We start from the raw sequence: 115,343 nt of genomic DNA, 5'->3' as shown, positions 1-115,343 counted from the left end.
GTGCACCGTTGATGGTCACTTTTACCAGACCTGCGCCAGATTCGCCGGTCACTTCCAGCTGCGCGATCTCTTCCTGCATTTTCTGCATTTTTTCTTGCATCTGCTGGGCTTGCTTCATCAGGTTACCCAGACCGCCTTTACCAAACATAGGTTTCTCTCTCAATCACGTTAAGGATGACGAACGTAAGCTGTGCTTACGATCAAATGGGGCGGATACTTTCTTCATCCAGCTCCGCATCGAAGAACCGACGCAGGGTCTGAATATTATTATCCGCAATAATGGACTCGCGCGCCTGCGCAAGTTTTTCTTCGTATATCGCCTGACGCCATTCCAGCGGCGTGCGCACCGCGGGATTATCATCTTCAACGATAGTCAGTTCAACCGTTGAACCTTTTAACGTGCTCAACGCTTCAGCCAGTTTTTGCTGTGCACCGCGGTTGTTTAAATGCCGCTGAGAGGAGCGCAAATGCAGACATACTGCGTTGTCGCTCTCCTCTTTCCAGGCATTTAACGCCACCTGTTCAACCAGTTTTGGTAGCGAAAGTTGGCTCACCTGTGCCGCCCAAGGATCGCGCTCAATGGCTTCTGCCGCCAGCTTTGCCGCCAGTTCCGGCGTTTTTTCATGTTCCAGCGCTTTTTTTAGCGCCTTCGGCGTGGCGACCACTTCTTTTTGCTGCATCACTGGAGTGGTAGCCTTCCAGCGATACGCTTCTTTTTTGGCTGGTGCTTTTTCCAGCGCCGATGGCACCGGACGCGCCTGAACGCGATCGGTGACCGAAGCCAGTCTTTCCAGCGCAGCGTTATTCACCGGCCGCGCGCGGGTAGCGGCTGCCGGTTCACTCTTTTTTGCTTTGGTTGCTCCCTGTGCGCGCTGCAGTTGTTGGCGCGCCGCCAGCACCTGGCTGGTGGTTTCTGAGAGCGGTACAGTCGGTGCCTGCTGCGGAGCTGATTGCGGTTGCGGCGGCACCTGGGTTGGCGTCATTACTGCCGTTGGCGCGACGGGCGCAAAAGACTGGCGTGGCACTTCTGGCTCAGGCAGCGGCATACGCGGATGAAACGCCAGTGCGCGCAACAGCGTCATCTCAACGCCCATGCGGCGGTCCGGCGCATACGGTAATTCTTTGCGACCAATCAACAGTGTTTGATAGTAAAGCTGAATATCCGTCGGCGGTATGGTGCGCGCCAGTTCACGCATCCGCAGCTCGATGGCGGCCATGTCGTTGCCCAGCGCAGCAGGGGAAAGTTGCACCATTGCAATGCGGTGCAACAGGCCGAGCATTTCTACCAGCAACGCTTCCCACTCAATACCACGAGCGGCGGCTTCATTAATCAGCGACATTACACGCTCGCCGTTGGCTTCAACCATCGCTTCAACCAGCGACAGCGCCTGATCGTCGTCAAGCGTACCCAGCATCGCACTGACCGCCTGGGTTGAAACCTGGCCGTCACCGCTGGCAATTGCCTGGTCGGTTAAACTTAGGGCATCTCGCAAGCTGCCTTCAGCGGCGCGCGCCAGCAGTTGCAGCGCCCGTGGCTCGTGAGCGATATGTTCTTCGTTGAGGATGTGCTCAAGCTGATGGCGAATTTGCTCGACATCCAGCGCCTTGAGATGAAATTGCAGGCAGCGTGACAAAATCGTCACCGGCAATTTCTGCGGATCGGTCGTCGCCAGCAGAAACTTGACGTGCTCCGGCGGTTCTTCAAGGGTTTTTAACAGTGCGTTAAAGCTGTGGCGCGACAGCATATGCACTTCGTCGATCAGATAAACTTTAAAACGACCACGCGCTGGCGCGTACTGGACGTTATCCAGCAGGTCGCGGGTATCTTCGACTTTGGTGCGCGAGGCGGCGTCGATTTCAATCAGATCGACAAAGCGCCCCTGCTCAATTTCACGACAGTTATCGCACACGCCGCACGGCGTCGCGGTAATGCCGGTTTCGCAGTTTAGCCCCTTCGCCAGCAGTCGGGCGATAGAGGTTTTTCCGACGCCACGGGTGCCGGAAAAAAGATAAGCATGATGAATACGCCCTAACGACAAGCCGTTCGCCAGTGCGGTCAGCACATGTTCCTGGCCGACGACGTCAGCAAAGGTTTGTGGGCGCCATTTTCGGGCTAAGACCTGATAACTCATTGGCAGGCTCTGAAACGCTGGAAGGTGGATTCACGAAGGGGTAATGCTAACACAGCCCCGTCAGAACGGCGAGGCTGAATGCACATCTTGTGCTGCCCGTAGCGTGAGCAGCGCAAGACTGACGATAATTAATGGCCCGGGAACGGAACAAGGCTGTAGCTGGTAATGCCCTGTTTTTCGAGACGCTGTTCGCCGCCGAGATCGAACAGGTTGATAATGAACGCAGCATCAGCCACTTCACCACCCAGACGACGGATCAGTTTAACGGTCGCTTCGATAGTGCCGCCGGTTGCCAGCAGGTCGTCCACCACCAGAACTTTGTCGCCCGGTTTGATGGCATCAACGTGGATTTCCAGCTGATCGGTGCCGTATTCCAGATCGTAAGTTTCACTGATGGTCTCACGCGGCAGTTTGCCCGGTTTACGGACCGGTACAAAGCCAACGCCCAGACCCAGAGCTACCGGAGCGCCAAACAAGAAGCCACGCGCTTCGGTGCCGACAACTTTGGTAATGCCCGCATTTTTGTAACGCTCAACCAGCAAGTCGATGCTGAGAGCGTAAGCTTTCGGGTCTTCCAGTAAGCTGGTGACATCACGGAAAAGAATGCCGGGTTTTGGGTAGTCCTGAATGCTTTTGATGCTATTTTTGAGATACTCAAGCTGCTGTGCAGTCGCGGTCATAAGTGTATGCCTGCTTGTTACGGTGGTACTCACGGCGCGTTTTAAACGTATCAAAAGTAACAGTTGTTTAACCTTTGACCGCCTGCGCCTGTGCTCGAAAACGCCAGAATGTACTGGCTGTACGCAATAATTGCAACTGCGATTGTTGTGCTTCAGTGCTTTTCTTGCTTTTCATCAATCACCGGAATTCGCCACATATAAAAAAGCAAACAGGCGAGAATTACCAGCAACATGATGCGCACCCATGGCATCTGGACGAACCACAGAGAAATGGCAAACGTGAGCAAAATAAGCAAAATCGCCCGCGGTTTGACGCCGCGCGGCATCGCATGATGTTTCTGCCAGAAACGTAGATAGCTACCAAACCATGAGCGGTACAGCAACCAGGCGTGAAAGCGCGGGGAAGAACGGGCAAAGCACCAGGCCGCCAGCAGGATAAACGGCGTCGTCGGTAATACCGGTAATACCACGCCCAGCGTACCCAGCACTACCGCCAGCCAGCCAATGATGATTAAAATGATTCGTTGCATATTGAGTGTTGTCAGCTTACAGAGTTGCTACTTTAGCATAACAATTATCATTTTCATTGAGGTCTTATCGTGAAAACCGCCCTGCTGCTGGAAAAACTGGAAGGACAGCTCGCCACGCTGCGTCAGCGTTGTGCCCCGGTAGCGCAATTTGCCACGCTAAGTGCCCGTTTTGACAGGCACCTTTTTCAGACCCGTGCGACAACACTACAGGCTTGTCTCGATGAGGCGGGCGATAATCTGGCTGCGCTTCGTCATGCGGTTGAGCAGCAACAGCTGCCGCAAGTGGCCTGGCTGGCGGAACATCTGGCTGCACAACTGGAAGCCATCGCGCGTGAAGCCTCCGCCTGGTCATTGCGCGAGTGGGACAGTGCGCCACCGAAAATTGCCCGCTGGCAGCGTAAACGTATTCAGCATCAGGATTTTGAGCGGCGGCTACGTGAGATGGTAGCCGAACGTCGAGCCCGCCTGGCGCGGGTGACCGATCTCGTGGAACAGCAAACGCTGCATCGTGAAGTGGAAGCCTATGAAGCGCGCCTGGCACGCTGCCGCCATGCGCTGGAAAAAATCGAAAACAGGTTAGCGCGTTTAACCCGCTAGCAATGGAGAGAGTATGTCACTGGAAAATGCCCCTGACGATGTCAAACTGGCTGTCGATTTGATTGTGCTGCTGGAAGAAAATCAGATCCCAGCGCGCACCGTGCTGCGCGCGCTGGATATTGTAAAACGCGATTATGAAAAGAAATTAACGCGCGATGATGAGGCGGAAAAGTGAGAAATAAATGGGGCCGCTAAATGTCCCCTAAGATTGCGGGCAAACGCAAAACTGCCTGATGCGCTACGCTTATCAGGCCTACACCGCTCCTGCAATATATTGAATTCTTGCGGTTTCGTAGGCCGGAGAAGGCGGTCACGCCGCATCCGGCATGAACAACGCGCACTTTGTCAGTAATCTCGGGGCAACTAAATGTCGCCCCCTTTGGTTATTACCCTACCGCTGGTGTTGGATCGTCGCCTTTGTAGTCGCGTTTCACTTCCGTCACTTCATCGCCCTTCTCGTTGTGCAGATGCACTTCAAGCTGGTTAAAGGCAATGTTGATGTCGTTTTCACGGCACAGCTGATCAATAGTACGGTTCAGCTCATCGACAGTACGACTGCGGTCACGCAGTTCACGCACGTAAAGGCGCAGCTCGTGATCCAACGTGCTGGCACCAAACGCCGTAAAGAAGACTTCCGGCATGGGTTCGTGCATCACCCTTGGGTGCTCAGTCGCCGCCTTCAGCAACACTTTACGCACTTTTTCCAGATCGGAGCCATAGGCCACGCCCAGGCGGATCACCAGACGCGTGGTGGTGTCGGTTAACGACCAGTTGATCAGACGCTCGGTAACAAACGCTTTGTTCGGGATGATCACTTCTTTGCGATCGAAATCGGTAATCGTTGTCGCACGAATACGGATCTTACTGACCGTCCCAGAGTAGGTACCAATGGTTACCGTGTCGCCAATGCGCACCGGACGTTCGAACAGGATAATCAAACCGGAGACGAAGTTACCGAAGATCTCTTGTAAACCAAAACCAAGACCTACGGATAATGCCGCCGCCAGCCACTGGAGTTTATCCCACGAGACACCCAGCGATCCGAACACCGTCATCGCACCAACGGCAATAATGATGTAGTTAAGGATGGTAGTAATGGCATACGACGCGCCCTGGCGCATATTCAGTCGCGAGAGCACCAATACTTCCAGCAAACCAGGCAGGTTGCGAATCAACGCCCAGGCTACCATTGAGGCGATAATCGCAAACAACAGACTGCCCATGGTGACGTTTTTCACCACCGCAGCGCCAGCTTCAGTGCCGTTGTAATGCCAGAGCGTGATGCTGTCGAGATAGCTGAAAACGGTGATCAAATCTGACCAAATTGCCCAGAACATGACACCGAACAGCGCAAACATCAGCAACATAGTAATACGCAGCGTCTGTTGGTTAACCTGCTCCAGTGCAATGGTAGGTTCTTCCGGCGGTTCGGCCCCTTCTGCGCCCTCTTTCACCAGATTCTGTCGACGCGCCAGCGCACGACGCCAGGCGATACGCCGCGCCGCTACGCTTAAGCCGCGCAATACCGTCTGGTACAGCAGGTTCCAGATAATCACCAGATACACGGTTTCAATCCAACGTCCGGAGAGGCGCAGTGTGGTGTAGAAATAACCCGTGGCGGTCAGCACCATCAACGCAATCGGGATTATCGACAGTATGGTAATGGTGACAAGTCGCATGGTGTGCGACTCTTTATCACGCCAGCTTTCGCGGCACATTGGCCATACCAGGAAGGCAATCAGCAGCAGGTTGAAGAAAATCATCGCCTGCCCCAGCACATCATCCATCAGATGCAGCGGGGAAAGTTCTGCCACCACAGACCAGAAATGGATAGGCAGCAACGCGAGACTGATGCGGACAATTTGCCGACGCCAGTGGCTGGTCTGCTGTTCCGGCATGCCGAAGTGACGCACGGCAACACCGTTTTTCTCCAGTACCTTCCAGCACAGGCCAAACACCAGCCAGAAAATCGCCAGTTTTTTACAGAACGACCACAGCAGTTCGCTGATGTTGAGTTGCATGGTCAACAGAATCAGACCAACCGCAAGAATAATCAGACATACTGGCAGTGCGCGAATCAGGTCGATAAGGATCGCTTTTGGTGTGTTGAGCTGGCTGTCGTTACGCAGGGAACCCACAGCGGAAGCCAGTTTTTGTTGATACGCTTTCAGCCATCCCAGACGCCAGTGGATCAGCCCGGCAATTAATAGCAGTGGTAAACCAGCGAGGAAAGCGATAAAGACGGCAGGCCAGGCTTTTTCCCAGTTTACCGTGATCTTCATCGACTTAAATTCATCTTTCAGCGTTTGTGGGAACGCTTTGATCCAGTCCCAGTCCATTGGACGGTTACTGTTCACCCAAAAGATTTGCTGAGTCAGGATGGATTTCAGGTTTTTCGACACACTCATTAACTGCTGCTGGTTGATTTGCAGGTTAATGGCCATCATCAATTGGTTACCCAACTGTTTGTTAAGCTGATCCAGCAATTCGCGACGCATATCAACCACTTGCAATAATGCATCGTGAACTTCGCTGTTGACTTCGTTGGTGTGACCTTCTTCCAGTTTGTTGACGAACGCATCGCTCTGGAAGAGTGCATCACGCTGCTGGTTAACTTCAAACTGTTCGAGACGCAAATCCGCGATGCGGTTGGTCATGTTTTCCAGTTCATCCGCCGAGGGCAGCGTTTGTTGTTGCTGGTAAAGGATACGAGACAACAGCAGGCTGCCCTTCAGGACGGCAATCTGCTCTTTAATATTTCGTTCCGATTGCAGCGCCCGCTCAAGCCAGTTTTTGACTTTAATGTTTTGCTGCATTAGCTGATTACCGTTTTCAGTCGCGGTAATCAGACGCTGACTCAACTGCTGGTTAATTTCCAGTTCCTGTTTCACCAGAGGATTAGCCTGAATACGTGCAGCTTCATCCGGAGAGACGGCTTCCTGCGCCGTTTTTTCGGTTAAGGTCAGGCGCTTACTGTTTACCGCTTCTTGCAACAGTTGCAACTGGTGTTCCAGACGAGCACTGTTCGCCGTCACGTAATCACGCTGCTTTTGCAAGGTATCCTGTAAGACGGTGTTCCCTTCCAGGCTTTTTCGTTGCTGGTCAATCTCAGCATTCAGCAAAACCTGCTGGGCCTGCATCAACACTTTCTGGCTGGGACGTAAGGCAGTATCGCCAACATCAGTGCCATCCAGGCGGCTGCGAATTTGTTGCAGCTGCTGCGAAGCGTTATACATCGCATTTTGCACGCGTTCGGGCTGCGTCTGTAACGAAACCAGCTGGCTGTTATAAGACGCCAGATCGTTTTGTGCGTTTTGCAAATCGTCCAGCGCCTGGGCAACGCGAGTTTCCAGCTGGCGCAACGAAAGCGTGCTCAGAATTTTGCGCGTTTCTTCGTCGTTATCGACATCGCTAAGTGCTGTTAACGCCGCGGTCGCCTGACGCATTTTTTCCGGCGCTTCAGCGACTTTTTGCCGTAGCTGAACTGTCTCTTCTTTTATGCGATCGATTTTATCGAGGGTGGCTAATGTATCTGTCAGATCCTGCTGCACCAGTTTGTCCTGAGCAGAAAGATCTTTTTGTTTATTCAGTGAGTCAAGTTGTGCCTGCAGGTCCGCTTTTGTCGGCAGATCACCATTCGATGGCGCCCGCGCAAACGCCGCATTCTGGCATAACAAGACCAAAACAAAAGCAATGAATGCTGAAAAAACAAAATGCCGTGATCGTTTGTAATACTGGAACATAGTCATGATGAATGAAGGTTTCTGAACCTGAAGAACGACCTGAAAAAGTCAAACCGTAAGAATATCACGACGCAATGAACCAGAATAGCAACGGCGAAAATGTCCAGGAAAAATCCTGGAGTCAGATTCAGGGTTATTCGTTAGTGGCAGGGTAACGAAGCGTGGGGCACAGGAGATACATCTCGAGTAAGATGGCGACGTAATCGCGAGCTTCTTTTTTAAGATCAAAAGATTGCGGGGCAAAGAGCCAGTTTTCCATCAGGCCGGAAATATAGCCACGCATAATAATTGCTGCGCGACGTGTCATTAAATCCGCAGGCAACATTTTTGCTTCAATACAATGTTTTAACGTTTGTTCTATACGGTCATAACTTTCCAGACAGAGATTACGTTGTGCCTGTTGCACAACAGCCATTTCTCCGACAAATTCGCATTTGTGGAATATAATCTCCATCAATAATCGACGCCGTTCTTCTGTCACCGTGGATTCAAGAACATGAATTAATATCTCTCTTAATACTGAGAGTGGATCGCCAGGGAATTTTGCCTGATACTCAAGCTCTAGTTCACCAATATTGGATTCTGACAGTTCCCAGATCTCACTGAACAAATCCGACTTGTCTTTAAAATGCCAGTAGATTGCACCGCGCGTAACGCCAGCTGCTTTTGCAATCTCGCCCAGCGAGGTGGATGATACCCCCTGCTGTGAGAAAAGACGAAGAGCCGCATCGAGGATGTGTTGGCGCGTTTCCTGCGCTTCTTGTTTGGTTTTTCGTGCCATATGTTCGTGAATTTACAGGCGTTAGATTTACATACATTTATAAATGTATGTACCATAGCACGACGATAATATAAACGCAGCAATGGGTTTATTAACTTTTGACCATTGACCAATTTGAAATCGGACACTCGAGGTTTACATATGAACAAAAACAGAGGGTTTACGCCTCTGGCGGTCGTTCTGATGCTCTCAGGCAGCTTAGCCCTAACAGGATGTGACGACAAACAGGCCCAACAAGGTGGCCAGCAGATGCCCGCCGTTGGCGTAGTTACAGTCAAAACTGAACCTCTGCAGATCACAACCGAGCTTCCGGGTCGCACCAGTGCCTACCGGATCGCAGAAGTTCGTCCTCAAGTTAGCGGGATTATCCTGAAGCGTAATTTCAAAGAAGGTAGCGACATTGAAGCAGGTGTCTCTCTCTATCAGATTGATCCTGCGACCTATCAGGCGACATACGACAGTGCGAAAGGCGATTTAGCGAAAGCCCAGGCTGCAGCCAATATCGCGCAATTGACGGTGAATCGTTATCAGAAATTGCTCGGTACGCAGTACATCAGTAAGCAAGAGTACGATCAGGCTCTGGCTGATGCGCAACAGGCGAATGCCGCGGTAACTGCGGCGAAAGCTGCCGTTGAAACTGCGCGTATCAATCTGGCTTACACCAAAGTCACCTCTCCAATTAGCGGCCGCATTGGTAAGTCAAACGTGACGGAAGGTGCCCTGGTGCAAAACGGTCAGGCGACTGCGCTGGCAACCGTGCAGCAACTTGATCCGATCTACGTTGATGTGACTCAGTCCAGCAACGATTTCCTGCGCCTGAAACAGGAACTGGCAAATGGCACGCTGAAACAAGAGAACGGCAAAGCCAAAGTGTCGCTGATCACCAGTGACGGCATTAAGTTCCCACAGGACGGTACGCTGGAGTTCTCTGACGTTACTGTCGATCAGACCACCGGGTCTATCACCCTACGCGCTATCTTCCCGAACCCGGATCACACTCTGCTGCCGGGTATGTTCGTGCGCGCACGTCTGGAAGAAGGGCTTAATCCAAACGCCATTTTAGTCCCGCAACAAGGTGTAACCCGTACGCCGCGTGGCGATGCTACCGTCCTGGTGGTAGGCGCGGATGACAAAGTGGAAACCCGTCCGATCGTTGCAAGCCAGGCTATTGGCGATAAGTGGCTGGTGACAGAAGGTCTGAAAGCAGGCGATCGCGTAGTAATAAGTGGGCTGCAGAAAGTGCGTCCTGGTGTCCAGGTAAAAGCACAAGAAGTTACCGCTGATAATAACCAGCAAGCCGCAAGCGGTACTCAGCCTGAACAGTCCAAGTCTTAACTTAAACAGGAGCCGTTAAGACATGCCTAATTTCTTTATCGATCGCCCGATTTTTGCGTGGGTGATCGCCATCATCATCATGTTGGCAGGGGGGCTGGCGATCCTCAAACTGCCGGTGGCGCAATATCCTACGATTGCTCCGCCGGCAGTAACGATCTCCGCCTCCTACCCCGGCGCTGATGCGAAAACAGTGCAGGACACGGTGACGCAGGTTATCGAACAGAATATGAATGGTATCGATAACCTGATGTACATGTCCTCTAACAGTGACTCCACGGGTACCGTGCAGATCACCCTGACCTTTGAGTCTGGTACTGATGCGGATATCGCGCAGGTTCAGGTGCAGAACAAACTGCAGCTGGCAATGCCGTTGCTGCCGCAAGAAGTACAGCAGCAAGGGGTGAGCGTTGAGAAATCGTCCAGTAGCTTCCTGATGGTTGTCGGCGTTATCAACACCGATGGCACCATGACGCAGGAGGATATCTCCGACTACGTGGCGGCGAATATGAAAGACGCCATCAGCCGTACGTCGGGCGTGGGTGACGTTCAGCTGTTCGGTTCTCAGTACGCGATGCGTATCTGGATGAATCCGAATGAACTGAACAAATACCAGCTAACGCCGGTTGATGTCATTACCGCCATCAAAGCGCAGAACGCCCAGGTTGCGGCGGGTCAGCTCGGTGGTACGCCGCCGGTGAAAGGCCAACAGCTTAACGCCTCTATTATTGCTCAGACGCGTCTGACCTCTACTGAAGAGTTCGGCAAAATCCTGCTGAAAGTGAATCAGGATGGTTCCCGCGTGCTGCTGCGTGATGTGGCGAAAATTGAGCTGGGTGGTGAGAACTACGACATCATCGCAGAGTTTAACGGCCAACCGGCTTCCGGTCTGGGGATCAAGCTGGCAACCGGCGCGAACGCGCTGGATACCGCTGCGGCAATCCGTGCTGAACTGGCGAAGATGGAACCGTTCTTCCCGTCAGGTCTGAAAATTGTTTACCCGTACGACACCACGCCGTTCGTGAAAATCTCTATTCACGAAGTGGTTAAAACGCTGGTCGAAGCGATCATCCTCGTTTTCCTGGTTATGTATCTGTTCTTGCAGAACTTCCGCGCGACGTTGATTCCGACCATTGCCGTACCGGTGGTATTGCTTGGGACCTTTGCCGTCCTTGCCGCCTTTGGCTTCTCGATAAACACGCTAACAATGTTCGGGATGGTGCTCGCCATCGGCCTGTTGGTGGATGACGCCATCGTTGTGGTAGAAAACGTTGAGCGTGTGATGGCGGAAGAAGGTTTACCGCCAAAAGAAGCCACCCGTAAGTCGATGGGGCAGATTCAGGGCGCTCTGGTCGGTATCGCGATGGTACTGTCGGCGGTATTCGTACCGATGGCCTTCTTTGGCGGTTCTACTGGTGCTATCTATCGTCAGTTCTCTATTACCATTGTTTCAGCAATGGCGCTGTCGGTACTGGTGGCGTTGATTCTGACTCCGGCTCTTTGTGCCACCATGCTGAAACCGATTGCCAAAGGCGATCACGGAGAAGGTAAAAAAGGCTTCTTCGGCTGGTTTAACCGCATGTTCGAGAAGAGCACGCACCACTACACCGACAGCGTAGGCGGTATTCTGCGCAGTACGGGGCGTTACCTGGTGCTGTATCTAATCATCGTGGTCGGCATGGCCTATCTGTTTGTGCGTCTGCCAAGCTCCTTCTTGCCAGATGAGGACCAGGGCGTATTTATGACCATGGTTCAGCTGCCAGCAGGTGCAACGCAGGAACGTACGCAGAAAGTGCTCAATGAGGTAACGCATTACTATCTGACCAAAGAAAAGAACAACGTTGAGTCGGTGTTCGCCGTTAACGGCTTCGGCTTTGCGGGACGTGGTCAGAATACCGGTATTGCGTTCGTTTCCTTGAAGGACTGGGCCGATCGTCCGGGCGAAGAAAACAAAGTTGAAGCGATTACCATGCGTGCAACACGCGCATTCTCGCAAATCAAAGATGCGATGGTGTTCGCCTTTAACCTGCCTGCAATCGTGGAACTGGGTACTGCAACCGGCTTTGACTTTGAGCTGATTGACCAGGCTGGCCTTGGTCACGAAAAACTGACTCAGGCGCGTAACCAGCTGCTTGCAGAAGCAGCGAAGCACCCTGATATGTTGACCAGCGTACGTCCAAACGGTCTGGAAGATACCCCGCAGTTCAAGATTGATATCGACCAGGAAAAAGCGCAGGCGCTGGGTGTTTCTATCAACGACATTAACACCACTCTGGGCGCTGCATGGGGCGGTAGCTATGTGAACGACTTTATCGACCGCGGTCGTGTGAAGAAAGTTTACGTCATGTCAGAAGCGAAATACCGTATGCTGCCGGATGATATCGGCGACTGGTATGTTCGTGCTGCTGATGGTCAGATGGTACCGTTCTCGGCGTTCTCCTCTTCTCGTTGGGAGTACGGCTCTCCGCGTCTGGAACGATACAACGGCCTGCCATCCATGGAAATCTTAGGCCAGGCGGCACCGGGTAAAAGTACCGGTGAAGCAATGGAGCTGATGGAACAACTGGCGAGTAAACTGCCTACCGGTGTTGGCTATGACTGGACGGGGATGTCCTATCAGGAACGTCTCTCCGGCAACCAGGCACCTTCACTGTACGCGATTTCGTTGATTGTCGTATTCCTGTGTCTGGCGGCGCTGTACGAGAGCTGGTCGATTCCGTTCTCCGTTATGCTGGTCGTTCCGCTGGGGGTTATCGGTGCCTTGCTGGCAGCCACCTTCCGTGGCCTGACCAATGACGTGTACTTCCAGGTAGGCCTGCTCACAACCATTGGGTTGTCGGCGAAGAACGCGATACTTATCGTCGAATTCGCCAAAGACTTGATGGATAAAGAAGGTAAAGGTCTGATTGAAGCGACGCTTGATGCGGTGCGGATGCGTTTACGTCCGATCCTGATGACCTCGCTGGCGTTTATCCTCGGCGTTATGCCGCTGGTTATCAGTACTGGTGCTGGTTCCGGCGCGCAGAACGCAGTAGGTACCGGTGTAATGGGAGGGATGGTGACCGCAACGGTACTGGCAATCTTCTTCGTTCCGGTATTCTTTGTGGTGGTTCGCCGCCGCTTTAGCCGCAAGAATGAAGATATCGAGCACAGCCATACTGTCGATCATCATTGATACAACGTGTAATCACTAAGGCCGCGCAAGCGGCCTTTTTTAGATGCATAACCTACGAGTTGAATGGGGAACTGAACAATCAACTCAGAATCTCATATGAAAACCAGTATTAACTTCGCATAAAATTCATAAAAAATACTGATTGTTAGTTAATTTATATTAAGTAGCGCTAATAGATTTAATAATCCATAATCATTTAGAGGCTTTTCTTAATTATTTGCGGTAATTCTTTATTCATTCATCGGTTATTACGACATATTCAGAGCATTCCTGGTATTAGTGTGACCAATTTCATCTGGCGATAATCTTGAAATGTTATGAACAGTTCGAGCAAACTGCTTTTACCTGCAGCGGGTTGGTGCTAGTATGAAAAAGTGAGTCCTATCCCGCTTCCTTCCTATTTGTAATTTTTCGTAATAATGCGATGAAAACCTGCAAAGAGTGGCTTATAGTTAAGCTAACAAACGAGAGGGCAAGTCCAGGTCAGTAAGTTTTTTCCATCCCGAAAGGTGTCCGTTAGTTCAACCGCTAAGAAGGGGACGCGTTATGGATGAATACTCACCCAAAAGACATGATATCGCACAGCTTAAGTTTCTCTGTGAAACCCTGTATCATGATTGCCTTGCAAACCTTGAAGAAAGCAACCATGGCTGGGTTAACGACCCAACCTCGGCGATCAACCTCCAGTTGAATGAACTGATTGAGCATATTGCGACCTTCGCACTTAATTACAAAATTAAGTATAATGAAGACAATAAGCTCATTGAGCAGATCGACGAATATCTGGATGACACCTTTATGTTGTTCAGTAGTTATGGTATTAATATGCAGGATCTTCAAAAATGGCGGAAGTCAGGTAATCGACTATTCCGTTGTTTTGTCAATGCGACGAAAGAGAATCCTGCGAGTTTATCTTGTTAGAATTATTACAACCATGGGTAGAAGTATGTCCGAAAAACCTTTAACGAAAACCGATTATTTAATGCGTTTGCGTCGTTGCCAGACAATTGACACGCTGGAGCGTGTTATCGAGAAAAATAAATACGAATTATCAGATAATGAACTGGCGGTATTTTACTCAGCTGCAGATCACCGCCTCGCCGAATTGACCATGAATAAACTGTACGACAAGATCCCCTCCTCAGTATGGAAATTTATTCGCTAATAAATAATTGGCTTTCGGAGCTATAACCAGCTGTTTATTAAGAATTTTATACTTTATCGCCATGAAGGCGCACCCTATGTGATCTTCATCACACAGACGTAATGGGAACGTTCTCTTCACTGACTTTTCGTCTTACTGTGTTGCCGCATTTTCAGCAACCGGAGGTCAGTAATGAGCACAGAAAAAGAAAAGATGATTGCTGGTGAGTTGTATCGCTCGGCAGATGAGACGTTATCTCGCGATCGCCTGCGCGCTCGTCAGCTTATTCACCGATACAATCATTCCCTGGCGGAAGAGCACACATTACGCCAGCAAATTCTCGCTGAATTATTCGGTCAGGTGACAGAGGCTTATATTGAGCCAACGTTTCGCTGTGACTATGGCTATAACATTTTTCTCGGCAATAATTTTTTCGCCAACTTCGATTGCGTGATGCTTGATGTCTGCCCTATTCGCATCGGTGATAACTGTATGTTAGCGCCAGGTGTTCATATCTACACGGCAACACATCCCATCGACCCTGTAGCACGTAATAGCGGTGTTGAACTGGGGAAACCCGTCACCATCGGTAATAACGTCTGGATTGGCGGACGCGCAGTCATTAACCCTGGTGTGACCATTGGTGATAACGTCGTGGTAGCCTCAGGTGCAGTTGTCACAAAAGATGTCCCGGACAATGTTGTCGTGGGCGGTAATCCAGCCAGAATCATTAAAAAATTGTAACCTGTTTTTCGCAACTGTTATGCAAAATCGTGGCAAATCTGTTACTTTCCCTCTACTATTCCCACGTTAAAATAGGGTGTTCCCTGGAAAGTTGCAGATACCACGAAGGCAAACGATGACCGAAATACAACGCCTGCTGACCGAAACGATTGAGTCTCTGAATACCCGCGAAAAACGCGACAACAAACCCCGCTTTAGTATCAGTTTTATCCGTAAACATCCGGGGCTGTTTATCGGTATGTACGTTGCTTTTTTTGCCACCCTGGCGGTGATGTTGCAGTCCGAAACGCTGTCAGGCTCTGTCTGGCTACTGGTTGTATTATTTATCCTGCTTAATGGTTTCTTCTTTTTCGATGTCTACCCACGCTACCGCTATGAAGATATCGACGTGCTGGATTTCCGCGTTTGCTATAACGGCGAATGGTACAACACGCGCTTTGTACCTGCCGCGCTGGTTGAAGCCATCTTGAACTCTCCGCGTGTCGCGGATGTTCATAAAGAACAACTGCAAAAAATGATCGTCCGTAAAGGTGAACTGTCTTTTTACGATATTTTTACCCTCGCTCGCGCCGAATCAACATCTTAAGTTAGGGTTACATACCAGGCGTAAAGCTCTACGCCTGGTCAAATGACAACGATCGTTTCCACCCATCGCTTCATGAAATACCAGCTCTACCTCCTTATCTCCTGCCTGCCTTTTTCCACAATCAGATATACTTTCCCTACACTGTGTTAATAAGGATATGCTGGTGAGAACACGACATCTGGTCAGCCTGATTTCGGGAGTACTGATTCTTTCAGTATTACTGCCTGTCGGCTTAAGCATCTGGCTGGCCCATCAGCAAGTACAAACATCGTTTATTGAAGAGCTGAATACTTATTCCTCCCGCGTCGCTATTCGGGCCAATAAGGTGGCGATACAAGGGAAAGATGCTCTGCAGGAGCTGGAAAGGTGGCAAGGTGCGGCCTGTAGCGCAGCCCATCTCATGAAAATGCGTCGGGTATCTTACAGTTATCGCTATATTCAGGAAGTGGTCTATATCGATAACAACGTTCCCCAGTGTTCGTCTCTGGAGCATGAAAGCCCACCCGATGCCTTCCCCGAGCCAGGTAAAATTTCGAAAGATGGTTATCGGGTCTGGTTAACATCGCATAACGATTTAGGCATTATCCGTTACATGGTCGCCATAGGAACGGCACATTATGTCGTCATGATCGACCCCGCTTCCTTTATTGATGTCATTCCCTATAGCTCATGGCAAATTGATGCCGCCATTATTGGCAATGCCCATAATGTTGTCATAACCAGCAGCGATGAAATTGCTCAGGGAATTATTACCAGGCTACAAAAAACACCCGGTGAGCATATCGAAAATAATGGAATTATTTACGATATCCAGCCCTTCCCGGAGATGAATATTTCGATCATCACCTGGGCTTCAACGAAAATGTTGCAGAAAGGCTGGCATCGGCAAGTCTTTATTTGGTTACCGCTCGGGTTGGTGATTGGCCTGCTGGCAGCGATGTTTGTACTGCGTATTTTGCGCCGTATCCAGTCACCGCATCATCGGCTGCAGGATGCTATCGAAAATCGTGATATTTGCGTGCACTATCAGCCGATTGTCTCCTTAGCCAATGGCAAAATTGTCGGTGCTGAGGCACTGGCGCGCTGGCCGCAGACAGACGGTAGTTGGTTGTCACCAGATAGTTTTATTCCGCTGGCACAGCAAACGGGGCTTTCTGAGCCGTTGACGCTACTGATTATAAAAAGTGTCTTTGAAGATATGGGCGACTGGCTGCGTCAGCATCCGCAGCAGCATATTTCGATCAATCTTGAATCCACCGTACTCACCTCGGAAAAAATCCCGCAATTGCTGCGTGAAATGATCAATCACTATCAGGTTAATCCCAGACAGATCGCGCTTGAACTCACTGAACGCGAGTTTGCCGATCCGAAAACCAGCGCCCCGATAATTTCTCGCTACCGGGAGGCGGGCCATGAAATTTATCTCGATGATTTTGGTACGGGGTATTCAAGTTTAAGCTATTTACAGGATCTGGATGTCGACATTCTGAAGATCGATAAATCTTTCGTTGATGCGCTGGAATATAAAAATGTCACGCCACATATCATCGAAATGGCAAAAACACTGAAACTGAAAATGGTAGCGGAGGGAATCGAAACCAGTAAACAAGAAGAGTGGCTACGCCAGCATGGCGTGCACTACGGCCAGGGCTGGCTCTACAGCAAGGCATTACCGAAAGAGGATTTCTTACGCTGGGCCGAGCAACATTTGTGAATTTTTGGGCTGACGGCACGCCGCACAGCCCGTCACGCTACCTATTCGTCGATGATTGACTCGAATCCGCCATAGATCATTCGCTTGCCATCAAACGGCATGGACTCGCCGAACTCCTTCATCCGTGGGTCCGACATCATCTTTTGATTAGCAGCGTCGCGGACCTCTTTTGAAGGGTATTCAATCCAGCTAAAGACAACCTCTTCATTCTCTTCCGCTTTCACCGCCATACGAAAATCGGTCACTTTGCCATCCGGTACATCGCTGGCCCAGCATTCGACAATACGAAGCGCGCCAAACTCTTTAAACAATGGCGCGGCCTTAGCGGCCATTTCCCGATAGGCATCCTTTTTATCGGCAGGAACGGCAACCACAAAACCATCAACATACTTCATCAGACATACCTCCGAAGCGTACTGCGCAGCCAGACAATTCTTGCGACGTCAGTTGTGGTTAAAGTTTAGCCATGTTGGGATTTTTTGACGAAACGGGGGGAGGCAGAAATGGGTGGGGGCCCTGCCAGCTACATCCCGGCACACGCGTCATCTGCCTTGGCTGCTTCCTTCCGGACCTGACCTGGTAAACAGAGTAGCGTTGCGGGAGAACCAACAGAGCCCCCATTGAGAGCGTTGAGAACCAACGCGCAGGCGCATTATCACTGCTGCCCCTGCTAATTGCAACCCATTGCGTGCCAGATGCTGGTTTCTTGCGCAATGCGGCTTCACTCGGGCGTTTTTCCAGATTATGCTGAAAAATTACCTCAGGAAGAAAAGATGGAAAAAGAAGATTCATTTCCCCAACGCGTCTGGCAAATCGTAGCCGCTATTCCCGAAGGCTATGTCACCACTTACGGTGATGTGGCGAAACTGGCGGGATCTCCCCGCGCCGCGCGCCAGGTGGGTGGTGTGTTAAAGCGTCTCCCGGAAGGCAGCACCTTGCCCTGGCATCGGGTGGTTAATCGCCACGGCACCATTTCGCTAACCGGACCGGATTTACAGCGTCAGCGGCAGGCATTACTGGCAGAAGGCGTGATGGTATCGGAAAGCGGACAAATCGACTTGCAGCGTTATCGCTGGAACTACTAACCCTCTCCGGGCGGAGAGGGTTAACTTCGTTTAATATTGCGTAGGAGCTGGAACTGCCGAAGACGGATTCACCTGGGTTGGTGAAGTTGATGGTACGGTAGTCGTTGCGCCACCGCTGGCCTGAACCGGCACGGCGGTTTGCTGCACCGGCACCAATGTCAGGTCAGCTTTAGTTCCGCCCTGGTTGATCACCGGCTGAACGGTATCGGTAATAAATACCAGTTTGTCATTCACGGTAATCGCCGCACTCAACAGAATACGCGCGTTCGGCTGAACGTCTGCCGGGTTAAATGGCAGAACAAAGCTGAATGGTGACTGTTTACCTTCAGTACGCACCGCTTTTTGAGCCAGCACTTTTGACGGTGCATCGGCTAATGATGCGTCAGAAAGTGTCACGGTCAGCACGGCATCAGGCGGCAGTGCGACTTTCTGACGGATCCAAACGGTACCGGAAACATTCGGTTGCTGGATAGCAGGTTGCTGTGTTGCTGAAATAGACGTATTTGCAGCCGGTGCTGGCGTCTGAATATCCGCGCTTTTATCTGCGCAAGCCGCCAACGCAATCGCAACCGCTAAACCACTGGCCATGTGCACGAGTTTCATTTACTTCTCCTTATTATCAATGCACCAGCGGGCTAACTTTCCTCGCCGGAAGAGTGGTTAACAAAATAGTAACGTCAACAAGTGTGGCACACATCACGCATTTCTGCCTGTAATTGGCTAGTAATTCAGACTATTGCACCCATCGGACCAGTGGCAAATTTGCGTTATACTCAACGCACTTTGGCTTGCTGCGGCAGCTTTGTTACTGGAGAGTTATATGAGTCAGGCGCTAAAAAATTTACTGACATTGTTAAATCTGGAAAAAATTGAGGAAGGACTCTTTCGCGGCCAGAGTGAAGATTTAGGTTTACGCCAGGTGTTTGGCGGCCAGGTCGTGGGTCAGGCCTTGTATGCTGCAAAAGAGACCGTCCCTGAAGAGCGGCTGGTACATTCGTTTCACAGCTACTTTCTTCGCCCAGGCGACAGTAAGAAGCCGATTATTTATGATGTCGAAACGTTGCGTGACGGTAACAGCTTCAGCGCCCGCCGGGTTGCTGCTATTCAAAACGGTAAACCGATTTTTTATATGACTGCCTCTTTCCAGGCACCAGAAGCGGGTTTCGAACATCAAAAAACAATGCCGTCCGCGCCAGCGCCTGATGGCCTGCCTTCGGAAACGCAAATCGCCCAATCGCTGGCGCACCTGCTGCCGCCAGTGCTGAAAGATAAATTCATCTGCGATCGTCCGCTGGAAGTCCGTCCGGTGGAGTTTCATAACCCACTGAAAGGGCATGTCGCAGAACCGCATCGTCAGGTATGGATCCGCGCAAATGGTAGCGTGCCGGATGATCTGCGCGTTCATCAGTATCTGCTCGGTTACGCTTCTGATCTTAACTTCCTGCCGGTAGCTTTACAGCCGCACGGCATCGGTTTTCTCGAACCGGGGATTCAGATTGCCACCATTGACCATTCCATGTGGTTCCATCGCCCTTTTAATTTGAATGAATGGCTGCTGTATAGCGTGGAGAGCACCTCGGCGTCCAGCGCACGCGGCTTTGTGCGCGGTGAGTTTTATACCCAGGACGGCGTGCTGATTGCCTCGACCGTTCAGGAAGGGGTAATGCGTAATCACAATTAAAAAAATAGCCGGAGGTGAAAACCGTCCGGCTGTTTTTTGCAGTGCTTATTACGCGTTATAGGCATTTTCGCCGTGGCTGTTGACGTCCAACCCTTCTCGCTCCTGTTCTTCCGGTACACGCAGACCAACCGTCAGATCCGCCAGTTTGTAGCCAATAAACGCCACCACACCGGACCAGACAATCGTAATGGCAATGCTTTCCAGCTGTACCAGCAACTGATGGCCCATCGTCACACCTTCAGCGAAGCCCACGCCGCCCAGCGAGCTGGCGGCAAAAATCCCGGTCATGATACAGCCGACAATGCCACAAACGCCGTGCACACCGAAGACATCGCAGGGATCATCCACCCGCAGCAAGCGTTTGAGCATGGTAACGCCCCACAAGCCCGCCAGACCAGCTACCACGCCGATAATCAACGCGCCGCCAACACCAATGTAGCCACAGGCTGGCGTCACGCCGACCAGACCGCCAATCGCGCCTGAACACGCTCCCAGCAGTGAAGGCTTACCACGCAGCGCCCATTCACCGAAGATCCAGCCAAGAATTGCCGCCGCCGTTGCGACCACAGTATTCACAAATGCCAGTGCTGCAATTTCATTCGCCGTGCCCGCTGATCCGGCGTTAAAGCCAAACCAACCGATATAGAGAATGGCAGTGCCGGTAAAGACCATCGGCAGGTTGTGCGGTTTAAACGCCTCTTTGCCGAAGCCCACGCGTTTACCAATCAGATACGCGCCCACCAGACCTGCAATAGCGGCGTTAATGTGCACCACCGTGCCACCCGCAAAATCCAGCGCACCGTGAGAAGCCAGCAAACCGCCGCCCCAGACCATATGCGCAATCGGAATGTAAGAAAGCGTCAGCCACACCACCACGAAAATCAGCACAGCTGAGAAGCGGATCCGTTCCGCCAGCGCCCCGACGATCAAGCCTACGGTAATGCAGGCAAACGATCCCTGAAACGCCACGTGGATATACTGATAAATGCTGCCCATCACCGCCGTCAGTTCGATGTTTTTCAGCATCAACCAGTTAATGTTGCCAAAGAAGTTGTTGCCCTCACCAAACGCCAGCGAGTAACCGTAAACCACCCAGAGAATACAGACCAGTGCAAACGTCACCGTCACCTGCGTCAGCATCGACAGCACGTTTTTGCCGCGAATTAACCCACCGTAAAACAGGGCAATCCCCGGAATAGTCATAAACAGCACCAGCGCAGTACAAATCATCATAAACGCATTGTCGGCTTTATCGGCCACCGCAGGTGCAGCCATTACCAGTCCCGGCAGCATCGCCAGTGAAGCAAGCCCAGTTTTTATCGTCGCTATCTTCATTTTTCGTTCCTGTTGCTGTGTGCCAGAGATTACAGCGCCGCTTCGTCGGCTTCGCCGGTACGAATACGAATGACGCGTTGCAATTCAGCGACGAAGATTTTGCCGTCGCCAATTTTTCCGGTGTAAGCCGCTTTGCTGACGATATCGATCACTTCATCGAGTTGGTCATCAGCAATCGCCACATCAATTTTTACTTTTGGCAGAAAGTTGACGCTGTATTCCGCCCCCCGGTACAGCTCGGCATGCCCTTTCTGACGCCCGAAACCTTTCACTTCGGTGACGGTCAGGCCCTGAATACCAATGGAAGATAACGCTTCACGAACGTCTTCCAGCTTGAATGGTTTGATTATCACGGTCACCAGCTTCATAGATCCCCTCCGGTCAGAATTCGGTAATGGTTCTGCTACACGAATAAGGTATTGCAAGCGGTGTGCCAGAAATGAAAAACGAGAAAGAGAGCAGGAAGTTAAGAAGATTGAAAACAAAAACGCACTATGACAGTGCACAGTGCGTTACATTTTTGCACCAACGATGAAATATTGCGCTATTCAGGCGCTCAATGATTCATCTTCACGCACGCTGGCTGCCAGCTCTTCGCCCACTAGTTGCAGTTGATACATCTGCCAGTAGCGCCCCTGGGCGGCCAGCAGTTGCTGGTGAGTCCCCTGTTCCACAGCCTGACCACGATGAAGCACCAGAATGGTGTCAGCATCAACAATGGTCGATAAGCGGTGAGCAATCACCACAAGCGTAGTGTGTTCACGCACCGCCGCCAGTGCGTGTTGAATCGCCTGTTCAGTACCGGAGTCAATGCTGGCGGTTGCCTCATCAAGGATCAGGATTTGCGGCGTCTCCACCAGCACGCGCGCCAGTGCCAGCAGTTGCTTTTGCCCGACGGAGAGATTATTCCCCTGCTCGCCCAGCGGCGTATAAATACCATCGCTCATGCTGCGCGCCAGCTCCGCCAGTTGCACGGTTTCCAGCGCCTGCCAGACACGTTCTTCGGAGATATCACGTCCCAGCGTCACGTTGGCGAGGAAGGTATCCGCCAGTACCACCGGATCTTGTTGCACCATCGCCACGCCCTGGCGCAGCACGCTGTGACTTAGCGAACTTAACGGACGACCATCAAGGCGAATCTCACCTTCCGTTAGCGGGTAATAGCCCATCAATAAACTGGCGAGGGTACTTTTACCACTGCCGGTATGCCCCACCAGCGCCACAAAGTTGCGCGAAGGCACCGAGAGATTAATGTTCTTCAGTACCAGATTGTCATCGCGATAAGCAAATGACACGTTATCGACTTCAATGTTGCCGCTCTGTAAGGGGCGATCATCATTGCCATATTGCTGGCGCGGTCCGTCCATCAGCTCAAACACGCGCTCACCAGCAACAACAGCCTGTTGCAGCATCGCCTGTTGCGTGGTCAGTTCGATTAAGGGTTCGTTAAGCCGCCCAAGATAGCTGATAAACGCATACAGTACGCCCACTTCAATGGTACCGCTGGCGGAGAAGCCAAACAGCATCAACAAGCCACAAAGAATGAGCGATGAAAACAGACTCAGCAGCGGACGCAGCAGAAAACCGTCGAGGCGCAGGGTTTGCATCCTCGCCATATAGTGTGAACGACTGGCCTCACCCATACGTTCGCCAAATCGCGCCTGCTGACGGAACTGCTGGATGACGCTCATGCCATTGATGATTTCGTTAAAGCCGTCGTTGATATCTGCCAGATAGGCGCGCACACGACGGACAATCGGCGTGCTGTAACGCTGGTATATCACCATTACCACCAGCACCACCGGGAAAATCATTATCGCTACCAGCGCCATTCGCCAGTCGAGACTAAACATCGCCACCAGCATCGCACCCACCAGGGCGGCGCTACGCAGGACCGTTGCCACTACGGTAACGTAGAGGTCGCGGATCACTTCAGTATCATTGGTAACGCGGGAAATCACCTGCCCGACAGGCTGGGTATCAAACTCGCTTAATGGCTGGCGCAACGCGGCATCCATCACGTCGGTACGCAACTGTTGCACTACACCTACTGCCGCCCGATTAAACAGCAGCGACTGCGCGTAATGTAGCCCGGCGGCAAACAGTTGTAGCCCAACATACGCCGCAGCCAGCCCGGCAACCACTTTCAACGGCAGGTTATTTTTCGCTACCATATTGTCGATAAAATAGCTGATAAGCAGCGGCCCACTGACTTCCGCCGCCGCCGCAACCCACATCATCAGGACCGCAATGCCCAGCGGTTTCCGCCACGGTGAACCGTACGCTAACAAGCGTTTGAGAGTTGGCCAGAGTTGGCTAAAACTACGCATCAACGGCCTCCTCGCGAATTTCCGGAGCGTCGTCGAGCGCCGCCTCCAGTTGTTGATAGCGATACATATCGCGATACCAGCCGCTTTGTTGTGCCAGCACATCATGATTGCCACGCTGGGCGATATGTCCGTGCTGCATCACAATAATTTCACTGGCTTCCGTCAGTGCCGAAAGGCGATGGGCACTGATGATTACCGTTCTTCCCTGCCCCCACTGACGCAGGTTATGCAGGATCTGGTGCTCTGTGCGTCCGTCCACCGCCGAAAGCGCATCATCAAGGATGAGGATTTCCGCGTTGACTAATAACGCACGAGCAATGGAGATACGCTGTTTTTGCCCACCAGAAAGCATCACGCCGCGCTCGCCCACCTCTGTATCGTAACCTTGCGGTAGACGCAAAATATCGTCATGTACGCTGGCTAACCGCGCGACATGCTCAATCTCTTGTTGGGTGGCATTCGGGCAACCCAGCGCGATGTTGTTCGCCACGGTGTCGGAAAAAAGGAATGGCGTCTGGCTGACCACCGCCAGGCGGCTACGCCAGCTATCGAGTTGTAACTTCGTCAGAGGAATATCATGAAAGCGAATATCCCCCTCGCTGACGTCGAAATGACGCTGAATGAGCGACAACAGGGTACTTTTGCCGGAACCAGTCGGCCCGCAGATACCCAGCATCTGACCGGGTTTCAGGGCTAAATTGACGTTTTCCAGCGCAGGATGGTCAGTCTGCGGATACATAAACTGGCGAATATTTACATCCAGTTCACCACGACCTTCTGGCACGGGTTCGCTACCATCGTTCACCACCGGCGCTTCCGCCAGCATCGCGCGAATACGGCTGTACGCAGCACTACCACGCTCCACTATGTTAAACATCCATGCCAGCGCCAGCATCGGCCAAATCATCAGACCTAAATACATCATAAAACTGGTGAGCTGGCCCAGCGTTAAACTGCCCTGCACCACCATCCAACTACCGCCGCCAATCGCCAGCAAGTTCGCCATACCAATCGCGATATAGATGGTCGGGTCGAAACGAGCATCAATACGCGCCACCCGCATGTTTTTTTTGCCGGTATCTTCGGCATCCGCGGCAAATAACGCCGACTGGCGATCTTCCAGACCAAAGGCTTTGATCATGCGGATACTGGTGAGGCTTTCCTGGGTGCGGTCATTAAGACTGGAAAACGCCGCCTGTGCCAGCTTAAAGCGTTCATGCAAGGCATCGCCGTTGCGCTTAATCATGATCGCCATCACTGGCATAGGTAACAGGGCAAATAAGGTCAACTGCCAGCTAATTTGCGTAGACATCATAATCAACACAGCGCAGCCCATCACCAGTGAATCCACCAGCGTCAGCACCCCTTCTCCGGCGGCAAACACGACCCGATCGACGTCATTGGTCGCACGAGCCATGAGGTCCCCCGTGCGATGACGCAGGTAAAACTCAGGATGCTGCCGGCTTAGCTGACGGTAATAATCTTCACGCAGTTCAACAGCCAGTTGATAAGACGCGCCAAACAGCAATACGCGCCAGACGTAACGCAGGAGATAAACCACAACAGCAATCAGCACCATGGTGGCGATCCACATCAGGATCTGCCCGGTAGTAAAGTGTTGTTCTGTCACGCCATCGACAACAATACCAACCACTTTCGGCGGAACCAGTTGCAGCATCGCGATAATGACAAGCAAGGCAACAGCCCCGAGATAGCGACGCCATTCCCGACGGAAATACCAGCTTAATTGAGCAAATAATCGCACGCGTAGTGTCCTGACCTGATTCTGGATATTTATTCGATGGGTAAAGAAGTGGTGTATTTAATCTGTTCCATCGCGAAGCTGGAAGTGACGTCCGACAGCCCCGGCACGCTGTTTACCAGACGCTTATAAAACTCGTCGTAGCGTTTCATATCGGCAACCTGGACGCGCATCAGATAATCGTATTCCCCGGCCATGCGCCAGAACCCCAGCACTTCTGGCATTTCAGTAACCACCGTCACAAAGCGGCAATACCATTCACTGCTGTGATGTTGCGTTTTTATCAGCACAAAGGCGGTCAGACCGAGGCCAATTTTTTCCGGGTCCAACAGGGCGACTTTGCCGATAAGGATACCGTCATCCTCCAACCGTTTCAGTCGCTTCCAGCAAGGCGTGGTTGTCAGATTAACGGCTTCAGCCAATGCCTGCAAAGAGAGGGTGCAATCCTGCTGTAGTAAGGCCAGCAGCTTACGGTCAATTTTATCTAACATAACCCTTCCACAGAGAAATTTTTTCTCTTTTAATTCTATTTTAAAGGTGAAATCGCGACAATTTATTCTGTGCGGTTTAAACACCACGGCACAAAATGACAAATTCAACGCAAAAAAAACCGGGCAATTGCCCGGTGCTGGAAGGGATCTCGTTATTCGGGGGAATAAGGTAGATGTGGATAGTCCAGCCAGTGCGTCAAATAGTGAGAGACCGCCTGATTTCGGCAATGTCCAATCACCGGTAAATGAGGGAGCTCCGCGCGCAGTTGCGGCATCGCATTGCCCATAATAAAGCCGCTACCGACGCTGCCTAACATTTCGCGATCGTTCATCGCATCACCAAAGGCCATGCAATCGCGCAACGATAAACCTAAATGTTGGGTCAGCACCGTCAATGCAGCGCCTTTATTGCAGTCCACCGGGAGCACTTCGAGGCAATCCGTCGCGGAAAAACACAAATGTGCACGCTCGCCTAATGATTCGTGTAGTAGGATCTGCAAGCGTGTAAGATCGTCGTGATCGCCACAGAAGCAGATCTTGGTGACGCGATCGAGTGGCATTTTTTTAACATCGATTATCTGATAACGAAAACCGCTATAGACAAATGCCTGCAACAACGCAGGGATCTCTTTTCCGGTAAACCAACCATCATCATTGAAAATATGCATGCTGGCTCGGGTATCCCATTGCTGATACAGCACCAGCTCTGCCACATCCGCAGGTAAATCATCACGATGTAAAAGTTCACCTTCCAGAGAATGCACGCGCGTTCCGTTGCCGGTAATCAAATACGCATCCAGCGATAGCGCCCCGAGAATATGCTGCATCTCCAGCGCATGACGACCTGTGGCGAAAGTGAGGGTAATGTCGCGTTCACGCAGTCGTGCCAAAGTAGAGAGTGTTTTCTCACCTAAATGATGGTCAGGCATCAATAAAGTGCCGTCCATATCAAATGCTGCCAGACGAGCCATTTCTTTCTCCACTCTGTGACACGGTTAATAGTGATTGAGTATCACCTGATATATACGGAAGTAATAGTGAATAGTTAAATAATATTGTTCCGGGTTTATATGCGACTGCTCAACCGTCTTAACCAGTATCAACGTCTGTGGCAACCTTCCGCCGGAAAGCCGCAAACCGTCACCGTCAGCGAACTGGCCGAACGCTGTTTTTGCAGCGAACGCCATGTTCGTACGCTGTTACGCCAGGCACAGGAGGCGGGATGGCTGGAGTGGCAGGCGCAGTCAGGACGCGGAAAGCGCGGTCAACTACGCTTTCTGGTCACGCCAGAATCGCTACGCAATGCGATGATGGAACAGGCGCTGGAAACCGGAAAGCAGCAAGATGTGCTGGAGCTGGCGCAACTGGCCCCAGGTGAGCTGCGCACTCTGTTACAGCCGTTTATGGGCGGACAATGGCAAAACGATACGCCCACGTTGCGTATTCCCTACTATCGCCCGCTCGAACCGCTACAACCGGGCTTTTTGCCCGGCCGTGCCGAGCAGCATCTCGCCGGACAGATATTTTCCGGCCTGACCCGCTTCGATAATAATACCCAGCGCCCGATTGGCGATTTAGCGCATCACTGGGAAACCTCTGCTGACGGGTTACGCTGGGACTTTTATCTTCGTTCAACCCTACACTGGCATAACGGCGATGCAGTAAAAGCCTCACACTTACACCAGCGGTTATTGATGTTGTTACAACTGCCAGCACTGGATCTATTATTTATTAGCGTGAAGCGTATTGAAGTCACCCATCCGCAGTGTCTGACCTTCTTTTTACATCGCCCCGATTACTGGCTTGCGCACCGGCTGGCGAGCTACTGCAGCCATCTGGCGCATCCGCAATTCCCCCTGATCGGCACTGGTCCTTTTCGCTTAACACAATTCACAGCGGAACTGGTGCGCCTGGAGAGCCATGATTATTACCATTTACGTCATCCGCTGCTTAAAGCGGTTGAGTACTGGATAACTCCGCCGCTTTTCGAAAAAGATTTGGGAACCAGTTGTCGGCATCCCGTGCAAATCACCATCGGCAAACCGGAGGAGCTGCAACGCGTCAGCCAGGTCAGTAGCGGCATCAGTTTAGGTTTTTGCTATTTAACGTTGCGCAAAAGTCCCCGACTGTCCCTCTGGCAGGCGCGAAAAGTGATCTCCATTATTCATCAATCCGGTTTATTACAAACGTTAGAAGTCGGAGAAAACCTGATCACCGCCAGTCATGCATTACTGCCTGGCTGGACTATTCCACAATGGCAAGTACCGGATGAAGTCAAACTACCGAAAACCTTGACGCTGGTTTATCACCTACCGATAGAACTTCATACCATGGCAGAACGCCTACAGGCGACACTGGCCGCGGAAGGCTGTGAACTTACAATTATTTTTCATAACGCAAAAAACTGGGACGACACGACCCTACTGGCACACGCAGACCTCATGATGGGCGACAGGTTAATTGGCGAAGCACCGGAATATACCCTGGAGCAATGGCTGCGTTGCGATCCACTGTGGCCACATGTTTTCGACGCTCCAGCATATGCACATTTGCAATCGACACTGGACGCGGTGCAAGTAATGCCTGATGAGGAAAACCGATTTAATGCCCTGAAAGCGGTTTTTAGCCAGTTAATGGCAGATGCGACGCTGACGCCGCTGTTCAACTATCACTATCGCATTAGCGCCCCTCCCGGCGTGAACGGTGTGCGACTGACACCGCGAGGCTGGTTTGAATTTACCGAAGCCTGGCTTCCCGCACCGTCACAATGAATAGCTGGTCCGGGTTAATCGCAGGCGTTACCATAACGCTTTTATTGTTCAAGCAGGATTATCTATGAAACGTGCTGTCGTTGTGTTCAGTGGAGGCCAGGATTCCTCCACCTGTCTGGTGCAGGCATTACAACAATATGATGAAGTCCATTGCGTGACGTTCGATTACGGTCAGCGACATCGCGCGGAAATCGACGTGGCACGCGAACTGGCGCTGAAACTGGGGGCACGCGCGCATAAGGTTCTTGATGTAACGCTGCTCAACGAGCTGGCGGTCAGCAGCCTGACGCGTGACAGCATTCCGGTGCCTGATTATGAACCTGAAGCTGATGGCATCCCGAATACGTTTGTCCCTGGACGTAATATTTTGTTCCTGACACTGGCGGCAATATATGCGTATCAGGTAAAAGCAGAAGCCGTAATTACCGGCGTCTGCGAAACGGATTTCTCCGGTTACCCGGATTGCCGCGATGAGTTTGTGAAAGCACTAAACCATGCCGTCAGTTTAGGCATGGCGAAAGATATTCGTTTTGAAACGCCGCTGATGTGGATTGATAAAGCGGAAACCTGGGCGCTGGCTGATTATTACGGCAAACTAGATTTAGTCCGTAACGAAACGTTGACCTGTTATAACGGCATTAAAGGCGACGGTTGCGGTCATTGTGCGGCGTGTAATTTACGCTCCAACGGTTTGCATCATTATCTGGCCGATAAACCGACGGTGATGGCAGCGATGAAGCAGAAAACCGGGTTGAAGTAATTATTCCGGGTGTCGCCGGATGCGGCTTGAGCATCCGGCACCACAAAACGTTTACTTAACCATCTGCTCCAGCTTTTCGCGCAATTCCCCTTCCAGAGCTAATGCTTTCTGCGTTTTAAGATCAATACAAACAAACGTAATAAGCGCATCCGCGACCACCTGCCCTTCCGGCTCCAGTGTAATGACCTGGCTTAAGATGCCGCTTTTACCGTTTAATTGCTGCAACTGACTGGTAATGGTTAACAGGTCGCTTAATACCGCCGGGCGACGATAATTAATATTGATATTGACCACGATGAAGGCAATGTTATGGGCGGTCATCCACTGGAAACTTTCGCTATTTTCTAGTCCATCCCAGCGGGCTTCTTCCAGAAATTCAAGGTAGCGGGCATTGTTAACGTGCTGGTAGACATCGAGATGATATCCACGAACTTTGATTTGTGTTTGCATAGCGCAATAACCTTACGTTGTTGTTATAAGAACTGTTATAAGTACAGAGGTCATAACTGGTATGACCTCTTCAGTCTGGCAAAAATTTGCCACTATGCAAATTAATTACAGGGTTAATACCGCCAGATTACGTTCCACCAGCGAATTGCCCATCCCCGGCACCTGCTTGAGATCCTCCACCGTTTTAAACGGACCGTACTCTTCGCGATAACTGACAATCGCCTGCGCCTTCTTCAGGCCAACGCCATTCATCGCGCGGGCTAACTCTTCCGCGCTGGCATTATTAATGCTGACCCGGGTACCTTCTTCGTCACTGGCTTTAGTCGGTACTGCTGCTTTACTTTGTGCTGCAGGAGCTTCCGCTTTGGTTTCTACCGTTGTCGGTTTCGCCGCAGGAGCTGCCGCCAGCGCGCTATGAGACATTCCGGCACAGGCCAGGGACAGGGTAATGAGCAGTGCTTTAATTCCGTGTTTCATACTGTTTTCTCCTTGTTTGTTAACAGTGGAATCACCTTAACGGCAGTGAAAACAGGAAACAAATGGCAATGTTCAGAAATGGAAAAGGCCGCGAAAGCGACCTTTTCTTGTTACAGCTGCAAAGCATTTTTTTGCGAGGCGGCTTCAGGATTATTGCTGTTCCAGCGCATCGCCAATTTTGATTTTCGCCTCTTTACGCAGGTTACTCATCAGAGCTTCAAAGACGATTTGTGCGTTGTTCTGGGTGATCCCCTGCACCATCGCTTTTTTCTGCTCTTCCGGCATTGAACCTTGTTTCACTTCATCCAGCGCCAGCAGAACCACATTACCTTGCATATCGGTCGCCATACCGTAGCTCGGTTTGTCTTTCGCTGGCAGTGGCAGTGCAAACGCCGCCTGGCTAATCGGGTCACGACCGGAACGGCTTAAGGTTTTCGGCTCGCCAAATTTCAGACCGGCGGCCTGCATAGCTTCTGCACCTTTGCCGGCTTTCAAATCAACCAGCAGTTTTTCAGCATCCACTTTCGCCTGTTGTTCAGCTTTGTTGTGCTGAACCAGTGCCTTAACTTGTTCCTGAACATCTGCCAACGGTTTCACCGCTTCCGGTTTGTGCTCGCTGATGCGCAGCACGAATGCGCGGTCGCCGTCTACGGTGATGATGTCAGAGTTGATGCCCGGTGCGCCGTTTTCACCTACCAGACCGCCGTTAAAGATAGCGTCTGCAACCGGCTTAAAGTTCAACTCTTCCGGCAGGTTATCTTTGCTGAACCAACCCGTCTGAGTGGCTTTTACGCCCGCAGCTTGCTCTGCACCGGCCAGAGACTCGGTATCATTGCTTGCTGCATCGCTCACTTTCTGCTGCAGTGCGTAGTACGCATCGAGGGCTTTTTCGTGTTTCACTTTCGCCACGACATCGTCACGCACTTCGTCTAACGACTTCACTTTCGCTGGCTGAATGTCGTCCAGACGTACAATCAGGAAACCGACCGAAGACTTGATGACACCAGAGAGTTGGCCTTTTTCTTTCAGACCAGCATTTTTCAGTTCGTCCGGGATAGTGGCATCTTCTAACCAACCCATATCGCCGCCGTTACGAGCAGAGATAATATCGGCAGATTTTTCTTTGGCTAACGCAGCAAAATCACCGCCTTTATTCAGCTCATCAAGTACCGCTTTCGCTTCATCTTCAGTTTTGGTCTGGATGATGCTGTAGCGGGTACGCTGCGGCTGGGTGAATTGATCCTGATGCTGATCGTAGTAGCTCTGGATATCCGCATCGCTAACCGGTTGCTGCATCGTTGCGGCATCCAGCTTGATGTAACTCACGCGGAATTGTTCCGGCGTCATGAAATTGTTTTTGTTTTGTTCGTAGTAGCTGGCAATTTCCTGTTCGGTCACAGGCTGCTTCGCCGCCAGCGCGTTAACATCGATAGTCGCTTCACGTACCACGCGTTGTTGAGCTACCAGTGCCGCCAGCTCGTCGGTTTCACCTTTCAGCATAAAATCGGTACCGGCAACGCCGTTAATCAGCTGTTGGGTAGTGAGCTGGTTACGTAGCGCCTGGGCGTACTGATCGGCGGTCATCCCCATCTGGTTGAGGATACCGTTATAGCGGCTGTTATCAAATTTGCCGTCAACCTGGAAGGCTGGGGTCGCGAAAATCGCCTGTTTAACCTGCTCATCACTGATACCCAGTTTCAGCTCACGAGCGTACTGATCCAGCAGCGCCTCGTCGATCAGACGATTCAGCACCTGTTGACGCAGGGTTTTCATATAGCCTTCGTTCGCTGCAAGTTCAGAGTATTGATCGCCCAGCTGTTGCTGCATGCGATTACGCTCGCTGTTGAAGGCGTTCTCGAACTGCCCACGGCTGATTTCCTGGTCATTCACTTTTGCGGCGTAGTTATTGCCTCCGCCAATCAGGTAACCACTCACGCCGGTCAATATGAACGACACGATAATGATACCGAAAATAATCTTGAGCACGAGACTGTTTGCAGCCGTGCGTAAGCTGTCCATCATGGTGTAACAACACTCCGCTGTAGATGACTGTGTACCTCACGCAACGTATCGATGCGCGCAAAGGCCTATTGTGACAAGAAACGGGGGCAATTGTCAGCCCACAAGACGCAGAAAGTCACCGAATACAAATAAAAAAGGCACATCAGTAGATGCGCCCTTGAACTTCGTCACATCCCCACTGGGGACAACGCTTAGTTTACCGCGTCTTTCAGTGCTTTACCTGCACGGAAGCTCGGTACTTTAGCGGCAGCGATGGTGATCTCTTTACCGGTCTGCGGGTTGCGGCCAGTACGGGCAGCACGCTCTTTAACGGCAAAAGTACCAAAACCTACCAGTGCTACATCATCCCCTTCTTTCAGAGATTCAGTTACGGAAGCAATAATAGCATCTAACGCACGGCCAGCCGCAGCTTTAGAGATATCAGCCCCTGCAGCAATCTTGTCGATCAATTGAGATTTATTCACTCTTCTCTTCCTCTTTATAATTTATATCGCACTTGAATCCTTCAAGGTACGAACGCGCAGCAGTTATATCAGGCCAGCCATCCCCTTACAACACCCCTTAATAAGGGCAAGCCCAATCCGCCATCTAACTTAGCGAGACAAAAAAAGGCTGGCAAGTCCGAATTAGCCTGCCAGCCCTGTTTTTATTAGTGCATTTTGCGCGAGGTCACTATTTTGCAGTCACAACCTGCATGCCAGACGGTTCATTTTGCAGCGCCAGAGTCAGAACTTCCTCAATGCGTTTCACAGGATGAATATCCAGATCGGCAATGACATTGTCAGGAATTTCTTCCAGATCACGTTTATTTTCGAACGGAATTAACACTGTTTTAATCCCGCCGCGATGCGCCGCTAACAGTTTTTCTTTCAAACCACCGATCGGCAGTACCTGACCACGCAGAGTGATCTCACCGGTCATTGCCACATCGGCACGAACCGGGTTACCGGTCAGGCAAGAAACCAGCGCGGTGCACATAGCAATACCGGCACTCGGACCATCTTTCGGCGTCGCACCTTCCGGTACGTGGACGTGGATGTCGCGTTTTTCGTAAAAATCAGGGTTGATCCCCAGTTTTTCCGCACGCGCACGAACCACCGTTAACGCCGCCTGAATGGACTCCTGCATCACTTCGCCGAGCGAACCGGTATAGGTCAGTTTGCCTTTACCCGGAACGCACGCGGTTTCAATGGTAAGTAAGTCACCGCCCACTTCCGTCCACGCCAGACCGGTTACCTGACCGACACGGTTTTCGTTATCCGCGCGTCCATAGTCGAAACGCTGAACACCGAGATAGTCATGCAGGTTATCGCCGTTAATTTCGATATGTTTTAATGACTTATCGAGCAGTAACTGCTTAACCGCTTTGCGACACAGTTTGGAGATTTCACGCTCCAGGCCACGCACGCCCGCCTCACGGGTGTAGTAACGTATAATGCCGATAATGGCGCTATCGTCGACGGTCAGTTCACCTTTTTTCAGTGCATTACGTTCAATCTGCTTCGGCAGCAGGTGACGTTTGGCGATGTTCAGTTTTTCATCTTCGGTATAACCGGAGAGGCGAATCACTTCCATACGATCCAGCAGCGGTGCCGGAATGTTCATGGAATTCGACGTCGCGACAAACATCACGTCGCTGAGATCGTAATCCACTTCCAGGTAGTGGTCGCTGAACGCTACGTTCTGCTCTGGATCCAGCACTTCAAGCAGTGCGGAAGCCGGATCGCCTCGCATGTCAGAAGACATTTTGTCGATCTCATCGAGCAGGAACAGCGGGTTTTTCACGCCCACTTTCGCCATTTTCTGGATCAGTTTACCCGGCATAGAACCGATGTAAGTACGGCGGTGACCACGGATTTCCGCTTCGTCACGCACGCCGCCCAGCGCCATACGAACATATTTACGTCCGGTAGCTTTGGCGATGGACTGACCCAGGGAGGTTTTACCTACCCCCGGCGGCCCTACCAGGCAGAGGATCGGTCCCTTGATTTTGTTGACACGGCTTTGAACCGCAAGATACTCAAGGATGCGATCTTTCACGCGCTCCAGACCATAATGGTCGGTATCAAGGATTTCCTGCGCCTGACGCAGGTCTTTTTTGACCTTGCTACGCGCATTCCACGGCACCTGCACCATCCAGTCGATATAACCACGCACCACGGTCGCTTCTGCCGACATCGGAGACATCATTTTCAGCTTCTGCAGTTCTGCTTCCGCTTTCTCTTTTGCCTCTTTCGGCATTTTCGCCGCGTCGATTTTGCGCTTCAGTGCTTCGTTTTCGTCCGGTGCATCGTCCATTTCGCCGAGTTCTTTCTGAATAGCTTTCATTTGCTCGTTCAGATAGTACTCACGCTGGGATTTTTCCATCTGCTTTTTAACGCGGTTGCGAATGCGTTTCTCAACCTGCAGCAGATCGATTTCCGATTCCATCATCGCCATCAGATATTCCAGACGTTCGTTGACGTCGGACATCTCCAGAACAGACTGTTTGTCAGCGAGTTTCAGCGGCATATGCGCAGCAATGGTATCCGCCAGACGCGCCGGATCGTCGATGCTGTTCAGCGACGTCAGCACTTCTGGTGGGATTTTTTTGTTCAGCTTGATATAACCTTCAAACTGGCTGATTGCGGTGCGCACCAGCACTTCCTGTTCCCGCTCATCAATGGTCGGCGACTCCAGATACTCCGCCTTCGCAGAAAAGTGTTCGCCATTGTCAGAGAGCGCAGAAATACGCGCGCGCTGTAACCCCTCGACCAGCACTTTGACGGTGCCGTCAGGCAGTTTCAGCATCTGCAATATAGAGGCCACGGTCCCGACGGTGAAAAGATCGTTTACACCCGGCTCATCCGTTGAAGCTTCTTTCTGCGCGACCAGCATAATTTTTTTATCATGGTCCATCGCCGCTTCCAGACAACGGATAGATTTTTCCCGCCCGACAAATAAGGGGATGACCATGTGCGGATAAACCACCACATCGCGCAGCGGCAATACGGGGATTTCAATGCGTTCAGAACGCTCAGGATTCATAGAGCTCTCTCTTAGTTTAATTTCCGCCAGGTAATCAGATGACACGACTGTGCTTCACGCCATCTATTAACATGTACGTCAGTATATGGGGATGTTTCCCCCACATTCAACGCCGAGAATAGAGGAAAAATTAAAGGGGAGATAAAATCCCCCCTTTTTGGTTAACTAATTGTATGGGAATGGTTAATTATTCACCAGATGCCTGTTGCGCTTCCGGCTTGCCATAAATCAGCAACGGTTTGCTTTGACCATCAATTACCGATTCGTCGATAACCACTTTTTCGACGTCTTCCATGGACGGCAGATCGTACATGGTATCGAGCAGTGCGGCTTCTACGATGGAACGCAGGCCACGGGCACCGGTTTTACGCGCCATCGCTTTCTTAGCGATAGCATCCAGCGCCTCGTCACGGAATTCCAGATCCACGCCTTCCAGATTAAACAGCGCCTGATACTGCTTGGTCAGGGCGTTTTTCGGCTCTTTGAGGATCTGAATCAGAGCTTCTTCGCTCAGTTCATTCAACGTTGCGACAACCGGCAGACGACCAATGAACTCAGGGATCAGACCAAACTTGATCAGATCTTCCGGTTCAACCTGCGCCAGCAGCTCGCCTTCACTTGCTTTGTCAGATTTCGCTTTTACCGTCGCGCCAAAACCAATGCCGGAGCCTGTTTCTACACGATGGGAAATCACTTTATCCAGACCGGCAAACGCACCGCCACAGATAAACAGGATCTTAGAGGTATCAACCTGCAAGAATTCCTGCTGCGGATGTTTACGCCCACCTTGCGGTGGAACAGCAGCTACCGTACCTTCGATCAGTTTCAACAGTGCCTGCTGTACGCCTTCACCGGAAACGTCTCGGGTAATGGACGGGTTGTCTGACTTACGAGAAATCTTGTCGATTTCATCGATGTAGACAATCCCGCGCTGCGCTTTCTGTACGTCGTAATCGCACTTTTGCAACAGCTTCTGAATGATGTTTTCAACGTCTTCGCCCACATAACCGGCTTCGGTCAGCGTGGTTGCATCGGCCATGGTGAACGGGACGTCCAGCAGGCGCGCCAGCGTTTCGGCCAGCAGCGTTTTACCGGAACCGGTCGGACCGATCAGCAGAATGTTACTTTTGCCCAACTCGACACCATTGCTGGTATCGCCGTTGCGCAGACGTTTGTAGTGGTTGTATACCGCGACCGCCAGCACTTTTTTCGCCTGTTCCTGACCGATAACGTAATCGTCCAGGTGGTTGCGAATTTCATGCGGCGTCGGTAGCGCACTGCGTTCACGATGCGGTGCAACTTCTTTAATCTCTTCGCGAATGATGTCGTTACATAAATCAACACATTCGTCGCAGATATACACGGATGGACCGGCAATCAGCTTGCGCACTTCATGCTGGCTTTTGCCGCAAAAAGAGCAATACAGCAATTTGCCTGAGCCATCTTTGCGTTTATCTGTCATGGGTCAAAACCTCTTCTTTGTTCTTTGTGCCGCACACGACGACGCAAATGCCATTCTCAGGCGCAAGCCGCTTTATAGCGTTGTGCCGCCCTGGATAAGTATAGCGGCACAGTTGCGCCTCTGGCATCAATTACGATGGGTCAGAATCGAATCGACCAGACCGTATTCCACCGCTTCAGGGGCGGAAAGGAAGCGATCGCGCTCGGTGTCACGTTCAATCTGTTCTAATGATTGACCCGTATGAAGCGCCATAAGTTCATTCATACGCCCTTTAACTTTCAGAATTTCACGGGCATGAATTTCGATATCGGTCGCCTGGCCCTGGTAGCCGCCCAACGGCTGGTGAATCATCACGCGCGAATTCGGCAGGCAGAAACGTTTACCTTTTGCCCCTGCAGTCAGCAAGAAAGCGCCCATCGAAGCCGCCTGGCCCATACAGATGGTGCTGACATCAGGCTTGATAAACTGCATGGTGTCATAGATAGACATCCCGGCAGTGATCACCCCGCCTGGGGAGTTAATGTACAGATAGATATCTTTTTCTGGGTTTTCTGCTTCCAGGAACAGCATCTGCGCCACAATCAGGTTAGCCATGTGGTCTTCAACCTGGCCAGTCAGAAAAATGACGCGTTCCTTAAGTAGACGAGAATAGATATCAAAAGAGCGCTCACCACGTGAGGTCTGTTCAATGACCATCGGCACCAGCGCCATATGGGGTGCAAAGTTATCTCGTTCGCCGCTGTATGACATTTCCGTCTCCTGGATAAAATTGAAAAAACCTGCTGTACCGATTGTAACCTTATGGACGGATTATCAGCTAGTCCCTGTGTTATGGGTACGGCATCACCATATTTCAAGCATAACAATCTTTTGTTGTTACGCTAACACCGAAAGAGGCTTTTCGCACGGTTCCATGCAAAATTCATGACAAAAAAAGGCCCACCACCTGGCGGTGATGGGCCTTTGTGCGAATTTAGCGCGTTATGCTGCGTAAATTACGCCTGCTGGTTCATCAGCTCGTTGAAAGTGGTTTCTTTTTCAGTCACTTTCGCTTTCGCCAGTACAGCTTCAACAGCCTGTTCTTCCAGAGCAACATTGCGCATGTTGTCCATCAGTTCTTTGTTTTTGCTGTAGAACTCGATAACTTCTTTCGGATCTTCGTACGCAGAAGCCATCTCTTCGATCAGGCCTTTAACGCGTTCTTCGTCAGCTTTCAGCTCGTTGGTGCGGATAACTTCGCCCAGCAGCAGGCCAACAACTACGCGGCGTTTAGCTTGTTCTTCGAACAGTTCGCGCGGCAGTTCCAGAGCCTGTTTTTCGTTACCGCCGAAACGCTGTGCAGCCTGGCGACGCAGAACGTCGATTTCGCTGTCGATCAGCGCAGCCGGTACGTCGATGTCGTTAGCTTTTACCAGACCTTCGATCGCCTGAGACTTAACGCGGTTACGGATGGCGCTCTTCAGCTCGCGCTCCATGTTTTTACGCACTTCAGCGCGCAGACCTTCTACGGAACCATCTTCAACGCCGAAACGTTTGATGAATTCTGCAGTCAGTTCCGGCAGTTCACGCTCTTCAACTTTCTTCAGGTTGATAGCGAATTTCGCTGCTTTACCTTTCAGGTTTTCTGCGTGGTACTCTTCCGGGAAGGTCACGTCGATGGTGAACTCTTCGCCCGCTTTGTGGCCTTTGATACCGTCTTCAAAGCCCGGGATCATACGACCCTGGCCCATCGCCAGTACGAAATCAGACGCTTTACCGCCTTCGAACTCTTCGCCGTCTACAGAACCGGTGAAGTCGATGGTTACGCGGTCTTCTGCTTCAACAGCGCCGTCTTTTTCTTTCCAGGTCGCCTGCTGTTTACGCAGAGTATCCAGCATGCCGTCAACGTCAGCGTCGGTCACTTCAACGATCGGTTTTTCAACTTCGATCGCTTCCAGACCCTGCAGTTCAACTTCCGGATAAACTTCAAACTCTACAGAGTAGGTGAAGTCTTCACCCAGCTTGTATTCGCCCGGAACATAAGTCGGTGCGCCAGCCGGATTGATTTTTTCTTTAATGATGGCGTCAATGAAGTTACGGCTCATCAGGTCACCCAGAACGTCCTGGCGTACAGACGCGCCATAACGCTGAGCAACGATATTCATTGGCACTTTGCCTTTGCGGAAGCCGTCAATACGTACTTTTTTCGCAACGTTGACCAGCTCGCTTTTAACAGCGGTCTCGATGCTGTCAGCAGCGATAGTAATCGTTACACGGCGGCCAAGGCCTTGAGTGGTTTCAACTGAAACTTGCATCTTGTTACCTCAAAAAATCACAGTGCTCGGTCAACTCTTACCCCGCAAGCACAGGTTGTTGGCTTCGCGGAACCGGGATGTTCTTATAATCAATCACATTCCCTGTTACCAGAATCATCCCGAAAGCATTCAAATAGGACGCGGCATTATAGCGGCATCACTTTTATGAGTCGAGAACGGTTATTGCGCGCTGTCGCGTATTTTTTCACAATTCCCGGGCAATTTTCGTCTGAATGCTGGGCAAAAAGCGCAAAATCCAGACAAAACAAAACGGCCCGCAGGCCGTTTTTCATAAAATCTTTAGCAACATACTGGAAAAGCGCCGACAGTTGCAAATGCGTTTTTACGCGATGCTTCCTGCTCCACGACAGGGAGGAGAGGCAAAGACGGTGTCCTGCAACCCTTCCCACTCCTTAATAGTGTAAGTATGCAGAGCCAGCGCATGAACGGTAGTAGAGAGTTCCTCCGCTAAAGTACTGTAAATCATTCGATGACGATTCAGAAAACGTTCACCCGTAAAACGATCGCTGACCAGCACAACTTTAAAATGGCTTTCAGAGCCGGCTGGGACATTGTGACGATAGCTTTCATCCACTACTTCGAGGAATACGGGTTGGAACGCCGCCCTTAATTTTTCTTCTATCCGCTCACGTATCATCATGAAATATCTCCTCCGACAACGCTGAGATGTCATCCATCCCTTTAAATACTAGCCGCTTTTACCGTTTCCATTGCAGCTTAACAACAAATATTTAGGTTTCGTCCTGGTTTTTCCGTCAAGCGTATGAAGTTTACTGATTTAAAGATTGAAACACAGGCCTCGCATCAGCGTTTCTTTTACCAGGGGCGATTATTTCGTCAACATGATGAATTTACATGCCTTACCCACTTCCCCTCGCCGTTGGCAATGTTATGATGGCGGGAATTTTTACCAAACACGCTTAAGAGTCTCTGAGAGCCCGAACATGTTCAAAAAAATCCTCTTCCCGTTAGTTGCTCTGTTTATGCTTGCAGGATGCGCAAAACCGCCAACAACTATTGAAGTTTCACCGACGATAACACTGCCACAGCAGGATCCAAGCCTGATGGGCGTCACCGTAAGCATTAATGGTGCCGATCAGCGTACCGATCAGGCGCTGGCAAAAGTCACCCGCGATAATCAAATCGTTACCCTGACCGCCTCCCGCGATCTGCGTTTCCTGCTGCAAGAAGTGCTGGAAAAACAGATGACCGCGCGTGGTTACATGGTTGGTCCGAATGGCCCGGTTAATCTGCAAATCATCGTTAGCCAACTGTATGCTGACGTGTCCCAGGGCAACGTGCGCTATAACATCGCCACCAAAGCGGATATCGCTATCATCGCTACCGCGCAGAATGGCAACAAAATGACCAAAAACTATCGTGCCAGCTACAACGTTGAAGGTGCGTTCCAGGCCTCCAACAAAAATATCGCCGATGCGGTTAACAGTGTGCTGACCGATACCATCGCTGATATGTCTCAGGACACCAGCATCCACGAATTCATCAAGCAGAACGCGCGTTAATTTCTGCCCTCTGGCCCGGTGCAAGCCGGGCCTGTAGACGCCCATGTCCAGTCAATATTTACGTATTTTTCAACAGCCACGTTCAGCCATATTGCTGATTCTGGGTTTTGCTTCCGGGCTACCGCTCGCCCTGACATCCGGCACCTTACAGGCCTGGATGACGGTCGAGAATATCGATCTTAAAACCATTGGTTTCTTCTCTCTGGTAGGCCAGGCTTACGTTTTTAAATTCCTCTGGTCACCGCTGATGGACCGCTACACGCCCCCATTTTTCGGGCGGCGGCGCGGTTGGTTGCTCGCCACACAAATCCTGTTATTAGTCGCTATTGCGGCGATGGGGTTTCTCGAACCTGGCACCCAACTCCGCTGGATGGCGGCGCTGGCAGTAGTGATTGCTTTTTGCTCTGCATCCCAGGATATCGTCTTCGATGCGTGGAAAACCGATGTGCTCCCGGCAGAAGAGCGTGGTGCGGGCGCGGCAATCAGCGTGCTGGGGTATCGTCTGGGGATGCTGGTTTCCGGCGGGTTAGCCCTGTGGCTGGCAGATAAATGGCTGGGCTGGCAGGGCATGTACTGGTTGATGGCGGCGCTGTTGATCCCCTGTATTATCGCGACGTTGCTTGCACCAGAACCAACCGACACCATTCCTGTGCCAAAAACGCTGGAACAAGCGGTTGTTGCACCTCTGCGCGATTTCTTTGGTCGCAATAATGCCTGGCTTATTTTGCTTCTTATCGTGCTGTATAAGCTGGGCGACGCATTCGCCATGAGCCTGACAACCACGTTTTTGATTCGCGGCGTCGGGTTTGATGCAGGTGAAGTAGGCGTGGTTAACAAAACGCTTGGCTTGCTGGCGACCATTGTTGGCGCGTTGTACGGTGGGATTTTGATGCAGCGCCTGTCACTGTTCCGGGCACTGCTGATTTTCGGCATTTTACAAGGTGCATCTAACGCCGGTTACTGGCTGCTGTCGGTTACTGATAAGCATCTCTACAGCATGGGCGCAGCCGTCTTTTTCGAAAACCTCTGTGGCGGGATGGGTACATCAGCCTTTGTCGCGCTGTTAATGACGCTGTGTAATAAGTCCTTTTCTGCGACGCAGTTTGCCTTGCTCTCAGCGCTTTCTGCTGTAGGGCGAGTTTATGTCGGCCCCGTGGCAGGTTGGTTTGTTGAATCACACGGTTGGTCGACGTTCTATCTTTTTTCCGTCGCCGCCGCCGTACCAGGGCTTATTTTATTGCTGGTTTGCCGCCAGACGCTTGAATATACACGGGTAAATGACAACTTTATCTCCCGCACCGAGTATCCGTCAGGTTATGCCTTTGCCATGTGGACACTGGCGGCGGGCGTCAGCCTGTTGACCGTGTGGTTACTGCTGTTGACGATGGACGCGCTGGATTTGACGCACTTCTCTTTTCTGCCTGCTCTGCTGGAAGTCGGGGTTTTAGTCGCCCTTTCTGGCGTCGTGCTTGGTGGTTTGCTGGATTATCTGGCGCTACGAAAAACGCATCTGACGTAATCTGTAAATATTATTTAGCTGTAGTAATCACTCGCCGTAATTATTACGGCTAAATAAACATCAGCATCGCTTATTAATATTTGTTCTTTTGTGCGGCTTAGTGTTTGGAAATTATTGACACCATTTATGAATTCTATTTTTTCTTACACGATTCAGCTAATGAGACTTTATTTCCCCACCACCCAATTGTCACCTTAATGATAATTATTTGTTAAATAAATGTTTTATTTAGCATTGGTTATACCAATTGCCCGCTCAGACTCCTTCTGCACTCCCCTTTCGTTATAACGCCCTTTTGCAACAGCTTCTTAAAATCAACTTGATATGTTTTGCAACATATGTGACCTGGCAGCCAAATCCAAGTAACAGGAATTTAATCATGTTTACAGTAATGTAACCTTCCCGTAAAATGCCCACACACTTTAAACGCCACCAGATCCCGTGGAATTGAGGTCGTTAAATGAGACTCAGGAAATACAATAAAAGTTTGGGATGGTTGTCATTATTTGCAGGCACTGTATTGCTCAGTGGCTGTAATTCTGCGCTGTTAGATCCCAAAGGACAGATTGGTCTGGAGCAACGTTCACTGATACTGACGGCATTTGGCCTGATGTTGATTGTCGTTATTCCCGCAATCTTGATGGCTGTTGGTTTCGCCTGGAAGTACCGTGCGAGCAATAAAGATGCTAAGTACAGCCCGAACTGGTCACACTCCAATAAAGTGGAAGCTGTGGTCTGGACGGTACCTATCTTAATCATCATCTTCCTTGCGGTACTGACCTGGAAAACCACTCACGCTCTTGAGCCTAGCAAGCCGCTGGCACACGACGAGAAGCCCATTACCATCGAAGTGGTTTCCATGGACTGGAAATGGTTCTTCATCTACCCGGAACAGGGCATTGCTACCGTGAATGAAATCGCTTTCCCGGCGAACACTCCGGTGTACTTCAAAGTGACCTCCAACTCCGTGATGAACTCCTTCTTCATTCCGCGTCTGGGTAGCCAGATTTATGCCATGGCCGGTATGCAGACTCGCCTGCATCTGATCGCCAACGAACCCGGCACTTATGACGGTATCTCCGCCAGCTACAGCGGCCCGGGCTTCTCAGGCATGAAGTTCAAAGCTATTGCAACACCGGATCGCGCCGAATTCGACCAGTGGGTCGCAAAAGCGAAACAGTCGCCGAACACCATGTCTGATATGGCAGCGTTCGAAAAACTGGCCGCGCCTAGCGAATACAACCAGGTGGAATATTTCTCCAACGTGAAACCAGATTTGTTTGCCGACGTGATTAACAAGTTTATGGCTCACGGTAAGAGCATGGACATGACCCAGCCAGAAGGTGAGCACAGCGCACACGAAGGTATGGAAGGCATGGACATGAGCCACGCGGAATCCGCCCATTAAAGGGGTTGAGGAAGAATAAAGATGTTCGGAAAATTATCACTTGATGCAGTCCCGTTCCATGAACCTATCGTCATGGTTACGATCGCTGGCATTATTTTGGGAGGTCTGGCGCTCGTTGGCCTGATCACTTACTTCGGTAAGTGGACCTACCTGTGGAAAGAGTGGCTGACCTCCGTTGACCATAAACGCCTCGGTATCATGTATATCATCGTGGCGATTGTGATGTTGCTGCGTGGTTTTGCTGACGCCATTATGATGCGTAGCCAGCAGGCCCTTGCCTCTGCGGGCGAAGCGGGCTTCCTGCCACCTCACCACTACGATCAGATCTTCACCGCGCACGGCGTGATTATGATCTTCTTCGTGGCGATGCCTTTCGTTATCGGTCTGATGAACCTGGTGGTTCCGCTGCAGATCGGCGCGCGTGACGTTGCGTTCCCGTTCCTCAACAACTTAAGCTTCTGGTTTACCGTTGTTGGTGTGATTCTGGTAAACGTTTCTCTCGGCGTGGGCGAATTTGCGCAGACCGGCTGGCTGGCGTATCCACCGCTATCGGGAATAGAGTACAGTCCGGGAGTCGGTGTCGATTACTGGATATGGAGTCTCCAGCTATCCGGTATAGGTACGACGCTTACCGGTATCAACTTCTTCGTTACCATTCTGAAGATGCGCGCACCGGGCATGACCATGTTCAAGATGCCAGTATTTACCTGGGCATCTCTGTGCGCGAACGTACTGATTATTGCTTCCTTCCCAATTCTGACGGTTACCGTCGCGTTGTTGACCCTGGATCGCTATCTGGGCACCCATTTCTTTACCAACGATATGGGTGGCAACATGATGATGTACATCAACCTGATTTGGGCCTGGGGCCACCCGGAAGTTTACATCCTGATCCTGCCTGTTTTCGGTGTGTTCTCCGAAATTGCGGCAACCTTCTCGCGTAAACGTCTGTTTGGTTATACCTCGCTGGTATGGGCAACCGTCTGTATCACCGTGCTGTCGTTCATCGTCTGGCTACACCACTTCTTTACGATGGGTGCAGGCGCGAACGTAAACGCCTTCTTTGGTATCACCACGATGATTATCGCCATCCCGACCGGGGTGAAGATCTTCAACTGGCTGTTCACCATGTATCAGGGCCGCATCGTGTTCCATTCTGCGATGCTGTGGACCATCGGTTTTATCGTCACCTTCTCGGTGGGCGGTATGACAGGCGTGCTGCTGGCAGTACCTGGCGCAGACTTCGTTCTGCATAACAGCCTGTTCCTGATTGCACACTTCCATAACGTTATCATCGGCGGCGTGGTCTTCGGCTGCTTCGCAGGGATGACCTACTGGTGGCCTAAAGCGTTCGGTTTCAAACTGAACGAAACCTGGGGTAAACGCGCGTTCTGGTTCTGGATCATCGGCTTCTTCGTTGCCTTTATGCCGCTGTATGCGCTGGGCTTCATGGGCATGACCCGTCGTTTGAGCCAGCAGATTGACCCGCAGTTCCACACCATGCTGATGATTGCAGCCAGCGGTGCTGTACTGATTGCGCTGGGTATTCTCTGCCTCGTTATTCAGATGTACGTTTCTATTCGCGACCGCGACCAGAACCGTGACCTGACCGGCGACCCGTGGGGTGGCCGTACGCTGGAGTGGGCAACCTCTTCCCCGCCTCCGTTCTATAACTTTGCCGTTGTGCCGCACGTTCACGAGCGTGATGCATTCTGGGAAATGAAAGAGAAAGGCGAAGCGTACAAAAAGCCCGACCACTATGAAGAAATTCATATGCCGAAAAACAGCGGTGCCGGTATCGTCATTGCGGCTTTCTCCACCATCTTCGGTTTCGCCATGATCTGGCATATCTGGTGGCTGGCGATTGTTGGCTTCGCAGGCATGATCATCACCTGGATCGTGAAAAGCTTCGACGAGGACGTGGATTACTACGTGCCGGTGGCAGAAATCGAAAAACTGGAAAACCAGCATTTCGATGAGATTACTAAGGCAGGGCTGACAAATGGCAACTGATACTTTGACGCACGCGACTGCCCACGCGCACGAACACGGGCACCACGATGCAGGCGGAAACAAAATCTTCGGATTTTGGATCTACCTGATGAGCGACTGCATTCTGTTCTCTATCTTGTTTGCTACCTATGCCGTTCTGGTGAACGGCACCGCAGGTGGCCCGACAGGTAAGGACATTTTCGAACTGCCGTTCGTTCTGGTTGAAACTTTCTTGCTGTTGTTCAGCTCCATCACCTACGGCATGGCGGCTATCGCCATGTACAAAAACAACAAAAGCCAGGTTATCTCCTGGCTGGCGTTGACCTGGTTGTTTGGTGCCGGATTTATCGGGATGGAAATCTATGAATTCCATCACCTGATTGTTAACGGCATGGGCCCGGATCGCAGCGGCTTCCTGTCAGCGTTCTTTGCGCTGGTCGGCACGCACGGTCTGCACGTCACTTCCGGTCTTATCTGGATGGCAGTGCTGATGGTGCAGATCGCCCGTCGCGGCCTGACCAGCACTAACCGTACCCGCATCATGTGCCTGAGCCTGTTCTGGCACTTCCTGGATGTGGTTTGGATCTGTGTGTTCACTGTTGTTTATCTGATGGGGGCGATGTAATGAGTCATTCTACCGATCACAGCGGCGCGTCCCATGGCAGCGTAAAAACCTACATGACAGGTTTTATCCTGTCGATCATTCTGACGGTGATTCCGTTCTGGATGGTGATGACAGGGGCTGCCTCTCCGGCCGTAATTCTGGGAACAATCCTGGCAATGGCAGTGGTACAGGTTCTGGTGCATCTGGTGTGCTTCCTGCACATGAATACCAAATCAGATGAAGGCTGGAACATGACGGCGTTTGTCTTCACCGTGCTAATCATCGCTATCCTGGTTGTCGGCTCCATCTGGATTATGTGGAACCTCAACTACAACATGATGATGCACTAAGAGCGGCGGTTATGATGTTTAAGCAATACCTGCAAGTAACGAAACCAGGCATCATCTTTGGCAACCTGATCTCGGTGATTGGGGGATTCTTGCTGGCCTCAAAGGGCAGCATTGATTATCCCCTGTTTATCTACACGCTGGTTGGGGTGTCACTGGTTGTGGCGTCGGGTTGTGTGTTTAACAACTACATCGACAGGGATATCGACAGAAAGATGGAAAGGACGAAGAATCGGGTGCTGGTTAAGGGCCTGATCTCTCCTGCTGTCTCGCTGGTGTACGCCACCTTGCTGGGTATTGCTGGCTTTATGCTGCTGTGGTTTGGCGCGAATCCGCTGGCCTGCTGGCTGGGGGTGATGGGCTTTGTGGTTTATGTCGGCGTTTACAGCCTGTACATGAAACGCCACTCGGTCTACGGCACGTTGATTGGTTCGCTCTCCGGCGCAGCGCCGCCGGTGATTGGCTACTGTGCAGTGACAGGCGAGTTCGATAGCGGCGCAGCAATCCTGTTGGCTATCTTCAGCCTGTGGCAGATGCCTCATTCTTATGCCATCGCCATTTTCCGCTTTAAGGATTATCAGGCGGCAAACATTCCGGTACTGCCGGTGGTGAAAGGCATTTCGGTAGCGAAAAACCACATCACGCTGTATATCATCGCCTTTGCTGTTGCCACGCTGATGCTCTCTCTTGGCGGTTACGCTGGATATAAATATCTGGTGGTCGCCGCGGCGGTTAGCGTCTGGTGGTTAGGTATGGCGCTGCGTGGTTATAAAGTTGCTGATGATCGAATCTGGGCGCGCAAGCTATTCGGCTTCTCGATCATCGCCATCACTGCCCTCTCGGTAATGATGTCCGTTGATTTTATGGTGCCGGACTCGCATACGCTGCTGGCTGCTGTGTGGTAACACAACCTCTCTATAAAAAAGGTGCTACGGCACCTTTTTTATTGTCTGAGAACAGAGATACGGCTAATAACCGTATCTCTTGACAGAGTGAGTATATGCACATAAATTAATCATACGGTTGATAGCCGTATTATGCATGAGATCGACTCCCTACGATTTCATTCAGTTAATCAAAGAGGTCATAATGCCTGGAAAAACAGTCGCTCTACCCGATATCGATAAAACGCTGAAAAATGCGCGGGTTGAACTCAAAACCAGTCCCGACGCCAAAAACAAACTTCGTGAAGCTGCGCAAGCCGTTGGGGTAGATTTAAGCGCTTTTATTTTGAGCGCAGCTATGGAACGCGCCGAAAGTGTGCTTGATAACCAACGTCGCCGTGAGCTTTCGAATCAAAGCTGGGAACTGATGAACCAACTCATCGCTGAACCTGCTCAACCGACGCTCGCCCTCAAGGCGTTAATGAAAAGGAAAAACAGCGATGGTCGACAAGCATGAAGAGATTACTCTGCCCATAGTCCTCTCCTGTAATTATCAGTCTGATATTACTTATCCTGGGCAAAAACAGTTTGATTGCGGTAACCCTGTTATCGATAAATTTGTACGCGCATCGCTAAAGAAAAGTGTGCGTAATAGCGACTGTGCTGCTAAAGCACTTATTGACAGACAAAGTGGTGAACTGATTGGCATCTGTACTTTTACGGCATATTCGCTGGAAAGACAACGCGTTTCTGGCGTCCTTCAGGGTTCACAACCTTCAGAGATTGGTGTTGTCAGATTAGTCATGTTAGGGGTAGCGCGGAAATATCAAAAGCGGGGCTTTGGTCAGGACCTACTATGTGATTTTTTTGAACATGTAAAAATAATTCACCGGGCATTACCAATTAAAGGGGTTTATCTTGATGCTGACCCTGCCGCCATTAACTTTTATACTCGTCTCGGCTTTGTTCAGCTTTCAGCGAGGCCCAATGTTTTCGGTGCTGTACCGATGTTTTTAGCGATTCAGCATATTCTCGCGGCTTAGATTATTATCGCCTCCGGCCATGGCAAGTTTTGCCTCAGCCGGGGACTGAGCAGCGTTACCACTTTTGTTCAATTGCCCCCGCTTTCATCAGGTCCACATCCTTGCCTTTAATGGTTGCCGTTGCGGCAACGATTGTGGTCCTTATTGCTGCACAAGATTTTCGTTCAAATTCCGGTTTATAAAGAATAAGCAACGAATTACTGGTAAATGAATCAAGCCGGTAATCTGTAAAGTTAATATCCAGTCGGTTTAAGCCGAAAGGTGCAAAGCCGACCGTTTGAATAGTTTCCTTACCTGACGGACTCTTGATGTTGTACGTAACACGAAGATTGGCCACTTCGCCTAATTTATTGGTTTTGGCAAAGAGGCTATCCATGCAGGAAAAACCTTTATCTAAAAAATTATCCCGCATTCCAGAACGGGTAATCGTGATCACAGGTAACGTATCGTCAACCGTTTTTCTGTCAATCATATCTTTTCGACAGGCGGCCATAAAGTCTTCCGGACCAGCATAAATGTGAACACCCTTATCAAGATATTCTTTCGCTTTACTACAATCCACCTCGACATACTGACCATTGGCGTACATCATGCCCAACCTGGACCATGCTAAATTCACACCGCGTTGCGTAGCCTGATTAAATAACGCATACGCTTTGGCGTAATCCACTCGCACCTGTTCACCTTCGTAGTAGATATCCCCCAGCGCTAACGGAGCTTCTTCATCACCTTGTTTAGCGGCTAACTCGAACCATTTAATGGCTTCCTGAACGTTGGGTTTGGTATCGTAGCGGGGCTGATAATATTCCCAGCCTAACAGGCTTTGCGCGTCGACATCCCCCGACTCAGCCATTTTATGCAGTGTCCTTATCACATCGGGGGCAGGCTTTTCACTGTATATGCTGTCATACAATTCATGCGCTTTCTCGCTTGCCAGTGAACCTTGTGAGGCAATTAATAAAATAGCCAATAAACTCTTTTCATTTAACATAAATAACCTTTATGCATCCATCACAATATTTTTCAATATACCTAACCACCATACATCCACTTCATGAATAAATACACAGCCATAACAACCCCAGGTAATAAGTAAACATTTAAGCTGAAGCAGAATAACCAGCACCTCCAACACCTCTATTTATTGCGATAAAATAACACCATCCTTTAATAAAAAATCACACGCTCATCAACAAATCCGAAAATAATATCATTCGTGGCAGGATAAAATCAGGTGAGCTTTTCATTTGTTATATTTAACACACAAAGTATTAATGGCAAGAATACGAGAGAAGCGCATGCCTGACGTAAAAATCACTCTCTTATGTAATATTTACTCATTAACACTCTGTTTACCCAACATGCGCTCCGCACTACACTATGTGGGCAATTTTTTAAGAGGTGGTAATGAACGATTATAAAATGACGCCAGGTGAGCGGCGCGCGACCTGGGGTTTAGGGACCGTATTTTCATTGCGCATGCTGGGCATGTTTATGGTACTGCCGGTTCTAACTACGTACGGTATGGCACTGCAAGGTGCCAGTGAAGCATTAATCGGTATTGCCATTGGTATTTATGGCCTGACTCAGGCCGTTTTTCAGATTCCGTTTGGCCTGCTCTCAGACCGTATTGGTCGCAAACCATTAATTGTCGGCGGGCTGGCGGTGTTTGCTGCCGGTAGTGTTATCGCTGCGCTTTCCGACTCAATCTGGGGAATTATTCTGGGCCGGGCGTTACAAGGTTCTGGAGCGATTGCCGCTGCCGTTATGGCGCTACTTTCTGATCTCACGCGCGAACAAAACCGCACCAAAGCGATGGCGTTTATCGGCGTGAGTTTTGGCATTACCTTCGCCATTGCGATGGTACTTGGCCCTATCATCACTCACAAACTTGGACTGCACGCGCTGTTCTGGATGATCGCTATTCTGGCAACGACCGGTATTGCGTTGACCATTTGGGTTGTGCCCAACAGCAGCACGCACGTACTTAATCGTGAGTCCGGAATGGTGAAAGGCAGTTTCAGCAAAGTGCTGGCAGAACCGCGACTGCTGAAACTCAACTTCGGCATTATGTGTCTGCACATGCTGCTGATGTCGACGTTTGTTGCCCTGCCCGGACAGTTGGCTGATGCGGGATTCCCGGCGGCTGAGCACTGGAAGGTCTATCTGGCGACGATGTTAATCGCCTTTGGCTCGGTTGTGCCTTTCATTATCTACGCGGAAGTTAAGCGCAAAATGAAGCAAGTCTTTGTCTTCTGCGTCGGGCTGATCGTCGTTGCGGAAATTGTGTTGTGGAACGCACAAACGCAGTTCTGGCAACTGGTGGTCGGCGTGCAGCTTTTCTTTGTGGCGTTTAATTTGATGGAAGCCCTCCTCCCCTCGCTTATCAGTAAAGAGTCGCCAGCCGGTTACAAAGGTACGGCGATGGGCGTTTACTCCACCAGCCAGTTTCTTGGCGTGGCCATTGGCGGTTCGCTGGGTGGCTGGATTGACGGCATGTTTGACGGTCAGGGCGTATTTCTCGCTGGCGCAATGCTGGCCGCAGTGTGGCTGGCAGTCGCCAGTACCATGAAAGAACCGCCGTATGTCAGCAGCTTGCGCATTGAAATCCCATCGGACATTGCCGCAAACGAGACGTTAAAAGTGCGTTTGATGGAAACTGCGGGTGTCAAAGAAGTGTTGATTGCAGAAGAAGAACATTCAGCTTATGTGAAAATCGACAGCAAAGTGACGAATCGCTTTGAGGTTGAACAGGCAATTCGTCAGGCATAAAAAACGAGGCGAATTGCCTGTTGCGCTACGCTTTTCAGGCCTACAAAGTTCCTGAGTGACAAATCTTTGTAGGCCGAATCAGACGTTCATGCCGCATCTGACATGAACAAAGCGCAGGTTGTCGCGATTAATCGCGGAAGTTTTTGAACTGGAACGGCTGACCCAGATCGCCACCACGTACCATCGCCATGACAGCCTGCAAATCATCACGAGATTTGCCCGTCACACGGATCTCATCGCCCTGAATTTGCGCCTGCACTTTCAGTTTGCTGTCTTTGATCATCTTGACGATTTTCTTCTGGGTCGCGCTTTCAATGCCCTGTTTCAGTTTCGCTTCCACAAACCAGGTTTTACCGCTATGAACGATATTTTCCGGTACATCCAGCGAACTGCCTTCAATGCCGCGCTTCAGCAGCTTGGCACGCAGAATATCCAGCAACTGATTGACCTGGAAGTCGGACTCGCTCAACACTTTGATGGTTTTGCTGGCGTCGTTCAGCTCAAATGAGGCTTCAACGTTACGGAAGTCAAAACGGGACTCCACTTCGCGGCTCGCGTTATCGACCGCGTTTCGTGCTTCCTGAAGATCAACTTCAGAGACAATATCGAAAGATGGCATCTTTTCCTCTCCCTTCATTTTTGATGCGAAGCATAATACCTGCAAAGTTAAATAACCGACAGTCCTGCACCAGGACGTATCCCTTAATTGTGCATAGTCGCAACAGCATGCACAATTAAGGGATAGCCTTATTGAACACCCGGAGTGGTTGCGGGTGAGGAGGAACAATGAAAATTACCGTATTGGGATGCGGTGCCTTAGGGCAATTATGGCTTACAGCACTTTGCAAACAGGGTCACGACGTTCAGGGCTGGCTGCGCGTACCGCAACCTTATTGTAGCGTGAATCTGGTTGAAACCGACGGTTCGATATTTAATGAGTCTCTGACCGCCAACGATCCCGATTTTCTCGCCACCAGCGATCTGCTCCTGGTGACGCTGAAAGCATGGCAGGTTTCCGATGCTGTCAAAAGCCTCGCGTCTACACTGCCTGTAACCACGCCAATACTGTTAATTCACAACGGCATGGGCACCATCGAAGAGTTGCAAAACATTCAGCAGCCGTTACTGATGGGCACCACCACTCATGCCGCCCGCCGAGACGGCAATGTCATTATTCATGTGGCAAATGGTATTACGCATATTGGCCCGGCACGGCAACAGGATGGCGATTACAGTTATCTGGCGGATATTTTGCAAACCGTATTACCTGATGTCGCATGGCATAACAATATCCGCGCCGAGCTGTGGCGTAAGCTGGCGGTCAACTGTGTGATTAATCCACTGACCGCTATCTGGAATTGCCCGAATGGTGAATTACGACATCATCCGCAAGACATTATGCAGATATGCGAAGAAGTCGCGGCGGTGATCGAACGCGAAGGGCATCATACTTCAGCGGAAGATTTGCGTGATTATGTTATGCAGGTGATTGATGCAACGGCGGAAAACATTTCGTCGATGTTGCAGGATATCCGCGCGCTGCGCCACACCGAAATCGACTATATCACTGGTTTTCTCTTACGCCGCGCTCGCGCGCATGGGATTGCCGTACCGGAAAACACCCGCCTGTTTGAAATGGTAAAAAGAAAGGAGAGTGAATATGAGCGCATCGGCACTGGTTTGCCTCGCCCCTGGTAGTGAAGAGACTGAAGCCGTCACCACTATCGATCTCTTGGTTCGCGGCGGTATCAACGTCACCACTGCCAGCGTCGCCAGCGATGGTAATCTTGCGATTACCTGCTCACGCGGCGTGAAGCTGCTGGCGGATGCGCCGCTGGTCGAAGTAGCTGATGGCGAATATGACGTGATCGTGCTGCCTGGTGGCATTAAAGGCGCGGAGTGTTTTCGTGATAGCACCCTGCTGGTTGAAACCGTTAAACAGTTCCACCGTTCCGGGCGTATCGTCGCGGCTATTTGCGCCGCGCCAGCCATCGTGCTGGTCCCGCACGATATCTTCCCGATTGGCAATATGACCGGCTTCCCGACGCTGAAAGACAAAATTCCCGCTGAACAATGGCAGGACAAGCGCGTCGTCTGGGATGCTCGGGTAAAATTGCTGACCAGTCAGGGGCCAGGTACCGCTATCGACTTTGGTCTGAAAATTATCGATCTGCTGGTTGGGCGTGAGAAGGCCCATGAGGTGGCATCACAACTGGTGATGGCGGCAGGGATTTATAATTATTACGAGTAGTGTCGGATGCGGCAAACGTCGCATCTGACCAGATGCGACGTAAAAACCACAAATTACGGACGATACACCTTCACATTGTTAAAGCCCTGCTCGCGTAGATAGAGCGCCTGCAGGCGGCTCATCACCCCGCGCTCACACCACAACAGCCAGGTTTTGTTCTGGTCGAGATCGCCAAATTTGGTGCTCAGTTTATAGAACGGCAGAGAAACCACGTCGATACCTTCAACTTTCAGCGGCTTATCTTCTTGTTCATCAACAGAACGGATATCGAGGATCACGTCGTTCGGGCCGAAGCCGTTGACGGTTTCCACTTCCACCACTTCCTGCTCGGTCTGCTGAGCGATTTCGCGGATATCAACGTTATTCGCTTCCTCAACCACTTTATCGAGAATGCTGAAGTCGAACTTCTCTTCTTCCGCTTCAATCTTCGACTTAACCGCTTTCACAGTTGGGCTTTTGGAGATCACGCCGCAGTATTCCGGCATGGTGCGGGCAAAATCTTCGGTGCCAATCTGGCGGGCCAGGTTGATGATGTGCTCTTTGTCGTAAGAGATCAGCGGACGCAGGATCAGCGTATCGGAGACGTTATCAATCAGGCGCAGGTTGGTTAGCGTCTGGCTGGACACCTGTCCCAGCGCTTCGCCGGTGACCAGCGCCTGTACGCCGTAACGTTCAGCCACTTTAGACGCGGCACGCACCATCATACGTTTGAGGATTACGCCCATCTGACCGTCGTCGACTTTCTCGAGAATTTCACCGACTACCGGCTCAAAGTTAATGGCGACAAAACGCACGCGGTGGGAGCTACCAAAACGGTTCCACAGATAATGCGCCACCTGACGAACACCAATTTCGTGTGCCGCGCCGCCGAGATTAAAGAAGCAGTAATGCACGCGGCAGCCGCGACGCATTAACATATAACTGGAAACACCGGAATCGAAGCCACCGGAAATGAGCGAAAGCACATCTTCCTGAGTGCCGATTGGGAATCCGCCAATACCTTCGTAACGACCTTTGATCAGCAGGAGACGATCGTCTTCAACTTCCAGATGGACAGTCACATCCGGATTGGTCAGCTTCACGCGCGCGGATTCAATATGCTGATTTAAACCGCCGCCGACGTAACGTTCCACATCAATCGAGCTAAACTCATGTTTACCACGGCGCTTCACGCGTACGCAGAAGGTTTTACCTTCCAGCTGATCGCGATACTGAACCAACGCTTTCTCAAAAATATCGTGCATGTCGGTAAACGGCACGTCTTCGACTTCGAGAATATGGTGGATACCCGGAATACGGGTCAGGGCGTCGCGAATAGCCAGACGCTGGTTTTCATCTTTTGCGCGAACTTCGATGTTATCCCAGTGGCGGACGACAGCGAGCGTCTCATCATAGTGCTTTAAAACGTTACGAATGTTCCCGGTAAGGATTTTTATAAAGCGCAAGCGCACAGATTGGCTTTTGATGGTGATTTCCGGGAACAATTTAATGATAAACTTCATGGCGGCAATGGTTCGTTGGCAAGTCTTAAGCGACTTGTATAGGGAAAAATACAGCAGCCCACACCTGCGGCTGCATCCAGGCGCGGAAGTATACCACTAACATCGCTTTGCTGCGCACATCACCTTACCATTGCGCGTTATTTGCTATTTGCCCTGAGTCCGTTACCATGACGGGGCGAAAAATATTGAGAGTCAGACATTCATTATGCCGAAGAAAAATGAGGCGCCCGCCAGCTTTGAAAAGGCGCTGAGCGAGCTGGAACAGATTGTAACCCGTCTGGAAAGTGGCGACCTGCCGCTGGAAGAGGCGCTGAACGAGTTCGAACGTGGCGTGCAGCTGGCACGTCAGGGGCAGGCCACATTACAACAAGCCGAACAGCGCGTACAAATTCTGCTGTCTGACAATGAAGACGCCTCTTTAACTCCTTTTACACCGGACAATGAGTAATGGACTTTCCGCAGCAACTCGAAGCCTGCGTTAAGCAGGCCAACCAGGCGCTGAGCCGTTTTATTGCCCCACTGCCCTTTCAGAACACTCCCGTGGTCGAAACCATGCAGTATGGCGCATTATTAGGTGGTAAGCGCCTGCGACCGTTCCTGGTTTATGCCACCGGCCATATGTTCGGCGTTAGCACAAACACGCTGGACGCACCCGCTGCCGCCGTGGAGTGTGTCCACGCGTATTCATTAATTCATGATGATTTACCGGCAATGGATGATGACGATCTGCGTCGCGGTTTGCCGACCTGCCATGTGAAGTTTGGCGAAGCAAACGCGATTCTCGCGGGCGACGCTTTACAAACGCTGGCGTTCTCGATTTTAAGTGATGCCGATATGCCGGAAGTGTCGGATCGCGACAGAATTTCGATGATTTCTGAACTGGCGAGCGCCAGCGGTATTGGCGGAATGTGCGGTGGTCAGGCATTAGATTTAGATGCGGAAGGCAAACACGTACCTCTGGACGCACTCGAGCGTATTCATCGCCATAAAACCGGCGCATTGATTCGCGCCGCCGTTCGTCTTGGTGCATTAAGCGCCGGAGATAAAGGACGTCGTGCTCTGCCAATTCTCGACAAGTACGCAGAGAGCATCGGCCTTGCCTTCCAGGTTCAGGATGACATCCTGGATGTGGTGGGAGATACTGCAACGTTGGGTAAACGCCAGGGTGCCGACCAGCAACTTGGTAAAAGTACCTACCCTGCACTTCTGGGTCTTGAGCAAGCCCGGAAGAAAGCCCAGGATCTGATCGACGATGCCCGCCAGTCGCTAAAACAACTGGCTGAACAGTCACTCGATACCTCGGCACTGGAAGCGCTAGCGGACTACATCATCCAGCGTAATAAATAAACAATAAGTATTAATAGGCCCCTGATGAGTTTTGATATTGCCAAATACCCGACCCTGGCACTGGTCGACTCCACCCAGGAGTTACGACTGTTGCCAAAAGAGAGTTTACCGAAACTCTGCGACGAACTGCGCCGCTATTTACTCGACAGCGTGAGCCGTTCCAGCGGGCACTTCGCCTCCGGGCTGGGCACGGTCGAGCTGACCGTAGCGCTGCACTACGTCTATAACACCCCGTTTGACCAACTGATTTGGGATGTGGGGCATCAGGCTTATCCGCATAAAATTTTGACCGGACGCCGCGACAAAATAGGCACCATCCGTCAAAAAGGCGGCCTGCACCCGTTCCCGTGGCGCGGCGAAAGTGAATATGACGTGTTAAGCGTCGGGCATTCATCAACCTCTATCAGTGCCGGAATTGGTATTGCGGTTGCTGCCGAGAAAGAAGGCAAAAATCGCCGCACCGTCTGTGTCATTGGCGATGGCGCGATTACCGCAGGCATGGCGTTTGAAGCGATGAACCACGCGGGCGATATCCGTCCCGATATGCTGGTGGTTCTCAACGATAATGAAATGTCGATTTCCGAAAATGTTGGCGCGCTCAACAACCATCTGGCGCAGCTGCTTTCCGGCAAGCTTTACTCTTCACTGCGCGAGGGCGGGAAAAAAGTATTCTCCGGCGTTCCGCCCATTAAAGAGCTGCTCAAACGTACTGAAGAACATATTAAAGGCATGGTAGTACCAGGCACGCTGTTTGAAGAGCTGGGCTTTAACTATATCGGCCCGGTTGACGGTCACGATGTGCTGGGGCTTATCACCACGCTTAAGAACATGCGCGACCTGAAAGGCCCGCAGTTCCTGCATATCATGACCAAAAAAGGTCGTGGTTACGAACCGGCAGAAAAAGATCCAATCACCTTCCACGCCGTGCCTAAATTTGACCCCTCCAGCGGTTGCCTGCCGAAAAGCAGCGGCGGCCTGCCGAGCTATTCAAAAATCTTTGGCGACTGGTTGTGCGAAACCGCAGCAAAAGACAACAAGCTGATGGCGATTACCCCGGCGATGCGTGAAGGCTCCGGCATGGTCGAGTTTTCACGTAAATTCCCGGATCGCTACTTCGACGTGGCAATCGCCGAGCAACACGCAGTGACCTTTGCTGCGGGTCTGGCGATTGGTGGCTACAAACCCATTGTCGCGATCTACTCCACTTTCCTGCAACGCGCCTATGATCAGGTGCTGCATGACGTGGCGATTCAAAAGCTCCCGGTTCTGTTCGCCATTGACCGTGCGGGTATTGTCGGTGCTGACGGTCAAACCCATCAGGGCGCTTTTGATCTCTCTTACCTACGCTGCATTCCGGAAATGGTCATTATGACCCCGAGCGATGAAAACGAATGTCGCCAGATGCTCTATACCGGCTATCACTATAACGATGGCCCATCAGCGGTGCGCTACCCTCGCGGCAACGCGGTAGGCGTAGAACTGACGCCGCTGGAAAAGCTCCCGATTGGCAAAGGCATTGTGAAGCGTCGTGGCGAGAAACTGGCGATCCTCAACTTTGGTACGCTGATGCCGGAAGCAGCGAAAGTCGCTGAGTCGCTGAACGCTACGCTGGTCGATATGCGTTTTGTGAAGCCGCTTGATGAAGCGTTAATTCTGGAAATGGCCGCCAGCCACGAGGCGCTGATCACCATTGAAGAAAACGCTATTATGGGCGGCGCAGGCAGCGGCGTGAACGAAGTGCTGATGGGCCATCGTAAACCAGTACCCGTGCTGAATATTGGCCTGCCGGACTTCTTTATTCCACAAGGAACGCAGGAAGAAATGCGCGCCGAACTCGGCCTCGATGCCGCCGGTATGGAAGCCAAAATCAAAGCCTGGCTGGCATAATCCCTACTCCACTCCTGCTATGCTTAAGAAATTATTCATAGACTCTAAATAATTCGAGTTGCAGGAAGGCGGCAAACGAGTGAAGCCCCAGGAGCTTACATAAGTAAGTGACTGGGGTGAACGAATGCAGCCGCAGCACATGCAACTTGAAGTATGACGAGTATGGCAGGAGTGGCAGCATGCAATACAACCCCTTAGGAAAAACCGACCTTCGCATTTCCCGACTTTGCCTCGGCTGTATGACCTTTGGTGAGCCGGATCGCGGTAATCACGCATGGACACTGCCCGAAGAGAGCAGCCGTCCCATCATTAAACGCGCGCTGGAAGGCGGCATAAATTTCTTTGATACCGCCAATAGTTATTCTGACGGCAGCAGCGAAGAGATCGTCGGTCGTGCACTGCGGGACTTTGCCCGTCGTGAAGACGTGGTCGTTGCAACTAAAGTGTTCCATCGCGTTGGTGATTTGCCGGAAGGATTATCCCGTGCGCAAATTTTGCGCTCTATTGACGACAGCTTGCGACGTCTCGGCATGGATTATGTCGATATCCTGCAAATTCATCGCTGGGATTACAACACGCCGATCGAAGAGACGCTGGAAGCCCTGAACGATGTGGTAAAAGCCGGGAAAGCGCGTTATATCGGCGCGTCATCCATGCACGCCTCGCAGTTTGCTCAGGCGCTGGAACTGCAAAAACAGCACGGCTGGGCGCAGTTTGTCAGTATGCAGGATCACTACAATCTGATTTATCGCGAAGAAGAGCGTGAAATGCTGCCGCTGTGTTATCAGGAAGGCGTAGCGGTGATTCCGTGGAGTCCGCTGGCGCGGGGACGTCTGACGCGTCCCTGGGGAGAAACCACCGCACGACTGGTTTCCGATGAAGTAGGAAAAAATCTCTACAATGAAAGCGACGAAAATGACGCGCAGATAGCAGAACGGTTAACTGGCGTCAGTGAAGAACTGGGGGCAACGCGAGCACAAGTCGCGCTGGCATGGTTGTTGAGCAAACCTGGCATTGCCGCGCCGATTATTGGTACTTCGCGGGAAGAACAACTTGATGAATTGCTGAACGCGGTGGATATCACCTTGAAGCCGGAACAGATTGCTGAACTGGAAACGCCGTATAAACCGCATCCGGTCGTAGGATTTAAGTAAATTTCGCTTTTCACCCATTTTATCTGCTGAATTCCCCATCGTCTGCGATGATGGGGACAACGTACCTCCCATCATCTTCTGTAACCATAATCCACCTCTGCAAGAGAAATTCTTGGTGAATGAGTTTGCAGCTATTCATCATCTTCATCCCTTTGAGCGATTTTTGATAGTTTCTCCAGGTAATATCCCCTAAAACTGTCTTATTTAGTCAATGTAAGAGGATTACAATCATGATGAAAACCATTTCCAGCCAACCTATCCGGTTTTCTGATGTACCGGTTGAAGATTTAATAAAATCAACGAAAAGAGATTACAATAAAAATTTTATTGAAAAACTATGGGACATAATTTGTGATTTTTTTCTATACACTGATAAACAAAAGGCATTTAAATCAATTAATAAATACATGAATACATTAAGTATTGGAAATGAACGTATAGAACCGGATCCCAACTTTAATATAGATGCAAACTCAGATTTAGACTCATATTTAAATCTGGATTTTAATCTCCTCTCGCCCAAACAGAAGCAGACCACGCTTTGTTGTTTCTGGAAGAAAATAGCCTCTACATTTCCAGAGCCATACAACACTACGTTCAAGCATGAGATTATATTTTCTGATAACCAAAATAGTTTGGTAGTCACTGGAACTATCTCTGTTATGAACGAGGTAGTAAATATATATTCTATCAAATTAGATAAGGATAATAATGGAGTTGTCGATTTCAGCGGCCTATATTTAGGACACAGTAATATTTCCAATATGAATATGGAAAACTGTATCTTCTCCAATGTCAACTTCGAACATACTTATTTTGATGACGTCAATTTTACAAAGGCGAATTGTACAAAAGCTAATTTTAACAGTTGTAGATTTATGAAATGCGATCTAACAAATATGAATTGCACTGGCGCAATTTTTGATAATGCGGTGATATATGGTAAAGAACCTGAGATGCAATATCCAGAAGGAGATCAAATAATACAAAGGATAACTTATCAAAAAACACATGGGAATGAAACGAAAGGGATGATTCTAACTAACTGCTCCTGTGTTAAAACCACTTTCAATTGGGCAGATTTATCAGAAAGTGATTGCCAAAAGGTGGACTTTAGCGAGGCTAATCTTTCAAACACTATTCTTCCTGACATCGTCAGGATGAAAGGCACGAAACTTTACCGTACCGACCTTTTTAACCCAATATTAAAAAAAGAAGCAGAATCAACAGAAGAAAAAGACATTAGCCCATTAGCAAAAATTATTCTTGACTATATTGAATCAGATAAAAACCCTGAGTCATTAAAATTTGATGAAAAATTAACAACCACTAAAATAACACAAGATATCGATAATTTTATTTTCTACAATCAGCATTTAAAAAACATATTCAATCGCGCAATGAATCGTGAAGGAAAAATAAGCAGGAAAAAGTATAATGAAATTTTTAAATATATAGAAGCACAAGCCAAACAAGATTTCACCGACCAGTATAAAATAACAAAAAATGATTATTTAAAGAAAATACCTTTAACTGCACAATTAATTGCAAAATACAAAATGGATGATCAATTAAATCAACTTTTGGTTACCCGTGAAATTCAAGATGAAATCAAATCAAAGATTCAAGACAAAATAGATGATCTTTCTAACAAATTATTCAACACTATTAATGAAACAATTAAGCATAATTTTGATGATACTTTTCGGCATCAGTCAGAGAATATGAGCAATTATTATGAGTTCGTCGACTGACGATATTTCAGTGTCATTGAATTATGAGTGACAAAGTTACACCTTGAAATATCGCCGCATAATATATTCGGTGATGTCGGATTTTACTTTAACAGAGTGCCCCAAAATTGGGGCTCTGTTCATTTATAAATCAAACCGGGTGGTCTGGAATCGACTACACCACCCGGTCAATGGCATCAAAGAATACCCAGCGGCCAATGATGACCGATAAAGTACAGGACGCCAGCGGAGATCACCCCGGCGACAATATCATCTATCATGATCCCCATGCCGCCATGCACATTGCGATCAAACCAGCGGATCGGCCACGGTTTCCACATATCCAGAATACGGAAAATCACAAACCCGGCGGCGACCCACTGCCAGTCATTGGTCGGCAGCGCCATGAGCGTGATCCACATACCAATAAATTCGTCCCAGACAATGCTGCCGTGATCGTGCACGCCCATATCTTTCGCCGTTTGATGACAAAGATAGACGCCGATACAGATCCCCAGCATGACTACCAGCGAATAGAGCTGCCAGGGCAAAAAGGTCATCAGATACCAGAACGGAATCGCCGCCAGCGATCCCATCGTGCCAGGAACGATTGGGCTTAATCCACTTCCGAATCCGACAGCAAGCAGATGCCACGGATTACTCATCTTCAGGCGACTTTTCGCGACATCTTTATGGCGTGGCAAAATGGTCATATCCTTTCCAGTCTAACGTGACAGGTTCGCCATCACGAATAAAACAAAGCCCTTCGATATCGGCGGTCATTTGCCCGATACAGGTAAACGGTACGCCCAGGTGTCCGAGAGCCACATCCAGCGCGCCACGGTTAAGCTCCGGCACCGTGAAACACAACTCGTAATCTTCACCGCCAGAGAGCGCCCAGCGCAGCGCCTGTTCCGGTTCAACATGGCGAGAAAGCGCATCAGAAAACGGCAGCAATGCCAGGTCAATACGTGCGCCGCAGTCGCTGGCTTTCACGATATGCCCGAGATCGGAAATCAGACCGTCTGAGAGATCGATGGCTGAATTTGCCAGATCGCGCAGCGCCTGCCCCTGTAAAATACGCGGCGACGGACGGAGATGACGTTTGATTAAGTAGTCCGCATCTTTAGCATCGGCAACCTGCAAACGATTTTGCAAAATCGCCAGCCCGGCGGCGCTATCGCCCGGTGTCCCGGTCACATAAATCCAGTCCCCCGGTTTCGCACCAGAACGCGTTAAGGCTCGCCCCATCGGGACAAAACCGTGGATACCCAACGTCATCGATAGCGGTCCACGTGTGGTATCGCCGCCAATGAGTTGCATATCGTAATAATTAAGTAGATCAAACAAACTGTCGCTGAAGGACTCAAGCCACGCTTCGTCGACGTCCGGTAAGGTTAATGCCAGCGTCAGCCAGGCCGGATCGGCGCCCATCGCGGCCAGATCGCTTAAATTCACTGCCAGAGCTTTATATGCCAGATCCGCAGGATCGATATCAGGGAGGAAATGGTTGCCCGCCACCAGCGTATCAGTGCTGATCGCCAGGGTCTGTTTCTCGGGGATATTGAGAAGTGCGCAATCGTCGCCAATGCCCAGTTCGACATCAAGACGAGAACTTCTTACACGGTCAAAATAACGGGCAATCAGGGAGAACTCGCCACATGCCATACGTTATGCCTCAGCAGGTAAAAAAGAAAAGGCCGGCGATCGCGGAACGGTCTTCCGTGAATCTACCGGCCTGGATATCACTTTTTGTTAGGGCGAATCACAGGTGCTGCTTTATCGAGTACGCCGTTGACGAACTTATGGCTGTCTTCTGCGCCGAACGATTTCGCCAGTTCGATCGCTTCGTTAATGGCCACTTTGTATGGCACATCGCTACGTTTAGACAGCTCGTACAGCGCAATGCGCAGTACTGCTTTTTCTACCTGGCCCAGTTCTTCCAGCAGACGGGACAGGTACGGCTTCATCAGTCCGTCGAGGTATGCGGTGTTAGTCGCCACCCCGGCCAGCAGCTCTCGGAAGTACAGGACGTCAACGTCTTTTACATCCTGTTCAGCCAGGAACTGGTATTCAACATCAGCGATGTCGTTCTGGGACAACTGCCAGGAGTAGAGCGCCTGGACGGCACACTCACGAGCGCGGCGACGAGCAGCAGGTTTCACGGATTTCCCCTTACTAATTTCAGGCCTTGATGGCTTTCAATACATTAATCATTTCAAGCGCGGTCAGTGCAGCTTCTGCACCTTTGTTGCCAGCTTTAGTGCCAGCACGTTCGATCGCTTGTTCAATGCTTTCAGTGGTCAGAACACCAAAAGCAACCGGAATTTCGCTGTCCTGGGCAACATGCGCCAGGCCGTTGCTTGCACCACCAGCGACATATTCAAAGTGGGCAGTGCCACCACGAATAACCGTACCCAGCGCAATCACCGCGTCATATTTACCGGTTTTAGCCAGTGCACCCGCCGCCAGCGGCAGCTCATAGGCACCAGGCACCCAAACAACGGTAATGTTTTCATCTTTTACCTGACCGATACGTTTCAGTGCGTCAATTGCACCTTCCAGCAGGCTGTCATTGATAAAGTTGTTGAAACGCGCAATGGTGATGGCGACGCGAGCGTCCGGGGTAGCAACGTTAGCTTCAATAATGTTCATTTTCTTCCTTCGGGTTCGAGTATGGCCCCGCAGGGGGGCGGATTTTAGCATAATATTTCGTGCGCTGCTTCCCTTTCGAGCCGGGAGATCATGCACCCACTAAATGCAGGCAAACATCCGGGCCTACATGACGTATCTCTTTGAATTTAAATTGGGGGACGTCGGCTAATTTCTCAAGCCCCGGCAACGTACATAATCCGCGGGCGTCACTGCCTAATAGTTTAGGTGCGATATAGACAATCAGCTCATCGACTAAGCCCGCCTGTAGCAATGCGCCAGCGAGCGTTGGCCCAGCTTCCACCCAGATGCTATTAATCTGCTGTTTACCCAGTTGCATCATCAATACAACCAGATCCAGATGACCTTTATGCTCTGGAATCAGCAAGGTTCGCACCGTTTCCGGCCACTCGCGAGAATCTTCCTGCGTACGCGCGAACCAGGTTTCGCCAGACTGCTGCACAATACGGTGTTCCGGCGTCACGCGATTTTGGCTATCAATCACAATACGTACTGGCTGGCGGAGATTTTGTTGCGGATAGAGCGCCTGAGTTTGTTCATCCAGTTCAGACCAACGCACCGTTAAGGCTGGATCGTCCGCCATGACTGTTGCGCTGCTGGTTAAAATGGCATGACTTTGCGCACGCAGACGTTGTACATCGCGTCGCGCCTGAGGAGACGTGATCCACTGGCTCTCACCGCTCGCCATCGCTGTGCGGCCATCTAGCGACGCGCCAAGTTTTAACTGGATATAAGGAAAGCCGGTGCGCATGCGCTTGAGAAAGCCTTTATTCAATTGCTCGGCTTCACTCATCATCAGGCCGTGGCTGACGTCAATGCCAGCCTGTTGCAAACGATAAAGTCCACGCCCAGCGACCTGCGGGTTAGGATCCTGCATCGCGGCAACCACGCGCGTGACCCCCGCAGCAATCAACGCATCGCAACATGGCGGCGTACGACCATGATGACTACAAGGTTCGAGTGTGACATACGCCGTGGCACCTTTGGCTTTTTCGCCAGCCATGCGCAACGCGTGTACCTCGGCATGCGGTTCACCCGCTCGCTGATGGTAACCTTCACCGACGATTTCGCCATCTTTTACAATGACGCACCCGACATTCGGGTTGGGATGAGTGGTAAAACGTCCTCGTTGCGCCAGCTTTAGCGCCCGCGCCATGTAATACTCGTCCTGCACGGCTTAGTCCTCCAGGCGCGCGATCTCTTCGCCAAATTCTTTGATATCTTCGAAACTGCGATAGACAGAGGCAAAACGGATATAGGCGACTTTATCGAGCTTTTTCAATTGCTCCATCACCAGATTGCCAATCATCTTGCTCGGCACTTCACGCTCACCGGTGGCGCGCAGCTGCGATTTAATATGATTGATTGCCATTTCGACGTCATCGGAACTCACCGGACGTTTTTCCAGCGCCCGCAGCATTCCGCTACGTAATTTCTCTTCATTAAACGGTTCACGCACGTCATTGCTTTTTACAACACGTGGCATAACCAGCTCCGCCACTTCAAAGGTGGTGAAACGTTCATTACACACCAGACACTGCCGACGGCGGCGTACGGATGAGCCCTCGCCTACGAGACGAGAGTCAATTACCTTAGTGTCCACGGCGAAACAGAATGGGCAATGCATACGGCGTCCTGACCAGGTGGTTAACAGAAATCTATTTTACCCTGAACTGACGATACAACAAAGGCGCAACGCTTTTGAGATAAAGGATCGATGCTTTCGCTGCTTTTACCCTCTACCATTAGGCAAATTGCGACGAGAAAGGGACGACCTATGAATACAAACGTTTTTCGACTGCTCCTGCTGGGAAGCCTGTTCAGCCTTAGCGCCTGTGTGCAGCAAAGCGAAGTGCGGCAGATGAAACACAGCGTCAGCACACTGAACCAGGAGATGACGCAACTCAATAAAGAAACGGTCAAAATCACTCAGCAAAACAGGCTGAATGCAAAATCCAGCAGTGGGGTTTACCTTCTGCCTGGAGCGAAAACACCAGCAAGACTGGAAAGCCAGATCGGTACTTTACGTATGTCGCTGGTGAATATTACGCCTGATACAGATGGCACCACCCTGACGCTACGTATTCAGGGCGAGTCGAATGATCCCTTGCCCGCATTCAGCGGAACTGTTGAATATGGGCAAATTCAGGGAACAATAGACAACTTTCAGGAAATCAATGTGCAGAATCAATTGATTAACGCCCCTGCCAGCGTCCTCGCCCCCAGCGATGTTGATATTCCGTTACAGTTAAAGGGTATTTCTGTGGATCAGTTAGGCTTTGTACGTATCCACGACATTCAACCTGTTATGCAGTAAACGTATCGCGGGGCGTTTTGTGCGTCCCGCAACATCTTTCCCCGTCATTTTGTTACTCTGCTTACATCACCCAGATTGATAGTAAAAGTTTGCAACAAGGGTGAAAGTCAGTACAATCCCCGCCCGAATGTGTGTAAACGTGAACGCAATCGATTACGTAAATGATAGAACTGTGAAACGAAACATATTTTTGTGAGCAATGATTTTTATAATAGGCTCCTCTGTATACGAAATATTTAGAAACGCAATTTGCGCCTTTTTCACTCCCGCAAGGGATTTTCAAACAGTGGCATACATATGAAAAAAACATTACTGGCAGCCGGTGCGGTACTGGCGCTCTCTTCGTCTTTTACTGTCAACGCAGCTGAAAACGACAAACCGCAGTATCTTTCCGACTGGTGGCACCAGAGCGTTAACGTTGTCGGAAGCTATCACACCCGTTTCGGACCGCAGATCCGCAACGATACCTACCTTGAGTACGAAGCATTCGCTAAAAAAGACTGGTTCGACTTCTATGGGTATGCGGATGCGCCGGTATTCTTCGGCGGTAACTCCGATGCAAAAGGTATCTGGAACCACGGTTCCCCGCTGTTTATGGAAATCGAACCACGTTTCTCCATCGACAAGCTGACCAATACTGACCTTAGCTTTGGTCCGTTCAAAGAGTGGTACTTCGCGAACAACTACATTTACGACATGGGTCGTAATAAAGATGGTCGCCAGAGCACCTGGTACATGGGTCTGGGTACCGATATCGATACTGGCCTGCCGATGAGCCTGTCCATGAACGTCTATGCAAAATACCAGTGGCAGAACTATGGCGCAGCGAATGAAAACGAGTGGGACGGTTACCGTTTCAAAATTAAATACTTTGTGCCGATTACCGATCTGTGGGGTGGTCAGCTGAGCTACATCGGCTTCACCAACTTCGACTGGGGTTCCGATTTAGGGGATGACAGCGGTAACGCAATCAACGGTATTAAGACCCGTACCAATAACTCCATCGCTTCCAGCCATATTCTGGCTCTGAACTACGATCACTGGCACTACTCTGTCGTAGCTCGTTACTGGCACGACGGTGGTCAGTGGAACGACGATGCAGAACTGAACTTCGGCAACGGCAACTTCAACGTTCGCTCTACCGGCTGGGGTGGTTACCTGGTAGTAGGTTACAACTTCTGATGAATGAAATGCCGGATCTTGTATCCGGCATTTCAGATTGTTAACAACGTGCGCTTTGTTCATGCCGGATGCGGCGTAAACGCCTTATTCAGCCTACAAAATCGTGCGAACTCAATACATTGCTCGATCCGCGTAGATACTGTTATGGCCTGCAAGTTTTTTTCTACCCCGGTTTCCCAGATTGCAGGCATGCCAGACACAGCGCCGTCAGGCGCTGTTTTTTTCATCCCTTCCGCGATTTTTACGCAGCTACCGGATTATGCCGTGACGCATCGAACGGGACCCCTGACTTCAGCACGCCATACGCCACCTGTGCCAGCTTGCGCATCATCGCGCCGAGAATCACCTTTCCTTTCTTGCCATTAGCCGCCAGACGGTCGCGGAACGCCCGTCCCCACTCAGTCTTACTGGTGGCTACCATTGCAGGCATATACAACGCCCTGCGAAGCGACACATGTCCGGCTTTACTCAACCGGCTTGCCCCTCTCACACTACTGCCTGATTCATAACGCCGTGGTGTCAGACCCGCAAAAGCGGCGAACTGTCTGGCATGGGCGAAGCGGTCCTTCAGACCGATATAAGCCAGTAATACCGCAGATGTTTTCTCTCCGATACCCGGGATACTTTCCAGCAGTTTCCTGCGGTGTTTCATATCCGGATCATCGTCTGTCAGGTCTTTTATCTGCTTCTCAAGACGCTTCAGCTCTGCTTCAAGCCACAGAAGGTGAGCATCAATGCTCGGTCTCTGGACTTCCCGCGCCGTTTCAGTGCGGTTCAGTTCCTGCGTGTGCATATCTGTCAGCGCCTGGTGGCGTACTACCAGGGCACGCAACGCGCGTTCAAGCGGGTGAGGCGCTTCCCAGGCTGCAGGGCGCTTCTGACGACAGAACTCTGCCAGCATGCGCGCATCCACGGTATCAGTCTTGTTACGCAGTCCTTCACTCTGAGCGAAAGCTTTACCCAACGCAGGATTAATGACTGACACTATGTAGCCTGCATCGTAAAGGCACTCTGCGACAGGTTCCATATAGGTGCCGGTCGCTTCGATGCAGATATGCGCATGGTCAATCTTGTGACCTTTCAGCCAGCTCACCAGCTCATCGTGCCCTTTAGTGGTGTTAGCGAATTTTTTGGTGCGATGACGACCATCAGGACGCAACACATCGACATCCAGTTTCTCTTTAGCGGTGTCGATACCGATATAATGAAGTTCATGTTCCATAGTGAAACCAACCTTGCAAATACGGATTACCGGGAAAACCGGTCCATGATACTGTCCGGTTTATCACTTTGGGAGAAAGGCAGTCCGCTGCATAAATCTACGCAACAGGTTGAAAACCTAAGGCCCGATACGGCATGCGGACTGCAGGCAGAGAAAACTGGCCGATTTTCTCTGCACAGGAGGGATAATACAAGGCCTGATAAGCGTAGCGCATCAGGCAATTTTGCGTTTGTCATAAAGCTCAAATAACGGATTTTGTATCCGTCATTTTTTTATCACTTCTTCTTATTCATCATCGCTTTTAAATCAGCGAATGGGTTGTACTTCGCTTCACCGACATCTTTCTGCGCATCTTCCCCTGCGATAACGGTCGTACCATACTGATCCGCTTCGGTATATTTCGAATGCTCATGATCATGGCAATAGAGACACAACAATTCCCAGTTACTGCCATCTTCCGGGTTATTGGTATGGTCGTGATCAATGTGGTGAACAGTAAGTTCACGCAGGTTGGAATAGACAAACTCGCGGGAACAGCGACCGCAGACCCACGGATAGAGTTTTAACGCTTTTTCGCGATAGCCGCTTTCTAACCGCGCATAATTTTTTGGGATGATAGCCATGAGAAGTTACCTGGATGAAATGTAGGGTTAGCCGCAGTTTCCCAAGATGCGAAGGTTTTCGCAATCACCTTACATCAAAAAAAATCCCGATCTTCTGACCGGGATTTTCAACATCAGCTGAAACTGGATTAAGGCAGAATTGACGGCTGATCCGCCCCTTCTTTCTCCACTTTCTGCTGTAACATGTGTTCGCGCTTCATACCCAATTTCAGGGCCAGCGCCGATGCTACGTAGATAGAAGATGCAGTACCGATAGTCACACCAATCAGCATAGTCAGCGAGAAGCCTTCCAGCACCGGACCACCGAAGAGGTACAGCATCAGGATAACCATCAAGGTAGTACCGGATGTGATCAAGGTACGGTGCAGCGTCTGGGTCAAGGACACGTTAAAGATTTCGTAAGGTGTACCGCGACGGATCTTGCGGAAGTTTTCACGAATACGGTCCGAAACCACGATACTGTCGTTAAGCGAGTAACCGATGACCGACATCAGTGATGCCACAATGGTCAGGTCAATCTCGATGTGGAATAACGACAAAATACCCAACGTAATGATCACGTCGTGCGCCAGCGCAATAACGACCCCTGCAGCCAGTCGCCACTCAAAGCGGAAACCTACATACACGAGGATAGACAGCAGCGCTGCCATCAGCGCCATCGCACCGGTTTGCGCAAGGTCTGCCCCCACGCTCGGACCGACGAACTCAATACGCTTCACTGCCGCATTCTGATTGGTGGATTCGTTAATCACCTTCAGAACCTGGCTGCCCAGCACTTGACCGCCGGTTTCGCCTTCAGCAGGCGGCATACGGACCATGATGTCGTGGCTGCTACCAAAGTTTTGCAGCATCGGCTCTTCAAAGCCCGCTTTCTGCAATGCATCACGCATCACATCGATTTCAGCCGGTTTTTCGAGCGTAATTTCGATAACCGTACCACCGGTGAAATCCAGCCCCCAGTTAAAGCCGCGCACGCCCATAATAACGATAGCGGCGATTAACAGCAGACCAGAGATGCCGAAAGCCCAGTAGTCCCAGCGCATAAAGTCATAGACTTTACGGCCGTGGTTTAGTTGTTCAACAGTATATTCCTGTGCCACATCGCACTCCTCAGATTGACAGCTTCTTGACGCGCTTGCCGCCATATAGCAGGTTTACGATGGCACGCGTACCGACAATCGCGGTAAACATCGACGTCGCCACACCGATACCGGTAGTAATCGCGAACCCTTTAATTGCCCCGGTACCCACTGCGTACAGGATGATGACTTTAATCAGCGTGGTGATGTTCGCATCGAAAATGGAACTGAATGCGCCACGATAACCTTCATCTATTGCCTGCTGAACAGTACGCCCGTTGCTCAACTCTTCTTTAATACGTTCGTTGATCAGTACGTTCGCATCGACCGCCACCGCAAGGGTTAAGACAATACCCGCGATACCCGGCATACTCAGCGTTGCACCTGGCAACAGCGACATAATGCCGACAATCAAGATCAAGTTCGCAATCAGAGCACTGGTCGCAATCAGACCAAATTTCTTATAGAAGATGATCATAAACAGAATAGAAACCAGCAGACCGGCAAGGCAAGCCTCCAGCCCCTGTTCAATGTTCTGCATACCCAGGGTTGGGCCAATGGTACGTTCTTCAACAATCTGAATTGGCGCGATCAACGCACCGGCACGCAGCAACAGCGAAAGCTGGCGCGCTTCGTTCGGGTTATTGATACCGGTGATACGGAAACTGTTACCCAGACGAGACTGAATATTAGCGATGTTAATCACCTCTTCCTGTTTCACCAGAACCGCACGACCGTTTGCATCTTTCTTACCGCTGTCTTTGTACTCCACAAATAGGGTCGCCATCGGTTTGCCGATGTTGTCCTTGGTGAAGTTAGACATGATGTTACCACCAGCGCTATCGAGCGAGATGTTAACCTGCGGTTGGTTGTATTCGTCCTGGCTGGAAGTGGAATCAGTGATGTGGTCACCGGTCAGAATTACGCGTTTGTACAGCACAACAGGCTGACCTTCGCGGGTCTGTTTCACTTCAGAGTCGCCCGGTACGCGTCCAGACGCAGCAGCGGCCTGGTCAACGTTGGTATTTACCAGACGGAATTCCAGCGTTGCCGTTGCACCCAGAATCTCTTTCGCTCGTGCGGTGTCCTGGATACCAGGCAGCTCAACAACGATACGGTCAGCACCCTGACGCTGAACCACCGGCTCCGCCACGCCAAGCTGGTTTACACGGTTACGCAGGATGTTGATGTTCTGTTGCACCGCGTATTCACGCGCTTCACTCAGACGCGCATCGCTCATTACCGCACGCAGCTGATTGCTGCCCTGGCTGCTAATCACCAGATCCGGATGACGCTTGCTCAGATACGCAATGGCTTCATCACGAGCTTTAGCATCGCGGAAAGTGATGCTCAGGCCGTAGTTGTTTTCTTTACGAACGGTGGTATACGGGATGCCCTTTTCGCGCAGGTCACTGCGCAAGCTATCGATATTTTGTTCCTGAAGTTTGCCAAGCGCGGTGTCCATATCCACTTCCATCAAGAAGTGAACGCCGCCACGCAGGTCAAGACCGAGCTTCATCGGCTCAGCATGAATAGCTGCCAGCCAGCGCGGCGTTGCCGGGGCAAGGTTAAGCGCCACGACGTATTTGTCACCCATAACGCCCATTAATGCTTCACGAGCGCGCAGTTGGGTGTCAGTGGAGTCGAAGCGCGCAAGAATAGCGCCCTCTTCCAGTGCCACAGACTTAGCAGTTATTTTTTCTTCTTGTAACGTTTTCTGGACCTGGATCAGCGTTTGCTCACTGGCGGCGACTCCGCGCGCGCCAGTGATCTGAACAGCCGGATCCTCACCAAACAGGTTGGGAAGTGCATACAGCAGACCGATGACAATCACCACGATCAGCATGACGTACTTCCACAAAGGATAACGGTTTAACACGGCAATTCCCTTAGGGAAAAATTTTAATTACAGCGCCTTCATGGTGCCTTTCGGCAGAACGGCAGCTACGAAGTCACGTTTAATAACTACTTCAGTGGTGTCATTCAGTGCGATAGCAATGTAGCCGTTTTCCGCTACTTTGGTTACGCGACCGACCAGGCCACCGTTCGTCAGAACTTCATCACCTTTGGCAATGGAGTCCATCAGCTTTTTGTGTTCTTTGGTGCGCTTCTGCTGTGGACGCAGGATCATGAAATAGAAAATCAGACCGAATACCACCAGCATCAAAATCAAAGACATCGGGCTACCTTGCGCCGGTGCACCCGTTGCCGCTACCGCATCAGAAATAAAAAAGCTCATTAAATTTCCCTCATTATTAATATTAATCAACGTTCAAAGGTGGTACTTCTCGCCCCTGACGCTGGTAAAAATCAGTTACGAAGCTCTCTAATTTACCCTCTTCAATAGCCTTGCGTAAACCCGCCATCAAACGCTGGTAGTAACGAAGGTTATGAATGGTATTGAGTCGCGCGCCTAATATTTCGTTGCAACGGTCGAGATGATGCAAGTAAGCGCGTGAATAATTGCGACAGGTGTAGCAATCACACTCAGGATCGAGTGGGCCAGTATCGCTCTTATACTTCGCATTGCGGATTTTCACCACGCCATCGGTCACGAACAGATGACCATTTCGGGCGTTGCGGGTTGGCATTACGCAGTCAAACATATCGATACCGCGACGTACGCCTTCAACCAGATCTTCCGGTTTACCAACGCCCATCAGGTAACGCGGTTTGTCTGCCGGAATTTGCGGACACACATGCTCCAGAATGCGGTGCATATCTGCTTTCGGCTCACCCACAGCCAGACCGCCGACAGCGTAGCCATCAAAACCGATATCTACCAGACCTTTAACAGAAATATCACGTAAATCTTCGTAAACGCTGCCCTGAATGATACCAAACAGCGCATTTTTGTTACCGAGACTATCAAAACGCTCACGGCTACGCTTCGCCCAACGCAGAGACATCTCCATCGAGCGTTTTGCGTAATCCCAGTCAGCAGGATACGGCGTACACTCATCAAAGATCATGACGATATCTGAACCAAGATCGTACTGAATCTCCATCGACTTTTCCGGGTCGAGGAAAATCGGATCGCCGTTGATCGGGTTACGGAAGTGAACGCCCTGTTCGGTGATTTTACGAATATCGCCAAGGCTGAAGACCTGGAAGCCGCCGGAGTCGGTAAGGATAGGTCCTTTCCACTGCATAAAATCGTGCAGATCGCCATGCAGTTTCATGATTTCCTGACCCGGGCGCAGCCACAGGTGGAAAGTGTTACCGAGAATAATTTGTGCGCCAGTGGCTTCAACTTCTTCCGGCGTCATCCCTTTTACGGTGCCGTAGGTGCCAACAGGCATAAAACAAGGCGTTTCCACTACGCCACGATCAAAGACCAGGCGGCCACGGCGTGCGCGACCGTCGGTAGTGTCCAGTTCAAATTTCATTTTTTCTCCACTACGTCAGAAAAACAGTCCAACGTTTAAACCAGCGCCGCGGAATTACTCCCCGACGCGCTCATTAATTGCCTGCGGATTGTACGTGATAAACATCGCATCACCGTAACTAAAAAAGCGATATTTCTCTTCTACCGCCGCTTTATAGGCATTCATGGTGTGTTGATAACCGGCAAAGGCCGAAACCAGCATAATCAGTGTCGACTCTGGCAAGTGGAAGTTCGTCACCAGCGCATCGACCACTTTGTACTGGAAGCCCGGATAGATAAAGATTTGGGTATCGTCAAAGAACGGTTCAATGAGATCGTTTTTCGCCGCCTGGGCCGCGCTTTCCAGCGAACGTACCGAGGTGGTGCCAACCGCAATCACCCGATTGCCGCGCGCTTTTGCTGCCAGTACCGCGTCTACCACATCCTGCGGCACTTCAGCGTATTCTGAGTGCATGATGTGATCTTCAATGGTGTCGACGCGCACCGGCTGGAAAGTACCCGCACCAACGTGCAGAGTTACGAACGCCATCTCCACGCCTTTGGCGCGCAATTTTTCCAGCAAAGGTTCGTCAAAATGCAGCCCGGCAGTCGGGGCCGCTACCGCGCCCGGTTTTTCACTATAAACTGTTTGATAAAGTTCGCGGTCTGCATCTTCGTCCGGACGGTCGATGTACGGCGGCAGTGGCATGTGGCCGATACTGTTGAGGATATCCAGTACAGAACGATCATCATTAAATTCGACTTCAAACAGTGCGCCGTAGCGAGCGGTCATTGTTGCGTTGATACTTTCGTCATCGCCCAGCAGCAGCTCTGCGCCCGGTTTTGGCGCTTTCGAGGCGCGAATATGCGCAAGAATGCGTTTGTCGTCGAGCATACGCTCGACCAGCACTTCAATCTTGCCGCCGCTGGCTTTACGCCCAAACAGGCGCGCCGGGATCACGCGGGTATTATTAAAAACCAGAAGATCGCCGGGGTTGAGCTTATCGAGTAAATCGGTGAAAGTACCGTGCGTCAGCGCGCCCGTCGGCCCGTCCAGCGACAGTAAACGACAGCTACTGCGTTCAGGCATTGGATAGTGGGCAATCAGGGATTCGGGTAATTCAAAGGAGAAATCGGTAACGCGCATGACACTGACTCAGACTAAAATAAGAGGCGGGTAGTCTAGTGCCGGGGCGCTCTCCCTGCAACCTTTACCCCCCTTTGGATAGAATATAATCGATGAATTTTTTAGCTCACCTGCATCTAGCCCATCTCGCGGAAAGCTCGCTTTCCGGCAATTTACTGGCTGATTTCGTACGCGGAAATCCTGAAGAAAATTTTCCTCCCGACGTCGTGGCTGGCATTCATATGCATCGCCGTATCGACGTACTGACCGATAATCTGCCGGAAGTCCGCGAAGCAAGGGAGTGGTTTCGTCGTGAAACCCGCCGCGTTGCGCCTATTACGCTGGATGTCATGTGGGATCACTTTCTTTCACGCCACTGGTCGCAGCTATCACCGGACTTTCCGCTACAGGAATTTACCTGTTATGCCCGGGAGCAAGTGATGACTATTCTTCCAGACTCACCGCCACGCTTTATCAATCTGAACAATTACTTATGGTCTGAGCAATGGCTGGTTCGCTATCGCGATATGGATTTCATCCAGAACGTGTTAAACGGCATGGCAAGCCGTCGCCCACGTCTGGATGCCCTGCGTGACTCCTGGTACGATTTAGACGCCCATTACGACGCTCTGGAAACCCGCTTCTGGCAGTTTTATCCGCGGATGATGGCGCAGGCGTCACGCAAGGCGCTCTGAAACTTCAAGCTCCAGCGTCACTATTTTTTAGCATTCGCATCCAGCGGGGCGGCATAACAGCTGTAAGAAAAACATTCGCTGGAATGATTGGCGATATCTTTAAAGTTGCTTTCAGCAACCCCCTCGAACATGAGTACCGTTCTGGACAAATCTCCGTTTTCATTTATATGTGGAAAATCAAATTGTGCACTGAATCGCCATACATCTGTCTTTTCTGGCTCGCTGTTCACAGAGATACGTCGATGGAAGACCCCTCCTGTAAACGTGCGCCAGAACAATTGTTGATCAAAATCTTGTAATATCTCAGAGTTGGATGCTATTTGATGTAGTAAACCTGCATACCGTGGACTGCCATCACGAGCAACATTATGCAAACCCTGACTAAAAGCATCAAATAAACAATACATGTGATCACTAGTGAAAAAAGGTCTTAATTTGTTTTGTTCTTCATCGCTGTAATCCAGGAGCATCTCATTGATTTCTTCCTGTGAGAATTTTAAGACAAAATTATCCTCAGGATTTGTTTCTTTCTTGTTTTTTTCGATATTCTTCTCCTCAATGGTCTTCGCATTTTGTTTCGCATTTTCTTCCTCAGTTTTTTTCTCAATTACTTCCGCAATTTTTTCCCGAGTTTTTGATTTTAGACTAACACCATCGATGTCAACCGGTGTTGTTTTCAGATCTCTCTGCGCGTCTTTCAAATTTGTCTTATAGAGATCGGGCACTTTATCGGCAGATAAGTATCCGGATGAAGAAATCTGGTGTGTACGCATGGGGGGCTGTTCACAAAGCATCGAGGCTATATCGTCTTTAAACTCTTTTACATTAAAGTTATCGGCATTAACCTTCCCTGTTATAAACCCCGCATCGGCAATTTTCTTCTCTAATTGTTTTGTACGTTTAGAATAATAAGCGTTGTTATCATAAAACTTTTCAAGAAGGGCCCACTCCTCAAGTTGCCTTATGTGATTTTTCAACTGTTGATGATCTATTTTATATTCATGTGTACTAGAATCATTTTGGTTGCAGGAGTTACAGATTTTTAAGCATAATTTTCCATCAGATTTATCATCTATGGTATCAGTGAAAATATAGGACACTTCAATACTCTGCCCGTACTTATCAGTCATCTCATATGACCATTGCCCCGTTCGTTTCGCATTCTTAATGACTTCGATGGACTCTGCAGGGCAACCATGAAGAATGGCCAGAATTTTATCAGGATGCTTAATTAGTAAAATTATTATATTTACAACGTTTGAAAAGAAACTTTTGCTATTTTTTATTTCATCGATTTTTTCCGCTGAAATGTTTACTAAGTTTTCATTTCCGGAAATGAAAAGCAATTTGCCATGGGGGCTTTTTTTAAATTGTTCTTCTGTTTTAGAAAAGACATCCTCTTTAAAAGGTGGCAACTCAGTACCAGTAATAAACGGTTTCAATAAATTCGAATTTGAAATTGTCATATCTTTGCTCCACTACAGGGTTATCCTGGAGCAGGTTGTACATAACCTCATGGGCAAAGAATACCAAAAATCGCTCATATCGATCGGGACAAATATTTAACAAACTCAGCCCTGACATTGTGCAGCTTTTTCGCTGCGTAGTGTCAGGGCTGATGACTAACGACGTAACAAATAAAACAGATGCTTTAGTTCATCCATACCGTAGCCGAAATGGCAGGCAAAGCCAGAATCCCGTCTGTCAGTTGCCCATGGCCTTCTTTGCGTTGCCATTGCGCAACATTAAGCAACGGTGACGCGGGTAGCACTACTTCACAGGCTTCTCCACGGTTGATTGCCACCAGCACACGCTGCTGATTCAGCACGCGGCCAAATACCACCACGTTATCTTCCGCATATAGCACCTGACAGCCGCCACGACACAGCGCCTGACTTTTCTTACGCAGCGCAATCATTCGCTGGTACAGCGCGAATAACGCCGTATCCTGCTTTTCCACCTGCCAGGGGAACGGTTTACGGCAAAACGGATCGTTTTTACCATCCAGTCCCACTTCATCACCGTAATAAATGCACGGTACACCAGGCCAGGTGAACAACCAGACCACCGCCAGCGGCAGGCGCGCAATATCCCGACCGAGCAGCGTTTTAAATCGCGCAGTATCGTGGCTATCGAGCTGATTAAACATACGTAATTGCTGTTGATGAGAAAGCCCTGCGCGGTAATTATCCATCCAGGCCATACAGGTTTGGGCGTCAATTTGCTGCGGATCATAAGAGATATCGGTGTTGGCGAGAAATCCCCACAACGGGAATGTGAAGCCGCGATAGTTCATGGCGGCATCTTCCACATCGGCCTGTAACCATTGCCGTGCATCGCCAAAATGCTCTCCGACAATATACGCTTCCGGCTGAGTTTCTTTCGCCGCTTCGGTGATCCCAGCAACGTGCTGCAAATTATTGCGCGCCCCACCCGCTTCCCCCAGCATATGCACCACATCCAGCCGCCAGCCGTCCATATTCCACGGCGCTTTCAGCCAGTGGCGGACAATGCTGTCTTCCCCGCGATAAATTTCATTCACCAGACTTTCCGATTGATAATCCAGCTTCGGCAGGCTGGCATAGCCCAGCCAGTCGAGCGCCGTGCCATCATCGCTAAATGAGTACCAGTCACGCCAGGGCGATTCGGGGTTGTGACAAGCGCCACCTGTCCCCCGATTATGTCGGTCAAACCAGGCATGGGAATCGCCACTGTGGTTAAACACACCGTCCAGCACCAGCCGCATTCCCATCTGCTGTGTATTGTGTCGTAAACGCAGCAACGCCCCATCGCCGCCAAACTGCGGATCGACATGGCGATAATCCTCGGTATCGTATTTGTGTACGCTGGGGGCTTTAAACACCGGATTAAGATACAGCGCCGTCACGCCGAGCTTTTTCAGATACGGCAGTTTTTCGCTGATACCGTCAAGATCGCCGCCATAGAACGTTGATCCACCCGCCTGCGCCGTGACCGGTTCATCCCAGTCACGCAATATGATCTCTTGTCCGGCTGCGTGATGGTAATAAACATGATCCTGTTCAGCTTCGCGAGGAAGACTACGGGCGAAACGATCAGGGAAGATCTGATAAAAAATCTGATCCGCAGCCCATTGTGGGCCGATATCCGGGACATCGACGGCAAACTGCTCCAGTCGTGCTGGCGGCATTCGGCTGAAGCCCTGCGGTGTAAACCAACGCTGGCGATCGTGCCACAATAATTTGAAGCTATAGCGCCGCCGGGGTTGCCCAATGGAAATATCGATGGCCGCCCGCCATGCCGTGACACCAGGCTGGGGCTGACTGCGCTGCTTATGCATCGGTACTGACGTTTCTTCGTTATCGTTTTCTGTACGTAGCATAATCCGCTGCGGTGGGTCTTCGCCTGTCAGCCACAGTGTAATGAGTAGTTGATCTTTGCTTTGTTTAACAAATGGGGGCACCGGCAGGTGCCATGCATTTAACATCATAATTCCCCTGTGATGAAAATCTGATCACCTTGCTATAGCCTAATGCAGGATCACTCATCATCTGAAGGATATTTGGGGGAGGAGGACGGGGGCGGATAACTTTCGGAATAGCCGGATCAGGGCTTGCCTTGATCCGGCTTACAGAACGCAGTGATTAGTGATTTTCAGCCAGCTGACGATCGTGGCGGCGTTTAAACATCCAACCAATCAACAGCAGAACAATCCACGCGAAACCAACGTACAGCGAGATACGTGTGTCCGGATGATAACCAATCAATCCGATAATAAAGAGCAGGAAAATCAAACCGCCGATGGTCGTTGCTACCCCACCTGGTACTTTAAATTTCAGTGCCTTCACTTCTTCTGGCGGCAAACGGCGACGGAAAGCAATTTGCGACAGCAGGATCATAATCCATACCCACACCGTGGCGAAGGTTGCCAGCGAAGCGATCACCAGGAAGACATTTTCCGGCATGATGTAGTTCAGATATACCGCAAACAATAGCGCGGTAGTCATCACCAGCACCGTGACCCACGGAATACCGCGACGCGAGGTTTTGCTGAAAATTTTCGGCGCGCTACCCTGCTCTGCCATGCCGTGAAGCATACGACCTACGCCAAATACGTCACTGTTAATTGCTGACAGCGAAGCGGTCAGCACAACAAAGTTAAGAATGCTGGCGGCAAAAGTAATGCCCATATGCTGGAACGTCAGCACAAACGGGCTACCGGCAGTGCCAACCTGATTCCACGGATAGATAGACATAATGACGAACAGCGTACCGACGTAGAACACCAGAATACGCATCGGCACGGAGTTAATCGCACGCGGAATCGATTTTTCCGGATCTTTCGCTTCCCCGGCGGTAATCCCGATAATTTCGATCCCACCGTAAGCAAACATTACCATTTGCAGCGACATCACCATGCCAAGCCAGCCGTTACTGAAGAAGCCGCCGTTGCTCCAAAGATTATGGATACCGGTCGGTTGCCCGCCGTTGCCAATCCCCCAGATGATGATGCCGAAACCGGCGACAATCATGATGATGATGGTGGCGACTTTAAAGAACGAGAACCAGAACTCAAGCTCACCAAATACCTTCACGCTCATCAGGTTTACGGCGCAGATAATCAGCACTACGCTCAGTACCCAAATCCAGTGCGGCACCGTCGGGAACCAGACGCCCATATAGATACCGAAAGCGGTCACATCGGCGATGGCGACAATAAGGATTTCAAAGCAGTAGGTCCAGCCAGTGATATAACCTGCCAGTGGACCGAGGTTTTCCTGCGCATAGCGCGAGAAAGAGCTGGCTGCCGGGTTATGTACCGACATTTCCCCCAGCGCACGCATAATGATATACGCCGCGATACCACCGATAATATAGGCCAACAACACGCTCGGACCGGCCATTTTGATGGCGTCTGCCGAACCGTAAAACAACCCGGTGCCAATTGCTGAACCCAGTGCCATAAAGCGTATGTGTCGGGTACTTAGCCCACGCTTTAGCTTGTTCTTACTTTCCATCAATTCCTAACCCATCAACAAAATAAAAAACCACGGGGCATCGCAGCCCCGTGGTTAAAACAAATATTCAGTGATTTAGTGAGCGCTGGAGGTCACCTGACGACCTGCCGCGCGATCCCAAATAATGGCCAGAACCACCATCACCACTGTTGGCATTAACCACGCAAGACCTTGTTCGGCCAGCGGTAAACGCTGCGCCCAGGACGGTAAGATATCGCTGAATGCAGATGCTTTGATCCCGTCGAGAATACCAAAAAGCAGGCTGATAAACATCGGCGGAGCAATCACGCGGGACGAATTATGCCACCATGAGCGTGTAAAACTTAATACAACCAGTGCGATACACGGCGGATAAATAGCGGTCAGCACCGGTACGGAGATCTGAATCAGCTGGCTCAAGCCGAGGTTAGACACCACCATCGAGAAGCCGCCGAGGATGAACACCAGCGTACGATAGGAGAGCGGTACGTACTGAGCAAAGAATTCTGCACAAGCACAGGTCAGGCCAACCGCCGTGACCAGGCAGGCGATAAAGATTAACGCCGCCAGCAGGAAGCTACCACCGCCGCCAAAGGTGTGCTGAACGTAAGCATGCAGAATAGCCGCACCGTTTGCAGACTGATCGACCAGCGACGCGCTGTCTGAACCCAGACGGAACAGCGCCAGGTACAGCAGAGTCAGACCGACACCCGCCATCAGGCCAGCCCAGACGGTATAACGGGTCAGCAGACGCGCTTCGGTAACGCCGCGAGAACGCGCCGCATTAACAATAACGATACCAAACACCATCGCGCCCAGCGTATCCATGGTCAGATAGCCATTAACGAAGCCGTTAGAAAACGCGGCGTTTTGATAAGCCTCAGTCGCCGTGCTGATAGAGCCCGCTGGCCAGACAATTGCCGCAACAGACAGGATGACCAGCGCGATAATTTTCAGCGGTGCCAGGAAGTTACCGACGGTATCCAGCAGTTTGCCCGGATAGAGCGAAACCAGAATAACGATAGCGAAATAGACCAGGCTGTAGATAAACAGCGGCAGCGCGGAGTCACCCGTCAGGGGCGCAATGCCCACTTCAAAGGAGACGGTGGCTGTACGCGGCGTGGCGAACAACGGCCCTACAGCCAGGTAGCAAACCGTTGCCAGCAGTACGCCAGCGACTTTACCAATTGGCGTGCTGAGGCTGTCAACACCACCGCCAACTTTCGCCAGCGCCACCACCGTTAATACCGGCAGGCCAACGGCAGTAATGAGGAAGCCGAATGCCGCAGTCCAGACGTGTTCGCCTGCCTGCAAGCCGACCATTGGAGGGAAAATGATGTTACCTGCGCCGACGAACAACGCAAATGTCATAAAGCCCAGAGCGATGATATCGCGCGATCTTAATTGATGGGTCATAAATCATACTGCCTGTGGATGTGGTGTTGTAACGTTAAATTTTTGTGCCAATCCCTGGGGATGATACAGCGGTATATTTAAACAATTTTAGCGGGAAATACTCCCAACCAGGCGCGGCGAAGAATAGTTTTTCGATTTACCGCGTGAATGCAGTCAGTATGACAGCACCTGAAGCGCAATTTAAACGCTTATAACGTTTTAAAGCAAGAAGGGATCTAAAAACCAGAGGTATATAGCGATAAGAAATCACCAACCAGTATAAAACACTATTTCCGTGAAAAAGACATGGCTAATCATGCGAACAAAAAATCACCAGCCGTTGTAAAATCTAACGCCCGTATTTTGACTGCAAAGAAAATAAGCCAGCATCAGCTGGCTTATGGCAATAAAAGATGACAAAGGCGGATTATTCGCTGTTTTTGGCAATTAAACGTTCCGGGATAACAAAACTGAAACGCGTACCTTTTCCCACCGTACTCTCAATATGCAGGCGACTTTCGTGATGATTCACCGCATGTTTCACGATCGCTAACCCTAATCCGCTACCGCCAGTTTGTCGGGAACGTGCTTTATCAACGCGATAAAAACGCTCGGTCAGGCGCGGAATATGCTCCGGTGCGATGCCCGGTCCATTATCTTCAACGCTAAATTCGGCACCGTGCGGCACTCGCTGCCAGCGTACGGTGATATGCGTACCTTCCGGCGTATGATTCACGGCGTTATAAACCAGGTTAGAAATCGCGCTGCGAAGTTGGTCTTCGTTGCCAGACACCTTGAGGTCGTTATCTATTTCAAAGGTAAATGTCTGTCTCTGCTGGCTCAGAGTCTGGGCCTCACGCTCAACGACCCGCAGCATCATCGGCACATCAACCTTTTCATTAAGCAACTGCGTTGGCGCGGCTTCTATTTTTGACAGCGTCAGTAACTGCTTCACCAGCCCTTCCATCCGCTGGGTCTGCTCGCGCATGGTGTGCAACGCTTTTTCACGTACCGCACCTTGCAGTGGTTGCTCATCCATCATCTCCAGGTAACCCTGTAACACTGTCAATGGCGTACGCAACTCATGGCTCACGTTGGCAAAAAAGTTACGCCGCGCCCCTTCCAGTTGATGCATTTGCGTGACATCACGCGCCACCATCAGCAACTGTTTGTGGGTATAAGGCATGACGCGAATTTCCAGATGCCGCCCGGTATTGAGCACCAGATTGAGCGGGCGAGAAAAATCACGCGTTTTCAGATATTGCGTAAACTCCGGATAACGCAGCAGATTAAGGATGTTCTGCCCATTATCTTCCGGCCAGCGCAAACCAAGAATTTGTTGCGCCAGACCATTACACCAGAAAATACCGCCCTCTTCCGTGGTCAGCACCACCGCATCAGGCAGCGACTCCGCGCCGCTACGAAAGCGTTTAATCAGATTGCCCAGTTCGCGGCGACGTTTTTTATTACGCAGCTGCATCTGGTGTAAGCCGTATAGCAGCGGTTCCCAGCTACCACGCCCCGGAGGCGGGGTCATACTGCGATCCACCCACAGCCACCATGAAAGGCGCAATAAATTCCAAAAATGCCAGATAAGCAGTCCTGTTACCGATGCCAGCAAAAACCAAGGCAGGTAACCAAAAAATGCACCCAGGATGAAAGCCGGGAGGCAGCAAAGTAGCAGCTCCAGCACCAGCCTTTTCCACGACAGCCGTTCCAGCACGTAAGATACTCCAGTTAAGAAATCATAAGCCCTGCTCTGCGTCCGATGAGCAAGGCGTTAAAAGCGGGTTGAAAAACGATATCCTGTACCGCGTACGGTCTGCACCATGCGGTCATGTCCGCCGGGCTCCAGTGCCTTACGCAGGCGACGAATGTGAACATCGACCGTGCGGTCTTCCACATATACGTTGGTTCCCCAGACGTGGTTTAACAGCTGCTCGCGGCTGTACACGCGCTCGGGATGTGTCATAAAAAAGTGCAGCAGTTTAAATTCTGTCGGCCCCATCTCCAGCGGTTCTTCGCCCGCCATCACCCGGTGAGATGTCGGGTCGAGACTGAGCCCCTGCATCTCGATCACCTCTTCCACCGCCATTGGCGAAATACGGCGCATTACCGCTTTGATTCGCGCCACCAGTTCCTTCGGCGAAAACGGCTTGGTGATATAGTCATCCGCACCGGTTTCAAGGCCGCGCACGCGATCTTCTTCTTCCCCTCTGGCGGTCAGCATCACCACTGGAATATCTCGGGTCATCGACTCGCGCTTGAGGTGTTTGATGAACTGGATACCGGAGCCGCCAGGTAACATCCAGTCAAGGAGAATTAAATCCGGCCAGGGTTCATTCAGTTGATTCACAGCACTGTCATAATCTTCCGCTTCGACCGGCTGAAAGCCATTTTGTTCGAGCACGAAGCAGACCATTTCGCGAATTGGAGCTTCATCTTCTACGACCAGAATACGTCTCGCCATGATTTGCCCTGTTGTAATAAATAGGTTGCGATCATTAATGCGACGTCATTATGCGTCAGATTTATGACAGATTTATGAAAAGCACGTCGCACATATCTTCAGGTAGTTGATTTCCGTGGCGCAGAAAAAAGCAAATGGCACATCTGTTTGGGTATAATCGCGCCCATGCTTTTTCGCCAGGGAATCGTTATGCGCATCCTTCACACCTCAGACTGGCATCTCGGCCAGAACTTCTACAGTAAAAGCCGCGAAGCTGAACACCAGGCCTTTCTTGACTGGCTGCTGGAAACAGTGCAAACCCATCAGGTGGATGCGATTATTGTTGCCGGTGATGTTTTCGATACCGGATCACCGCCCAGTTACGCCCGCACGTTATACAACCGTTTTGTTGTCAATTTACAGCAAACGGGCTGTCATCTGGTGGTACTGGCAGGAAACCATGACTCGGTCGCCACGCTGAATGAATCGCGCGATATCATGGCGTTCCTCAATACTACCGTGGTCGCCAGCGCCGGACATGCGCCGCAAATCTTGCCTCGTCGCGACGGGACGCCAGGCGCAGTGCTGTGCCCCATTCCTTTTTTACGCCCGCGTGACATTATTACCAGCCAGGCGGGGCTTAACGGTATTGAAAAACAACAACATTTGCTGGCGGCTATTACCGATTATTACCAACAACATTATGCCGATGCCTGCAAACTGCGCGGCGATCAGCCTCTGCCCATCATCGCCACGGGGCATTTAACGACCGTTGGTGCCAGCAAAAGTGACGCCGTGCGTGACATTTATATTGGCACGCTGGACGCCTTCCCGGCACAAAACTTTCCGCCAGCCGACTACATCGCGCTCGGGCATATTCACCGCGCACAGATTATTGGCGGCATGGAACATGTTCGCTATTGCGGTTCCCCCATTCCACTGAGTTTTGATGAATGCGAAAAAAGTAAATATGTCCATCTGGTGACATTTTCAAACGGCAAATTAGAGAGCGTGGAAAACCTGAGCGTGCCGATAACGCAACCGATGGCGGTACTGAAAGGCGATCTGGCGTCGATTACCGAACAGCTGGAACAGTGGCGCGATGTATCACAGGAACCACCTGTCTGGCTGGATATCGAAATCATTACTGATGAGTATCTGCATGATATTCAGCGCAAAATCCAGGCATTAACTGAATCACTGCCTGTCGAAGTATTGCTGGTACGCCGCAGCCGTGAACAGCGCGAGCGTGTGTTAGCCAGCCAACAGCGTGAAACCCTCAGCGAACTCAGCGTCGAAGAGGTGTTTAATCGTCGTCTCGCACTGGAAGAACTGGATGAATCACAGCAGCAACGTCTGCAACATCTTTTCACCACGACGCTGCAGACCCTCGCCGGAGAACACGAAGCATGAAAATTCTCAGCCTGCGCCTGAAAAACCTGAACTCGTTAAAAGGCGAATGGAAGATTGATTTCACCCGCGAGCCGTTCGCCAGCAATGGGCTGTTTGCGATTACCGGCCCAACCGGCGCGGGGAAAACCACCCTGCTGGATGCCATTTGCCTGGCGCTGTATCACGAAACTCCGCGCCTTTCTAACGTTTCACAATCGCAAAATGATCTAATGACCCGCGATACCGCCGAATGTCTGGCGGAAGTGGAGTTTGAAGTCAAAGGTGAAGCGTACCGTGCATTCTGGAGCCAGAATCGGGCGCGTAACCAGCCAGACGGTAATTTGCAGGTGCCGCGCGTAGAGCTGGCGCGCTGTACCGATGGCAAAATTCTCGCTGACAAAGTGAAAGATAAGCTGGAACTGACGGCGACGTTAACCGGACTGGATTACGGGCGTTTCACCCGTTCGATGCTGCTTTCGCAGGGGCAATTTGCTGCCTTCCTGAATGCCAAACCAAAAGAACGCGCGGAATTGCTCGAGGAATTAACCGGCACCGAAATCTACGGGCAAATCTCTGCGATGGTCTTTGAGCAGCACAAATCGGCCCGCACTGAGCTGGAGAAACTGCAAGCGCAGGCCAGCGGCGTCGCGTTATTAGCGCCAGAACAAGTGCAATCGCTGACAGAAAGTTTGCAGGTACTCACTGACGAAGAGAAACAGTTACTCGCCGCGCAGCAGCAAGAACAACAATCGTTAAACTGGTTAACGCGTCTGGACGAATTGCAGCAAGAAGCCAGCCGCCGTCAGCAGGCATTGCAACAGGCGTTAGCCGAAGAAGAAAAAGCGCAACCTCAACTGGCGGCGCTCAGTCTGGCACAACCGGCGCGAAATCTTCGTCCGCACTGGGAACGCATCGCAGAACACACTGCGGCACTGGCGCATACTCGCCAGCAGATTGAAGAAGTAAATACTCGCTTACAGCGCACAATGGCGCTTCGTGCGAGCATTCGCCACCACGCGGCGAAGCAGTCTGCAGAATTACAGCAGCAGCAACAAAGCCTGAATGCCTGGTTACAGGAACACGACCGCTTCCGTCAGTGGAACAACGAACTGGCGGGTTGGCGTGCGCAATTCTCTCAACAAACCAGCGAACGCGAGCATCTGCGGCAGTGGCAGCAACAGTTAACCCATGCAGAGCAAAAACTTAATTCACTTCCGGCGATCTCGTTGACGTTAAGCGCCGATGAAGTTGCTAGCGCCCTGGCGCAACATGCTGAGCAACGCACGCTGCGTCAGCGCCTGGTCGCGCTGCATGGGCAGATTGTTCCCCAACAAAAACGCCTGGCGCAATTACAGGTCGCTATCCAGAATGTCACGCAGGAACAGACGCAACGTAACGCCGCACTTAACGAAATGCGCCAGCGTTATAAAGAAAAAACGCAACAACTTGCCGATGTGAAAACCATTTGCGAGCAGGAAGCGCGCATCAAAACGCTGGAAGCTCAACGTGCGCAGTTACAGGCAGGTCAGCCTTGCCCACTTTGTGGTTCCACCAGCCACCCGGCGGTCGAGGCGTATCAGGCGCTGGAACCGGGCGTTAATCAGGCCCGGCTATTAACGCTGGAAAACGAAGTGAAAAAGCTCGGTGAAGAAGGTGCGGCGCTACGTGGGCAACTGGACGCCTTAACGAAGCAGCTTCAGCGTGATGAGAACGAAGCGCAAAGCCTCCGACAAGATGAGCAAGCACTTACTCAACAGTGGCGAGCTGTCACAGCCAGCCTCAATATCACCTTGCAGCCACAGGACGACATTCAACCGTGGCTGGATGCACAAGATGAACATGAACGCCAGTTGCGGTTACTCAGCCAACGACATGAATTACAAGGGCAGATTGCTGCGCATAATCAACAAATTATCCAGTATCAACAGCAAATTGAACAACGCCAGCTGCAACTCTCTGCGGCATTAGCGAGTAACGCGCTGGCATTGCCACAGGAAAATGAAGAAGAGAGCTGGTTAGCAACACGTCAGCAAGAAGCGCAGAGCTGGCAACAGCGTCAGAACGAATTAACCACGCTGCAAAACCGTATTCAGCAACTGACGCCGATTCTGGATACGTTACCGCAAGGTGATGAGTTACCGCACAGCGAAGAAACAGTGGCACTGGAAAACTGGCGGCAAATTCATGAACAATGTCTCGCGTTACAAAGCCAGCAGCAAACGTTGCAGCAGCAAGGCGTTCTGGCGACACAAAGTCTGCAAAAAGCCCAGGCGCAGTTTGACACCGCGCTACAGGCCAGCGTCTTTGACGATCAACAGGCGTTCCTTGCAGCACTGATGGATGAACAAACACTAACGCAACTGGAACAGCTCAAACAGAATCTGGAAAACCAGCGCCGTCAGGCGCAAACGTTGACCGCTCAGACAGCAGAAACGCTGGTACAGCATCAGCATCACCGACCTGACGGGTTAGATCTCACTATGACGATGGAACAGATTAAACAAGAGTTAGCGCAAACTCACCAAAAGTTGCGTGAAAACACCACGAGTCAGGGCGAGATTCGTCAACAGCTGAAACAGGATGCGGAAAACCGTCAGCAACAACAAACCTTAATGCAGCAAATTGCTCAAATGACGCAGCAGGTTGAGGACTGGGGATATCTGAATTCGCTAATAGGTTCCAAAGAGGGCGATAAATTCCGTAAGTTCGCCCAAGGGCTGACGCTGGATAATTTAGTCCATCTCGCTAATCAGCAACTGACTCGCCTGCATGGGCGCTATCTGTTACAGCGCAAAGCCAGCGAGGCGCTGGAAGTCGAGGTTGTCGATACCTGGCAGGCAGACGCGGTACGCGATACCCGTACGCTTTCTGGCGGCGAAAGTTTTCTCGTCAGTCTGGCGCTGGCCCTGGCACTTTCGGATCTGATCAGCCATAAAACGCGTATTGACTCGCTGTTCCTCGATGAAGGTTTCGGCACGCTGGATAGCGAAACGCTGGATACCGCCCTTGATGCGCTGGATGCCCTGAACGCCAGCGGCAAAACCATCGGTGTGATTAGCCACGTTGAAGCGATGAAAGAGCGTATTCCGGTGCAGATCAAAGTGAAAAAGATCAACGGCCTGGGATACAGCAAACTGGAAAGTGCGTTTGCAGTGAAATAACTATTCAGCAGGATAATGAATACAGAGGGGCGAATTATCTCTTGGCCTCGCTGGCCGTTATCCTGCAAGCTATCACTTTATTGGCTACGGTGATTGGTAGCCGTTCTGGTGGTTGTGATGGTGGTATGAAAAAAGTTATTTTATCTTTGGCTCTGGGCACGTTTGGTTTGGGAATGGCCGAATTTGGCATTATGGGCGTGCTTACGGAGCTGGCACATAACGTAGGTATTTCGATTCCTGCCGCCGGGCATATGATCTCGTATTATGCGCTGGGGGTGGTGGTCGGTGCACCAATCATCGCACTCTTTTCCAGCCGCTACTCGCTCAAACATATCTTGTTGTTTCTGGTGGCGTTGTGCGTTATTGGCAATGCCATGTTCACGCTCTCTTCGTCTTACCTGATGCTCGCCCTTGGTCGGCTGGTTTCCGGCTTTCCGCATGGCGCTTTTTTTGGCGTCGGGGCGATTGTGTTATCGAAAATTATCAAACCCGGCAAAGTCACCGCCGCCGTGGCGGGGATGGTTTCGGGGATGACAGTTGCCAATTTGCTGGGCATTCCGCTGGGGACGTATTTAAGTCAGGAGTTTATCTGGCGTTACACCTTTTTATTGATCTCTGTGTTTAATATCGCGGTGATGGCATCGGTCTATTTTTGGGTGCCGGATATTCGCGACGAGGCGAAAGGAAAGCTGCGCGAACAATTTCACTTTTTGCGCAGCCCGGCCCCGTGGTTAATTTTCGCTGCCACGATGTTTGGCAACGCGGGTGTATTTGCCTGGTTCAGCTACGTAAAGCCATACATGATGTTTATTTCCGGTTTTTCGGAAACGGCGATGACCTTTATTATGATGTTAGTTGGGCTGGGGATGGTGTTGGGGAATGTGCTAAGTGGCCGGATTTCAGGACGTTATTCACCACTACGCATTGCGGCAGTGACTGATTTCATTATTGTGCTGGCATTGCTGATGCTCTTTTTCTTCGGCGGCATGAAAACAACGTCGCTTATTTTTGCTTTTATTTGTTGCGCGGGATTATTTGCCCTTTCAGCACCACTGCAAATATTGTTACTGCAAAATGCCAAAGGTGGAGAATTATTAGGTGCCGCAGGTGGGCAAATAGCGTTTAACCTCGGTAGCGCGGTCGGCGCATATTGCGGAGGTATGATGCTGACGCTGGGGCTGACTTATAATTACGTGGCGCTGCCTGCCGCCCTGCTTTCGTTTGCTGCGATGTCGTCGTTGCTGCTGTATGGTCGCTATAAGCGCCAGCAAGCGGCGGATAGTCCGGTGCTGGCGAAACCAGTGGGATAGGTTGCAGTCACTGCTTGTTGTCGGATGCGGCGCGAGCGTCTTATCCGACCTACGCGAGCTGCTCATTTTGTAGGCCTGATAAGACGCGGCAAGCGTCGCATCAGGCATGATGCACCAATTGTCTACGTTTTTTATTCTTGTGACCATAACCATGCAGCGCCGCGTACGCCGCTGGAATCACCATGTTTCGCCTTACGCACCGGCGTTTCACATTCGCCGCCGAAGACAAATTGTTTAATCAACTGCGGAACCGTTTGATATAAACGATCTACATTGCTCATCCCGCCCCCCAACACAATCACATCCGGATCGAGAATATTCACTACGTGTGCCAGCGATTTTGCCAGCCGCAGCTCGTAACGACGCAATGCCAACTCCGCTACCGGATCGCTTTCTTCAACAAGGCGGATAATTTCACTACCTTTCAGCGCATGTCCGCTCAAACGATGATAATCCGTCGCAAATCCCGTACCCGAAATAAAGGTTTCAATACAACCTTGTTTACCGCAATAACAAGGGACTTCCTCGCGATAACGCAGTTCATCTTCGTCCATCCACGGTAGCGGATTGTGTCCCCACTCGCCTGCCGTGCCATTGCCGCCGATATGCGCTCGACCATTGAACGCTACGCCCGCGCCGCATCCCGTGCCGATAATCACGGCAAATACCGTCTGCGCTCCCGCTGCTGCGCCATCTACCGCTTCCGAGACCGCCAGACAGTTGGCGTCATTTGCCAACCGCACTTCCCGTTGCAACCGCGCGCTTAAATCTTTATCAAATGGCTGACCGTTAAGCCAGGTTGAATTGGCATTTTTCACCACGCCAGTGTAAGGCGAAATCGAGCCTGGAATGCCCATGCCTACCGTTCCGCGCTGCCCTGTCGCCTGCTCCGCCATATCAACCAACGTGGCGATCGTTTCGATGGTCTGATGGTAATCATCACGCGGCGTGGGCAGACGATGACGATACAACTGCTCCCCTGCATCGCCCAGTGCAATCACTTCAGTTTTAGTGCCGCCTAAATCGATACCTATACGCACGGTACTCTCCTTATTTTTTTCAATATCAATAGCGTAGAGACGGACAACCGGATTGGCAATGCAAGGCCGCCGACAATTCGTTATCATGCCCGCTAAATTTAACGACAAGGCCGTGGAAATTATCATGCTGTGGTTCAAAAATTTAATGGTTTACCGTCTTAGCCGCGAGATTTCGCTGCGTGCAGAAGAGATGGAAAAACAGCTAGCCTCGATGGCATTTACCCCATGCGGCAGCCAGGACATGGCGAAGATGGGCTGGGTTCCTCCGATGGGATCGCACAGCGATGCGTTAACGCACGTTGCCAATGGTCAAATTGTTATCTGCGCACGCAAAGAAGAAAAAATCCTCCCGTCTCCGGTGATTAAACAGGCGCTGGAAGCAAAAATCGCCAAGCTGGAAGCGGAACAGGCGCGCAAGCTGAAGAAAACCGAAAAAGATTCGCTGAAAGATGAAGTGCTGCACTCTCTTCTGCCGCGCGCTTTCAGCCGTTTCAGCCAAACCATGATGTGGATCGACACGGTAAACGGTTTGATTATGGTGGACTGCGCCAGTGCCAAAAAAGCAGAAGATACGCTGGCATTACTGCGTAAAAGCCTGGGGTCGTTACCGGTTGTACCATTGAGCATGGAAAACCCGATTGAACTGACGCAGACCGAATGGGTACGCTCTGGTAGTGCGGCACAAGGCTTCCAGCTGCTTGATGAAGCCGAACTGAAATCGTTGCTGGAAGATGGCGGCGTGATCCGCGCGAAGAAACAAGATTTGACCAGCGAAGAAATCACCAACCACATTGAAGCAGGAAAAGTGGTGACTAAACTGGCGCTCGACTGGCAGCAGCGCATTCAGTTTGTGATGTGCGACGATGGTTCACTCAAGCGTCTGAAGTTTTGCGACGAGCTGCGCGATCAAAACGAAGATATCGACCGTGAAGATTTTGCCCAACGTTTTGATGCCGATTTCATCCTGATGACCGGTGAACTAGCCGCATTAATCCAAAACCTGATCGAAGGATTAGGTGGCGAAGCACAACGTTAATTGCTGATTTGCCTTTAATGCCGGATGCGACGCCTGCGGCGTCTTATCCGGCGTACGAATCCACACCAGGCATATAATCATTCGCTACGGCGGGCAATAATTTTTAGCGCAGCAATATTATGCGTTTTACGCCGTAACTGATCCAACCGTCTCATCCCTATTCGCCTGTCAGCGGCACGCAGAATATTCACTAACCCCCATTTATCGCTGGTAAATTGTTTCGTTAACAGCTCCGCTTTTGGGGTATCAATATATTCACGCAATAAATCAGAAATTGAACAAATATCCGTCAGATAAGGATACCAGCAAGTTTCACCATGAAAATTACGCACTCCACCATTGCCTGCCATAAAGTCTTTTGGGTAATCCCAGATCACGTCTTTATCCAACGTGATCCAATAACGCGGTAAATCGGTGCTTCCACCATTTTGGCTGCGCATGGGATAACGGGTACAGTGAATTTGCAGGTTGATCGTTGGCGTCAGTAAGTCATAAATCTCCCGCTGTAACTTGCTCCAGGGGCGTTGTGTCATTGTTTTTCCTCAAGCCGGTTACGCGCTTCACTGCGAATTTGCCGCGTTGCCCCGGTTTTCACTAAATCACGTAACTGCGAAAGATCGGGCTGATCGACAAATAAGATTAATGATGGATCCTCTTTTAACCACGCCGTTTTCACATCGGCAGCCAACTGTGAATTATTAATAGCCAGCGCCCGATCCTGTGACTCAGTCAATGTCGTTAACAAAGAGGCTGGGGTATGTACATTGTGCAACGCCGTCTGCCGCAAATGATCATTGTGACTTTTCAGCAATCCGCACCACCATTCATCATCTGATTTATCTTTTATCGTATCCAGCTCCGCAAAAATATCGCTTTCCTCATGATTCCAGCGGAGTAATCCTCTTTCACTTTGTCTACGGGTGCTATTTTTCATACTGACAACAGACAACGCCCAGTCGGAGTTAAAACGATACTGTTGATCGAGTTTGTTGATAATTCCGGAGGGTAAATCTTTATTATCAAATAACTGGTTTCGCATCCGATAGCGGTATTCAGCAGGTAAATAAACCAGTAAATCGATAGCATTATTAAGCATCTCTTCGTCAATAATACAATTATCAATCAGCGCCAGCTGTACTTCGTAGGCTTGCTCTTGATCTTCTTGCCGTTTACTCATCATTAATTTTAAGGTGTGTTGCCATAATTGTTTCTTATACTCCAGAGGTAACAATTTATCGCGTGCCAGCTCATACCAAATGCTGGGAATGTCATGCTGATTCAGCAGATAACTAATCACTTCCTTCGAGGTCAGATAACGCATGCCGTCACGTAAATTGTGCACATCTTCTTTTGCCAAAGTCAGTTGACGCGACTCCGGCAAAGCGACCAATAACGCCTTCACGATATTTTTATTTTCTTTATTATCCAGATACATTTGTTCTGCGATACGTTCAACATCCTCTGTCCTCAGGGTCGCTGACAGTTGGGTGATTTTTAGTTCAGTAAGCGTCCGGGCTAATGCTTGACGAACTTTCAGCGATTTATCTTTACTCAACAACACCGCTTGTTGTGCGGTTAAATCGGCTCCGGTAATTCTTTCGCGTAACTCCGGATCTTCGCTATTTATCAATTCATCGACCACTGCAGTTGGAACCAGCCAGGCGTAATCGTAATGGCTGATTAATGTCTTGCGCACACTGAGAAAAGGGCTTTGACTTAACGACACAACAATATCAGGAGAAAGATTATCCTGTCTGGCCTGCTCCAGCTGTATGCTCTCGACGGGTACAGACATTAATTTTTTATTCACTTCGGCGGATATATTGCTGTTTTTAACCAGTCCTCTGGCAACAGCTTCATCTTTAATTATTTCGTCGGTAAGCAAATGCATCTGTTGAGCGGGCCAGGACTGCGCCATCGATTCACGCGTCTGGTCATCGGGGTGCTGTAACAGTTGCAGCATAACGGCGGTTGACAAACGCTCTATATGAGTCAGAAAACGTGCCACCAGTGGATCTTCATGCTTTATTTTATCCGCAAGGAAATTATCGAGTTTCCCCGTTTCAATCCATTTTAATTTCTCATTAATTTCAGGAGCAGCTTTATCTCGAAAAAGAGGTAAACCCTGAACGATATTGTCTACGACGCTATCATAGTCAGGATACGCATTGGAAATATTATCGGTTTCGATTTCACTATGATCATAAAGATTAGGCGTCACCAGTGAATAGGCTTTTTGAATATTCTCGTCCCAGTTATATTCTTCACCGCTTTCATCTTCATTGATATAAAACTCAGCTTTGATGACCTCAAATTGCGTTGCTTTATCGGAAACAATAATGCCTCGCGCGCTAATTCCTTTCATCACTTCAAAGTTGTGATCATTATAATCAGCATAAACCAAACCTTTCGCTGTCATCTGCCCTTTGACATACGCGAAATCATGATTAATAAAGTTGTCGACAATAACATTACCTAATACAATCAGATGACCATTACCTGACAGATAATCATCATAATCGCCGGAAATCGTTAAATTACCGTTCACCACCAGTTTATTTTGATTGCTGAAGTTAGCGGGTAATGATAGGTCACCATTATGATAATACCAACGGATATTATCTTTCAGCATATAAGCAGCTTCCATACTATCGTTGGTTGCCGCTTTAACCACGTTACGCTCGTCTGCCGTCATAAGATGAAAGTCAGAGGTGATAAGGTCCTCGCTACTGATCCACTCTGTGGCACATGCATTGCCAGTCATAAAAAACACGACCATACAGATGACCAATATATTAATTCCATTCATAATCTTCACTGATATTTATATCAACCTTGATGAATTATGAATATATCGGAAATCGAAAAAATCGCAGCAAAGGGAATATTATTATGGGTTAAAGAGAGGATATTTCAGAAAAATGCCCTCCCGTTCATGGGGAAGGCGAGGAATTACAGATAGCGGCACAGATAAGAGGTGGGTTCGGCAACTTGCAGATGAAACTCGCTGTGACCGGGAACATTAAACACCGAACCGGCTTCATACACTTGCCAGTCGGTCGCGTCAGGCAGTAACACATTCAGCGCACCACTGATTACCGTCATCTCTTCAGGCTCAGCGGTGCTGAAGGTGTATTCGCCTTCAACCATAACATCCACGCTGGCGCGACCAGTGCTGCTGCTGGAAAAGCCGATCGATTTCACTTTGCCGGAAAAGTACTCATTACTTTGAAGCATAAACTGGCCCTGTCTGGTAGTTGAACATCTACTTCACTATAGGGGCCAGAGGCGCTGGCTGTCACGCAAAATTACACCAGCAATTCCGCTGCCAGCCTTGCAATCAATACGTTAGAGAGCAAGACAGGAACATCGAGCTGTTTTTGCAGTAAATCGCGATGACGCTGGTTAAATCCCAAACAATCCAGCATGATGACATCTGCGCCTTTTGCCAGTAATTCTTTCCCGGCATCAATGATTTTTTGTTCCGAATCATGAATGGGGTTACCCAATGAAAATACTGGCGGTTTCTGCAAAATTTGCCATTTTTGCGCCTGAACGGTCAGTAGCTCTTCAACCGGTACGATAACCCCCACCTGATGATCTTCAACAATAGAGGAAACCAGCGGTGGCAATATTCGCGACGGCTCAAGAAAGATCGTATTACGCGCGGTCATACTACTAATGTTTGCCGTACTCATTAATATAATGACGTCGTAACCCTGATTATCGAGCACTTCAACCACACCTTGCAGGTCTCGCTCCACTTTGCGACGCGAAACATGGGCCAGCTGGTTGTCATTTAATAATGTGAGAATTGTGTCTTCGCCTGCTTCTGGCGCGTACTCCGCCATCACTTCTTCGCGGCTTAACTTCCCCAGCAGGCTATGATGGGAAATATTATCTTCGTCAATGTATTCTGTCAGGAGCGGCAAAACTTCCTGCATAGGTACAATGCCGATGGTCAGGATCGCCAACGACGCACTCATTGTTCTTCCACCTTACTTTTATTTCGTCGTTAATTACCGGGCAAGCGCTAAGCACCACTGCCGACACTTACCTGTGCTACAAATGACAAAAAGCGTAGCAGCAGACCTGCACGGCATAATGTAAAGATTCCAAATGATTCCAGTAATGGATTGTTATTGTTTAATATTCTAATTATTTGAAAAACATGAATTGTGAAAAATGTGACGCAGATCCCTTGTGGTGGCACTCAGAATCCCTTCCGAGCAGTCTGATGCGGTCACTCTTTGTCAGGGTCCTCATAGCGTTTTTTCGAATCCATCGCTTCCTGAGCGGTCGGATGTTCACTGATCAACGAGTCTGGTTTAGGATGATCGGCTCTGAGTTGGTACCAGGTTACCGTCTGTCCTGGCTTTCCTTTTTCAATCGTCACTATATATGCTTCACGAGGATAAGGCGGTTTCGTTGGCATCGTTCTTCCTTATTTCACGGGATGAACGTTAAGTATAGGCGCTCGAAAATCAACAATTGATCGTCTGTGCCAGGGCGCTGCGAATTTCAGAAATCACCTGGCTGGGTTCGTTTGTTGCGTCGATGATAATATGCGCAACTTCGCGATATAGCGCATCGCGTTCTTCCAGCACTTCCTGAACTTCTTCGCTCAGCGGTTTCCCCGTTAAGGTTGGCCGTAAATCTTCTTCCGGTGCAGCTTGCAGTCGGTTAACCAGGACTGATACTGGCGCACACAAATAAACCACGATCCCGTTATTTTGCATAAAGTGACGATTAAATTCCGTCAGGATAATGCCGCCGCCCGTGGCGATAACGGTGGATGGCGCAGTTACCGCTTCCAACGCCGCCGTTTCTCTGGCGCGGAATCCCGCCCACTCTTCCCTTTCGACGATCTCCGCGACCGTCATATTGAGCTGTGATTGCAACCACTGGTCGGTATCGACAAATCGACGGTTAAGCGAATCGGCAAGGGCCATTCCGACCGTTGTTTTACCACAGCCCCGAGGCCCGATCAGAAAAAGAGGTTGTGTCATCGTGGGTTTTCCCCAATAGGTCGCAATGCGGCGAAAGCCGGTGTCATGAGAATAGCGATCATACCATCAAACTAGTACAATTTCGATTGTAAAGAAAAAATTCCACTTAAAGTGAAAATTTTAATACATCCCTTACTATACCAATAAATTTTCAAGAATGAAGTGTAAATAATAAATTACATTCAGCCACGACTACGTTGCACTTCCAGCCACCACTTCTCCAGCTCCGCGGCAAAGGCCTGGCGGTCACGTTGTGAAAGGCTATCTGGTCCCCCGGTCTGGATCCCACTGGCGCGTAAGGTATCCATAAAATCGCGCATCGTCAGGCGCTCACGAATGGTCGCTGGTGTGTAACGTTCGCCGCGTGGATTAAGCGCCGCAGCGCCTTTCTCGATGGCTTCAGCAGCCAAAGGAATATCTGCGGTGATCACCAAATCGCCAGCTTCACACTGCCGGACAATTTCGTTATCGGCAACGTCGAAACCTGCCGCGACGCGCAGCGTTCGAATAAATCGCGAAGGCGGTACGCGTAAACTCTGGTTTGCTACCAGCACCAGCGGCATCTGCATACGTTCAGCCGCGCGATACAAAATCTCTTTAATTACATTGGGACACGCGTCGGCATCCACCCAAATTGTCATAAAGTCATCCTTTGTTGGGTAATTCTCTATTGTGTCGCGCTTTTGCCTTCCGGCATAGTTCTGTTTATGCTTCTGCCAGCGATTATCAAAACAATGAATTTCACGGCAGGAGTGAGGCAATGGAAAAGAAAATCGGTTTTATTGGCTGCGGCAATATGGGAAAAGCCATTCTCGGCGGTCTGATTGCCAGCGGTCAGGTGCTTCCAGGGCAAATCTGGGTATATACCCCCTCCCCGGATAAAGTCGCCGCCCTGCATGACCAGTTCGGCATCAACGCCGCAGAATCGGCGCAAGAAGTGGCGCAAATCGCCGACATCATTTTTGCCGCCGTTAAACCAGGCATCATGATTAAAGTGCTTAGCGAAATCACCTCCAGCCTGAATAAAGACTCTCTGGTCGTTTCTATTGCAGCAGGTGTCACGCTCGACCAGCTTGCCCGCGCGCTGGGCCATGACCGGAAAATTATCCGCGCCATGCCGAACACTCCCGCACTGGTTAATGCCGGGATGACCTCCGTAACGCCAAACGCGCTGGTAACCCCAGAAGATACCGCTGATGTGCTGAATATTTTCCGCTGCTTTGGCGAAGCGGAAGTAATTGCCGAGCCGATGATCCACCCGGTGGTCGGTGTGAGCGGTTCTTCGCCAGCCTACGTCTTTATGTTTATCGAAGCGATGGCCGACGCCGCCGTGCTGGGCGGGATGCCACGCGCCCAGGCGTATAAATTTGCCGCTCAGGCGGTAATGGGTTCCGCGAAAATGGTACTTGAAACGGGAGAACATCCGGGCGCACTGAAAGATATGGTCTGCTCACCAGGAGGCACTACTATTGAAGCGGTACGCGTACTGGAAGAGAAAGGCTTCCGTGCCGCAGTGATCGAAGCGATGACGAAGTGTATGGAAAAATCAGAAAAACTCAGCAAATCCTGATGACTTTCGCCGGACGTCAGGCCGCCACTTCGGTGCGGTTACGTCCGGCTTTCTTTGCTTTGTAGAGCGCCAAATCTGCCGATTTCAACCACTCCCGATAGTGACTCATTTGTGGATTCAGCGGCGCGACACCCACACTAATCCGTAACATCACCTGCGGTGTATTCGGCAAACGTAACGTATTTAGCCCTTCATGTACCCGTAACATGGCGGTAATGGCGCTCTCAGCTGGCGTACCGGACATGATCACCGCAAACTCATCGCCACCAAACCGACCAATCACATCGCTACCGCGCAGGGTAATTTGTAATTGTCGGGTAAGCGCCACAATCGCTTCATCGCCCACATCATGGCCCCAGGTATCGTTGATGCTCTTGAAATGGTCGATATCGATAATCAGTAATGTCGCATCGCGGTTATGCCGCCGACAGTTATCAAATTCATTGCGTAACATAGTTTCCCAATGACGTCGGTTATACACGCCCGTCATACCGTCGCGGGTACTCATGACCTGCAACCTGCGTTTATGTTCCGCCAGTTTAGTCGCCGTCTGGTAGCTGACCCAGCCAAACAGCAGAGGATAAATGACGATAATGGGAAGGGAGAGCCACCATTCCAGCGGCGCACTATTGAACAACACGGTGATACCCGTCAGTTCGAGGGTGACAAGGCAGGAAACCACCATCAACACCAGACCCGCGACAAACAGACGGGGGCCGCCTGCCCCCATCAAATTCAGACACATAATCATCAACATCGCGGTGGAAGGCAGCACGTTTACGCCCATTACGCCTACCCACATTCCCGCTAATACTGCATCGGTTTTTAAGTTATAAATTTCCCGGCTAAGCGGATCGACAGCCCTACTCGCAATCTGCCAGGCTAAATGCGGCCAGACGAACGCCCAGCCGACCAACACCAGCCACCACCAGCCCGGCGGTGGGTGCGAAACCAGCGTTGAAGCAATCGGTAAGAACATGCCAGCCAGGCCAACCGCGCGGGGTAGTCTAACGCGACGGGCGAAGCGCAGCCCGGACCGCTGATGTTCGTTTTGAGGAGTTAAAGGAGGTTCCTCCCCATGCGCCGCCGCTTTTTTGAAAAAGTTTTCATCATTCATTATTTTTGGGAACATTCAGAAACAATTTTCCCAAATTATAGAGACGGGGCTAAAGGCAGAAGTATGAAATTTCGGGTGAGCCATTTTCGTAGCTCACCCGTTAGCACTATCAGGTATCAGGCGGCTTTCTTGAGGCAGGCGCTCATAAACTTATTACGATCATCACCTTTCAGAGATTGTTGCGTTGCTTGATTATTACATTCGCGCATCTTTTGCTGCTGTGGCGTCAAACTTTTTTCACCAGGCGCAGACTTGCTGTTCTTCAGGCAATCACTCATGTAGGTCTTACGAGCATCCCCTTTCAACGCCTGCGCCGTCGCCTGCTGATTACAGGAGGTCATACGCTGTTGTTGCGGGGTTAAGGTTCTCTCGGCAGCGCCGACGGTGGTTAAAAAAACCAGTCCGAAAAGCAAGGTAACCAGTAATGTTATTTTCATAGCACCATCCCTCTTCATGTTTTAACCATGAGCGTTTGCGCCCGTGATCTGCCATTAAGTCTGGTTGCTAACCGCAAAAAAACCACCCGGCAGCGAAAATTCACCGCCGGGCGCGGTTTTATTTCAGCCCCAGGGCGGCTTTCATCGTGTAGAAGAGATCGGTCTGGTCAGTCAGTCCAACGACATTGGCGGCATGCGGGCCATAAGCCGCAATACGCAGCTGACTGCCGGTATGCTCTTGTGAATCCTCTTCGGAGTTCCCGTAGCTCATTACCATCACCGCGCCATCTTTGGTATTTAGCGCCTGGGTGAGGCCCGGCGCTTTGGTGTCCGGCGCGACAATCTGGCTGGCGTGGGCGTGATCAGCGGTGACTATGACCAGCGTGTTGCCATCCTTTTTAGCGAATTCCAGCGCCCGTTGTACGGCTTCGTCGAGATCGACCGTCTCGCCAATTTGCCCACAAGGATTCGCAGCGTGATCCTGTTTATCGATTGATGCACCTTCAACTTGCAGGAAAAAGCCTTTCTCATTTTTACTCAACAATTCAATGGCTTTATCAGTCATCTGCGCCAGGGTCGGTACGCTGTCATTACGTTGCGGATTAGGCGTACAGGTAACTGCGGGCTTGTCGATATTGCCGTGGTACGTTGCTTTCGGTCCTTGCCAGCGCACTGGCATATTGCCGTCAGCAAACAGTCCTAGCAGGGGTTTTTGCTGGTTCGCTTCCGTCACTGCGTTCAGCGAGGCAGCATCGTTCACTAACTGATAACCACGCACCTGCGCCTGTTCACGCAGCGTTTTTCCCTGCCATTCACCAGCGGTTGCCGTTTCCGCAAAGGTTTTTGCGCCGCCGCCAAGCGTAACATCGGCACGGGCGTTAAGCAGCTGTTCGGTAATCGATCCTTTTCCACCTTTTTCCAGCGCGTTACCCGGACATTTTTCACTGGTCGCGCTCGGACCGTAGCATTTGCGCGAAGTCACATGCGCCACCAACGCGGCGGGAGTGGCATCCTGCAACTCTGCGGTAGAAACGTTACCGGTCGCCAGCCCTGCGGCTTTTGCCATTTCCAGAATCGTTGGTTGATCTTTTTCATGAATATCGACACCCAATGCGCCATTATAGGTTTTGACACCGGTTGACCAGGCAGTTGCTGATGCAGCCGAGTCGGTAACGTAGTCCGGTTTGCCGGTTTTTTTATTCAGCGCATAGTGAGTGTATTGCCCGGTAAGCGGTAAGGCATCAATACCTTTAAAAAAGCCGCCCGCACCTTCGGCATAATTACGTGCGGCAGTAATTTCCGAATCCCCCATCCCATCGCCAATCAGCAAAATAATATTTTTTGCAGGCTTATCGCTAAGAGAATCACGCAGAGCGGCGCTCTGATCACCCGTTAAGCGGCGAGCACCGCCGGGTGCAGTAATATCGCCCTGAGCAGCCCGGTTTTCCAGAATAGGCATTTCTGGTGTCCGGGCTTTTGTCACAGGGGTAAACAGTAACGGTAAGAGTGCCAGTGCAATAGTGCTTTGTTTCACTTTATTTTCTCCATGTACAAATACATTAAAAAATAAAAACAAAGCGACTATAAGTCTCAGCCGTGACAGCTTTATGACAGCTGTTGAAAAGATTACCTTTTTACTGACGAGGATGCTTCAATAACTTCTTTACATAATCGCGCAGCAGCTCCGTATCGTCGTCAGGAATGCTGGCATCGGGCTTTACCTCGTAAAGCGCCCCCTCTACCTGATCAATCAACCGCTGTTGGTCATTTTGCGCCATATTACGAAGCATTGCAGTGACGATAATCTCCAGTGCTTCTACCTGCGCGCACAGTTCTTTCGACTCTTCTTCTTTTTGGGCAAGCTTAAATAACAACTCAGCAATGAGATTTTTCATGTCTGTATTTCCTTATCCAAAGTATGGAGAAGTTAACATTATGCTTCACAACTTCATAGTGTCTGGAGGTAGTATTTTTATGACGAATGAAATACTTTGCGCAAATATTTTTTCCATATTTATCAGCGAAACGTTTCTCTTATTTAAATAAGTAACCATACAAAGTATAGGTTTTTAATTATCAACCTTTATTATAAGTAAAAGTTATGAAATATATTCTCTTTGCTAACTTATAATTAAGAGAAAAAAACTCACTGCATGGCCATTTAAACCAGGAATAAATTAGCTTCCCGTTCATCATTTTTGTGATCTTGCGCACATCTTTGAGATAACGCACTTTCTTCACCAGTACGTTGCACACTTTGTCAGTAGAAGATTGCAACATTCTGTCAGAAGGCCGCGAATCCCCCGTTTTGTCGTGGTAATGTATGCACTTTGTGTTAGACGGGATAGGTTTTCAAGATGGAAAAACTGCGGGTAGGAATCGTTTTTGGTGGTAAATCAGCGGAACATGAAGTGTCTTTGCAATCGGCAAAAAACATTGTCGATGCCATTGATAAAAGTCGCTTCGACGTTGTGCTGCTGGGCATTGATAAACAAGGGCAATGGCACGTCAGCGATGCCAACAATTATCTGCTAAATGCAGACGATCCTGCCCATATTGCGTTGCGCCCTTCGGCGACCAGCCTTGCGCAGGTGCCAGGTAAACATGAGCATCAGCTTATCGACGCGCAAAACGGTCAGCCGTTGCCGACGGTGGATGTCATTTTCCCGATTGTCCACGGTACGCTGGGCGAAGATGGTTCCTTGCAGGGAATGCTGCGGGTCGCCAATTTACCATTTGTAGGTTCTGATGTTCTGGCTTCAGCAGCCTGTATGGATAAAGATGTCACCAAACGTCTGCTACGCGATGCCGGGCTGAACATTGCGCCATTTATTACCCTGACACGCACCAATCGTCAAAACATCAGTTTTGCCGAAGTGAAGTCAAAACTGGGGTTACCGCTGTTTGTAAAACCCGCTAACCAAGGCTCTTCTGTTGGTGTCAGCAAAGTAACCAGTGAAGAAGAGTACGCAATTGCCGTCGATCTGGCGTTCGAGTTCGATCATAAAGTGATCGTTGAGCAAGGGATCAAAGGTCGTGAGATCGAATGCGCGGTTCTGGGCAACGACAATCCGCAAGCCAGTACCTGTGGCGAGATCGTACTAACCAGCGATTTCTATGCCTACGACACCAAGTACATTGACGAAGATGGCGCGAAAGTGGTGGTTCCGGCAGCCATTACGCCTGAAATTAACGATAAGATCCGGGCAATTGCCGTTCAGGCTTATCAAACGTTGGGTTGCGCAGGCATGGCGCGTGTAGACGTGTTTTTAACCCCAGAGAACGAAGTGGTAATCAACGAGATCAACACACTGCCAGGCTTCACCAACATCAGTATGTATCCGAAGCTGTGGCAAGCCAGCGGTTTGGGTTACACCGACCTGATCACACGTCTGATCGAGTTGGCGCTGGAGCGTCACGCTGCGGATAACGCATTGAAAACCACAATGTAATTTTTAAATGCCCAATAACTGTTATTGGGCATTTAAGACTGTAAGATTGCCTGATGCGCTTTGCTTATCAGGCCTACAAGATAATTGCAATATACTGATTTTGTAGGCAGGATAAGGCGTTCGCGCCGCATCCGGCAAAAACAACGAGCACTTTGTCAGCCCCCAGAACGCCCAATCCTCTGTTATTAAGCGTTTTCAGTTTCTTCATCGCGACGACGAATAATCAGCCCCGCGAGCCAGAAACTAATCACCCACGTCACCAGACCAACGGCATAGGTCTGCCAACCTTTTGCTTCAAATCCCAGTAACCCCACCACGCCATTAAGAATGAATATCAGGCCAATGGCGAACGCATAGTAGTGCCAGTCACGGCGAATTTTTACAGGCAGACTCATGGCAGCTCCGTTAACGAAAAATAACATCTTCGCATAATCGATAACTTACGTCTGTGGGGTAGACAGCATTTCCCGTATCGTTAAAAAATTTAACTTAAAGTTACCGTTTTGTGACTCGTGACAAATATTCCCGCTTCGGGAATATTCCCAACATCAATTTACCATGATTCTGATATTGACAATCTTAATGACCTGTCAGACTTGCCATAAGCCGCTGGTATGACACCAGAAGAGAAGCAGATGACTTCCGGAGGTTTTTATGGCTGATTTCACCCTGTCAAAATCGCTGTTTAGCGGAAAATATCACAATGCCTCTTCTACGCCTGGCAACATTGCCTATGCGTTGTTTGTACTGTTTTGCTTTTGGGCTGGGGCGCAATTGCTGAACCTGTTAGTGCATGCGCCCGGCGTCTATGAGCGTTTAATGCAGGCTCAGGAAACAGGCCGCCCACGGGTGGAAATTGGTTTAGGTGTCGGTACCATTTTCGGGCTGATCCCATTTTTAATTGGCTGCTTCATTTTTGCAGTGGTGGCGCTATGGCTGCACTGGCGACATCGCCGCCAGTAAGAGTAGGTTGCCAGATGCGGCCTAAAATGCCTTATCTGGCCTGGCGTTCCCTTTTGCTTACTGTTTCATACAACGCGCCCGCCGTTCGTCTACGCGCTTCGCAAACCAGGCCGTAGTCAGATTGCGGGTAATTTTCGGGCTTTCCAGTTGGATGCCGGGCAACATTTCGCGGGGTAGTGATCTACCCGTTTTCGCTTCGGCAAGTTGATAAACTTTCTTGTACAGCGCCGTCTCCTCAAAAGAGAAGCTGTCCCCTTTCTCTAACTGACGTCGAATTTCGCTGTCGCTCATCCCCAGTTTGCCTGCCAGTTTGCGCGTTGCCAGCTCTGTTTTCCCAGGTTCTTTACTGTCGTAACGAATTAAATCACCGTCCAGCGCCAGCTTTATGCCAGTGGCCTTACTGACCGCGTTCTGAAAAGCGGCATTACGGCTGGCGTACCAGCCAGCGTTAAAATCGGCAAAACGGTATATCGGCGCGCTATAACTGGCGGGATAATTCAGTAAATGGTAAGTACCGAACCACAATCCGCCGCGGCGACTGAAGACTTCCTGACGGACTGTACCGTCCATTTTCCACGGATACCCTTTGGTATGCTGTTCGGCAAACGCAATGCTGACCTGCATCGGTCCACCGGTACGTACCGGATTAAGCGAACCAAACAGCGTCTGCCCCATTGGCACCATGCTGATCAAATCGTCAAAAATCGCGCTTAATTGCTTTTCTGTACGCACAGAATCTAACCGCTCACTATAACTTTTGCCGTTTGGCGATTTGATTTTTAGCGCGGTATGAACCAGAAAAGCAGGGATGTGCATCCGTTCGGCACGACGGTCAATCTCTTGCCATGCTATCTTGCTTAAGCCCGGAACGGGCGGATCTGCCTGATAATTTGACTCCTGCTGCGCCACCGCCAGCACCGAGCAGACATTTTCCAGCGTCGGTGCCAGCCCCTGACTTTCAAACGTGGTGGCAAGATCTTTCGCCCAGGCATCGCGGTCTTTCACGCTCGCGGGCATCTTCTGCCGCACGACGCTCGCCACATCTATCGCTTTTTCGCCCTTTTTCAACGGTTGCGGAGCCTGACTACTACATCCTGCTAAAACCAGAACCGCCAACAACGAAAGCGAAGATAGATGATTGACGCGCGACATTACTTCTCCTTTTTAACTCAAGGTATGGGTTACTTCCTGAATTTTGTCACCATCCAGCTCATGTTCAAAGCTGCGCAGACGTTTGTAGATAGACATCAACTCAACCAGCGTGGTCCATGAGTTAATCAGGTACTGAAAAGCACCGCGAACCTGACCAAAAACGTTGGTAATCTGCGTCATCAGGCCGAGCGTAATCGTACCGGCAACAATCGACGGAAACAGCAAGAACAAACCGAAAACGTTATCGACCTGCAAATAGAGAATGCGGGCGATGTTGAAATACATATAGTGAAAATAGAGGCGGAAATAGTTTTTCCGCACGGCGCTAAACAGCTCGCGTACCGTAGGCGGCGTCGCGCGCGATGCATCGTCTTCACCATAAACCAACTCTTTACGGTAGGCAGCCTCTACACGCTGATTTTTAAACTCCAGTCCCGGCAGTTTGATCCCTACCACTGCCAGCAATCCGGTCCCCATCAACGACCATACGATAGCAGCAATCACCAGACCATACGGAATATGCCCGACAATCGGCAGCTCTGGCACATGCGCAGAGAGCGTTACCAGTACCGGCAGGAAGGCGATCAACGTCATAATAGCGTTGATAAAACTGACGCCCATATTCTCAAGCGTTGAAGCAAAACGCATGGTGTCTTCCTGCACACGCTGGGCGGCACCTTCGATATGACGCAGTTGTTGCCAGTTCGCCATGTAATATTCGTTCATCGCCGTACGCCAGCGGAACACGTAGTGACTGACAAAGAAGTTGTTCAGCACACTGATCACCACCGCGATCAGCGCAATCCCCAGAAAGACGCCCACTTCGCGGTAAAATTGTTCGATAGTGACTTTATGCGGCGAACTTAGCGCAGTTTGAATCAGATCATAAAACGGCGCATACCAGGCGTTGACGGCAACTCCAACTTCCACCAAAAACCAGGTGACGAAGATAATCAACGCAGTACCGAGTATTGACCAGTATTGCCAACGATGCGGGCTATAAATAAACCAGAACAGTGCAAAAAGCCCTACGCAAACAATGTAGTAAGCGTAAAAAATCAGGAAATCTAACGACCAGAAACGCGCGGCGCTAATTGGGATCTGCCCGGAAGCGCCGGTGATGCGCGCCACCCAATCCCCCCCACCGGCTTGCCAGAAGATAACGGCAATCAATGCCCAAACAAAGGCCGAGAGAAAAAACGTTCCCGGCTTTGGGAAAAAAGACTTAAACATATGCACTCCTGCTAACTTCTTATCGTTTTAACAACCGCTGTGTATTAACCGCATGACCGCTACAAAGAATCAGCCAGATGAAACCGCCCATTGTGACCCATAGCAAGGCGCATAGTTCGCCAGCCTAACCATAAGAATTGTTTCGACGGATTTCACAAACCTAAGATTGTTTACATTAGCGGATTAACACGCGCAGGATCACAAATGCAGGCATTGGTGAGCAGGAAAAAGATCGTGTTTACGCGCCGTTACGTTTTTAACACTATTATTGCACTAATTCGCCCTTTGCAATCCATCAATGAGTAGTATAAATACGCTCAGTTACCTTCATTCAATCTATGGACACCACCGTTGAAACGTAGTCTGCTTTTTTCTGCCGTGCTTTGTGCGGCGTTATTGACCCCCGTCCATGCGGCGCAGCCGATCACTGAACCGGAGTTCGCCTCTGATATTGTCGATCGTTATGCCGATCATATTTTTTATGGCAGTGGTGCCACGGGGATGGCGCTGGTTGTTATCGACGGTAACCAGCGCGTCTTTCGCAGTTATGGCGAAACGCGCCCGGGTAATAACGTTCGCCCGCAGCTGGATTCGGTCGTGCGTATTGCTTCGCTCACCAAGCTAATGACCAGTGAGTTGCTGGTGAAATTGCTCGACCAGGGGACCGTGAAGTTAAACGATCCGCTAAGTAAATATGCTCCACCAGGCGCACGTGTGCCGACTTACAATGGCACGCCTATTACCCTGGTGAATCTGGCAACCCATACCAGTGCCTTGCCACGTGAACAGCCGGGAGGCGCGGCACATCGTCCAGTGTTTGTCTGGCCAACGCGCGAGCAACGCTGGAAATACCTTTCTACGGCGAAGCTGAAAGCCGCGCCAGGCAGTCAGGCGGCATACTCTAACCTTGCGTTCGACCTGCTGGCAGATGCACTGGCGAATGCTTCCGGCAAGCCTTATACCCAGTTGTTTGAAGAGCAGATTACCCGTCCATTGGGGATGAAAGACACCACCTACACTCCATCGCCGGATCAGTGCCGCCGTTTAATGGTTGCAGAGCGCGGTGCCAGTCCGTGCAATAACACGCTGGCGGCAATTGGCAGCGGCGGCGTCTATTCCACGCTTGGCGATATGATGCGCTGGATGCAGCAGTATTTGTCATCTGATTTTTATCAGCGCAGTAACCAGGCAGATCGCATGCAGACGTTGATTTATCAGCGAGCGCAGTTTACAAAAGTGATTGGCATGGATGTCCCCGGCAAAGCGGATGCGCTTGGTTTAGGCTGGGTATATATGGCCCCGAAAGAGGGTCGTCCAGGGATTATTCAGAAGACAGGTGGTGGTGGCGGTTTCATTACCTATATGGCGATGATCCCGCAGAAGAATATTGGCGCATTTGTGGTGGTCACTCGTTCGCCATTGACGCGCTTTAAAAATATGAGCGATGGCATCAATGACCTGGTGACCGAACTGAGCGGGAATAAACCGTTGGTCATCCCCGCGTCCTGATTAATACTCTGAAGGCAAACGGTTGATAGCGACCAGTTTGCCTTTATTCATTTCGATATAGCCGCCTTTACGTAAAGCAGCGAGAACTTCTGCGACGACAGAACGCGATATGCGTGTACGTTGATGGATATAATTCATCACGCCAATACGTGAGCGCAATTCTTCATTCCAGTCAATCATTGATAATAACGTGGCGCGGATTTGTTCGTAGGAATTATGTCCAATGAGCTGCACATCGCGTAATTCCAGAATTCTATTTTGCCAGGCTAACCAGTAAAAAGCGTCTCGCCAGAGTTGATTTTGTTCAATAAGCGTAATGGTTTGTTTGGCTGGCAGATGATATCCCGTACAATTTCCTTCTGATATTAATTTGTATGGTATATCGTTTTTCATCAATCCATCAGCCAGCCCCATAATAAAAGGTGCCAGGGTAATACCGATAAGTACGTTTTCTTCTCTACGCAGAGATATAATGCCTTCTAAAATAACGAAAGTATCTTCGCTATTGACATCACTTGAAAATATAACTTGCTTTTCATTATTAAACTCGAAGCGCGTGCCGTATCTGGACAAACATTTATCGAGCTTACCAAATTCCTGAAGAGGTTTAACTACAGATAACATTTGCGCGTCCTTTGCAGTAATGCCCGTCAAATCCTTGACGGGCATTATTTAGATTAAATTACCTATTTCTTCGGAGTGAAGAATATTACCAGGTATATTTAACACCCACATTCGCGGACCAGTCTTGATCTACGTCACCACCACCGAGGTAGTTAGCATCGGTATAGGCGCTGAAGTTCTTGGTGAAGCTGAACTGAGTACCCAGACCAACACGTACCGCAGACCCTTCAGTACCGTTATCGATGGAATCACCGTTCACATCGTTATCGTTGTTAGAGTCGTCGTAGACGTAAGCCAGTTTGAAGTACGGAGTCAGAGCCTGGTCTTCGCTGTAGGTGAAGGTATAACCTGCATCTACACCCAGTTCATAACGCATGCTGTCGTAAGACTGACCGTCAACTTTCATGTCGTTACTCAGCTGGTAGTCATCACCAGACTGGAACAGACCAGAAATGCTGCCGTAAGGAGTCACGTAACCAGCATCACCCAGTTTGAAGTCGTAACCGGCTTTCAAACCGAAGCCCCAAGCGTCAGAGTTGGTGCTACCGTCAACGTAAGTACCGTTGCTCATGGTTGCAGACAGGTCGTTGTTGAAGTGAGAGTAGCTCAAGCTACCATCAACAAAGACGTTGTTCGCGAAGTGAGCAGAAGAGTAGATGTAGGCAGTCTGGCTGTCTTGATCCACCTGACCAGAACGGTCATTCATATCACCTTTAGCGAAGCCTGCAGCCGCACCGACGATCCACTTAGCGTTGTTACCGTCAATTTTGGTATCAACACCGACCATGATGCCGTTAACATCCTGATCATAGTTGATGGTGCCGTTGTCGCCGTTGAAGTTACCACCGAAGTAGCTTACCCATGCGCCGCCGTTATCAGCCAGACCATGACGAGAGTTGGTCAGACGAGTACCAACGGTGTCTTGTTCCAGGTTCCAGATATTGGTGTTTGCAGACGGGATGCTCAGCGCCATGTTAGCGTAGTCGGTCAGCTCCATCTGTTGCAGAACAACGGTGTTACCGCGCTGCTCAGCCTGATAGGTGTATGCACCCAGGTCAGCTTTGTTAGCAGCAGAGAAGGTCGCGTTGGTATTAACGTCGTTTACATAGATAATTTCTTTATCTTTGTAATCAGCGATAGCGCCAGCGCCTGTTGCGTTGTCGATACGAACTTTATAGTTACCGGTTGCAGCAACAACGTTGTCTACAGAGCTGTTATCCAGTTCAGTACCATTGTCTACATCGCCGTTACCGTTGATAGTCAGGTGACCATCAGAGTTCATAGCAACAATACCGTAACCGTAGTTAGACTTGGTAGTATCCCAGGTACGGTCGTTCACAAGATCAGCGTTCAGAACATAATCGCTGCTGTTGATGTCGAACACACCAGCAACTACGTTGCCGTTGTGGTCAGCGATGTTGCCGCTAGTCAGTTCCAGTTTATCTGTACGGAAAGCTTCAGTATCGAACTGATCAACATTCACATCCAGCACACCACCGTTAGTTACGGTGATAGTATTGGTATACAGATTAGAATAATTATTCCAACCAGTAGATTCGGTTAAATTAACGGTACTGTAGCTATCAACAGTCAGGTGGTCTGTAGCAACCACGCCATTTGCACCAATATTCAGTGAAGAACCGTTGGTTAAACCAATGGTATCTGATACCAGAGAGGAATCAGTAACATTTACCTGAGAGCCATTATTTACAGCTAATGTATCAATTACTGAACTATTAACGGTATTCCATTCTGAACTATTGTTCAGTGCTACGTTAAATACGCCGCTCTGGAATACTTTGTTGTCAATAATACGGCCCCAATCATTAGCTTCGATGGTGGCACCAGGGGTCAGGCTGTTCGGCGCAACGTCATACATATCTGCCGGAGCAATTACTTCAGCACTCATGTTTGCTGAACCAACCCACTTACTACCGTTATTCAGAGTAATGTTCAGTTCGTCAACGTTCTGAGCGTCATCTACCCAACCGCCGTTGGTATCAAGGACGCCGTCGCCGTTGCTGTCATGACCGGTGGAATAGAAGAATACGCCATCGTTATTCCAGTGACTTGTAAATTCGACATCACCCAACAGAGTTGAATGGTCAAAGTTTACATTGTTTTTCATGGAATAATTTGAGCTAGCATTGTCAGTGAATGACAGTGCTACGTCATTCTGACCACCATCACCAGCGTAATCACTTGGTTCATCAGATTTACCAAAAAAGCCATTGCTTTCTTCCAGCGGAGTCTGTGATCCTGAAGTTACAGTGGAGTTAGACACATTAATGTTGTTGTCCCACTGATGATATTCGCTAGTATAAGTTGTGTTGCTTGTATTGCCTTCAGACAGCGCAATACCAGCAACACGGGAGTTGTTGGTAATATTGATATTGCTTTCAACATCAAGATTTACTGCAACACCCAGAGCGGTATAGAACGTTTCATTGGTTGACTTAGATTTATCACCATCAAGATATGTGTCAGTGAAGTAAAGCGCTTCATAGTCATCATCAATGGTGGAATTGGATACGTTCAGAGTGAATACATCACCATCGTACCAATTGTAGTCAAGGTCAGTAGTGGTTCCATTATGGAAAGTGTAGCCGTTATAAATCTGTGGTGATGTAACTTCACCTTTCTCATTAACTTTTTCAGGCGTAATGCTGTAATAACCAAATGGCAGTTCAGAGGTGATTGCCCCATGAATTACTGAATTGCTGATATCTACCTGGTTAACAGAACCGCTAGCGTAATCATGATTCAAGTAATAAGTAGAAATGGTACCGTTAACGGTATCGCCTTTAAAGACGGTATCGAAATCACCATTGGCATTGTTATAGTAAACAAAACCATTGTAAGTTACGTAGTTACCATCTGAACCCATCGGGTCCATACCGCCAACATCGGCAATTCCATCATTGTCAGTGTCATACGGCCAAACTAAATCGGTCGTGGTGTTGTCATGATACCCCCAGGTATCATAGTTTGCTGCATTAGCCTGAGAGGTGATAGCCAGAGTGCAAGCCAATGCTAATTGTGATACTACAAGTTTCTTTTTCCAGGAGTGCATTTGTCATCCCTCCTCAGGGACGTAATAAGTTGATCCATCAATTATCAATGCATAGAAAACATATTATGTTTCGCGTTTACGATTATGCGGCGTTATAGAGGAATGGTTCAATTATTCTTTCCCCTAAGTCCGATTGCGGACATATATAAAGCACGTGAACACACATAAAGAAACAAATAACAAAAATACATTATTTCAATAGGTTAATGAAAGCGCCAATTTTAAAACATAGACCATAAAAATATAAAACAACCAAACCAGACAAATAATGTATCAATAAGCAATGAACTTTACGCTATTCACTTTTTGAAAACGTCACCAAATCCCCAAAAACAATAATCTATAGCTATAAATAAAAATTAAAAATATTTTCAATGAATATAAATTTATTGCTATTTCTATTACAAAGATGTCCTGACCTCTCATTCATTCTCTTCTTGTCAACATCGCGACAACTTTCGTAAAACATCCCCACCCTGCTTCAGGTATACTATGCCCCTCGATTCCACAAACATCAGGCAGACCATGACAGATTTAATCCAACGCCCTCGTCGCCTGCGCAAATCTCCTGCGCTGCGCGCTATGTTTGAAGAGACAACACTTAGCCTTAACGACCTGGTGTTGCCGATCTTTGTTGAAGAAGAAATTGACGACTACAAAGCCGTTGAAGCCATGCCAGGCGTGATGCGCATTCCAGAGAAACATCTGGCACGCGAAATTGAACGCATCGCCAACGCCGGTATTCGTTCAGTGATGACTTTCGGCATCTCTCACCATACCGATGAAACCGGCAGCGATGCCTGGCGGGAAGATGGACTGGTGGCGCGTATGTCGCGCATCTGCAAGCAGACCGTGCCAGAAATGATCGTTATGTCAGACACCTGCTTCTGTGAATACACATCTCACGGTCACTGCGGTGTGCTGTGCGAGCATGGCGTCGACAACGACGCGACCCTGGAAAATTTAGGCAAGCAGGCCGTGGTTGCAGCTGCTGCAGGTGCAGACTTCATCGCCCCTTCCGCCGCAATGGATGGCCAGGTACAAGCGATTCGTCAGGCGCTGGACGCTGCGGGCTTTAAAGATACGGCGATCATGTCGTATTCGACCAAGTTCGCCTCTTCCTTTTATGGTCCGTTCCGTGAAGCGGCGGGAAGTGCATTAAAAGGCGATCGCAAAAGTTATCAGATGAACCCAATGAACCGTCGCGAGGCGATTCGTGAGTCACTGCTGGATGAAGCCCAGGGCGCAGACTGCCTGATGGTTAAACCAGCCGGAGCGTACCTCGACATCGTGCGTGAGCTGCGTGAGCGTACTGAATTGCCGATTGGTGCGTATCAGGTGAGCGGTGAGTACGCGATGATTAAGTTCGCCGCGCTGGCGGGTGCTATAGATGAAGAGAAAGTCGTGCTCGAAAGCTTAGGTTCAATTAAGCGTGCGGGTGCGGATCTGATTTTCAGCTACTTTGCGCTGGATTTGGCTGAGAAGAAGATTCTGCGTTAATGATCATTATGCCGGGTTATCCAACCCGGCATTTCCCCCTCACCCCGCCCGATAAAACGGAATATCCCCAAGAATCGTCGCCCGATGCATAATCCGCCGCTGTGGCAGGTAATCCGCATTGGCATAGTGCTGAGTCACGCGGTTATCCCAAATCGCGATATCATTTGGCTGCCAGCGCCAACGTACCTGAAACTCCGGTTTGGTGATATGGGCAAACAAAAAACCTAACAAGGCTTCGCTCTCTTTCTCGCTGACATCAACAATTCGCGTAGTAAAGCCTTCATTCACAAACAGCGCCTGTTTACCGCTCACCGGATGCGTTCGCACCACCGGATGGAGCAACGGCGGATTTTTCGCGACCGCCTCGCGCCAGCGTTGATGCTCCTCCTCCGTTTTGCGGTATTTGTATTCCGGGAACGATTTACGGAAATCATGCTCCGCACGCAGCCCGCTCAACAGCTGGCGGAAGGGAACAGAGAGCGCCTCATAGGCCGCAATGCCGCTGGTCCAGAGCGTATCGCCGCCAGTCGAGGGTAACTCTTTCGCCGCCAGAATCGCCCCTGCGGGTGGCGTTTCAATAAATGTCACATCGGTGTGCCAGTTATCGTTATCCGGCGGATTATCGTTATGAGTATCCAGTACGATGATCTCCTCAACCCCTTCGGCATGAGGGTAAACAGGATGAATATGCAGTTCGCCAAAACGCTGGGCCAGCGCGCGTTGCTGCTGCGGTGTAATGGCTTGTTCACGCACAAATACCACCTGATGGCGCAGTACCGCATGGTAAAGCTGTTCAAACTGGTTATCACTTAACGGGCGCGTCAGGTCGACACCCGAAATTTGTGCACCGATATACGGCCCCAGCGGGGTAATGCTCAGACGTTCACTCATTGTACTTCTCCATGCCAGGGCGTCAGGCGGCGCTGTAACGCGCGCAGACCCAGCTCTAAAAGAAAGGCGATAATCGCAATCACCGCGATCCCCGCCAGCACCACGTCAGTCGCGAGAAACTCACCCGCTGACTGAACCATAAATCCTAAACCGCGCGTTGCAGCAATCAGCTCCGCCGCTACCAGCGTAGACCAGCCCACACCCAGACCAATGCGTAATCCGGTGAGGATTTCCGGCAGCGCGCCGGGTAAAATAACAAACCACAGCACCTGCGCACGGCTGGCACCCAGCGACTGGGCGGCACGAATGCGAACCTGCTGCGCGCTTTTCACCCCCGCCAGCGCCGACATCGCCACCGGTGCAAAAATCGCCAAATAGATCAGTAAGATCTTCGAGGTTTCACCAATACCAAACCAGATCACCATCAGCGGCAAATAAGCCAGCGGCGGCACCGGACGATAAAGCTCGATTACCGGATCGAGAATGCCGCGCACCGTCGGACTTAGCCCCATGGCGATCCCGACCGGAATACCGATCAACACCGCCGCAATTAACGCCAGCACAATGCGCGTCAGGCTGGCGGCCAGATGCTGCCACAGGGTGGCGTCCATAAATCCCTGCGGCCCGGCAATGGTGAGCAGTTTTGCCAGTACCTGTTGCGGCGGTGGCAAAAACAGC

General features: G+C 50.3%; 108 protein-coding genes, 1 other RNA gene and 1 other annotated feature (2 of these 110 only partly in view). Of the genes, 42 read left to right on the top strand and 67 right to left on the bottom strand.

Annotated elements, in window-relative coordinates; genetic code table 11:
• The 4 genes from QUF14_RS02695 to QUF14_RS02680 all read right to left on the bottom strand — a co-directional run.
• A protein-coding gene (locus QUF14_RS02695; protein WP_000467098.1) for a YbaB/EbfC family nucleoid-associated protein crosses the window boundary here: on the bottom strand, positions 1–148 show its start. 182 nt of this gene lie to the left of the window's left edge; 148 of the gene's 330 nt are visible here — the first part of the coding sequence; it begins with the start codon at positions 146–148; its stop codon lies beyond the left edge, outside the window.
• A gap of 52 nt (positions 149–200) precedes the next feature.
• Entirely contained in the window at positions 201–2,132 is a 1,932-nt protein-coding gene (dnaX, locus tag QUF14_RS02690; protein WP_000122037.1) for a DNA polymerase III subunit gamma/tau, read from the bottom strand.
• Positions 804–868: a sequence feature (DnaX frameshifting element), on the bottom strand. It overlaps the preceding gene by 65 nt.
• Positions 2,133–2,260: 128 nt before the next feature.
• Positions 2,261–2,812, bottom strand: a complete 552-nt coding sequence (apt, locus tag QUF14_RS02685; protein ID WP_000127356.1) for an adenine phosphoribosyltransferase — start codon at positions 2,810–2,812, stop codon at positions 2,261–2,263.
• Positions 2,813–2,964: 152 nt separating this feature from the next.
• Entirely contained in the window at positions 2,965–3,342 is a 378-nt protein-coding gene (locus QUF14_RS02680; RefSeq protein ID WP_001188905.1) for a DUF454 family protein, read from the bottom strand.
• A gap of 69 nt (positions 3,343–3,411) precedes the next feature.
• Here QUF14_RS02680 and priC point away from each other — a divergent pair, with 69 nt between their 5' ends.
• Positions 3,412–3,939, top strand: a complete 528-nt coding sequence (gene priC / locus QUF14_RS02675) for a primosomal replication protein N'' (protein WP_000844848.1) — start codon at positions 3,412–3,414, stop codon at positions 3,937–3,939.
• A gap of 13 nt (positions 3,940–3,952) precedes the next feature.
• Positions 3,953–4,114: a pleiotropic regulatory protein RsmS gene (rsmS, locus tag QUF14_RS02670; protein ID WP_000051146.1), complete on the top strand. Its 162-nt coding sequence runs from the start codon at positions 3,953–3,955 to the stop codon at positions 4,112–4,114.
• Positions 4,115–4,325: 211 nt separating this feature from the next.
• Here rsmS and mscK read toward each other — a convergent pair whose 3' ends face one another.
• Both mscK and acrR read right to left on the bottom strand, forming a co-directional pair.
• Positions 4,326–7,688, bottom strand: coding sequence for a mechanosensitive channel MscK (gene mscK / locus QUF14_RS02665; RefSeq protein ID WP_000177765.1), 3,363 nt, complete (start codon positions 7,686–7,688; stop codon positions 4,326–4,328).
• A gap of 127 nt (positions 7,689–7,815) precedes the next feature.
• Positions 7,816–8,463, bottom strand: coding sequence for a multidrug efflux transporter transcriptional repressor AcrR (gene acrR, locus QUF14_RS02660; RefSeq protein ID WP_100733866.1), 648 nt, complete (start codon positions 8,461–8,463; stop codon positions 7,816–7,818).
• A gap of 141 nt (positions 8,464–8,604) precedes the next feature.
• Between acrR and acrA the strand changes: the two genes are divergently transcribed.
• The 7 genes from acrA (at position 8,605) to pdeB (ending at position 17,158) form a co-directional block, all read left to right on the top strand.
• Entirely contained in the window at positions 8,605–9,798 is a 1,194-nt protein-coding gene (gene acrA, locus QUF14_RS02655) for a multidrug efflux RND transporter periplasmic adaptor subunit AcrA (RefSeq protein ID WP_001353399.1), read from the top strand.
• Between the two features lie 22 nt (positions 9,799–9,820).
• Entirely contained in the window at positions 9,821–12,970 is a 3,150-nt protein-coding gene (gene acrB, locus QUF14_RS02650; protein WP_001132492.1) for an efflux RND transporter permease AcrB, read from the top strand.
• A gap of 546 nt (positions 12,971–13,516) precedes the next feature.
• Complete coding sequence (gene tomB / locus QUF14_RS02645) at positions 13,517–13,891, top strand: Hha toxicity modulator TomB (protein WP_000344800.1); 375 nt, start codon at positions 13,517–13,519, stop codon at positions 13,889–13,891.
• A 25-nt stretch (positions 13,892–13,916) separates the two neighbouring features.
• Positions 13,917–14,135, top strand: a complete 219-nt coding sequence (hha, locus tag QUF14_RS02640; protein WP_001291435.1) for a hemolysin expression-modulating protein Hha — start codon at positions 13,917–13,919, stop codon at positions 14,133–14,135.
• 171 nt (positions 14,136–14,306) lie between these two features.
• Positions 14,307–14,858 (top strand): maltose O-acetyltransferase, encoded by a 552-nt coding sequence (gene maa, locus QUF14_RS02635; RefSeq protein WP_000102576.1) that lies wholly within the window; start codon positions 14,307–14,309, stop codon positions 14,856–14,858.
• Positions 14,859–14,973: 115 nt separating this feature from the next.
• The gene (locus tag QUF14_RS02630; RefSeq protein ID WP_000136192.1) at positions 14,974–15,444 is read left to right on the top strand and encodes a YlaC family protein; all 471 of its coding nucleotides are present in this window, start codon (positions 14,974–14,976) and stop codon (positions 15,442–15,444) included.
• Positions 15,445–15,607: 163 nt separating this feature from the next.
• Positions 15,608–17,158 (top strand): cyclic di-3',5'-guanosine monophosphate phosphodiesterase PdeB, encoded by a 1,551-nt coding sequence (pdeB, locus tag QUF14_RS02625; protein ID WP_001353400.1) that lies wholly within the window; start codon positions 15,608–15,610, stop codon positions 17,156–17,158.
• A gap of 41 nt (positions 17,159–17,199) precedes the next feature.
• Here the strand turns inward: pdeB and QUF14_RS02620 are convergent, their stop codons facing one another.
• Positions 17,200–17,553, bottom strand: coding sequence for a DUF1428 domain-containing protein (locus tag QUF14_RS02620; protein WP_000878140.1), 354 nt, complete (start codon positions 17,551–17,553; stop codon positions 17,200–17,202).
• Positions 17,554–17,672: 119 nt separating this feature from the next.
• Positions 17,673–17,769, bottom strand: an RNA gene (gene ffs, locus QUF14_RS02615) — signal recognition particle sRNA small type.
• A gap of 162 nt (positions 17,770–17,931) precedes the next feature.
• Here ffs and QUF14_RS02610 point away from each other — a divergent pair.
• Positions 17,932–18,243: an MGMT family protein gene (locus QUF14_RS02610; protein WP_000409906.1), complete on the top strand. Its 312-nt coding sequence runs from the start codon at positions 17,932–17,934 to the stop codon at positions 18,241–18,243.
• 30 nt (positions 18,244–18,273) lie between these two features.
• Here the strand turns inward: QUF14_RS02610 and QUF14_RS02605 are convergent, their stop codons facing one another.
• The gene (locus QUF14_RS02605; protein ID WP_000779831.1) at positions 18,274–18,846 is read right to left on the bottom strand and encodes a YbaY family lipoprotein; all 573 of its coding nucleotides are present in this window, start codon (positions 18,844–18,846) and stop codon (positions 18,274–18,276) included.
• A gap of 217 nt (positions 18,847–19,063) precedes the next feature.
• Here QUF14_RS02605 and tesB point away from each other — a divergent pair, with 217 nt between their 5' ends.
• The gene (gene tesB, locus QUF14_RS02600) at positions 19,064–19,924 is read left to right on the top strand and encodes an acyl-CoA thioesterase II (protein WP_002431405.1); all 861 of its coding nucleotides are present in this window, start codon (positions 19,064–19,066) and stop codon (positions 19,922–19,924) included.
• Between the two features lie 48 nt (positions 19,925–19,972).
• Here the strand turns inward: tesB and amtB are convergent, their stop codons facing one another.
• From amtB to cof, 6 genes are all read right to left on the bottom strand, one after another.
• On the bottom strand, positions 19,973–21,259 hold the full coding sequence (gene amtB / locus QUF14_RS02595; RefSeq protein ID WP_100733867.1) for an ammonium transporter AmtB: 1,287 nt from the start codon (positions 21,257–21,259) through the stop codon (positions 19,973–19,975).
• 29 nt (positions 21,260–21,288) lie between these two features.
• Positions 21,289–21,627: a P-II family nitrogen regulator gene (gene glnK / locus QUF14_RS02590; RefSeq protein WP_000780338.1), complete on the bottom strand. Its 339-nt coding sequence runs from the start codon at positions 21,625–21,627 to the stop codon at positions 21,289–21,291.
• A gap of 180 nt (positions 21,628–21,807) precedes the next feature.
• Positions 21,808–23,589 carry a SmdB family multidrug efflux ABC transporter permease/ATP-binding protein gene (locus QUF14_RS02585; RefSeq protein WP_001256195.1) on the bottom strand — a complete coding sequence of 594 codons (1,782 nt, stop codon included), beginning with the start codon at positions 23,587–23,589 and terminating at the stop codon, positions 21,808–21,810.
• The gene (locus QUF14_RS02580) at positions 23,582–25,354 is read right to left on the bottom strand and encodes a SmdA family multidrug ABC transporter permease/ATP-binding protein (RefSeq protein ID WP_001235621.1); all 1,773 of its coding nucleotides are present in this window, start codon (positions 25,352–25,354) and stop codon (positions 23,582–23,584) included. The genes QUF14_RS02585 and QUF14_RS02580 overlap by 8 nt, the downstream gene beginning before the upstream one ends.
• Positions 25,355–25,383: 29 nt before the next feature.
• Positions 25,384–25,842: a DNA-binding transcriptional regulator DecR gene (gene decR, locus QUF14_RS02575; protein WP_000884589.1), complete on the bottom strand. Its 459-nt coding sequence runs from the start codon at positions 25,840–25,842 to the stop codon at positions 25,384–25,386.
• A 152-nt stretch (positions 25,843–25,994) separates the two neighbouring features.
• Positions 25,995–26,813, bottom strand: coding sequence for an HMP-PP phosphatase (cof, locus tag QUF14_RS02570; RefSeq protein ID WP_024212103.1), 819 nt, complete (start codon positions 26,811–26,813; stop codon positions 25,995–25,997).
• A 99-nt stretch (positions 26,814–26,912) separates the two neighbouring features.
• Here cof and QUF14_RS02565 point away from each other — a divergent pair, with 99 nt between their 5' ends.
• Both QUF14_RS02565 and queC read left to right on the top strand, forming a co-directional pair.
• Complete coding sequence (locus QUF14_RS02565) at positions 26,913–28,613, top strand: SgrR family transcriptional regulator (protein ID WP_001238216.1); 1,701 nt, start codon at positions 26,913–26,915, stop codon at positions 28,611–28,613.
• A gap of 64 nt (positions 28,614–28,677) precedes the next feature.
• Positions 28,678–29,373: a 7-cyano-7-deazaguanine synthase QueC gene (gene queC / locus QUF14_RS02560; protein ID WP_000817196.1), complete on the top strand. Its 696-nt coding sequence runs from the start codon at positions 28,678–28,680 to the stop codon at positions 29,371–29,373.
• Positions 29,374–29,424: 51 nt separating this feature from the next.
• On the opposite strand, the gene fadM is transcribed toward queC, so the two are convergent.
• From fadM to bolA, 10 genes are all read right to left on the bottom strand, one after another.
• Positions 29,425–29,823: a long-chain acyl-CoA thioesterase FadM gene (gene fadM, locus QUF14_RS02555; protein WP_001194546.1), complete on the bottom strand. Its 399-nt coding sequence runs from the start codon at positions 29,821–29,823 to the stop codon at positions 29,425–29,427.
• A 105-nt stretch (positions 29,824–29,928) separates the two neighbouring features.
• Positions 29,929–30,300 carry a helix-hairpin-helix domain-containing protein gene (locus QUF14_RS02550; protein ID WP_000680297.1) on the bottom strand — a complete coding sequence of 124 codons (372 nt, stop codon included), beginning with the start codon at positions 30,298–30,300 and terminating at the stop codon, positions 29,929–29,931.
• A 150-nt stretch (positions 30,301–30,450) separates the two neighbouring features.
• Positions 30,451–32,322, bottom strand: coding sequence for a peptidylprolyl isomerase (gene ppiD / locus QUF14_RS02545; protein ID WP_000969386.1), 1,872 nt, complete (start codon positions 32,320–32,322; stop codon positions 30,451–30,453).
• A 191-nt stretch (positions 32,323–32,513) separates the two neighbouring features.
• Positions 32,514–32,804 carry a nucleoid-associated protein HU-beta gene (hupB, locus tag QUF14_RS02540; RefSeq protein WP_254892905.1) on the bottom strand — a complete coding sequence of 97 codons (291 nt, stop codon included), beginning with the start codon at positions 32,802–32,804 and terminating at the stop codon, positions 32,514–32,516.
• A gap of 190 nt (positions 32,805–32,994) precedes the next feature.
• Entirely contained in the window at positions 32,995–35,349 is a 2,355-nt protein-coding gene (gene lon, locus QUF14_RS02535) for an endopeptidase La (RefSeq protein ID WP_001295325.1), read from the bottom strand.
• A 187-nt stretch (positions 35,350–35,536) separates the two neighbouring features.
• Positions 35,537–36,811, bottom strand: a complete 1,275-nt coding sequence (gene clpX, locus QUF14_RS02530; protein ID WP_000130305.1) for an ATP-dependent protease ATP-binding subunit ClpX — start codon at positions 36,809–36,811, stop codon at positions 35,537–35,539.
• A 126-nt stretch (positions 36,812–36,937) separates the two neighbouring features.
• Positions 36,938–37,561, bottom strand: coding sequence for an ATP-dependent Clp endopeptidase proteolytic subunit ClpP (gene clpP / locus QUF14_RS02525; RefSeq protein ID WP_000122253.1), 624 nt, complete (start codon positions 37,559–37,561; stop codon positions 36,938–36,940).
• A 245-nt stretch (positions 37,562–37,806) separates the two neighbouring features.
• Complete coding sequence (gene tig, locus QUF14_RS02520; RefSeq protein ID WP_001198386.1) at positions 37,807–39,105, bottom strand: trigger factor; 1,299 nt, start codon at positions 39,103–39,105, stop codon at positions 37,807–37,809.
• A 146-nt stretch (positions 39,106–39,251) separates the two neighbouring features.
• Positions 39,252–39,398 (bottom strand): hypothetical protein, encoded by a 147-nt coding sequence (locus QUF14_RS02515; RefSeq protein ID WP_000788433.1) that lies wholly within the window; start codon positions 39,396–39,398, stop codon positions 39,252–39,254.
• A gap of 50 nt (positions 39,399–39,448) precedes the next feature.
• Positions 39,449–39,766, bottom strand: a complete 318-nt coding sequence (gene bolA, locus QUF14_RS02510) for a transcriptional regulator BolA (protein WP_000973448.1) — start codon at positions 39,764–39,766, stop codon at positions 39,449–39,451.
• Between the two features lie 304 nt (positions 39,767–40,070).
• Between bolA and QUF14_RS02505 the strand changes: the two genes are divergently transcribed.
• From QUF14_RS02505 to QUF14_RS02465, 9 genes are all read left to right on the top strand, one after another.
• Positions 40,071–40,649, top strand: a complete 579-nt coding sequence (locus tag QUF14_RS02505) for a lipoprotein (protein ID WP_001295326.1) — start codon at positions 40,071–40,073, stop codon at positions 40,647–40,649.
• Between the two features lie 43 nt (positions 40,650–40,692).
• Complete coding sequence (ampG, locus tag QUF14_RS02500; RefSeq protein WP_000098446.1) at positions 40,693–42,168, top strand: muropeptide MFS transporter AmpG; 1,476 nt, start codon at positions 40,693–40,695, stop codon at positions 42,166–42,168.
• 460 nt (positions 42,169–42,628) lie between these two features.
• Positions 42,629–43,576, top strand: a complete 948-nt coding sequence (cyoA, locus tag QUF14_RS02495; RefSeq protein WP_001239441.1) for a cytochrome o ubiquinol oxidase subunit II — start codon at positions 42,629–42,631, stop codon at positions 43,574–43,576.
• Between the two features lie 21 nt (positions 43,577–43,597).
• Positions 43,598–45,589 (top strand): cytochrome o ubiquinol oxidase subunit I, encoded by a 1,992-nt coding sequence (gene cyoB, locus QUF14_RS02490; protein WP_000467181.1) that lies wholly within the window; start codon positions 43,598–43,600, stop codon positions 45,587–45,589.
• Positions 45,579–46,193, top strand: a complete 615-nt coding sequence (locus QUF14_RS02485; protein WP_000179807.1) for a cytochrome o ubiquinol oxidase subunit III — start codon at positions 45,579–45,581, stop codon at positions 46,191–46,193. The genes cyoB and QUF14_RS02485 overlap by 11 nt, the downstream gene beginning before the upstream one ends.
• Positions 46,193–46,522 carry a cytochrome o ubiquinol oxidase subunit IV gene (locus QUF14_RS02480; protein WP_000019869.1) on the top strand — a complete coding sequence of 110 codons (330 nt, stop codon included), beginning with the start codon at positions 46,193–46,195 and terminating at the stop codon, positions 46,520–46,522. Before QUF14_RS02485 ends, QUF14_RS02480 begins: the two co-directional genes overlap by 1 nt.
• 11 nt (positions 46,523–46,533) lie before the next feature.
• A complete protein-coding gene (gene cyoE, locus QUF14_RS02475; RefSeq protein WP_000971336.1) occupies positions 46,534–47,424 on the top strand; it encodes a heme o synthase in 891 nt (296 codons plus the stop codon).
• Positions 47,425–47,608: 184 nt separating this feature from the next.
• Positions 47,609–47,920 (top strand): type II toxin-antitoxin system TacA family antitoxin, encoded by a 312-nt coding sequence (locus QUF14_RS02470; protein ID WP_001353405.1) that lies wholly within the window; start codon positions 47,609–47,611, stop codon positions 47,918–47,920.
• Entirely contained in the window at positions 47,904–48,446 is a 543-nt protein-coding gene (locus QUF14_RS02465; RefSeq protein WP_000227789.1) for a GNAT family N-acetyltransferase, read from the top strand. Before QUF14_RS02470 ends, QUF14_RS02465 begins: the two co-directional genes overlap by 17 nt.
• 55 nt (positions 48,447–48,501) lie before the next feature.
• Here the strand turns inward: QUF14_RS02465 and QUF14_RS02460 are convergent, their stop codons facing one another.
• Positions 48,502–49,437 carry a tetratricopeptide repeat protein gene (locus QUF14_RS02460; protein WP_100733868.1) on the bottom strand — a complete coding sequence of 312 codons (936 nt, stop codon included), beginning with the start codon at positions 49,435–49,437 and terminating at the stop codon, positions 48,502–48,504.
• A 416-nt stretch (positions 49,438–49,853) separates the two neighbouring features.
• Between QUF14_RS02460 and QUF14_RS02455 the strand changes: the two genes are divergently transcribed.
• Positions 49,854–51,218 carry an MFS transporter gene (locus tag QUF14_RS02455; RefSeq protein ID WP_001000980.1) on the top strand — a complete coding sequence of 455 codons (1,365 nt, stop codon included), beginning with the start codon at positions 49,854–49,856 and terminating at the stop codon, positions 51,216–51,218.
• 127 nt (positions 51,219–51,345) lie between these two features.
• Here QUF14_RS02455 and yajQ read toward each other — a convergent pair whose 3' ends face one another.
• Positions 51,346–51,837, bottom strand: a complete 492-nt coding sequence (gene yajQ, locus QUF14_RS02450) for a nucleotide binding protein YajQ (protein WP_001138904.1) — start codon at positions 51,835–51,837, stop codon at positions 51,346–51,348.
• Between the two features lie 167 nt (positions 51,838–52,004).
• Between yajQ and panE the strand changes: the two genes are divergently transcribed.
• Positions 52,005–52,916, top strand: coding sequence for a 2-dehydropantoate 2-reductase (gene panE, locus QUF14_RS02445; protein WP_000705835.1), 912 nt, complete (start codon positions 52,005–52,007; stop codon positions 52,914–52,916).
• Positions 52,879–53,469 (top strand): protein deglycase YajL, encoded by a 591-nt coding sequence (gene yajL, locus QUF14_RS02440; RefSeq protein ID WP_001276328.1) that lies wholly within the window; start codon positions 52,879–52,881, stop codon positions 53,467–53,469. The genes panE and yajL overlap by 38 nt, the downstream gene beginning before the upstream one ends.
• Positions 53,470–53,522: 53 nt before the next feature.
• Here yajL and thiI read toward each other — a convergent pair whose 3' ends face one another.
• Positions 53,523–54,971, bottom strand: a complete 1,449-nt coding sequence (thiI, locus tag QUF14_RS02435) for a tRNA uracil 4-sulfurtransferase ThiI (RefSeq protein ID WP_000668697.1) — start codon at positions 54,969–54,971, stop codon at positions 53,523–53,525.
• Positions 54,972–55,176: 205 nt separating this feature from the next.
• Between thiI and xseB the strand changes: the two genes are divergently transcribed.
• The 5 genes from xseB to QUF14_RS02410 all read left to right on the top strand — a co-directional run bounded on the left by xseB (position 55,177) and on the right by QUF14_RS02410 (position 61,113).
• Complete coding sequence (gene xseB, locus QUF14_RS02430) at positions 55,177–55,419, top strand: exodeoxyribonuclease VII small subunit (RefSeq protein ID WP_001124940.1); 243 nt, start codon at positions 55,177–55,179, stop codon at positions 55,417–55,419.
• Positions 55,419–56,318, top strand: coding sequence for a (2E,6E)-farnesyl diphosphate synthase (gene ispA, locus QUF14_RS02425; protein ID WP_000347242.1), 900 nt, complete (start codon positions 55,419–55,421; stop codon positions 56,316–56,318). Before xseB ends, ispA begins: the two co-directional genes overlap by 1 nt.
• 24 nt (positions 56,319–56,342) lie before the next feature.
• Entirely contained in the window at positions 56,343–58,205 is a 1,863-nt protein-coding gene (gene dxs, locus QUF14_RS02420; protein WP_000006813.1) for a 1-deoxy-D-xylulose-5-phosphate synthase, read from the top strand.
• A 179-nt stretch (positions 58,206–58,384) separates the two neighbouring features.
• Entirely contained in the window at positions 58,385–59,359 is a 975-nt protein-coding gene (gene yajO / locus QUF14_RS02415) for a 1-deoxyxylulose-5-phosphate synthase YajO (protein ID WP_001199776.1), read from the top strand.
• A gap of 230 nt (positions 59,360–59,589) precedes the next feature.
• Entirely contained in the window at positions 59,590–61,113 is a 1,524-nt protein-coding gene (locus QUF14_RS02410) for a pentapeptide repeat-containing protein (protein WP_000978307.1), read from the top strand.
• A 176-nt stretch (positions 61,114–61,289) separates the two neighbouring features.
• On the opposite strand, the gene pgpA is transcribed toward QUF14_RS02410, so the two are convergent.
• The 6 genes from pgpA to nrdR form a co-directional block, all read right to left on the bottom strand.
• Positions 61,290–61,805 (bottom strand): phosphatidylglycerophosphatase A, encoded by a 516-nt coding sequence (gene pgpA, locus QUF14_RS02405; protein ID WP_000154047.1) that lies wholly within the window; start codon positions 61,803–61,805, stop codon positions 61,290–61,292.
• Positions 61,783–62,760: a thiamine-phosphate kinase gene (gene thiL / locus QUF14_RS02400; protein ID WP_000742109.1), complete on the bottom strand. Its 978-nt coding sequence runs from the start codon at positions 62,758–62,760 to the stop codon at positions 61,783–61,785. The genes pgpA and thiL overlap by 23 nt, the downstream gene beginning before the upstream one ends.
• Before the next feature lie 77 nt (positions 62,761–62,837).
• Positions 62,838–63,257: a transcription antitermination factor NusB gene (gene nusB, locus QUF14_RS02395; RefSeq protein WP_000801125.1), complete on the bottom strand. Its 420-nt coding sequence runs from the start codon at positions 63,255–63,257 to the stop codon at positions 62,838–62,840.
• 19 nt (positions 63,258–63,276) lie between these two features.
• Entirely contained in the window at positions 63,277–63,747 is a 471-nt protein-coding gene (gene ribH / locus QUF14_RS02390; RefSeq protein ID WP_001021161.1) for a 6,7-dimethyl-8-ribityllumazine synthase, read from the bottom strand.
• Positions 63,748–63,835: 88 nt separating this feature from the next.
• On the bottom strand, positions 63,836–64,939 hold the full coding sequence (gene ribD / locus QUF14_RS02385) for a bifunctional diaminohydroxyphosphoribosylaminopyrimidine deaminase/5-amino-6-(5-phosphoribosylamino)uracil reductase RibD (RefSeq protein ID WP_088541921.1): 1,104 nt from the start codon (positions 64,937–64,939) through the stop codon (positions 63,836–63,838).
• 3 nt (positions 64,940–64,942) lie between these two features.
• Positions 64,943–65,392: a transcriptional regulator NrdR gene (gene nrdR / locus QUF14_RS02380; protein WP_000543535.1), complete on the bottom strand. Its 450-nt coding sequence runs from the start codon at positions 65,390–65,392 to the stop codon at positions 64,943–64,945.
• Positions 65,393–65,542: 150 nt separating this feature from the next.
• Between nrdR and QUF14_RS02375 the strand changes: the two genes are divergently transcribed.
• Positions 65,543–66,082: a SadB/YajI family lipoprotein gene (locus tag QUF14_RS02375; RefSeq protein ID WP_001314529.1), complete on the top strand. Its 540-nt coding sequence runs from the start codon at positions 65,543–65,545 to the stop codon at positions 66,080–66,082.
• A 297-nt stretch (positions 66,083–66,379) separates the two neighbouring features.
• Entirely contained in the window at positions 66,380–67,264 is an 885-nt protein-coding gene (gene tsx / locus QUF14_RS02370) for a nucleoside-specific channel-forming protein Tsx (protein WP_001295328.1), read from the top strand.
• A gap of 241 nt (positions 67,265–67,505) precedes the next feature.
• Here the strand turns inward: tsx and QUF14_RS02365 are convergent, their stop codons facing one another.
• From QUF14_RS02365 to queA, 7 genes are all read right to left on the bottom strand, one after another.
• The gene (locus QUF14_RS02365) at positions 67,506–68,486 is read right to left on the bottom strand and encodes an IS110-like element IS621 family transposase (protein ID WP_000399629.1); all 981 of its coding nucleotides are present in this window, start codon (positions 68,484–68,486) and stop codon (positions 67,506–67,508) included.
• Between the two features lie 275 nt (positions 68,487–68,761).
• A complete protein-coding gene (gene yajD, locus QUF14_RS02360; protein WP_000974823.1) occupies positions 68,762–69,109 on the bottom strand; it encodes an HNH nuclease YajD in 348 nt (115 codons plus the stop codon).
• A gap of 128 nt (positions 69,110–69,237) precedes the next feature.
• On the bottom strand, positions 69,238–70,209 hold the full coding sequence (gene secF, locus QUF14_RS02355) for a protein translocase subunit SecF (protein ID WP_000046638.1): 972 nt from the start codon (positions 70,207–70,209) through the stop codon (positions 69,238–69,240).
• 10 nt (positions 70,210–70,219) lie between these two features.
• Entirely contained in the window at positions 70,220–72,067 is a 1,848-nt protein-coding gene (gene secD / locus QUF14_RS02350) for a protein translocase subunit SecD (RefSeq protein ID WP_000934822.1), read from the bottom strand.
• Between the two features lie 27 nt (positions 72,068–72,094).
• Entirely contained in the window at positions 72,095–72,427 is a 333-nt protein-coding gene (gene yajC / locus QUF14_RS02345) for a preprotein translocase subunit YajC (protein WP_000007629.1), read from the bottom strand.
• A 22-nt stretch (positions 72,428–72,449) separates the two neighbouring features.
• Positions 72,450–73,577: a tRNA guanosine(34) transglycosylase Tgt gene (tgt, locus tag QUF14_RS02340; RefSeq protein WP_000667319.1), complete on the bottom strand. Its 1,128-nt coding sequence runs from the start codon at positions 73,575–73,577 to the stop codon at positions 72,450–72,452.
• Between the two features lie 54 nt (positions 73,578–73,631).
• Entirely contained in the window at positions 73,632–74,702 is a 1,071-nt protein-coding gene (queA, locus tag QUF14_RS02335) for a tRNA preQ1(34) S-adenosylmethionine ribosyltransferase-isomerase QueA (RefSeq protein WP_100733721.1), read from the bottom strand.
• Between the two features lie 92 nt (positions 74,703–74,794).
• Between queA and acpH the strand changes: the two genes are divergently transcribed.
• Positions 74,795–75,376, top strand: a complete 582-nt coding sequence (gene acpH, locus QUF14_RS02330) for an ACP phosphodiesterase (RefSeq protein ID WP_001009863.1) — start codon at positions 74,795–74,797, stop codon at positions 75,374–75,376.
• 20 nt (positions 75,377–75,396) lie between these two features.
• Here the strand turns inward: acpH and QUF14_RS02325 are convergent, their stop codons facing one another.
• The 6 genes from QUF14_RS02325 to phoB form a co-directional block, all read right to left on the bottom strand.
• Entirely contained in the window at positions 75,397–76,842 is a 1,446-nt protein-coding gene (locus QUF14_RS02325; protein WP_000155937.1) for a hypothetical protein, read from the bottom strand.
• Between the two features lie 185 nt (positions 76,843–77,027).
• Complete coding sequence (gene malZ / locus QUF14_RS02320) at positions 77,028–78,845, bottom strand: maltodextrin glucosidase (protein WP_038812861.1); 1,818 nt, start codon at positions 78,843–78,845, stop codon at positions 77,028–77,030.
• 154 nt (positions 78,846–78,999) lie between these two features.
• Positions 79,000–80,373: a proline-specific permease ProY gene (gene proY / locus QUF14_RS02315; RefSeq protein WP_001353407.1), complete on the bottom strand. Its 1,374-nt coding sequence runs from the start codon at positions 80,371–80,373 to the stop codon at positions 79,000–79,002.
• A gap of 75 nt (positions 80,374–80,448) precedes the next feature.
• Positions 80,449–81,768, bottom strand: coding sequence for a branched-chain amino acid transporter carrier protein BrnQ (gene brnQ, locus QUF14_RS02310; RefSeq protein WP_000149639.1), 1,320 nt, complete (start codon positions 81,766–81,768; stop codon positions 80,449–80,451).
• A 406-nt stretch (positions 81,769–82,174) separates the two neighbouring features.
• Entirely contained in the window at positions 82,175–83,470 is a 1,296-nt protein-coding gene (phoR, locus tag QUF14_RS02305; RefSeq protein WP_000893620.1) for a phosphate regulon sensor histidine kinase PhoR, read from the bottom strand.
• Between the two features lie 57 nt (positions 83,471–83,527).
• Entirely contained in the window at positions 83,528–84,217 is a 690-nt protein-coding gene (gene phoB / locus QUF14_RS02300) for a phosphate response regulator transcription factor PhoB (protein ID WP_000113933.1), read from the bottom strand.
• A gap of 189 nt (positions 84,218–84,406) precedes the next feature.
• Between phoB and sbcD the strand changes: the two genes are divergently transcribed.
• From sbcD to araJ, 3 genes are all read left to right on the top strand, one after another.
• Positions 84,407–85,609, top strand: a complete 1,203-nt coding sequence (gene sbcD / locus QUF14_RS02295; protein ID WP_100733720.1) for an exonuclease subunit SbcD — start codon at positions 84,407–84,409, stop codon at positions 85,607–85,609.
• The gene (sbcC, locus tag QUF14_RS02290; RefSeq protein ID WP_000698965.1) at positions 85,606–88,749 is read left to right on the top strand and encodes an exonuclease subunit SbcC; all 3,144 of its coding nucleotides are present in this window, start codon (positions 85,606–85,608) and stop codon (positions 88,747–88,749) included. Before sbcD ends, sbcC begins: the two co-directional genes overlap by 4 nt.
• Positions 88,750–88,874: 125 nt before the next feature.
• Positions 88,875–90,059, top strand: coding sequence for an MFS transporter AraJ (gene araJ, locus QUF14_RS02285; RefSeq protein ID WP_024211940.1), 1,185 nt, complete (start codon positions 88,875–88,877; stop codon positions 90,057–90,059).
• Between the two features lie 131 nt (positions 90,060–90,190).
• Here the strand turns inward: araJ and mak are convergent, their stop codons facing one another.
• Complete coding sequence (gene mak / locus QUF14_RS02280) at positions 90,191–91,099, bottom strand: fructokinase (RefSeq protein ID WP_001219293.1); 909 nt, start codon at positions 91,097–91,099, stop codon at positions 90,191–90,193.
• A 124-nt stretch (positions 91,100–91,223) separates the two neighbouring features.
• On the opposite strand from mak, the gene rdgC reads away from it, so the two are divergent.
• Entirely contained in the window at positions 91,224–92,135 is a 912-nt protein-coding gene (gene rdgC / locus QUF14_RS02275; RefSeq protein WP_024211939.1) for a recombination-associated protein RdgC, read from the top strand.
• Between the two features lie 77 nt (positions 92,136–92,212).
• Here the strand turns inward: rdgC and QUF14_RS02270 are convergent, their stop codons facing one another.
• The 7 genes from QUF14_RS02270 to QUF14_RS02240 form a co-directional block, all read right to left on the bottom strand.
• Positions 92,213–92,668, bottom strand: a complete 456-nt coding sequence (locus QUF14_RS02270) for an SF0329 family protein (protein ID WP_000194192.1) — start codon at positions 92,666–92,668, stop codon at positions 92,213–92,215.
• Positions 92,665–94,944: a DUF2773 domain-containing protein gene (locus QUF14_RS02265; RefSeq protein ID WP_138983875.1), complete on the bottom strand. Its 2,280-nt coding sequence runs from the start codon at positions 94,942–94,944 to the stop codon at positions 92,665–92,667. Before QUF14_RS02265 ends, QUF14_RS02270 begins: the two co-directional genes overlap by 4 nt.
• Positions 94,945–95,087: 143 nt before the next feature.
• On the bottom strand, positions 95,088–95,372 hold the full coding sequence (gene ppnP, locus QUF14_RS02260; RefSeq protein ID WP_100733719.1) for a pyrimidine/purine nucleoside phosphorylase: 285 nt from the start codon (positions 95,370–95,372) through the stop codon (positions 95,088–95,090).
• A 71-nt stretch (positions 95,373–95,443) separates the two neighbouring features.
• Positions 95,444–96,121: an AroM family protein gene (locus QUF14_RS02255; protein WP_001276411.1), complete on the bottom strand. Its 678-nt coding sequence runs from the start codon at positions 96,119–96,121 to the stop codon at positions 95,444–95,446.
• Positions 96,122–96,378: 257 nt separating this feature from the next.
• A complete protein-coding gene (gene yaiA, locus QUF14_RS02250; protein WP_053264880.1) occupies positions 96,379–96,570 on the bottom strand; it encodes a protein YaiA in 192 nt (63 codons plus the stop codon).
• 49 nt (positions 96,571–96,619) lie between these two features.
• Positions 96,620–97,144 carry a shikimate kinase AroL gene (gene aroL / locus QUF14_RS02245; protein ID WP_000193393.1) on the bottom strand — a complete coding sequence of 175 codons (525 nt, stop codon included), beginning with the start codon at positions 97,142–97,144 and terminating at the stop codon, positions 96,620–96,622.
• A 182-nt stretch (positions 97,145–97,326) separates the two neighbouring features.
• Entirely contained in the window at positions 97,327–97,785 is a 459-nt protein-coding gene (locus QUF14_RS02240) for a YaiI/YqxD family protein (protein ID WP_000158159.1), read from the bottom strand.
• Between the two features lie 119 nt (positions 97,786–97,904).
• Between QUF14_RS02240 and proC the strand changes: the two genes are divergently transcribed.
• Complete coding sequence (proC, locus tag QUF14_RS02235) at positions 97,905–98,714, top strand: pyrroline-5-carboxylate reductase (RefSeq protein WP_001295331.1); 810 nt, start codon at positions 97,905–97,907, stop codon at positions 98,712–98,714.
• 16 nt (positions 98,715–98,730) lie between these two features.
• On the opposite strand, the gene adrA is transcribed toward proC, so the two are convergent.
• The 5 genes from adrA to QUF14_RS02210 all read right to left on the bottom strand — a co-directional run bounded on the left by adrA (position 98,731) and on the right by QUF14_RS02210 (position 102,548).
• Complete coding sequence (gene adrA, locus QUF14_RS02230) at positions 98,731–99,846, bottom strand: diguanylate cyclase AdrA (protein WP_000484040.1); 1,116 nt, start codon at positions 99,844–99,846, stop codon at positions 98,731–98,733.
• A 101-nt stretch (positions 99,847–99,947) separates the two neighbouring features.
• A complete protein-coding gene (gene psiF, locus QUF14_RS02225; protein ID WP_001295332.1) occupies positions 99,948–100,268 on the bottom strand; it encodes a phosphate starvation-inducible protein PsiF in 321 nt (106 codons plus the stop codon).
• 118 nt (positions 100,269–100,386) lie between these two features.
• Positions 100,387–101,802 carry an alkaline phosphatase gene (gene phoA / locus QUF14_RS02220; RefSeq protein ID WP_024211938.1) on the bottom strand — a complete coding sequence of 472 codons (1,416 nt, stop codon included), beginning with the start codon at positions 101,800–101,802 and terminating at the stop codon, positions 100,387–100,389.
• A gap of 100 nt (positions 101,803–101,902) precedes the next feature.
• Entirely contained in the window at positions 101,903–102,163 is a 261-nt protein-coding gene (gene iraP / locus QUF14_RS02215; protein ID WP_000792970.1) for an anti-adapter protein IraP, read from the bottom strand.
• Between the two features lie 181 nt (positions 102,164–102,344).
• Positions 102,345–102,548: a hypothetical protein gene (locus QUF14_RS02210; protein ID WP_001353412.1), complete on the bottom strand. Its 204-nt coding sequence runs from the start codon at positions 102,546–102,548 to the stop codon at positions 102,345–102,347.
• 77 nt (positions 102,549–102,625) lie between these two features.
• Here QUF14_RS02210 and ddlA point away from each other — a divergent pair, with 77 nt between their 5' ends.
• A complete protein-coding gene (gene ddlA / locus QUF14_RS02205) occupies positions 102,626–103,720 on the top strand; it encodes a D-alanine--D-alanine ligase (protein WP_000413662.1) in 1,095 nt (364 codons plus the stop codon).
• Positions 103,721–103,905: 185 nt separating this feature from the next.
• On the opposite strand, the gene QUF14_RS02200 is transcribed toward ddlA, so the two are convergent.
• Positions 103,906–104,115: a DUF2754 domain-containing protein gene (locus tag QUF14_RS02200; protein ID WP_000056899.1), complete on the bottom strand. Its 210-nt coding sequence runs from the start codon at positions 104,113–104,115 to the stop codon at positions 103,906–103,908.
• A 259-nt stretch (positions 104,116–104,374) separates the two neighbouring features.
• On the opposite strand from QUF14_RS02200, the gene QUF14_RS02195 reads away from it, so the two are divergent.
• On the top strand, positions 104,375–104,683 hold the full coding sequence (locus tag QUF14_RS02195) for a YaiY family protein (protein ID WP_000763141.1): 309 nt from the start codon (positions 104,375–104,377) through the stop codon (positions 104,681–104,683).
• Between the two features lie 57 nt (positions 104,684–104,740).
• On the opposite strand, the gene yaiW is transcribed toward QUF14_RS02195, so the two are convergent.
• Both yaiW and sbmA read right to left on the bottom strand, forming a co-directional pair.
• A complete protein-coding gene (gene yaiW, locus QUF14_RS02190) occupies positions 104,741–105,835 on the bottom strand; it encodes a surface-exposed outer membrane lipoprotein YaiW (RefSeq protein ID WP_000092052.1) in 1,095 nt (364 codons plus the stop codon).
• 12 nt (positions 105,836–105,847) lie between these two features.
• Positions 105,848–107,068 carry a peptide antibiotic transporter SbmA gene (gene sbmA / locus QUF14_RS02185; RefSeq protein WP_001353414.1) on the bottom strand — a complete coding sequence of 407 codons (1,221 nt, stop codon included), beginning with the start codon at positions 107,066–107,068 and terminating at the stop codon, positions 105,848–105,850.
• 351 nt (positions 107,069–107,419) lie between these two features.
• Between sbmA and ampH the strand changes: the two genes are divergently transcribed.
• Positions 107,420–108,577, top strand: a complete 1,158-nt coding sequence (gene ampH / locus QUF14_RS02180) for a D-alanyl-D-alanine-carboxypeptidase/endopeptidase AmpH (RefSeq protein ID WP_286333291.1) — start codon at positions 107,420–107,422, stop codon at positions 108,575–108,577.
• Here ampH and iprA read toward each other — a convergent pair whose 3' ends face one another.
• Positions 108,578–109,201, bottom strand: a complete 624-nt coding sequence (iprA, locus tag QUF14_RS02175) for a hydrogen peroxide resistance inhibitor IprA (protein WP_024211937.1) — start codon at positions 109,199–109,201, stop codon at positions 108,578–108,580.
• 85 nt (positions 109,202–109,286) lie between these two features.
• Positions 109,287–112,274 (bottom strand): autotransporter outer membrane beta-barrel domain-containing protein, encoded by a 2,988-nt coding sequence (locus tag QUF14_RS02170; RefSeq protein WP_000556429.1) that lies wholly within the window; start codon positions 112,272–112,274, stop codon positions 109,287–109,289.
• A 525-nt stretch (positions 112,275–112,799) separates the two neighbouring features.
• Between QUF14_RS02170 and hemB the strand changes: the two genes are divergently transcribed.
• Positions 112,800–113,774: a porphobilinogen synthase gene (hemB, locus tag QUF14_RS02165; protein ID WP_001295337.1), complete on the top strand. Its 975-nt coding sequence runs from the start codon at positions 112,800–112,802 to the stop codon at positions 113,772–113,774.
• A gap of 39 nt (positions 113,775–113,813) precedes the next feature.
• Here hemB and tauD read toward each other — a convergent pair whose 3' ends face one another.
• Together tauD and tauC are read right to left on the bottom strand one after the other, a co-directional pair.
• Positions 113,814–114,665 (bottom strand): taurine dioxygenase, encoded by an 852-nt coding sequence (tauD, locus tag QUF14_RS02160; RefSeq protein WP_000004061.1) that lies wholly within the window; start codon positions 114,663–114,665, stop codon positions 113,814–113,816.
• Positions 114,662–115,343: the 3' portion of a taurine ABC transporter permease TauC gene (gene tauC, locus QUF14_RS02155; protein WP_000114591.1), read on the bottom strand. The gene runs 146 nt beyond the window's last position; 682 of the gene's 828 nt are visible here — the last part of the coding sequence; the start codon falls outside the window, past its right edge; the stop codon is at positions 114,662–114,664. Before tauC ends, tauD begins: the two co-directional genes overlap by 4 nt.

Origin of the sequence: Escherichia sp. HH091_1A, from assembly GCF_030295175.1 — a bacterium.
Classification (GTDB): Bacteria; Pseudomonadota; Gammaproteobacteria; order Enterobacterales; family Enterobacteriaceae; genus Escherichia; species Escherichia coli_F.
Note: the sequence above shows the minus strand (reverse complement) of the source record. Positions and strands in the feature narration are given on the sequence as shown.

Coding starts and splice junctions, on each gene's coding strand:
- ampG (WP_000098446.1), top strand. CDS start 40,693: ATGTCCAGTCAATATTTACGTATTTTTCAACAGCCACGTTCAGCCATA.
- QUF14_RS02240 (WP_000158159.1), bottom strand. CDS start 97,785: ATGACAATTTGGGTGGATGCCGACGCGTGTCCCAATGTAATTAAAGAG.
- QUF14_RS02210 (WP_001353412.1), bottom strand. CDS start 102,548: ATGTTGCAATCTTCTACTGACAAAGTGTGCAACGTACTGGTGAAGAAA.
- ispA (WP_000347242.1), top strand. CDS start 55,419: ATGGACTTTCCGCAGCAACTCGAAGCCTGCGTTAAGCAGGCCAACCAG.
- adrA (WP_000484040.1), bottom strand. CDS start 99,846: ATGTTCCCAAAAATAATGAATGATGAAAACTTTTTCAAAAAAGCGGCG.
- yajQ (WP_001138904.1), bottom strand. CDS start 51,837: ATGCCATCTTTCGATATTGTCTCTGAAGTTGATCTTCAGGAAGCACGA.
- yaiW (WP_000092052.1), bottom strand. CDS start 105,835: ATGTCGCGCGTCAATCATCTATCTTCGCTTTCGTTGTTGGCGGTTCTG.
- tgt (WP_000667319.1), bottom strand. CDS start 73,577: ATGAAATTTGAACTGGACACTACCGACGGTCGCGCACGCCGTGGCCGC.
- sbcD (WP_100733720.1), top strand. CDS start 84,407: ATGCGCATCCTTCACACCTCAGACTGGCATCTCGGCCAGAACTTCTAC.
- fadM (WP_001194546.1), bottom strand. CDS start 29,823: ATGCAAACACAAATCAAAGTTCGTGGATATCATCTCGATGTCTACCAG.
- iprA (WP_024211937.1), bottom strand. CDS start 109,201: ATGTTATCTGTAGTTAAACCTCTTCAGGAATTTGGTAAGCTCGATAAA.
- sbcC (WP_000698965.1), top strand. CDS start 85,606: ATGAAAATTCTCAGCCTGCGCCTGAAAAACCTGAACTCGTTAAAAGGC.
- clpP (WP_000122253.1), bottom strand. CDS start 37,561: ATGTCATACAGCGGCGAACGAGATAACTTTGCACCCCATATGGCGCTG.
- sbmA (WP_001353414.1), bottom strand. CDS start 107,068: ATGTTTAAGTCTTTTTTCCCAAAGCCGGGAACGTTTTTTCTCTCGGCC.
- QUF14_RS02255 (WP_001276411.1), bottom strand. CDS start 96,121: ATGAGTGCGTCGTTGGCGATCCTGACCATCGGCATTGTACCTATGCAG.
- QUF14_RS02585 (WP_001256195.1), bottom strand. CDS start 23,589: ATGCGTAGTTTTAGCCAACTCTGGCCAACTCTCAAACGCTTGTTAGCG.
- QUF14_RS02325 (WP_000155937.1), bottom strand. CDS start 76,842: ATGACAATTTCAAATTCGAATTTATTGAAACCGTTTATTACTGGTACT.
- acrA (WP_001353399.1), top strand. CDS start 8,605: ATGAACAAAAACAGAGGGTTTACGCCTCTGGCGGTCGTTCTGATGCTC.
- tauD (WP_000004061.1), bottom strand. CDS start 114,665: ATGAGTGAACGTCTGAGCATTACCCCGCTGGGGCCGTATATCGGTGCA.
- acpH (WP_001009863.1), top strand. CDS start 74,795: ATGAATTTTTTAGCTCACCTGCATCTAGCCCATCTCGCGGAAAGCTCG.
- proC (WP_001295331.1), top strand. CDS start 97,905: ATGGAAAAGAAAATCGGTTTTATTGGCTGCGGCAATATGGGAAAAGCC.
- psiF (WP_001295332.1), bottom strand. CDS start 100,268: ATGAAAATAACATTACTGGTTACCTTGCTTTTCGGACTGGTTTTTTTA.
- tsx (WP_001295328.1), top strand. CDS start 66,380: ATGAAAAAAACATTACTGGCAGCCGGTGCGGTACTGGCGCTCTCTTCG.
- yajD (WP_000974823.1), bottom strand. CDS start 69,109: ATGGCTATCATCCCAAAAAATTATGCGCGGTTAGAAAGCGGCTATCGC.
- QUF14_RS02375 (WP_001314529.1), top strand. CDS start 65,543: ATGAATACAAACGTTTTTCGACTGCTCCTGCTGGGAAGCCTGTTCAGC.
- QUF14_RS02365 (WP_000399629.1), bottom strand. CDS start 68,486: ATGGAACATGAACTTCATTATATCGGTATCGACACCGCTAAAGAGAAA.
- QUF14_RS02410 (WP_000978307.1), top strand. CDS start 59,590: ATGATGAAAACCATTTCCAGCCAACCTATCCGGTTTTCTGATGTACCG.
- nrdR (WP_000543535.1), bottom strand. CDS start 65,392: ATGCATTGCCCATTCTGTTTCGCCGTGGACACTAAGGTAATTGACTCT.
- QUF14_RS02610 (WP_000409906.1), top strand. CDS start 17,932: ATGGAAAAAGAAGATTCATTTCCCCAACGCGTCTGGCAAATCGTAGCC.
- xseB (WP_001124940.1), top strand. CDS start 55,177: ATGCCGAAGAAAAATGAGGCGCCCGCCAGCTTTGAAAAGGCGCTGAGC.
- queC (WP_000817196.1), top strand. CDS start 28,678: ATGAAACGTGCTGTCGTTGTGTTCAGTGGAGGCCAGGATTCCTCCACC.
- ppiD (WP_000969386.1), bottom strand. CDS start 32,322: ATGATGGACAGCTTACGCACGGCTGCAAACAGTCTCGTGCTCAAGATT.
- QUF14_RS02470 (WP_001353405.1), top strand. CDS start 47,609: ATGCCTGGAAAAACAGTCGCTCTACCCGATATCGATAAAACGCTGAAA.
- amtB (WP_100733867.1), bottom strand. CDS start 21,259: ATGAAGATAGCGACGATAAAAACTGGGCTTGCTTCACTGGCGATGCTG.
- QUF14_RS02505 (WP_001295326.1), top strand. CDS start 40,071: ATGTTCAAAAAAATCCTCTTCCCGTTAGTTGCTCTGTTTATGCTTGCA.
- tesB (WP_002431405.1), top strand. CDS start 19,064: ATGAGTCAGGCGCTAAAAAATTTACTGACATTGTTAAATCTGGAAAAA.
- QUF14_RS02550 (WP_000680297.1), bottom strand. CDS start 30,300: ATGAAACACGGAATTAAAGCACTGCTCATTACCCTGTCCCTGGCCTGT.
- acrB (WP_001132492.1), top strand. CDS start 9,821: ATGCCTAATTTCTTTATCGATCGCCCGATTTTTGCGTGGGTGATCGCC.
- QUF14_RS02455 (WP_001000980.1), top strand. CDS start 49,854: ATGAACGATTATAAAATGACGCCAGGTGAGCGGCGCGCGACCTGGGGT.
- yajL (WP_001276328.1), top strand. CDS start 52,879: ATGAGCGCATCGGCACTGGTTTGCCTCGCCCCTGGTAGTGAAGAGACT.
- QUF14_RS02200 (WP_000056899.1), bottom strand. CDS start 104,115: ATGAGTCTGCCTGTAAAAATTCGCCGTGACTGGCACTACTATGCGTTC.
- thiI (WP_000668697.1), bottom strand. CDS start 54,971: ATGAAGTTTATCATTAAATTGTTCCCGGAAATCACCATCAAAAGCCAA.
- rdgC (WP_024211939.1), top strand. CDS start 91,224: ATGCTGTGGTTCAAAAATTTAATGGTTTACCGTCTTAGCCGCGAGATT.
- aroL (WP_000193393.1), bottom strand. CDS start 97,144: ATGACACAACCTCTTTTTCTGATCGGGCCTCGGGGCTGTGGTAAAACA.
- malZ (WP_038812861.1), bottom strand. CDS start 78,845: ATGATGTTAAATGCATGGCACCTGCCGGTGCCCCCATTTGTTAAACAA.
- QUF14_RS02480 (WP_000019869.1), top strand. CDS start 46,193: ATGAGTCATTCTACCGATCACAGCGGCGCGTCCCATGGCAGCGTAAAA.
- QUF14_RS02485 (WP_000179807.1), top strand. CDS start 45,579: ATGGCAACTGATACTTTGACGCACGCGACTGCCCACGCGCACGAACAC.
- hha (WP_001291435.1), top strand. CDS start 13,917: ATGTCCGAAAAACCTTTAACGAAAACCGATTATTTAATGCGTTTGCGT.
- maa (WP_000102576.1), top strand. CDS start 14,307: ATGAGCACAGAAAAAGAAAAGATGATTGCTGGTGAGTTGTATCGCTCG.
- yaiA (WP_053264880.1), bottom strand. CDS start 96,570: ATGCCAACGAAACCGCCTTATCCTCGTGAAGCATATATAGTGACGATT.
- hemB (WP_001295337.1), top strand. CDS start 112,800: ATGACAGATTTAATCCAACGCCCTCGTCGCCTGCGCAAATCTCCTGCG.
- panE (WP_000705835.1), top strand. CDS start 52,005: ATGAAAATTACCGTATTGGGATGCGGTGCCTTAGGGCAATTATGGCTT.
- tomB (WP_000344800.1), top strand. CDS start 13,517: ATGGATGAATACTCACCCAAAAGACATGATATCGCACAGCTTAAGTTT.
- cyoB (WP_000467181.1), top strand. CDS start 43,598: ATGTTCGGAAAATTATCACTTGATGCAGTCCCGTTCCATGAACCTATC.
- iraP (WP_000792970.1), bottom strand. CDS start 102,163: ATGAAAAATCTCATTGCTGAGTTGTTATTTAAGCTTGCCCAAAAAGAA.
- QUF14_RS02620 (WP_000878140.1), bottom strand. CDS start 17,553: ATGAAGTATGTTGATGGTTTTGTGGTTGCCGTTCCTGCCGATAAAAAG.
- glnK (WP_000780338.1), bottom strand. CDS start 21,627: ATGAAGCTGGTGACCGTGATAATCAAACCATTCAAGCTGGAAGACGTT.
- brnQ (WP_000149639.1), bottom strand. CDS start 81,768: ATGACCCATCAATTAAGATCGCGCGATATCATCGCTCTGGGCTTTATG.
- cyoA (WP_001239441.1), top strand. CDS start 42,629: ATGAGACTCAGGAAATACAATAAAAGTTTGGGATGGTTGTCATTATTT.
- QUF14_RS02170 (WP_000556429.1), bottom strand. CDS start 112,274: ATGCACTCCTGGAAAAAGAAACTTGTAGTATCACAATTAGCATTGGCT.
- rsmS (WP_000051146.1), top strand. CDS start 3,953: ATGTCACTGGAAAATGCCCCTGACGATGTCAAACTGGCTGTCGATTTG.
- pgpA (WP_000154047.1), bottom strand. CDS start 61,805: ATGACCATTTTGCCACGCCATAAAGATGTCGCGAAAAGTCGCCTGAAG.
- clpX (WP_000130305.1), bottom strand. CDS start 36,811: ATGACAGATAAACGCAAAGATGGCTCAGGCAAATTGCTGTATTGCTCT.
- QUF14_RS02195 (WP_000763141.1), top strand. CDS start 104,375: ATGGCTGATTTCACCCTGTCAAAATCGCTGTTTAGCGGAAAATATCAC.
- araJ (WP_024211940.1), top strand. CDS start 88,875: ATGAAAAAAGTTATTTTATCTTTGGCTCTGGGCACGTTTGGTTTGGGA.
- acrR (WP_100733866.1), bottom strand. CDS start 8,463: ATGGCACGAAAAACCAAACAAGAAGCGCAGGAAACGCGCCAACACATC.
- ribH (WP_001021161.1), bottom strand. CDS start 63,747: ATGAACATTATTGAAGCTAACGTTGCTACCCCGGACGCTCGCGTCGCC.
- cof (WP_024212103.1), bottom strand. CDS start 26,813: ATGGCTCGTCTGGCAGCATTTGATATGGACGGCACTTTATTGATGCCT.
- mscK (WP_000177765.1), bottom strand. CDS start 7,688: ATGACTATGTTCCAGTATTACAAACGATCACGGCATTTTGTTTTTTCA.
- proY (WP_001353407.1), bottom strand. CDS start 80,373: ATGGAAAGTAAGAACAAGCTAAAGCGTGGGCTAAGTACCCGACACATA.
- QUF14_RS02515 (WP_000788433.1), bottom strand. CDS start 39,398: ATGAAAAACGGCCTGCGGGCCGTTTTGTTTTGTCTGGATTTTGCGCTT.
- QUF14_RS02265 (WP_138983875.1), bottom strand. CDS start 94,944: ATGAATGGAATTAATATATTGGTCATCTGTATGGTCGTGTTTTTTATG.
- QUF14_RS02565 (WP_001238216.1), top strand. CDS start 26,913: ATGCGACTGCTCAACCGTCTTAACCAGTATCAACGTCTGTGGCAACCT.
- QUF14_RS02680 (WP_001188905.1), bottom strand. CDS start 3,342: ATGCAACGAATCATTTTAATCATCATTGGCTGGCTGGCGGTAGTGCTG.
- QUF14_RS02605 (WP_000779831.1), bottom strand. CDS start 18,846: ATGAAACTCGTGCACATGGCCAGTGGTTTAGCGGTTGCGATTGCGTTG.
- yajO (WP_001199776.1), top strand. CDS start 58,385: ATGCAATACAACCCCTTAGGAAAAACCGACCTTCGCATTTCCCGACTT.
- QUF14_RS02460 (WP_100733868.1), bottom strand. CDS start 49,437: ATGTTAAATGAAAAGAGTTTATTGGCTATTTTATTAATTGCCTCACAA.
- ddlA (WP_000413662.1), top strand. CDS start 102,626: ATGGAAAAACTGCGGGTAGGAATCGTTTTTGGTGGTAAATCAGCGGAA.
- QUF14_RS02465 (WP_000227789.1), top strand. CDS start 47,904: ATGGTCGACAAGCATGAAGAGATTACTCTGCCCATAGTCCTCTCCTGT.
- phoB (WP_000113933.1), bottom strand. CDS start 84,217: ATGGCGAGACGTATTCTGGTCGTAGAAGATGAAGCTCCAATTCGCGAA.
- dxs (WP_000006813.1), top strand. CDS start 56,343: ATGAGTTTTGATATTGCCAAATACCCGACCCTGGCACTGGTCGACTCC.
- apt (WP_000127356.1), bottom strand. CDS start 2,812: ATGACCGCGACTGCACAGCAGCTTGAGTATCTCAAAAATAGCATCAAA.
- cyoE (WP_000971336.1), top strand. CDS start 46,534: ATGATGTTTAAGCAATACCTGCAAGTAACGAAACCAGGCATCATCTTT.
- QUF14_RS02270 (WP_000194192.1), bottom strand. CDS start 92,668: ATGACACAACGCCCCTGGAGCAAGTTACAGCGGGAGATTTATGACTTA.
- queA (WP_100733721.1), bottom strand. CDS start 74,702: ATGCGCGTTACCGATTTCTCCTTTGAATTACCCGAATCCCTGATTGCC.
- bolA (WP_000973448.1), bottom strand. CDS start 39,766: ATGATGATACGTGAGCGGATAGAAGAAAAATTAAGGGCGGCGTTCCAA.
- decR (WP_000884589.1), bottom strand. CDS start 25,842: ATGTTAGATAAAATTGACCGTAAGCTGCTGGCCTTACTACAGCAGGAT.
- QUF14_RS02630 (WP_000136192.1), top strand. CDS start 14,974: ATGACCGAAATACAACGCCTGCTGACCGAAACGATTGAGTCTCTGAAT.
- dnaX (WP_000122037.1), bottom strand. CDS start 2,132: ATGAGTTATCAGGTCTTAGCCCGAAAATGGCGCCCACAAACCTTTGCT.
- thiL (WP_000742109.1), bottom strand. CDS start 62,760: ATGGCATGTGGCGAGTTCTCCCTGATTGCCCGTTATTTTGACCGTGTA.
- tig (WP_001198386.1), bottom strand. CDS start 39,105: ATGCAAGTTTCAGTTGAAACCACTCAAGGCCTTGGCCGCCGTGTAACG.
- ppnP (WP_100733719.1), bottom strand. CDS start 95,372: ATGCTTCAAAGTAATGAGTACTTTTCCGGCAAAGTGAAATCGATCGGC.
- lon (WP_001295325.1), bottom strand. CDS start 35,349: ATGAATCCTGAGCGTTCTGAACGCATTGAAATCCCCGTATTGCCGCTG.
- yajC (WP_000007629.1), bottom strand. CDS start 72,427: ATGAGCTTTTTTATTTCTGATGCGGTAGCGGCAACGGGTGCACCGGCG.